79 protein-coding genes, 4 pseudogenes and 1 riboswitch are annotated in these 91,776 nt (G+C 59.5%); of the genes and pseudogenes, 36 read left to right on the forward strand and 47 right to left on the reverse strand.

Annotation, left to right across the window (positions count from 1 at the left end):
- Positions 1-467 precede the first annotated feature (467 nt).
- Together ACK59H_RS05215 and ACK59H_RS05220 are read left to right on the forward strand one after the other, a co-directional pair.
- Positions 468-1,553: a metal-dependent hydrolase gene (locus ACK59H_RS05215; RefSeq protein WP_060477348.1), complete on the forward strand. Its 1,086-nt coding sequence runs from the start codon at positions 468-470 to the stop codon at positions 1,551-1,553.
- A 1-nt stretch (position 1,554) separates the two neighbouring features.
- Positions 1,555-2,250 carry a TraX family protein gene (locus tag ACK59H_RS05220; RefSeq protein WP_060477349.1) on the forward strand — a complete coding sequence of 232 codons (696 nt, stop codon included), beginning with the start codon at positions 1,555-1,557 and terminating at the stop codon, positions 2,248-2,250.
- Here the strand turns inward: ACK59H_RS05220 and ACK59H_RS05225 are convergent.
- Both ACK59H_RS05225 and ACK59H_RS05230 read right to left on the reverse strand, forming a co-directional pair.
- Positions 2,247-3,767, reverse strand: coding sequence for an FAD-dependent oxidoreductase (locus ACK59H_RS05225; RefSeq protein ID WP_409264286.1), 1,521 nt, complete (start codon positions 3,765-3,767; stop codon positions 2,247-2,249). The two genes, ACK59H_RS05220 and ACK59H_RS05225, sit on opposite strands and share 4 nt — an antisense overlap.
- Positions 3,768-3,896: 129 nt before the next feature.
- Positions 3,897-5,225 (reverse strand): MFS transporter, encoded by a 1,329-nt coding sequence (locus tag ACK59H_RS05230; protein WP_060477351.1) that lies wholly within the window; start codon positions 5,223-5,225, stop codon positions 3,897-3,899.
- A 163-nt stretch (positions 5,226-5,388) separates the two neighbouring features.
- Between ACK59H_RS05230 and ACK59H_RS05235 the strand changes: the two genes are divergently transcribed.
- Positions 5,389-6,486: a sugar diacid recognition domain-containing protein gene (locus ACK59H_RS05235; RefSeq protein WP_060477352.1), complete on the forward strand. Its 1,098-nt coding sequence runs from the start codon at positions 5,389-5,391 to the stop codon at positions 6,484-6,486.
- Between the two features lie 112 nt (positions 6,487-6,598).
- Complete coding sequence (locus ACK59H_RS05240) at positions 6,599-7,738, forward strand: glycerate kinase (protein ID WP_060477353.1); 1,140 nt, start codon at positions 6,599-6,601, stop codon at positions 7,736-7,738.
- An 81-nt stretch (positions 7,739-7,819) separates the two neighbouring features.
- Here ACK59H_RS05240 and ACK59H_RS05245 read toward each other — a convergent pair whose 3' ends face one another.
- On the reverse strand, positions 7,820-7,999 hold the full coding sequence (locus ACK59H_RS05245; RefSeq protein ID WP_060477354.1) for a CsbD family protein: 180 nt from the start codon (positions 7,997-7,999) through the stop codon (positions 7,820-7,822).
- A gap of 74 nt (positions 8,000-8,073) precedes the next feature.
- A complete protein-coding gene (locus tag ACK59H_RS05250; RefSeq protein ID WP_060477355.1) occupies positions 8,074-9,060 on the reverse strand; it encodes a hypothetical protein in 987 nt (328 codons plus the stop codon).
- A 196-nt stretch (positions 9,061-9,256) separates the two neighbouring features.
- Here ACK59H_RS05250 and ACK59H_RS05255 point away from each other — a divergent pair, with 196 nt between their 5' ends.
- A complete protein-coding gene (locus ACK59H_RS05255) occupies positions 9,257-10,732 on the forward strand; it encodes a helix-turn-helix transcriptional regulator (RefSeq protein ID WP_060477356.1) in 1,476 nt (491 codons plus the stop codon).
- Between the two features lie 26 nt (positions 10,733-10,758).
- Here the strand turns inward: ACK59H_RS05255 and ACK59H_RS05260 are convergent, their stop codons facing one another.
- Positions 10,759-11,712, reverse strand: a complete 954-nt coding sequence (locus ACK59H_RS05260) for a site-specific integrase (protein WP_060477357.1) — start codon at positions 11,710-11,712, stop codon at positions 10,759-10,761.
- Positions 11,713-11,777: 65 nt separating this feature from the next.
- Positions 11,778-14,093, reverse strand: coding sequence for a putative bifunctional diguanylate cyclase/phosphodiesterase (locus tag ACK59H_RS05265; protein WP_409264287.1), 2,316 nt, complete (start codon positions 14,091-14,093; stop codon positions 11,778-11,780).
- Between the two features lie 171 nt (positions 14,094-14,264).
- Positions 14,265-14,378, forward strand: a riboswitch (TPP riboswitch).
- Positions 14,379-14,457: 79 nt separating this feature from the next.
- Between ACK59H_RS05265 and ACK59H_RS05270 the strand changes: the two genes are divergently transcribed.
- The 3 genes from ACK59H_RS05270 to ACK59H_RS05280 all read left to right on the forward strand — a co-directional run bounded on the left by ACK59H_RS05270 (position 14,458) and on the right by ACK59H_RS05280 (position 17,294).
- Complete coding sequence (locus tag ACK59H_RS05270) at positions 14,458-15,105, forward strand: TenA family protein (RefSeq protein ID WP_060477359.1); 648 nt, start codon at positions 14,458-14,460, stop codon at positions 15,103-15,105.
- On the forward strand, positions 15,102-15,767 hold the full coding sequence (gene tenA, locus ACK59H_RS05275; RefSeq protein ID WP_081016608.1) for a thiaminase II: 666 nt from the start codon (positions 15,102-15,104) through the stop codon (positions 15,765-15,767). The genes ACK59H_RS05270 and tenA overlap by 4 nt, the downstream gene beginning before the upstream one ends.
- Positions 15,768-16,310: 543 nt before the next feature.
- The gene (locus ACK59H_RS05280; RefSeq protein WP_060477361.1) at positions 16,311-17,294 is read left to right on the forward strand and encodes a DNA-binding protein; all 984 of its coding nucleotides are present in this window, start codon (positions 16,311-16,313) and stop codon (positions 17,292-17,294) included.
- Here the strand turns inward: ACK59H_RS05280 and ACK59H_RS05285 are convergent.
- Positions 17,273-17,800, reverse strand: a complete 528-nt coding sequence (locus ACK59H_RS05285; RefSeq protein ID WP_060477362.1) for a GNAT family N-acetyltransferase — start codon at positions 17,798-17,800, stop codon at positions 17,273-17,275. The two genes, ACK59H_RS05280 and ACK59H_RS05285, sit on opposite strands and share 22 nt — an antisense overlap.
- Positions 17,801-17,910: 110 nt before the next feature.
- Between ACK59H_RS05285 and dksA the strand changes: the two genes are divergently transcribed.
- The gene (gene dksA, locus ACK59H_RS05290; RefSeq protein WP_060477363.1) at positions 17,911-18,318 is read left to right on the forward strand and encodes an RNA polymerase-binding protein DksA; all 408 of its coding nucleotides are present in this window, start codon (positions 17,911-17,913) and stop codon (positions 18,316-18,318) included.
- Here dksA and ACK59H_RS05295 read toward each other — a convergent pair.
- Complete coding sequence (locus tag ACK59H_RS05295; protein ID WP_186477274.1) at positions 18,315-19,028, reverse strand: MgtC/SapB family protein; 714 nt, start codon at positions 19,026-19,028, stop codon at positions 18,315-18,317. The two genes, dksA and ACK59H_RS05295, sit on opposite strands and share 4 nt — an antisense overlap.
- Before the next feature lie 385 nt (positions 19,029-19,413).
- On the opposite strand from ACK59H_RS05295, the gene ACK59H_RS05300 reads away from it, so the two are divergent.
- The gene (locus ACK59H_RS05300) at positions 19,414-19,887 is read left to right on the forward strand and encodes a sterol desaturase family protein (RefSeq protein ID WP_060477365.1); all 474 of its coding nucleotides are present in this window, start codon (positions 19,414-19,416) and stop codon (positions 19,885-19,887) included.
- On the opposite strand, the pseudogene ACK59H_RS05305 reads toward ACK59H_RS05300, so the two are convergent.
- A pseudogene (locus ACK59H_RS05305) lies at positions 19,844-20,731 on the reverse strand (bile acid:sodium symporter family protein). The gene ACK59H_RS05300 and the pseudogene ACK59H_RS05305 overlap by 44 nt on opposite strands.
- A 193-nt stretch (positions 20,732-20,924) precedes the next feature.
- Here ACK59H_RS05305 and ACK59H_RS05310 point away from each other — a divergent pair.
- From ACK59H_RS05310 to ACK59H_RS05335, 6 genes are all read left to right on the forward strand, one after another.
- Complete coding sequence (locus tag ACK59H_RS05310) at positions 20,925-21,806, forward strand: Dyp-type peroxidase (RefSeq protein WP_060477366.1); 882 nt, start codon at positions 20,925-20,927, stop codon at positions 21,804-21,806.
- 88 nt (positions 21,807-21,894) lie between these two features.
- Positions 21,895-22,803 carry an aldo/keto reductase gene (locus ACK59H_RS05315; protein WP_060477367.1) on the forward strand — a complete coding sequence of 303 codons (909 nt, stop codon included), beginning with the start codon at positions 21,895-21,897 and terminating at the stop codon, positions 22,801-22,803.
- 4 nt (positions 22,804-22,807) lie between these two features.
- Positions 22,808-24,091: an NTP/NDP exchange transporter gene (locus ACK59H_RS05320; RefSeq protein WP_060477368.1), complete on the forward strand. Its 1,284-nt coding sequence runs from the start codon at positions 22,808-22,810 to the stop codon at positions 24,089-24,091.
- Between the two features lie 160 nt (positions 24,092-24,251).
- Positions 24,252-24,422, forward strand: a complete 171-nt coding sequence (locus ACK59H_RS05325) for a general stress protein (protein WP_060477369.1) — start codon at positions 24,252-24,254, stop codon at positions 24,420-24,422.
- Positions 24,423-24,551: 129 nt separating this feature from the next.
- Positions 24,552-25,154, forward strand: a complete 603-nt coding sequence (locus ACK59H_RS05330; RefSeq protein ID WP_060477370.1) for a nucleosidase — start codon at positions 24,552-24,554, stop codon at positions 25,152-25,154.
- Between the two features lie 67 nt (positions 25,155-25,221).
- Complete coding sequence (locus ACK59H_RS05335; protein WP_409264288.1) at positions 25,222-26,061, forward strand: Ku protein; 840 nt, start codon at positions 25,222-25,224, stop codon at positions 26,059-26,061.
- Between the two features lie 17 nt (positions 26,062-26,078).
- On the opposite strand, the gene ACK59H_RS05340 is transcribed toward ACK59H_RS05335, so the two are convergent.
- The 5 genes from ACK59H_RS05340 to ligD are packed head-to-tail and all read right to left on the reverse strand — an operon-like array spanning position 26,079 to position 31,606.
- On the reverse strand, positions 26,079-26,726 hold the full coding sequence (locus tag ACK59H_RS05340) for a glycosyltransferase family 2 protein (protein ID WP_060477372.1): 648 nt from the start codon (positions 26,724-26,726) through the stop codon (positions 26,079-26,081).
- A complete protein-coding gene (locus ACK59H_RS05345) occupies positions 26,723-27,322 on the reverse strand; it encodes a bifunctional 2-polyprenyl-6-hydroxyphenol methylase/3-demethylubiquinol 3-O-methyltransferase UbiG (protein WP_060477373.1) in 600 nt (199 codons plus the stop codon). The genes ACK59H_RS05340 and ACK59H_RS05345 overlap by 4 nt, the downstream gene beginning before the upstream one ends.
- 11 nt (positions 27,323-27,333) lie before the next feature.
- Positions 27,334-28,089, reverse strand: a complete 756-nt coding sequence (locus tag ACK59H_RS05350; protein ID WP_060477374.1) for a PIG-L family deacetylase — start codon at positions 28,087-28,089, stop codon at positions 27,334-27,336.
- Complete coding sequence (locus ACK59H_RS05355; RefSeq protein ID WP_060477375.1) at positions 28,086-29,129, reverse strand: acyl-CoA dehydrogenase family protein; 1,044 nt, start codon at positions 29,127-29,129, stop codon at positions 28,086-28,088. Before ACK59H_RS05355 ends, ACK59H_RS05350 begins: the two co-directional genes overlap by 4 nt.
- The gene (gene ligD / locus ACK59H_RS05360; RefSeq protein WP_060477376.1) at positions 29,126-31,606 is read right to left on the reverse strand and encodes a DNA ligase D; all 2,481 of its coding nucleotides are present in this window, start codon (positions 31,604-31,606) and stop codon (positions 29,126-29,128) included. Before ligD ends, ACK59H_RS05355 begins: the two co-directional genes overlap by 4 nt.
- 124 nt (positions 31,607-31,730) lie before the next feature.
- Here ligD and ACK59H_RS05365 point away from each other — a divergent pair, with 124 nt between their 5' ends.
- Positions 31,731-32,198 carry a hypothetical protein gene (locus ACK59H_RS05365; protein ID WP_060477377.1) on the forward strand — a complete coding sequence of 156 codons (468 nt, stop codon included), beginning with the start codon at positions 31,731-31,733 and terminating at the stop codon, positions 32,196-32,198.
- 59 nt (positions 32,199-32,257) lie between these two features.
- Here ACK59H_RS05365 and ACK59H_RS05370 read toward each other — a convergent pair whose 3' ends face one another.
- Genes ACK59H_RS05370 through ACK59H_RS05385 form a run of 4 tightly spaced genes read right to left on the reverse strand, consistent with a single transcriptional unit; the run spans position 32,258 to position 36,100 of the window.
- Positions 32,258-33,202 carry a lysylphosphatidylglycerol synthase domain-containing protein gene (locus ACK59H_RS05370; RefSeq protein WP_060477378.1) on the reverse strand — a complete coding sequence of 315 codons (945 nt, stop codon included), beginning with the start codon at positions 33,200-33,202 and terminating at the stop codon, positions 32,258-32,260.
- The gene (gene clsB / locus ACK59H_RS05375; protein WP_060477379.1) at positions 33,202-34,404 is read right to left on the reverse strand and encodes a cardiolipin synthase ClsB; all 1,203 of its coding nucleotides are present in this window, start codon (positions 34,402-34,404) and stop codon (positions 33,202-33,204) included. Before clsB ends, ACK59H_RS05370 begins: the two co-directional genes overlap by 1 nt.
- Positions 34,401-35,186 carry an endonuclease/exonuclease/phosphatase family protein gene (locus ACK59H_RS05380; RefSeq protein WP_060477380.1) on the reverse strand — a complete coding sequence of 262 codons (786 nt, stop codon included), beginning with the start codon at positions 35,184-35,186 and terminating at the stop codon, positions 34,401-34,403. Before ACK59H_RS05380 ends, clsB begins: the two co-directional genes overlap by 4 nt.
- Positions 35,183-36,100 carry a DUF72 domain-containing protein gene (locus tag ACK59H_RS05385; protein ID WP_060477396.1) on the reverse strand — a complete coding sequence of 306 codons (918 nt, stop codon included), beginning with the start codon at positions 36,098-36,100 and terminating at the stop codon, positions 35,183-35,185. Before ACK59H_RS05385 ends, ACK59H_RS05380 begins: the two co-directional genes overlap by 4 nt.
- Before the next feature lie 211 nt (positions 36,101-36,311).
- On the opposite strand from ACK59H_RS05385, the gene ACK59H_RS05390 reads away from it, so the two are divergent.
- Positions 36,312-36,863 (forward strand): ATP-dependent Clp protease proteolytic subunit, encoded by a 552-nt coding sequence (locus tag ACK59H_RS05390; protein ID WP_060477381.1) that lies wholly within the window; start codon positions 36,312-36,314, stop codon positions 36,861-36,863.
- A 12-nt stretch (positions 36,864-36,875) separates the two neighbouring features.
- Here ACK59H_RS05390 and ACK59H_RS05395 read toward each other — a convergent pair whose 3' ends face one another.
- Positions 36,876-37,274, reverse strand: coding sequence for an NUDIX hydrolase (locus ACK59H_RS05395; RefSeq protein ID WP_060477382.1), 399 nt, complete (start codon positions 37,272-37,274; stop codon positions 36,876-36,878).
- A gap of 81 nt (positions 37,275-37,355) precedes the next feature.
- The gene (locus tag ACK59H_RS05400; RefSeq protein WP_409264290.1) at positions 37,356-41,120 is read right to left on the reverse strand and encodes a CheR family methyltransferase; all 3,765 of its coding nucleotides are present in this window, start codon (positions 41,118-41,120) and stop codon (positions 37,356-37,358) included.
- Between the two features lie 419 nt (positions 41,121-41,539).
- Between ACK59H_RS05400 and ACK59H_RS05405 the strand changes: the two genes are divergently transcribed.
- The 5 genes and pseudogenes from ACK59H_RS05405 to ACK59H_RS05425 all read left to right on the forward strand — a co-directional run bounded on the left by ACK59H_RS05405 (position 41,540) and on the right by ACK59H_RS05425 (position 47,049).
- Entirely contained in the window at positions 41,540-41,809 is a 270-nt protein-coding gene (locus ACK59H_RS05405) for a DUF6555 family protein (RefSeq protein ID WP_060477384.1), read from the forward strand.
- Positions 41,810-42,930: 1,121 nt separating this feature from the next.
- A pseudogene (locus ACK59H_RS05410) lies at positions 42,931-43,737 on the forward strand (PAS domain-containing protein); the annotation flags it as partial.
- A gap of 99 nt (positions 43,738-43,836) precedes the next feature.
- Positions 43,837-44,274, forward strand: a pseudogene (locus ACK59H_RS05415) (methyl-accepting chemotaxis protein); the annotation flags it as partial.
- An 804-nt stretch (positions 44,275-45,078) separates the two neighbouring features.
- Positions 45,079-45,639: a GTP cyclohydrolase I FolE gene (gene folE / locus ACK59H_RS05420; RefSeq protein ID WP_060477385.1), complete on the forward strand. Its 561-nt coding sequence runs from the start codon at positions 45,079-45,081 to the stop codon at positions 45,637-45,639.
- A 429-nt stretch (positions 45,640-46,068) separates the two neighbouring features.
- Positions 46,069-47,049, forward strand: a complete 981-nt coding sequence (locus ACK59H_RS05425; RefSeq protein WP_060477386.1) for a TerC family protein — start codon at positions 46,069-46,071, stop codon at positions 47,047-47,049.
- Between the two features lie 174 nt (positions 47,050-47,223).
- Here ACK59H_RS05425 and ACK59H_RS05430 read toward each other — a convergent pair whose 3' ends face one another.
- A complete protein-coding gene (locus ACK59H_RS05430) occupies positions 47,224-47,526 on the reverse strand; it encodes a putative quinol monooxygenase (protein WP_060477387.1) in 303 nt (100 codons plus the stop codon).
- Positions 47,527-47,554: 28 nt separating this feature from the next.
- Positions 47,555-48,547 carry a zinc-binding dehydrogenase gene (locus ACK59H_RS05435; protein ID WP_409264291.1) on the reverse strand — a complete coding sequence of 331 codons (993 nt, stop codon included), beginning with the start codon at positions 48,545-48,547 and terminating at the stop codon, positions 47,555-47,557.
- Positions 48,548-48,648: 101 nt separating this feature from the next.
- Here ACK59H_RS05435 and ACK59H_RS05440 point away from each other — a divergent pair, with 101 nt between their 5' ends.
- Together ACK59H_RS05440 and ACK59H_RS05445 are read left to right on the forward strand one after the other, a co-directional pair.
- Positions 48,649-49,551, forward strand: a complete 903-nt coding sequence (locus tag ACK59H_RS05440; RefSeq protein WP_060477389.1) for a LysR family transcriptional regulator — start codon at positions 48,649-48,651, stop codon at positions 49,549-49,551.
- A gap of 366 nt (positions 49,552-49,917) precedes the next feature.
- A complete protein-coding gene (locus ACK59H_RS05445; protein ID WP_230849732.1) occupies positions 49,918-50,448 on the forward strand; it encodes an ImmA/IrrE family metallo-endopeptidase in 531 nt (176 codons plus the stop codon).
- A gap of 138 nt (positions 50,449-50,586) precedes the next feature.
- Here ACK59H_RS05445 and ACK59H_RS05450 read toward each other — a convergent pair.
- Positions 50,587-50,765 (reverse strand): annotated as a pseudogene (locus ACK59H_RS05450) (hypothetical protein); the annotation flags it as partial.
- 140 nt (positions 50,766-50,905) lie between these two features.
- Between ACK59H_RS05450 and ACK59H_RS05455 the strand changes: the two are divergent.
- Positions 50,906-51,649, forward strand: coding sequence for a hypothetical protein (locus ACK59H_RS05455; RefSeq protein ID WP_409264293.1), 744 nt, complete (start codon positions 50,906-50,908; stop codon positions 51,647-51,649).
- A 437-nt stretch (positions 51,650-52,086) separates the two neighbouring features.
- Here ACK59H_RS05455 and ACK59H_RS05460 read toward each other — a convergent pair whose 3' ends face one another.
- Positions 52,087-53,037: a GlxA family transcriptional regulator gene (locus ACK59H_RS05460; RefSeq protein WP_060479540.1), complete on the reverse strand. Its 951-nt coding sequence runs from the start codon at positions 53,035-53,037 to the stop codon at positions 52,087-52,089.
- A gap of 107 nt (positions 53,038-53,144) precedes the next feature.
- Here ACK59H_RS05460 and ACK59H_RS05465 point away from each other — a divergent pair, with 107 nt between their 5' ends.
- Entirely contained in the window at positions 53,145-53,942 is a 798-nt protein-coding gene (locus tag ACK59H_RS05465; protein WP_060479539.1) for an SDR family oxidoreductase, read from the forward strand.
- Between the two features lie 262 nt (positions 53,943-54,204).
- On the forward strand, positions 54,205-56,298 hold the full coding sequence (locus ACK59H_RS05470) for an acyltransferase family protein (protein WP_060479538.1): 2,094 nt from the start codon (positions 54,205-54,207) through the stop codon (positions 56,296-56,298).
- An 84-nt stretch (positions 56,299-56,382) separates the two neighbouring features.
- On the opposite strand, the gene ACK59H_RS05475 is transcribed toward ACK59H_RS05470, so the two are convergent.
- Positions 56,383-57,312 carry a LysR family transcriptional regulator gene (locus ACK59H_RS05475; protein WP_060479537.1) on the reverse strand — a complete coding sequence of 310 codons (930 nt, stop codon included), beginning with the start codon at positions 57,310-57,312 and terminating at the stop codon, positions 56,383-56,385.
- A 122-nt stretch (positions 57,313-57,434) separates the two neighbouring features.
- On the opposite strand from ACK59H_RS05475, the gene ACK59H_RS05480 reads away from it, so the two are divergent.
- Positions 57,435-57,860, forward strand: coding sequence for a DMT family transporter (locus ACK59H_RS05480; RefSeq protein ID WP_196375145.1), 426 nt, complete (start codon positions 57,435-57,437; stop codon positions 57,858-57,860).
- A gap of 11 nt (positions 57,861-57,871) precedes the next feature.
- A complete protein-coding gene (locus ACK59H_RS05485; RefSeq protein ID WP_060479536.1) occupies positions 57,872-58,354 on the forward strand; it encodes a DMT family transporter in 483 nt (160 codons plus the stop codon).
- 25 nt (positions 58,355-58,379) lie between these two features.
- Here the strand turns inward: ACK59H_RS05485 and ACK59H_RS05490 are convergent, their stop codons facing one another.
- Both ACK59H_RS05490 and ACK59H_RS05495 read right to left on the reverse strand, forming a co-directional pair.
- Entirely contained in the window at positions 58,380-58,835 is a 456-nt protein-coding gene (locus ACK59H_RS05490) for a DUF3429 domain-containing protein (RefSeq protein WP_060479535.1), read from the reverse strand.
- Between the two features lie 56 nt (positions 58,836-58,891).
- Positions 58,892-59,305, reverse strand: coding sequence for a DUF393 domain-containing protein (locus ACK59H_RS05495; protein WP_081016679.1), 414 nt, complete (start codon positions 59,303-59,305; stop codon positions 58,892-58,894).
- Positions 59,306-59,610: 305 nt separating this feature from the next.
- Between ACK59H_RS05495 and ACK59H_RS05500 the strand changes: the two genes are divergently transcribed.
- Positions 59,611-60,618 carry a zinc-binding alcohol dehydrogenase family protein gene (locus ACK59H_RS05500; protein ID WP_060479533.1) on the forward strand — a complete coding sequence of 336 codons (1,008 nt, stop codon included), beginning with the start codon at positions 59,611-59,613 and terminating at the stop codon, positions 60,616-60,618.
- Here ACK59H_RS05500 and ACK59H_RS05505 read toward each other — a convergent pair whose 3' ends face one another.
- Positions 60,619-61,251, reverse strand: a complete 633-nt coding sequence (locus ACK59H_RS05505; RefSeq protein ID WP_060479532.1) for a dTMP kinase — start codon at positions 61,249-61,251, stop codon at positions 60,619-60,621.
- Between the two features lie 209 nt (positions 61,252-61,460).
- Here ACK59H_RS05505 and ACK59H_RS05510 point away from each other — a divergent pair, with 209 nt between their 5' ends.
- Positions 61,461-64,001, forward strand: coding sequence for an HWE histidine kinase domain-containing protein (locus ACK59H_RS05510; RefSeq protein ID WP_060479531.1), 2,541 nt, complete (start codon positions 61,461-61,463; stop codon positions 63,999-64,001).
- A 27-nt stretch (positions 64,002-64,028) separates the two neighbouring features.
- Here the strand turns inward: ACK59H_RS05510 and ACK59H_RS05515 are convergent, their stop codons facing one another.
- Together ACK59H_RS05515 and ACK59H_RS05520 are read right to left on the reverse strand one after the other, a co-directional pair.
- On the reverse strand, positions 64,029-64,529 hold the full coding sequence (locus tag ACK59H_RS05515) for a peroxiredoxin (RefSeq protein WP_060479530.1): 501 nt from the start codon (positions 64,527-64,529) through the stop codon (positions 64,029-64,031).
- 140 nt (positions 64,530-64,669) lie between these two features.
- Positions 64,670-66,163, reverse strand: coding sequence for an aldehyde dehydrogenase (locus ACK59H_RS05520; RefSeq protein ID WP_060479529.1), 1,494 nt, complete (start codon positions 66,161-66,163; stop codon positions 64,670-64,672).
- A gap of 308 nt (positions 66,164-66,471) precedes the next feature.
- Here ACK59H_RS05520 and ACK59H_RS05525 point away from each other — a divergent pair, with 308 nt between their 5' ends.
- Positions 66,472-67,842, forward strand: a complete 1,371-nt coding sequence (locus ACK59H_RS05525) for an APC family permease (RefSeq protein ID WP_409264294.1) — start codon at positions 66,472-66,474, stop codon at positions 67,840-67,842.
- Positions 67,843-67,930: 88 nt separating this feature from the next.
- Positions 67,931-69,118 (forward strand): MFS transporter, encoded by a 1,188-nt coding sequence (locus ACK59H_RS05530; RefSeq protein ID WP_060479527.1) that lies wholly within the window; start codon positions 67,931-67,933, stop codon positions 69,116-69,118.
- A gap of 39 nt (positions 69,119-69,157) precedes the next feature.
- On the opposite strand, the gene ACK59H_RS05535 is transcribed toward ACK59H_RS05530, so the two are convergent.
- Complete coding sequence (locus tag ACK59H_RS05535) at positions 69,158-69,529, reverse strand: hypothetical protein (RefSeq protein WP_060479526.1); 372 nt, start codon at positions 69,527-69,529, stop codon at positions 69,158-69,160.
- A gap of 411 nt (positions 69,530-69,940) precedes the next feature.
- On the opposite strand from ACK59H_RS05535, the gene cprA reads away from it, so the two are divergent.
- On the forward strand, positions 69,941-71,089 hold the full coding sequence (cprA, locus tag ACK59H_RS05540; protein ID WP_060479525.1) for a cationic peptide resistance protein CprA: 1,149 nt from the start codon (positions 69,941-69,943) through the stop codon (positions 71,087-71,089).
- 8 nt (positions 71,090-71,097) lie between these two features.
- On the opposite strand, the gene ACK59H_RS05545 is transcribed toward cprA, so the two are convergent.
- From ACK59H_RS05545 to ACK59H_RS05580, 8 genes are all read right to left on the reverse strand, one after another.
- Entirely contained in the window at positions 71,098-72,063 is a 966-nt protein-coding gene (locus ACK59H_RS05545; RefSeq protein ID WP_409264295.1) for a 2-hydroxyacid dehydrogenase, read from the reverse strand.
- Positions 72,064-72,072: 9 nt separating this feature from the next.
- Positions 72,073-73,365: an MFS transporter gene (locus tag ACK59H_RS05550; RefSeq protein WP_186477239.1), complete on the reverse strand. Its 1,293-nt coding sequence runs from the start codon at positions 73,363-73,365 to the stop codon at positions 72,073-72,075.
- Positions 73,366-73,428: 63 nt separating this feature from the next.
- Positions 73,429-74,379 (reverse strand): sugar kinase, encoded by a 951-nt coding sequence (locus ACK59H_RS05555; RefSeq protein ID WP_060479522.1) that lies wholly within the window; start codon positions 74,377-74,379, stop codon positions 73,429-73,431.
- The gene (locus tag ACK59H_RS05560) at positions 74,372-75,157 is read right to left on the reverse strand and encodes an AP endonuclease (RefSeq protein WP_060479521.1); all 786 of its coding nucleotides are present in this window, start codon (positions 75,155-75,157) and stop codon (positions 74,372-74,374) included. The genes ACK59H_RS05555 and ACK59H_RS05560 overlap by 8 nt, the downstream gene beginning before the upstream one ends.
- A gap of 68 nt (positions 75,158-75,225) precedes the next feature.
- Positions 75,226-76,248 (reverse strand): LacI family DNA-binding transcriptional regulator, encoded by a 1,023-nt coding sequence (locus tag ACK59H_RS05565; protein ID WP_409264296.1) that lies wholly within the window; start codon positions 76,246-76,248, stop codon positions 75,226-75,228.
- 257 nt (positions 76,249-76,505) lie between these two features.
- Positions 76,506-77,744, reverse strand: coding sequence for a cytochrome c (locus ACK59H_RS05570; protein ID WP_060479520.1), 1,239 nt, complete (start codon positions 77,742-77,744; stop codon positions 76,506-76,508).
- A 12-nt stretch (positions 77,745-77,756) separates the two neighbouring features.
- Entirely contained in the window at positions 77,757-79,541 is a 1,785-nt protein-coding gene (locus ACK59H_RS05575) for a GMC family oxidoreductase (RefSeq protein ID WP_060479519.1), read from the reverse strand.
- 3 nt (positions 79,542-79,544) lie between these two features.
- Positions 79,545-80,285, reverse strand: coding sequence for a gluconate 2-dehydrogenase subunit 3 family protein (locus tag ACK59H_RS05580; RefSeq protein WP_060479518.1), 741 nt, complete (start codon positions 80,283-80,285; stop codon positions 79,545-79,547).
- Between the two features lie 249 nt (positions 80,286-80,534).
- Between ACK59H_RS05580 and ACK59H_RS05585 the strand changes: the two genes are divergently transcribed.
- The gene (locus ACK59H_RS05585) at positions 80,535-81,530 is read left to right on the forward strand and encodes an aldo/keto reductase (RefSeq protein WP_060479517.1); all 996 of its coding nucleotides are present in this window, start codon (positions 80,535-80,537) and stop codon (positions 81,528-81,530) included.
- A 12-nt stretch (positions 81,531-81,542) separates the two neighbouring features.
- On the opposite strand, the gene ACK59H_RS05590 is transcribed toward ACK59H_RS05585, so the two are convergent.
- From ACK59H_RS05590 to ACK59H_RS05625, 8 genes are all read right to left on the reverse strand, one after another.
- On the reverse strand, positions 81,543-82,607 hold the full coding sequence (locus ACK59H_RS05590) for a lipocalin-like domain-containing protein (protein WP_060479516.1): 1,065 nt from the start codon (positions 82,605-82,607) through the stop codon (positions 81,543-81,545).
- Positions 82,597-85,044: an ABC transporter permease gene (locus tag ACK59H_RS05595; protein ID WP_060479515.1), complete on the reverse strand. Its 2,448-nt coding sequence runs from the start codon at positions 85,042-85,044 to the stop codon at positions 82,597-82,599. The genes ACK59H_RS05590 and ACK59H_RS05595 overlap by 11 nt, the downstream gene beginning before the upstream one ends.
- Positions 85,041-85,700 carry an ABC transporter ATP-binding protein gene (locus tag ACK59H_RS05600; RefSeq protein ID WP_060479514.1) on the reverse strand — a complete coding sequence of 220 codons (660 nt, stop codon included), beginning with the start codon at positions 85,698-85,700 and terminating at the stop codon, positions 85,041-85,043. Before ACK59H_RS05600 ends, ACK59H_RS05595 begins: the two co-directional genes overlap by 4 nt.
- 60 nt (positions 85,701-85,760) lie before the next feature.
- Positions 85,761-86,534 carry an IclR family transcriptional regulator gene (locus tag ACK59H_RS05605; RefSeq protein ID WP_060479513.1) on the reverse strand — a complete coding sequence of 258 codons (774 nt, stop codon included), beginning with the start codon at positions 86,532-86,534 and terminating at the stop codon, positions 85,761-85,763.
- A 68-nt stretch (positions 86,535-86,602) separates the two neighbouring features.
- Positions 86,603-88,060 carry an amidase gene (locus ACK59H_RS05610; RefSeq protein ID WP_060479512.1) on the reverse strand — a complete coding sequence of 486 codons (1,458 nt, stop codon included), beginning with the start codon at positions 88,058-88,060 and terminating at the stop codon, positions 86,603-86,605.
- Positions 88,057-89,367: a citrate-proton symporter gene (locus ACK59H_RS05615; protein ID WP_060479511.1), complete on the reverse strand. Its 1,311-nt coding sequence runs from the start codon at positions 89,365-89,367 to the stop codon at positions 88,057-88,059. The genes ACK59H_RS05610 and ACK59H_RS05615 overlap by 4 nt, the downstream gene beginning before the upstream one ends.
- Before the next feature lie 84 nt (positions 89,368-89,451).
- Positions 89,452-90,627: a M20 aminoacylase family protein gene (locus ACK59H_RS05620; protein ID WP_288440713.1), complete on the reverse strand. Its 1,176-nt coding sequence runs from the start codon at positions 90,625-90,627 to the stop codon at positions 89,452-89,454.
- Positions 90,628-91,008: 381 nt separating this feature from the next.
- A partial coding sequence (locus ACK59H_RS05625) for a hypothetical protein (protein WP_409264297.1) occupies positions 91,009-91,776 on the reverse strand: 768 nt, incomplete at its 5' end.

A 91,776-nucleotide genomic window follows, 5' to 3' on the forward strand; every position in this document is an offset into this window, starting at 1 on the left:
GGGATTGGCTAAATCGCCAGGCAACGGTGCTTGCGTAGTGATAAGTGACGTAGTTCATGAATCTGTCCTCTGTTCGAATCGGTGAAATTACAATGGCCTTGAAAGCAAAAACCCCCGGTCGGGAAGCCGACCGGGGGTTTGAGTATTCTCATGTTCGGCGGCCCCTCGAAGGTGGGCGCCGGATGGGTGTCGGCGCCTAGTGGCTAAACCAATACCCGAAATAAAAACTGGCAGCAGCCTGGCAACCAGCCACGGCCAACACAGGGCGCAGGTTGCGACCGGTGAGGTTAGCGTGGTTGTGGGTGAGTGGCGGCATGATGCTCTCCAGTGAATGGCACCGAGCTTACTTCAAGCCCTACGCAGTGTTCAATGCATAAATGCTATTGCGCCGATAACCAAGTGGCACTGATTGCATACGGGTCTGTCCGAAAGGTAGGTTTGGTCAATTGCCTACCAGGAAGCATCCTTTGGACTCCATCACTCAAGCCGTACTCGGCGCAGCTCTGCAAGGCGCGGTTCTTGGCCGTATCCAAGGCCGTCGTGCGCTGGTTTACGGCGCTTTACTGGCAACTGTGCCCGACCTCGACGTGGTCATTCGCTACGCCGATCCGGTGTCGCAGATGACCTATCATCGCGGCTTCTCTCACTCGATCTTCGTGCTCACAGGGCTGGCCTTGCTACTGGCCTGGATGGTGAGTGCGGTCGCCCGACGGCGCTGGCCCGATAAGGGTTACAGTCTGACAAGGCTGTTTCTGGCATTCTGGCTGGTGCTGGTGACGCACCCTATCCTGGATGCTTTCACCGTCTATGGAACGCAGCTGTTCTGGCCGCTGCACCTCACGCCGCAAAGCTGGGCGGCGGTATTCATCATCGATCCGCTGTATACCGTGCCGCTGCTGTTAGCGGTGCTCTACGCCGCTTTCAAAGGGTTGGAGGGGCGAGCTGTGCGGGTATTGAGCCTGGCTCTGGCGATCAGCACCGCTTACCTCGGGTTCGGCCTTGCTTCGCGCATGGCGGCCGAACAGCGCTTGCAACTGGCGCTGGAAGAAAAGGGAATCCAACCCAGTGAGGTGCGTGCCGTGCCGATCGCTTTCAACAGCCTGATCTGGCGCGTACTGGCCAAGACACCAGACGGTTACTACTACGAAGGCATCAGCAGTATCTTCGACCGCCAATCGCCGGAGATGCAGCGCCTGCCACTGAATCAAGCCTTGGGTGAGGCGTTGCACAATGCGCCGTTGCTCGAACGCTTACGCTGGTTTACAGGGGGCTGGCTACGCTTTGATGTTATCGGCAACGACCTGGTGGTCAGCGACCTGCGCATGGGCCTACCTGGCAACTATACGTTCCGCTTCAACATGGCCCACCTCGATGGTCAGGGCCAGTGGGTGGGCGACACGCCCACTCGTTGGGTCGGGCCTGGTGTCGGCGCGATGATTGACAACGGTGAGCTGGCACTGATCTGGCGACGCATATTCGATCAGCAACCGCCCTTGCCATTGGCCGCCTGGACTGGCAGCTATCAAGGTCAGGCCAGCGAGCAAGAGCCCTAGGGTGCGCTCGGCGGGGCTGGACCTGGTCAAGTGGGTGGCGATCATCACAATGGTTGTCGACCACCTACGGTATATATGGCCAGAAGCTCAGGCCTTGTTCATCGTAGGCAGGTTTGCCTTCCCCTTGTTCTGCCTGGCCGTGGCCACCAATGTGGCGCGCGGTGGCGCGATCAACCTGCGCTACCTTGGCTGGCTGCTGGTGTTTTCAGTGCTGTCCGAGGGACCCTATCGTTGGGTAGAGCCGGACTCGCAAACCCTCAACATCATTCCGACGCTGACCCTGGGGTTATTGATCGCTTGGGGTGTGCAGCACCGGCAGATCGGCGTGCAGTTGGTAGGGCTGGCAGCCTCGATGGTAGGGGCCGTCTATAGCGGACACTTGATGTACGGCCTCCCGGGGGCGCTGCTGCCCGCGGGCTGGTTGCTAGCGCGCCGCCTGGGGGGCCTTACCTGGCTGCTGCCATGCGGGCTCGCTGTGGCGGGCAATTTGACCAACAGCTGGCTGCGTGAGCATCTCGGCGCATCGATAACCTGGATGACCATGGCCTCTGCGGCGCTGGCCATACCCCTCGGTTGGCGGCTTTTACAGGTTGAGCACTGGCCAGTGCCTGCAGTGCGGCGATGGGGCTATCTGTTCTATCCAGTGCATCTATTGCTGATACAGCTGTGGATCCAGGCCCACGTCTTGCGCCTTTAGCCGATCAACTTCAGGGCATCATCAAGGCTCAGAGGCTGTTTCATCCTTTGTGACAGCATTGCCATGGCATCCGAATAACCATTGGCGATCACGGCTTGCACCCGTTCACCGGTGCATTGCAGCGCCAGAAACTCTCCCGTTTCTGGCGCCCCGACGAACTCGATGCGGTCCCAATCCTGAGCATGCCCGAGCATCTCGTAAGTGCGCCCGTGATGGTACGTCCAAAAGAATGGCACATCATCGTAGCGGCGATGCTCACCCAGCATGTTCATGGCGGCTATGACCCCGTGCTGCTGCGCCAGACGCCAGTGTTCGATACGCACGGGCGTCCCTGCGCAGGGGAAGGTCACCAGATCGCCAGCAGCCCAAAGCCCGTGCGCGACCTTAAGCTCGGCGTCTACCTGTAATGAATGGTCTTGGCTCAGTTGGACACCTTGCACACAACCAGTGGCCGGCCTGACACCCGTGCCAAGTACTACAAGCGAAGCTGCGAGCCGTTCGCCGTTGGCTAATTGCACGGCCTCCACGCTGCCGTCACCGAGGAAACGCTCGACCTCGGTTGGGGCATGGAACGTAACGCCTTTGCGTTCATGCAGCATACGAATGCTGTGGCCAATCCGATCACCGAGTTGATTGGCCAAAGGAACTTCGTGCCGGGCGACCACATGCACCTTCGCACCATATTTTTGCAGCGCCGAAGCCGCCTCCAGGCCGATGAAACCATCACCTACCACCACCACAGGTTTGCCCGGTTCAGCCGCATCGAGCAGGCGGGCGGCGTCTTCGCGTGAGCGCAAGGTCATGATGCCTTGCAGGTCAATTCCTGGCAGGTTTGGCCGTAGTGGTATAGCGCCAGTGGCTAACAATGCTGCGTCGTAATCGATGCGTTGGCCGTCGGCGAGGGTGATGCGCTGCTTTTTCGTATCCAAGGTACGCACTTTGCCGATACGCCGGTCCAGTTGGCCCCTGCGCAATTGCTCAGGCTCCAGCAGTGAAGGGACCTCGTCCGGCGACATCTCGCCGGAAATGACGAATTTGCTGAGGGCGGTGCGGTCGTAGGCGGGGTGGCGCTCCTGGTCCAGCCATATCAGACGCCCGCCAAAGCCATGAGCGAGCAGCGTTGCTATAGCTGCAGAGCCTGCGGCACCTGCACCGACCACCACGAAAGTGCGGGCATCGCTACGTCTGGGCGGCTCGCTTCTGGGTAACGGCTGGTCATCAACCCATACCTCACCGTCTTCGACCCACGCCCGATATCTGCGCAGGCCAGCCAGCGCCGGCGGTTCGCACACCGAACCGTCTTTGATCGCGAAGGCTGCCTTGTGCCAAGGGCAAACCAAAACACCTGCGCAGATCAGGCCCTCTTCCAACGGCGCGCCCGCGTGTGGACAGTTGCCTTGGAAGGCATGGATTTCGTTGCCCTGGCGTACGAGAATCACTTCCTCGCTGCCGGCCTGTACGCGCATAGGGCGCTTGGCGTCGAGTTGATCGAAACGGGCCACGGCATGCTGGGTCATAGAGCTGCTCCACAGAGGGCTTTGGAGCTTTGACGCCTGGAGTGTGCACGGGATGCATTGACCTGACGATCGGTGCCGCAGGCTTGAAGCTGTTGCGGCGGCCCGGTACCCGCAGCCGCCGGATGGGCCTCAGTGGGCCCGAACCATGCCCCTTGCGCCAGCCCGCGTGACCCGCAAGGCCACAAGACTGCCCAAGACGATCAGCGCTGCCAGGGAGTAAAGGGCAGCATCGGTCGAACCGGTCTGGTCCTTGATGAAGCCCACCAGGTACGGGCTCAAAAAGCCCGCCATCTGCCCAACCGAGTTGATGATCGCCAAACCTGCGACCGCTGCGCTTGCGCTCAGCAGCGCCGTGGGCATCGGCCAGAACATTGGTAGCCCGGTCAGTGCGCCCATGGTAGCGATCGACAATCCCAGGATGGCAATGGTTGGGTTGCCGGCAAAATTGACTGCGATAAGCAGGCCCACAGCGCCCATCAACATCGGCACCACAAGGTGCCAGCGGCGCTCGTTGCGCAGGTCCGCCGAGCGGCCACACAGAATCATGAACACACCGGCCAGCAGATAGGGAATGGCGCTAAGCCAGCCGATCAGCAGAGGGTTGTCGAAGCCCATGTTCTTGATGATTGAAGGCAGCCAGAAGTTGATTGCATACACACCGCTCTGGATGCAGAAATACACGAACCCGAAGGTCCAGATCAGCGGGTTGCGCAGTACCGCCAGGACGCTGTCGCCGGCAGTGCTTGGTTTGCAGGCGGCATCGGCTGCGAGGTCAGCTTCGATCAACTGGCGCTCGGCTGGGGTCAGCCAAGCGGCTTTCTGATAACCATCGCTGAGCAGCTTGATGGCCAACAAGCCAAGCGCAACGGTTGGCAGGCCTTGAATCAGGAACATCCATTGCCACCCGGCAAGCCCGTGCTGGCCAGCGGCGAAATGCTCGAGAATCCAGCCAGAGAAAGGTCCGCCCAGCAGCCCAGACACAGGGATGGCCGACATGAACAGAGCCATGATTCGGCCGCGGCGGTCGGTGGGGAACCAGCGCGAAAGGTAAAGCACCACGCCAGGAAAGAACCCAGCTTCTGCGGCCCCGGTGAGCAGGCGCAGGGTATAGAACTCGGTGGGCGTGGTGACGAACAGCAGGCAAGTCGACAGGCTTCCCCAGGCGATCATCATGGCTGCAATCCAGCGCCGCGGGCCGAAGCGGTTGAGCGCAAGATTGCTCGGCAGGCCGCAGAGCACATAGCCGATGAAGAAAATGCCGGCACCAAGGCCGTACACGGTTTCACTGAATTTGAGTGCATCAAGCATCTGTAGCTTGGCAAAGCCAACGTTGACGCGGTCCAGGTAGTTGAACAGATAGCAGATGAAAATGAACGGGATCAGTCGCAGGGTGATGCGCCGGTACAGCGCGTTGCGGGTGATATCGTTGCCTTGGTCAGAGGCTGGGCTGTGTGCCATGATCGGATTCTCTGTTGTTATGATTGTCGCCGCGTCGCCTGTGCCGGCGCTCGCCCTGTCGAGTCTCGGGGAGTGTGGCGCGGCTGTCTTTGTGCGTTTGCACAGTGTATCGTGTCCGGCGCTGTGCCATATCACAAAAGCTGACACGATTAAGGACCGCTGAATGTTCGAACTGGACCATGACCTGGCACAAGATATCGTCGATCGAGCGATGGCCATCTTGCCTTGCAATGTCAATGTCATGGACAGCCAAGGTCTGATCCTGGGCAGTGGTGAGCCTGAGCGTATCAATACCCGCCATGAAGGCGCGCAACTGGTCCTCGCCAATGGGCGGGTAGTCGAGCTAGACACAGACGCCGCCAGGTGCCTCAAGGGCGTCCAGCCTGGGGTCAACTTGCCGCTAATGCTGGACGGCCGCTTGATTGGCGTACTGGGCCTGACTGGCGAGCCGCAGCAGTTGCGAACCTACGGCGAGCTGGTGCGCATGACCGCCGAAATGCTCTTGGCTCAGCGGCACCTGCAGGTCGAACAGCAGTGGCGGCGTCAGCGGTGCGACGACTTGCTGGCGTTGTTGCTCGGCGCCAATGGCGATTCGCCAAGGCTGTTGGACGAGGCCCAGCAGTTGGGCCTCAAACCCCACCTGCCGCGGGTACCATGCCTGTTCGAGCTGCACCTTGGCGCACCGGCTGAAACCCTGTCCGCCTGGTTGATGAGCCGTTACCCGGACAGCTGGTGCGTCAGCCCGTCACGCCAGTCGCTGCTCTGGTGCCGGCCAGCGGCACAGGTGCTGGACGAAACACGCCTGATCGAGCGCCTGCAACGCCATGGCTGGGAGGTCGAACGTGTGGCGCTTGGCAACCCGGCGCAAAGCCTTGAGCAACTGCGGCGAGGTTACCGGCGCGTGCGGGACTTGCTGGCCTACGGCCGCGAGGTGTTGCCCCATGTTCGTCTGCTCAGCCTGGCTCGCTATCGTCTGCCAGCCCTGCTGTGGCGCCATCGCAACGAAGATGCCCTGGACGAGTTGCTTGAACCGCTGCAGCGCATCCGCGCACGGGATGCCAGTGGCCAGTTGCTGATCACATTGCGGGCCTGGTGCGCGCACGATGGGCAGAGCCAAGCCTGCGCCGATGCATTGGGCATCCACCGCAATAGCCTGCGCTACCGCCTTGAACGTATCGCTGAACTGGGCGAAGTGGACCCACTGCGCCTGGAAGGCATGCTAAGCCTGTACCTGGGTCTGCAGCTGCTGCCGGTCCAGTGAGCGCTGGCGCAGGCATTTGCCCAAACAACGGTAGCCGCCATTTGTGCATCCGACTGAGGCCGGCGCGCTGCTCAACTGTCAGCATGCCAGGCATCAGGACAGGAGAATCCCCATGAAAGTCGTCATCGCCCCGGACTCGTTCAAGGACAGCCTCGACGCTGCTGGCGTCGCCGACGCCATCGCCAAAGGCCTCGGCGAAGTTTGGCCCGCTGCCCAATTGGTCAAATGCCCAATGGCTGATGGTGGCGAAGGCACCATGGAGGCGATCCTGGCCGCCAGTGAAGGTGAGCTGCGCCGCCAGAGCGTACGTGGGCCGCTGGGGCAAACCGTGCTGGCCGGCTGGGGCTGGCTGCCGGAAAGCCGAACGGCAGTGATTGAAATGGCTCAGGCCAGCGGCATCCAGCTAGTTCCAAGCGACCAGCGAGATGCCTGTCGCAGCAGCACCTGGGGTACCGGCGAGCTGATTGGCGCCGCGTTGGCGGCCGGAGCCCAGCGTATCGTACTGGCCATAGGCGGCAGCGCCACCAATGACGGCGGCAGCGGAATGCTACGGGCCCTTGGCATGCGTTTGCTTGATGCTCATGGGCACGCACTGGAGGAGGGTGGCTTGGATCTGGCGCGCCTTGCCCGTATCGACGCCAGTGGCCTGGACCCCCGCCTGGCCAAGGTGCAGGTCGAGGTAGCAGCCGATGTCGATAACCCGTTATGTGGCGCCAATGGTGCCTCGGCTATTTTCGGCCCGCAAAAGGGCGCCAATCCCGAGCAAGTGCAGGCCTTGGATCAGGCTCTCGGCCATTTCGCCGACCACTGCGCGCAGCTTTTGGGTGAGGACGTGCGTGAATACCCTGGGTGCGGCGCGGCAGGGGGGATGGGTTTTGCCGCCAAAGCATTCATGGGCGCGCGCTTTCGCCCAGGTGTCGAGGTAGTTGCCGAACTGGCTGGGCTTGATGCCTTAATGCGCGACGCCGACTTGGTCATCACCGGTGAAGGGCGCTTCGATGCCCAGACCCTGCGCGGCAAAACGCCAATGGGCGTTGCACGGGTAGCCAAGCGTCATGCAGTGCCAGTGGTGGTGCTGGCTGGAACCTTGGGCGACGGTTACCAGCAGCTTTATGCTCACGGCATCGATGCAGCTTTTGCCTTGGCCAGCGGGCCGATGACTTTGCAACAGGCTTGCGCGAACGCCGCACAGCTGTTGCAGCATCGCGCCGCTGACATTGCCCGCCTCTGGCAATCGGCTTCACGCAAATAACCCCGCTCGCGCCCTAGCCTCTGCTTGTAAAAAACGAACGGCCGCCCGAGGGCGACCGTTCGTTTTCAACCAGCGATTGCGTCAGTCTTTGCTGACGGCATCTTTAACGTCACCCACCACTTGCTGGGCTTCGCCCTTTTTCTCCTGCAACTTGCCCTTGACTTCAAGCTCTGTATTGCCAGTGGCCTTGCCGACAGCTTGCTTGATCTTGCCGACGGCTTCGTTGGCCATGCCTTTAACTTTGTCCGAAGTGCTGCTCATGGAGATTCTCCTTCAACGATCATCAGTTAACATCGGGTGGTTCAGATAGGCGTAGTTAGGTCTGGCCTGCTCTATCACTCAACAATCACCTGGGGCTGCCGTGACGACAGTGCGAAGCGACCGACGGCAAAGCTCAGGGCGGCACCGATCAACAAGGTCACCAGGGTGCCCCAGGCCGCTTTCGAGACGTTGCTGGCGGCAACTTCGGCAGCCTCACGTGCCTGCTGCTCTGCCTGCTCCTTCAGCGCTTTGACCTGTTCGGCAGCTTGCGCATACGCCTGGGCATAGTTGTCCACCACCTGCTCAGCCTCCTGCTGGTTTTTGCCGGTGCGGGCCGCGACGATATTGACCAAGGCTTGTTTGTCTGCAGCGCTCAGGGCAGGCTCACCCGCTTTGCGCACGCGCTCGAACCATTGCTTGAGCTGGTCGATCGCCAAGGTAGGGTTTTCAGCTGCCACTTGACCTGCCGACTCACCTTGAGCCTGTGCCTGATCGGCCTTGTTCTGCAGCGTCGAAGGGTTCAGCTCGGGTTTACCGGTCTGTTCCAGGGTCTTGTTCAACTCCGCTTCCAGGCTATCCCAGTCCAGCGAGATGCCACGTTTGTCGAGCTGATCTTTGATGCCTTGGCCAACCCCCGGCGCTGCGGCGGCCACACCGTCGGCAGCGAGCGATAGGCCTTTGCCGGCGATATTGCCAGCGGTGCCAACCACGCTACCGGCCAGCGACGCCAACAGCCAGGTAGCCATCAACGTGGTGATTGTCCAGCTCAATAGTCCATGCAGGCCACCACGGGTCGGTGCGGTACGCCCAGCCACCCAGGCACCGGCTGCTACCGACACCAGCGTGCTGACGAACAACCAAACCCCTGCGCCCGTACCGAAGCCGCGCAAGGGATTACCTTCGGCCATGGGGTCTACGGCGCCTGCACCAATTGCTGTCCCCAGCACACTCAGCACCAGGTAGCTGGCCAAGGCGATGGCGCCGCCTGCGAACACGGCGCTCCAGGATACCCGCAGCGAGCTGACAGCGTTGGCTGGGGCGGTCACATACGATTGAGTCATCTATGCATCCTCGAGATGAACAGTGGAAGTACCAGCAACTGCTAGCGCTAGTGCAACGTCAGGGTCAGTTTGCCGGTCTCATGCAAGGCTGTGATGGCGCATCTGCACCGGATCGATTAGTGCATTGGCACCACCCTAGGCCTGATTGCAGCGTTTATGCTCCAGTCACTACCGAAACATGCTTTGGAGAACTGCCATGAGCGATGCCGTGCTCTCCCGAGAGACCAATCGCCGTCAGCTCCAGCAAATCATCGCCGGGCTGTCCGATGGTGTGATTCTGCTGGAAGTCGACCAATCGATAATCTGGGCCAACGAGGCCGCGCTGCGTATGCATGGGGTCGACAGCCTGGAGCAACTAGGAGGGAACGCCGAGGCTTACCGCGCGCGCTTCGCCCTGCGTTACCGCAACAACCACCCGCTGGAGCCCGAGCAGTACCCAATGGCGCGGGTGGCGGCAGGCGAGGTGTTCAGCGACGTAGTTGTGGAGGTGGCGCAGGTCGATGATGAGGAGCAGCGCAGCCGGGTTCACCGCGTGCGCAGCATGGTGCTGGCCGACAGCCGAGGTGAAGCTGAATCTCTGGTGCTGATCATTGCCGATGCCACCGAGTGGGCCAGCGCCGAGCAGCGTTTCGAAAAAACCTTCAATGCCAACCCGGCGCCTGCGGTCATCTGCAGGCTCAGCGATTTGCGTTTCATCAAAGTCAATCAGGGCTTTTTGGAGATGACCGGGCACGTGCGAGAAAACGTGATCGGTAGGTCTGTGTACGAGGTGGACGTACTAGAGAACGCAGAGCGCAAAGAGCTGGCGATCGAGCGGCTGATCGAGGGCGCGACCATTCCCCAGATGCAGGCTGAACTGCGCTTGCCCGATGGCGGCACGAAGCTGGTCATCGTGGCTGGACAACCGTTGGACATGCATGAGGAAGATTGCATGTTGTTTTCGTTCACCGACCTTGAGCCTCGGCGTAAGGCGGAAAATGCCCTGCGTCAGAGCGAGGAGCGTTTTGCCAAGGCGTTTCGCCTGAGCCCCGTGCCAACGCTGTTGTGCAGCGCTGACCGGCAGCAGCTGATCGATGCCAATGATGCGTTTCTTCAAACGCTCGGTTACACCGCCCAGGAGTCGATCGGCAGGACCGTGGCTGAAATGGATTTTTTCGAAGATAAACGCGCTACCTCTCAGATCTTCGATATGTTGGAGAAGACCGGGCGCATAGAGTCGTTAGACCTGAACCTGCGAAAAAAAACCGATGAGCGCCTGGACTGTGTCCTGCAGGCCGACAGCGTTAGCCTGCAGGACACCCCCTGCTACCTGTTGGTTCTGATGGACATCACCGAACGCAAGCGCTCGGAGTTGGAACTCGTCGAGGCGATCGAGGCGGTCATGAAAGATGCGTCGTGGTTCAGCCAGACCTTGATAGAGAAGCTGGCCAATGCCAAACGCATCAACACCGGCCGTTTACCTGACGCTTCGTTCACCGACCTGACACGCAGAGAGCGTGAGGTCTTGGCGCTGATCTGCGAAGGCCTTGCCGACAAAGAGATAGCCTCGCGATTGAACCTGGCCCTCAACACAGTGCGCAACCATGTGTCCACGGTGTACTCCAAGCTCGATGTGCACAGCCGCAGTGAAGCGATGGTCTGGGCTAGGGAGCGCAGGCTGTTCGTAGGTTGAGCTTCACCCCTCGACAGCTACTGCGTTCAAGGCGTGAGCGCTTTGATCGGGGCGCTTTGCGGCAACACGGCCAGCTCGCCAAAGCCCTGTGCAGCATCGATGTAGCGCAAGGCCGACTTGGCATCCTTCCAGCCAACGTAGCTCATCAGCGCCTTGAGCTCCCAGCCGTTGGCGGTCGCCCAGGTGGCAAAGCCGCGGCGCAGGGAATGGCTGGTGTACAGCGTGCCCGGCACGCCTGCGCGCTGCAGCATACGCTGCAGCATGCCAACAAGGCTGTTGCTGTGCAGCGGCAGCTCGCCAAGGTTGCCCCAGCGGTCGAGCTTGCGAAAAACCGGGCCATGGGCGATGCCCGCCACCTCCAGCCACTGCAGATAGGCCATGACTGGACAGAGTGTTTTCAATGCCGGGGTTCGGTATTGCACGCCAAGAGCCTCGCGGTCACCCTTGCTGCGAGGCAGGTACAGCGTTATGCCAACGCCAGCCTCGGCGCGAATGTGCTGCACCTGCAGGCGTGCCAGTTCATCCCCGCGAAAGCCGCGCCAGAAGCCGAGTAACAATAAGGCGGTGTCCCGGCGAGCTCGGCGCAGGGTTGCCAGGTCATGGCAGTCACGGGCCTGCCTGGCCTCTGCCTCGAAGCAGTCGACGGCCGTTTGCAGGTGTTGCAGCAGTAAGGGTGCGGCCTGCCTGGGTGGCGTTGGGTGCAGGGTGCGGATGCCGCGCAGTACCTTGCGCACCAATGGCGCTTTGGTCGGGTCGGGGAAGCCTTGGCTGATGTGCCATTGGCTCAGCGCGGCAAGGCGTTGGCGCAATGTACTGACCGCGTGCTGCTCGGCATGGTCGGCCAGGTAGCGGGCGATGCTCTCGGCCGTGGCGGGCAAGAAACCACCCCAGTGGGCCTCGAAATGTTCGATGGCGGCCCGGTAGCTGCGCCGGGTGTTGTCACGGGTAGCGGCGCGGACGTAACGCTCGATGTCGGTCATGGGAGTGTGGCCAGCTTCGTATTGCCGACACCATACCGCCTAACGCGTTGCCTGTCCGGTCTGGCTCACGCCAGGCAAGGTTTTTCCTCGCAGCCGTTGAACGGTGGATATTCGCGCAACCGCGCTGCCGACAGGGGGCGGCTGAAGTGATAACCCTGGGCGATATCGCAGCCAGCTAGCTTCAGGCACACCACTTGCTCACGGGTCTCGACGCCTTCGGCCACCACTTCCAGGCCCAGCCGTTTGGCCAGGATGATGGTCGATGACACGATTGGACTGTCGTCGTAACTGTTGGATAAGGGGGCGATCAGCGAGCGGTCGATCTTCAGTTTGCTCAGTGGCAGCGATTGCAGGTGCGCGAAGCCCGCATAGCCGCGGCCGAAGTCATCCAGGCTGATGCCCAGGCCGGCAGAGCGCAGGCGATGCAGGTGATCGATTGCGGTGCCTTGCGAGTCAAGAATGGTGGTTTTGGTGATTTCCAGCTCCAGGCGATGGGGCATGATGCCGTGATACTCCAGCTTGGCCAGCAAGCGGGTACTGAAGTCGGCCTGACGCAACTGCATGGCTGAAACATTGACGGCCAGCCGGGCCTCATGGCCCTTTGCCTGCCAGCGTTCGAGGTCTTCGCACGCCAAACGCAACACCTCCCAGCCAAGCTCAATGATGAAGCCGCTGCGCTCGGCAAGATCGATAAATCTGTCCGGATAAAGCAGCCCGAAATCGGGGTGGTCCCACCTTACCAAAGCTTCATAGCCGAGCACACGATGGTTATCCAGGCGGACTTGAGGCTGGTAGTGCAGCACGAACTGCCGCCCGCTCAAGGCGCTGCCGAAGGCCTGTTCGAGTGCAAAGGCCTGAATATCGGAGCGGTTGAGCGACGGGTCGAAAAACCGATACTGCGCACGGCCAGCCTGCTTGGCGCAGTACATGGCAGCGTCGACGAAGCGTATCAAGCTGTCGATGTCCTGGCCGTCGCGTGGGCAGATGCTGACCCCGACACTCGGGCTGGTGTTGACCTCTTGGCCGTCGAGGGCATAGGTGGCCGAAAGTTTTTTTACCAGGGTGTGCACCCAGACGGTGATCTGTTCCTCGCTGCGTTCGCCGGCCAGCAGCACCACGAATTCGTCACCGCCAAAGCGTGACGCCTCATCCCCAGGCTCAAGCAGCCGGCGTATGCGCCCGGCCACCGCCTGCAGCAGCAGGTCGCCAATTTTGTGCCCCAGAGAGTCGTTGATCGATTTGAAGCGGTCCATGTCGATGAACAGGATCGCCATCAAACAGCGCTTGCCCCGCTGTCGGGCCAGCGCTTGCTCGGCCATTTCGACGAACTGGCGGCGGTTGTGCAAACCGCTCAGGTGGTCGGTCGCAGCCGCGTGGCTGCTGCGCCGGTGCTCGGCCTCGAGCCGGCCGATCAACTGCTGGTTGACCTGCTGAGCATGCTCGAGGTCGCAAAACGCCTCTTGACGCTTGCGCAGTAGGCGCAAGGCCCAGGCCAAACCGGTGAGAATCACCAGCGTCATGCCTAGGTTGAACCATAACTGGCGTGCGTAAGCTTTTGCCCAAGGGGCCATCATTTGGTCATAGCGCTGGCTGACCACTACGCTGAACGCGTGCTCAGGCACGCTGCGATACAGGCTCTGATAGGGAACGCCGTCAACGAACTGTGTCATTTGCCCAGAGCGCTGGCCGGTATCCGCCATGCCCGGTGCGAAGCTTTCGCCTGCCACCGGCATTGCGTGGGTATCGATGCGCAGGCGTTCCTGGCCATTGCTCTGGAGCAGCCGTACCAAGCCGCTCTCGCCCAGATAGATAGGCTGCAACAATGCTCCTAGGTAACTCAGGTCGAGCTGCATAACAACAAGCGTGTTTGGCTCATCACCATTGAGGCCCGGCAGCGGCAGCATGAAGAACTGATGCCAGTCGAGCGGGGCTGGCAGGGGGGGCGGGAGCAGGAAGGGCGTGAATCCGAATTGCCTGGCGTGCATGTTCAGTTGATCCAGCCAGCTGGGCGGTAGGAGGGCTGGTTGGCCCTCGATGCTAGCGACTAGTAACTGGCCCTGGCGGTTATAGAGCCCTATGCCCTTGAAGAGCGGGTCGTCGGTGAGCAGCCTGGGCAGTCTAAGGTTGCCGGCATTCAGGGATTTACCCTCGCTTAGGGTTATCTGGAGCATACGCTGGGTGCGGTCGACCAGTTGGCACAGGCTCTGTGCAACGACACTGGCAAGGTTCAGCTGCTGCGCTGCCTTGGCAGCCAGCACATCCCTGCGCGCAGCGGCCTTCTGACTGAAGTACAGCCCCCACAGGAAGATCAGAGTTGCTGCGCAGAGCATCAGGATCAACAAGCGTAGAACGCCTGTAGAAGAGTGAGAGCGACGGATCACTGCTGGTAGTCCTGACCCTGGGTGATCAGATGAAAATACGACAAGCAGATGACAGCCTGATGACTAGTGGCTAAATGCCTTACCTGTTTGCCTCGATGCGCGGCAAGGTAAAGGCCCAGGCCACGTGCACCAGGCCAATGATGACAAGCGGAGTCTGGCGCTGTATATCTGTCGCCTACCAAGGGGAGCCCTGCAACGGGCTGAGAAACCGCTGGCATAGCAGCGCGGTGACCCTTCGAACCTGATCCGGATCATGCCGGCGAAGGGATGGGACTGCCGACCTGCCTTTTAGCCGGCCTCACTGCGAGGCCACACCATGCCAAGCCACAAAGGTCTCGCTGTCATTCCCAAGGGGGAGAGCAGCATGGCTGAACGCTTCAGCGATACTTTGCAACGTCAGAATCAATCGACCTGGTCAGCGGCGGTTGAACACCGCTTCGTCACCGAGCTTTGCACGGCCAGCGTGCCGGATCAGGTCATGATCCGTTACCTGATCCAGGATCACCGCTTTCTCGACAGCTTCGTGACCCTGCTTGGCGCTGCCATCGCCAGCGCGGACACTTATGAAGCTCGTCTGCGCTTTGGCCGCTTCGCGGGCATGATCTGCAGCGATGAAAACACCTACTTCCTACGCGCCTTCCAGGCGTTGGGCGTCAGTGAGGCGCAACGTATGCAACCTGCCGATACCGCGCCCACCGCAGGTTTCAAGGCGATCATGCGCGAGGCTGCTGATACTCGCTCTTATGCAGCGGCCCTGGCCGTGCTAAATGTGGCGGAGGGGCTTTACCTGGACTGGGCGCTCAAGGCACCCAAGCCACTGCCTGACAACTTCGTCTACGCCGAATGGATCACGCTGCATGACAACCCAGCGTTCTGTGACTTCGTAGGGTTTCTCAAAGCCGAACTGGACCGGGTAGGGCCAAAAGAGGCGGCGGTGGCCAGCGATTTCTTCGCACGGACGGTGGCGTTGGAACTGTCTTTCTTCGATGCCGTTTACCACGAGCAGGCCTGAGCATGGATATTTTCGAACGTTTGAAGTCCGCTGGCAGCACGCAATGGAATAGTTATGTCGATCACGATTTCGTCCGGCAGATGGGCGAGGGCACTTTGCCCGAAGAGGCCTTTCGGACTTATCTGATCCAGGATTATCTGTTTCTCATTCAATTCGCCCGTGCCTGGGCACTGGCGGCTTACAAAAGCCGCCTGCCCGCGGACATTCGTGCGGCCCAGTCCGGCCTTGCAGCAATACTCGACGAGACCGAACTGCACCTTAGGTTGTGCGCGCGGTGGGGCTTGTCGCAAGCCGACATCCAGGCAGCACCGGAGCATCAGGCGACTGTGGCATACACCCGCTACGTTCTGGATTGCGGCGCAGCAGGTGATTTGCTCGAACTGCATGTGGCGCTGGCACCCTGTGTAATCGGTTACGCCGAAATCGGCCGCACACTCGCGCAGCGTATCGGCGACTTGAGCCAGCACCCGTACCGAGAATGGATCAGCGAGTATGCCGGCGAGGCTTACCAAGGCGTGGCAGCGGCGGCGCGCAAGCACTTGGATGAGCTGGCAGCGCGAAGCATGACTGAACAGCGGTTCATCGAGTTGGCGCAGATTTTCGGTCAGGCATCGCGGCTAGAGGCAGATTTCTGGCAGATGGGGCTCGATGCACAACGTTGACCCGAGCAGCGGTCATACACGTAAGTGCGCGTTTAGACGTAAAGCGCCCCGCATCACACCTACGCACGTAAGGGCGCCAGCCCTTTCCTAGTGCCCAGCGCATTGTCCGACTCGACTGGCAGCAGCCACGCTGCTGCTAGTTGTTAGATTCCCGTCGCGCAGTTACTTGAATTGCCCTTCCAATCTCACTTGAGCTACTGACTGATGGTGCGCAGCTAGGAAAGTGCGCGGCTCAAGGTCCATCTCGACGCGCTGCCTGACTCTGGACCTTCCCAAAGGCACCCCGAAGCCCTGCCCACTCGGCGCCTGGAATTGTCGCTGATTGGCAGCGATTTCATGAAGCAGCCGAGCATAACCACCCCTTTCGACCCTTGTGCCGGCTTAAGCGTGCATTTAGCACCTTGACGCTTGGCTTGTCTGCACTGACATGTGATAAGCCGTGATTATTCCATCTGAGAAATACCTTGAAATCCGGTCTTGAAACAGGAAAAATCACATGTAAATACATGGTACGTACCATGCTACGAAATAGTAGGGGCAACTATGGCTCGGGGTGGTATCAACAAGGCAGTAGTGCAGCAGGCTCGGCAAGTCCTGATCGCCCGGGGCGAATACCCCAGCATCGATGCAGTACGTATCGAACTGGGTAATACCGGCTCTAAGACCACCATCCACCGCTACTTGAAGGAGTTGGAGGCTTCCAAGCCCGCCGGCCTGCAGGGCCAGGCGGCGCTTAGTGATGCGCTCACCAAGCTGGTTTCGCAACTGGCTGCTCAGGTGGAGGAAGAGGGTAACGCCCGTATCGACCAGGCCGAGGCTGCGTTCCTTGAGCAGCGGGAGCAGCTGGAGAATCTGTTACAACAGACGCAGCAAGCGTTGGCAGATGCAGCCCAGCAACAGCAGGTGCAAGCCTCCGCCCTGGCGGCAGAGTCCGAACGTCTGGTAACCGTCCAGAACTCCCTGCAGGCCGAGCAATTGCGCAACGCCAGCCTCAACCAGTCGTTAGGTGAGCTGCAGGTGCGTCTGGCAGACAAGGATGAACAAATCCGCTCGTTGGAGGACAAGCACCGTCATGCGCGCGAGGCACTAGAGCACTACCGCAGCGCCAGTCGCGAACAGCGTGAGCAAGACCAGCGCAGACAAGAGGCGCAGGTTCAACAACTGCAGGTGGAACTGCGTCAATTGCAGCAGGGCATGATCGTCAAACAGGACGAGCTGACTCGTTTGCATCGCGACAACGAACGTATGCTCGGTGAGCATCGTCAGGCGGCCAGTGAATGCAAGGTCAAAGACGAGCTACTTGAACAACGCGATGCGCAGATCCAGGGGCTGCGAACGATCTTGGCCCAGGCTCAAGGCGCCAGCGATGAGATGCGCCGTCAATTACAGGAGCAGGCACAGAGCCTGGAAAACAGTCGTGCTATTTCCATCGAGCAGGCCAGGCAACTGCAACTGCTCAAGGATGAACTGCAAAAACGCGATGCAGTCGGCGACGCCAGCACCGCTCAACCGCCCTCTGCATCCTGAGTGCTTAGTAACAGGCCCATCGCGCACCGCCTGGGCAAACCCTGAGCGCGCTCAGTTGCAAGAATAGCTCGCAACCTAGCCCCAAGGCGTTGCTCTTCGAGCACCTCGAAACCGTATTTTGCATAAAAAGGCCCATTCCAAGGCACATGGGCAAATGTGGTCAAGGTCACCATGGGCAGATCACTCAGGCGTGCTAGGGCACGCACCTTGTCCAGTAAGCACCTGCCGATTCCTTTGCCCTGCGACTGCAGCCTCACCGATAGCTCGTGGACATGCAGCGCCTGCTCCTCAATGGTCAAGCACACGAAACCCACGGCCTGGCCTTGATCATTTTCGGCCAGCCAACTGCCACTGGCCGCGATGAAGGCTGTGTGCGCATCCCTATCAAGCCCCTCGGCCCCTGCCAACCACGCCAGCTCCGGAAACTGCCGAAAAGCTTGGGCCGCAGAGTGTTCAATCTCGATCAATCGACTGATATCAGAAGGCAGGGTGGGGCGGATGTGCATGCTGATGATCCTTTGATGGGCTGGCAGGCCAAAGTGATGGTAGCGCGAAGCTTGCACTTCAATCGTTATAACGTAACACTTTGGCTTTTCGGTTAAGCGAGAGTGCCTAGATGACAGAAGATGAACTGCTCAGCCAAGCGCCTGCAGCCTACATGAACGAAGTCCAACAGCAATTTTTCCGTAGACTTCTGCTGGATCAACGCGCTGATCTGCAAGCTCGGATCGAGGAAGAATTTCAGGCCTTGCGCGAACAAGAGGTGCTTAGCGACCCGGCTGATATCGGCAGTGCAGAGGAGGAACGACAGTGGAGGCTGCGTTCCCTGGAGCGGGAGAAGAAGCTCCTCGACAAGATTGACCAGGCACTGGAGCGCCTGGCCCGTGGTGAGTACGGCTGGTGCGAGGAAACCGGGGAGCCAATCGGCCTGCGACGGCTACTCCTGCGCCCAACCGCAACCCTATGCATTGAGGCCAAGGAGCGTCAGGAGCACAAAGAGCGGCACCTGCGCGATGAGCGCTAGTCAGCCGCCATGACCTGAGGCTGCAACTGCCAGCGCACCGAGCTCACGCCTTTTTCAAGGCTAACCCGGCTGACTAGCCGTTCCAGTTGCGCCGGGGCTTGCGGGTTGCCGAGCAGCTCTGCGCGCACTTCCAGGCGAGCAGGGTTAGTCAGATCCTCGCTGTGCAATGACTGCAGGCGCAATTGCGGGTCGCCGAGGCTATGCAGCATCAGGCTGCGTACCTGTATCTCATCCTCGGCGCGGCAAATGATGCGCACCTCATAATGCTGTTCCACTTCGCTAGCCGGTAGCACTTCCTGGCGGTCAAGCCGTTGGGCGATGTCGCGCAGCAGGATGTTGGCACACAGCACCATCAGGCTGCCCAACACTGCCTCCAGCAGCAGGCCCAGGCTACACAACACACCGACAGCTGCGGTGCACCAGAGCGTAGCGGCGGTGTTCAGGCCACGCACATTGAAGCCATCGCGCATGATCACACCACCACCTAAGAAACCGATACCCGACACAACATAGGCGGCAACTCGCGACGCGTCTGCAGGGGCCATGCCCGGCACCGCCTGGGTCATCAGCACGAACAGGCAGGCGCCCGTGCTGACCAGGGCATTGGTACGCAGCCCGGTCAGGCGTTGGCGCAGTTGGCGTTCGGCACCGATCAGAGCGCCTAGCAGCAGGGCGACGCCAACACGCAGAAGAAAGACTTTCCAATCCATAGCAAACCTCTTTCACGGGCGTACGCCCGCACGGTTAAAAAAACCAGAAATAAGCGCAGGACCACGAAAGAGAAGGGGAAGAAATGCCTAATAGGCTCAGAGGTTCCACTGTCTGACTTTTGGCGAGACAGTGGCAGGAAACTGCCGGACTAGCTCGCCTTGTGGGCCTGTCGCAAGCGACTGGGACTACTGTCCAAAGCAGGGCTCCTGTTCGGGGGGGCGAAATTGCGTTGCGGACCTTACGCCGCCAAGCTCCGAGGGTCAAGGGTTGAAACATGACAAGGGCTTCATCAGGAAATCCCCTACAACCTGCGCCACCGGCATGGCAAAAAACCGGGGCACTGGTTACCCTTGCGCCATTCTCCGCCATTGCCCGGATCGTTACATGCTGTTCAATCTCGCTGTGCTGCTCAGCACCTTGGTGGCCATGGAAGGTGTCGGTACGCTGGCCCACAAGTACGTCATGCATGGCTGGGGCTGGTGGCTGCACCGCTCGCACCATGAGCCGCAGTTGGGCATGCTGGAAACCAACGACCTGTACCTGCTTGCGCTGGCGCTGATCGCCGCCGCGCTCATCGCCTTGGGCAAAGCTGGCCATGCTCCGTTGCAATGGGTGGGCGCAGGGGTGGCAGGGTATGGGGTATTGTACGTACTGGCCCACGACGGTCTCTTCCACCGGCACTGGCCGCGCGCGCCACGCCCGGTCAACCGTTACTTCAAACGTCTGCACCGCGCTCATCAACTGCACCATGCCGTGAAGGGGCGCACCGGCTCTGTGTCCTTCGGCTTTTTCTATGCGCCACCACTGAAGGTGCTCAAGCGCCAGTTGCAGGCGCGCTGGCCACGTGGCCGCGGCTGACCCACCAGCCGAACCCTGCGGCGGTGAAGAACATGATCAGGCTGTACAGGGCCGCTGGAACTGCCATCGTCGCGTTATTGAGCAACGATGGGCTGAGCGCGAGCGCGATGGCCAGCGTGCCGTTGTGGATGCCGATTTCCATGCCGATAGCGATGGCCTGGCGTTTGGGGATATTGAGCAAGCGAGGTACGCAGTAGCCAACAGCAAGGCTGATCAAGTTGAACAACAAGGCCGCCAAACCCACCACCGGGGCATATTCCACTACGGTCTGCCAGTCCTAGGCCAAGGCCAGAACGATGGTAAAGGCCAGAAACAGCGCCGCCACGAGCTTCATGGGCTTTTCCATCCGCGCAGCGAAGCGCGGTGCCCAGTGACGGATCAGCATGCCCAGCGCCACCGGCAGTAGCACGATAGCGAATACCTGCAGCACCTTGGCGAACTGCAGTGGGATGGCTTGGTCCGACGCCATGAACCAGCTCAACGACAGGTTGACCAGCAGCGGCATGGTCAGGATAGCGATCAACGAGTTCACCGCCGTCAGGGTGATATTCAGCGCCACATCGCCGTGGGCCAGGTGGCTGAACAGATTGGCGGTGGTGCCCCCTGGTGACGCTGCAAGCAACATCAGGCCGACCGCCAGCGCCGCTTCAAGGCCAAACCCATTAGCAATGAGAAAGCACACCAATGGCAGTAGGAGGATTTGGCAAAACAGGCCGATCATCACCGGCTTTGGGTATTTCACTACGCGAGCGAAATCGGCCATGGTCAAAGACAATCCAAGGCCAAGCATGATGATGCCAAGCGCCAAAGGGAGAAATGCAGTCAGCAACGGGGATGCGGTCATGGGCGGGCACTCGGGTGAAGGATGCAAGCAGTCTAGGTGGGCTCTGGGCGTCGTATGATTGCACTGAGCCAGCACTTGTTTACCAGTTGTTACCAAACACTCGCTAAACTGCGGCACAGAGCGCCGCCATGTCGCGTTGCGATAGGGCTCTTGGCACAGTAGCATTCGCTTTTTTGCCGAGGATTCGCCTGTAATGCCTTTCCAACAAGGTCTGCTTGCTACGCCCGTGCCGGTGCACGCTCGTCACCTGTTCTTCGCCCTGCAGTCGCCCGAGGCGTTGCCCGCGGTACTGGATACCCTGTTGCCACACGTCGACGGCCGTAGCCTGATCCTTGGTATCGGCGCACCCTTGGTCAAAGCGCTGGGCCGCGACATCCCAGGCTTGCGTGCGTTCCCACAGCTTGACGCCGCCGTGGAAAACCCAAGTACTCAGCACGCGCTTTGGTTGTGGCTTCGCAGCGATGAACGCGGTGACCTGGTTTTGCAAGCCCAGGCACTTGAACAGATGCTGGCACCTGCGTTGCGCCTGGCTGATAGCGTCGATGGTTTCCTGCATCGCGGTGGCCTTGACCTGACCGGTTACGAAGATGGCACTGAAAACCCCTCCGACGACGATGCTGTGCACGCCGCCATTCTGGCTAACGGTCAGCCGGGTATGGACGGTTCGAGCTTTGCCGCCTTCCAGCTCTGGAAACATGACCTGTCGTATTTCAAGGCGCTGCCTCAAGCCGATCAGGACAATATTATCGGCCGCCGCCTGAGCGACAACGAAGAGCTTGATGACGCCCCAGCGTCTGCCCATGTCAAGCGTACGGCGCAGGAAAGCTATGCGCCAGAAGCTTTCATGGTCCGCCGCTCGGTATCTTGGGCCGATAATCGCGGCGCTGGCTTGGCATTCGTCGCCCTTGGCCGCAGCTTTGAGGCTTTCGAAGCCCAGTTGCGGCGTATGAGCGGCCTGGAAGATGGCGTCACTGATGCTTTATACCGTTTTAGCCGGCCATTGACCGGCGGCTACTACTGGTGCCCCCCCATGGGCGAGGGCGGCCTGGACTTGCGGGCGCTGTTGCAGGCTTAGTCATTTTACATCCGGATACAGAATCGCCGATCAGTTCAGGCCTCAACGACTAGCCTTGAAAGTTTCCCTCCGGGGCGGGAGCTTTCGTATGCTTAAACGTCGCGATGTCTTACGCGCTGGCGCGACTCTATCCGTAGCAGCCGCCACGCCCTGGTTGTATGCAGGCAGCACGGGCGGCTTGCTGACCCGCATTATTCCAGCCACGGGCGAGGCTCTGCCAATCATCGGTGCCGGCACTTCCGGCAGCTTCGAGGTAGCAGCCAACTCCCCGGAGTACCAGCAGCTCAAGCAGGTTCTCCAAGCCTTCTTCCAGGGGGGCGGCAAAGTCATCGATACCTCGCCCAATTATGGTGGTGCTGACAGCATTCTGGGCCAGTTGCTGGAAGAGGGCGGCTGGCATCAGCAATGTTTCATCGCCACAAAAATCGCTGCCGACAACCCTGCCGATGCCCAGGCGCAATGGTTGGGAACACTCAAGAGCCTGCGCACGGATAAAGTCGATCTATTGCAAGTCCACAATCTGCGCGACTGGCAGACGCAGTTGCCCTATGCCCGGGAGCTACAGCAGCAGGGCAAAACACGTTACGTCGGCGTCACCCATTATTTGAACAGCGGCCACGAGTCCTTGGCGCAAATTGTGCGCAGCCAGAGGCTTGATTTCATTCAGATCAACTACTCGGTCACTGCCCCCCAGGCTGCGCACGAGCTCTTACCGTTATGTCAGGACAAAGGTGTCGCTGTGCTGGTCAATCGTGCATTCGATGACGGTCGCCTATTTGCAAGGGTCAAAGGCCAGCCCCTACCGGCGTGGGCTGCCGAGGCCGGCATCGGCAGCTGGGCGCAGCTGTTTCTCAAGTTCGCCATAAGCCACCCGGCAGTCACTACGGTGATCCCCGCGACCAGCCGCCCGGATCGCCAGATCGACCAGCTTAAAGCCGGTTATGAACCACTGCTGAGCCAGGCGCAACGGCAAGCGCTGATCAAGCAGTTCGCCTGAGACCATGAGCAGTTGGCTCGCACGGCTTAAGCAGGGGCTGAATATCCGTCCCGGCGAAGGCCCTGCGGTGGTAGCAGCCTGGCTGCTGTTCTATTTGCTGTTCACGGGCTATTTCATGCTGCGCCCGGTGCGCGAGACCATGGGCATAGCCGGCGGGGTCGAAAACCTTCAATGGCTCTTCACCGGCACTTTCCTCGCCACATTGGTTTGCCTGCCACTTTACGGCTGGCTGGCTAGCAAGGTGCCACGCCGTCACATCTTGCCTTGGACCTACGGCTTGTTCGCCTGCCAGTTATTGCTGTTCGCGTGGCTTTTTGCCTTTGATGCAGAGTCGATATGGGGTGCTCGGGCTTTTTACATTTGGCTGTCTGTGTTCAACCTACTCAGCATTTCCCTGGCCTGGAGCGTACTTGCCGACCTGTTTTCGACCAGCCAAGGCAAACGCCTGTTCGGCCTGCTGGCAGCCGGTGCAAGTATGGGCGGCCTGAGTGGGCCTGTTCTAGGTACGCTGCTGGTGGCGCCATTGGGACATGCAGGGCTGCTGTTGCTGGCGGCTTTACTATTGGTAGGCAGCGTAGCTGCCTGTTCCTACGTGCAGCACTGGCGAGATGGTAACCGGGAAGCCGTCATCGGCGGGGCCGCTTCATCCCGGCCCCTGGGCGGCAACCCTTTTGCGGGGGCTACGGCGGTTGCGCGTTCTCCCTTTTTGCTGGCGATCGGCTTATTCGTCGTGTTACTTGCCAGCGTCAGTACCTTTCTCTACTTCGAACAGGCGCGCATCGTCAGTGAGACTTTTACCGACCGCACCCGCCAGACCCAGGTGTTCGGGCTCATCGATACCGTAGTGCAGGCACTGGCTATCGTGACCCAGCTGTTTCTTACCGGGCGCCTGGCCAGACGACTGGGGGTCGGGGTGTTGCTGGTGGCCGTACCGTTGGTGATCGCCGCCGGGTTCGTTTGGCTGGCCATTGCCCCCGTGTTCGCGGTATTTGTGGTTGTGATGGTGGTGAGGCGCGCCGGTGAGTACGCCTTGGTCAGGCCGGGCCGCGAGATGCTGTTCACCGTGCTGCCGGCCGAGGATAAATACAAGGCCAAGAACTTTATCGACACCGTGGTCTATCGCGGCGGTGATGCGCTTGGCGGCTGGGTCAAGCGAGGGCTAGATGCGTTAGCTGACCATCCTCAGGTAACGCTTATGATCGCAGCGTTGATCGCATTGGGCTGGGGCGTCGTCGGGCACTGGCTGGGCCGCCAACATCAGCTCAAGGAAGCGTCGAAGTCGGGGTAGCCATGAAGCGGCTATTCGCGCACCAAATACACCCTGAACGGTTTATTAGGGCCACCGGTCTGACGGCTTGGCGATAAAGCGAATCTTGCGCGGGGGCTGGACTCGGAATTTATGTACGGCACAACGCCGTCCATTCTCAAGCCAAATGAGGTTCCACACCATGGCCAACAAAGACAACAGCCGCAGCGGCAGCCAGGGCGGCAACAAGAATCCAGGCAACTTTGCAAACGACAAGCAAAAGGCATCCGAAGCGGGCCGTAAAGGTGGCCAAGCCTCAGGAGGCGCAGCCCACCAGGATCACGAATCAGGCCGCAAGGGCGGGCGTTCGTAACTGATGGTATGCAGTGCCGGGGCGCCCTGGCACTGCAGACACAGGCTGTGGCAAATGGGAGGGTTGCAATCGGCAATCGATTGCACAGAATGCATGCATCAACCGCATGCCATTTGGAATCCCAGCTCCATGATGCTGACCCAGCAGTTTCCCACTATCTCTCCCTCCGACATTTTGTTCGTATTTGCCTTGGAAGCCGAAGCAGGGGATGTGTTTACCGGTATGAACACATTGTTTACCGGTATCGGCAAAGTCAATGCCGCGGTTGCTCTGACCAAGGCGATAGCGCAGCAACGCCCCAAACTGATCGTGAACCTCGGCTCGGCCGGTAGCCAGCGCCATGGCAAAGGTGAGGTTGTGTGTTGCACGCGTTTTGTGCAGCGCGACATGGACGTGACCCCGCTAGGTTTCGCCCGCTACCAGACGCCACTTTCCGATACCCCTGTGATTTTGGAGCATGGTCATGCAATTGATGGCCTGCCGCTTGAAACCTGCGGCAGCGGCGACAGCTTCGAGATCAACCACGGTGATGCCCCTTACGATGTCGTCGACATGGAAGCCTATGTATTTGCGCTGATCGCGCGCAATGAAGGCATACCTTTCGTTTGCCTGAAGTACGTTTCAGATGACGCTGGCAGCGATGCTGCCGATGATTGGGCCGTGCAGGTGCACCTGGCCGCCGAGGCTTTCAAACGGGTGCTGTTCAGTCAGCCGACTGCGCGTTTGGAGTAAACCTTCGCCGCCAGCGGTAGTCACTTCAGGTATCAGTCCTACTAACCGAATCGGGAGGGTACCTGTAATGGCCAGGGCTATCTGGAAAGGCGCTATCAGTTTTGGCTTGGTGCACATACCGGTTTCGCTCAATACCGCTGTGCGTACCGAGCGCGTCGATTTCGATTGGCTCGATAAGCGCAGCATGGAGCCAGTAGGCTACAAGCGCATCAACAAGGTCAGCGGCAAGGAAATCGACAAGGACAACATCGTCAAAGGCGTTGAATACGAGAAGGGCCGATACGTGGTTATCAGCGAAGACGAGATTCGCAAGGCCCGCCCCGAAGCCACGCAGACCATCGATATTTTGTCGTTTGTCGATGCGGCAGAAATCCCACTCCAGCATTTCGACACGCCCTATTACCTGAGCCCCGACAAGCGAGGTGGCAAGGTCTATGCGTTGCTGCGTGAAACATTGGCCAGTACCGGTAAGGTGGCGCTGGCCACGGTAGTGCTGCATACCCGCCAGCACTTGGCTTTGCTACGCCCGCTGGACGATGCCGTCGTGATGATCACTTTGCGCTGGCCCGAGGAAGTGCGTGGGTTGGATAGCCTCGAGCTGGACAAGACGGTTACCGAAAGCAAGCCAGACAAGCGCGAGTTGGCCATGGCCAAGCGGCTGGTTGAAGACATGAGCGGGCCTTGGGCGCCGGACGAGTATCACGATGCGTTTCGTCAGACGATCATGGACCTTGTTGAAGAAAAGGCCAGTAAAGGCAAGATCGCTGTGGTGGAAAAAGGCGAGGGCGACGCGGCCGAGAAAGGCGCCGATATCATCGACCTCACCGAGTTGTTGAAGCGCAGCTTAGGTGGCAAGAAACCTGCGGCCACGAAGAAAACCACCAAACGCTCGCGAAAAGCGTCGTGACTCGAGCGCTTGGTGGATCAAAGGCTTGCCAGGTAGTCGCCAAACCCCTCACGGGCCCGGCTGTTGGTTCGGCTACTTGTGGCAACGCTGTGCTTGGCCGTCCACACTATCTGCGCGCCATCGGCCTCCAGGTCCCTCACAAGCTGCACATCTTCATGGGCGGCAAGTGGTTGAAACCCGCCGACACGTTCATAGGCTCGGGCACTCACGCCCAGATTGGCACCGTGGATGTGGCGATGGCCTTCCCGCGCTTCATAGCGGCTCAAATAGAGCTTACGTAGCGCCGCCCGCTGCCAAGGCTGCCAGCGGGCAACGTGCACCGTTCCACACACCGCATCTGCCGTGCAGGCCAGCTGTGACAACAACCAATGCGACGGCACCTGGCTGTCGGCGTCGGTGCAGGCCAACCAGGTCGCATGGCGGTCCAGCATCCACTCGGCGCCTAAGCGGCGAGCCATTCCAACGCTACCGGCCTCGACTGCAAGCACGTCGACATCATACCTGGCGGCCACCTTGGCACTGCCGTCCACGCAGCGATCGAGAACGACCAACACCTGTACCCCATGACCTGCTTCTCGCGCTGCCAAGACGGCCGTAGCCATCGCGCTCAGGCAGCGCCCCAGGCGCCGGGCTTCATTGTGCGCGGGGATCACTACGCCGATCATATGCACGTCTCGTCCAAGTCCACCACGCTGGGTTGGCAGGACCAGTATTCGAGCATGAAGTCGGCCTCGTCATGACGAAGGAGCGGAAATAGCGGCAGGTGTTTGGCCAGCATTTGATGCACCTCACGGCCATCTTGCGGGCAGCCGGCAATGGGGTGCTTCCAGTGACAGGCAAGCAGGGCACCGTCGTAGGTAAGGCTCGCAAGGCATTGCTCAATGACCTGCAGCCAATCGGTGGGGTCCAGGTAGTATCCCACCTCACTCAGCACGATCAGATCGAATTGGCCTGCGGGCCAGTCACCAGGCAAGCGAGCCAATTCGACTGAAGCGTTGGGCACATCGGTCAGGCGCTCGCGGGCAAGGTTCACGGCAGTGGGGTCCAGGTCCTGGCACAGAAGTTCAGCACTTCGCTCTGCCAGTAAGGCACTGAGCTCTCCATTGGCACAGGCAGGCTCGAACACCCGCTGATAGCACTGACGTGGCAGGCTGGCCATCAGCACATCGCGTTTGCGTTTTTCGTACCAGCGTGTGCGAAAAGCCCACGGATCTTCATTGGTAGCATACAGTTCAGCGAAGTACTGGGGATCGAGGCTCATGGCAACTCCGTTCACAGGAACATCAATTCAAAGGGTTGCAGCAGGCAGTCCAGCAAGCTGGCTGGCAGTACGGGCGGGCGAAGATCGTCCGGGGTCAACTGGCTGACGTGTGCCGCTAGGGCCTTACGCTTGCGTGCGAGGGCGCTTTCGTCCAACTCGATGCGATGCGCGCGTGGCCATGGCAGCCGTGGATCATCGGGCTGGGCCCAGTGCCAGGCCCATACGGGCACTTCGACCAGTTGCGCCTTGCGCGCCTGCGCTGCCTGGGCTGCGGCACGGCCAACGGCCTCGTGATCGCAGTGGCCGTCGCCTCGCCATGTGGCCATCACTACATCGTCCGGGCGCAGCGCCTGAGTCAGGTGGTTGACCAGGAAAGCTTCTTCGCGCGGCAAATTCCCGTCCTTCAGATTAAGCCTGCGCCACTCCAGATGGTTGACGTTCAAGTCAAGCTGCATCAGTGCCTGGCGGCTCTCCAGCGGTCGCTGGCGGCGCAGCCGATGTTCGGTCCAGTGCTCGGAGCCGGCGTGGCTGCCTTCACCATCGGTGGCCGAAATCAACAGAAGGTCCTCTTCACGCCCGCGAAAGTGGGTCAGCAATCCGCCCGCCATGAGAATTTCATCGTCGGGGTGCGGTGCGACCAGCACCAGGCGGCGCCCGGGAGGGCACAGCTGCGCAGGACTGATCCATGTAGCCCTTGCCAGATGGGCGGCATGTTGCCAGTCAGCCCAAGGCGTGCCACTGCTAGCTTGAATCAAGTTTTGGCTCATAGCTTCCAGGCTCCTGCAGGCATCTGTGTCAATTGTTCACCCAGCGCCGCGAGATCGCGTTCGGCATGGCTTTGGCGCATGTACACTGGCAAGTCTGCGCTGAGCCTGGCGAAATGGCTGTTACGGCAAAACGGTGTGGCACCCAGCGCGCGGCCCACGTGGCGGATCACCTGTTCGACGGCCTGCTCGACTTGAGCGCGAGTGCGGCAAACTTCCAAGCCTGCGTCAGCGTCAGGTTGCAGGTCGATCCACTGAGCACATTCACGCAACGCAGCGCGGGCGCCGCACAAGGCAGCGTCCACCGCGCCGAGGTGGGCATGGGCATGTGCGTCGGCATGGGGTTTGCGGCAATGCGCCCGCAGGTAATCGGCCAAGGCCTCGGCCGCGCCGTACCAACAAGCTGCGATGCCTGCGCCCCCGTGCCAGAAGCCGGGGCGCGACAGATACTGGCCGGGGCGGCCAACGGCGATGGCGGGCGTATTGCTGAACTGAAGTTCGATACTCGCCGTGGTGGCCATACCCACTGCCTGCCAATGGTCGATCACCACACTTTGGTCAGCTTGCCCCAGCTCGATCGCTACCAACTGCGGCTGCTCATCGTCGCCCCAGGCAGTCAATAACGCTTTGTCTATCTGCAGGGCGCCCGAACACCACGCCTTGCGACCGCCCAGCTGCACGTGATCACCGTCACGCGCGACAATCCGTGCGCGAGCGTCCGGCGGTTCAGCAGCCCAGACGCCCCATATACCGTCGCCAACCAGGTGCGCCGCACCACATTCGGCCAGAATGGCCAGCGCATCGGTGTGCCCCTCATAGAGTTTGGCCAGTGCCAGGTCGCAACCGGCAACCCGCGCCAAGGTCTGCCAGCGGCGCAAGGTGTTGCCTTGCCCCGGCAGTGGCAGTAGGTCGAGCTGATCGGCTTGGAGTGCGTGCATCAACTCTGGTAGCTGTGTGTCCAGGTTGAGAGGTTGGGGTCTCTCGCCGAAGGTGCGTAACAATCGGTCGAGGTTGGTGAGGTCGAAATCCTGAATGATGCTCATGCCATTCCCATTTGCTTGCGCATACGTGCAGTGATCGATTGACGAACTTTACTCATCCCGGCCCAAGGGTCGTCCAGATCGACCAGGCGTTCGTGCAGGTTACCGATATGCCATTGATCGGCGCCTTTGAGCCCTGCCAACTCTTCGCGCCAGATCGGCACAGACACCGGCAGCCCCTCGCGGGCTCGCAGCGAGTAGGCGCATACCGTGGTGGCGCCTTTGCCGTTGCGTAGGTAATCGATGAATATTTTACCGATACGGTTTTTAGGGCCGGAAACCGCACTCAAGCGGTCGGGGAACAGCTTGGCCAGGTAATTGACAATCGCCTGGCTGAAATCCTTGACCTCATCCCAATTCGCACGCCGGGTAATAGGTACGACCAAGTGGATGCCTTTGCCGCCACTGGTTTTGATGAACACCTGCAAACCCAGCTCGTCTAGCAGGGTAAGGACCAGTTGAGTTGCCTCCAACATGGCTTTCCAGGGCAGCGCAGGGTCTGGATCGAGATCTAGGACGAAGCGATCGGGCTTGTCGAAGTCTTTGTCGGTCGCATTCCAGGTATGCAGTTCGAGCATGTTCATCTGCACCGCCCCCATCAAGGTATCGGCGCGGTTGATGACCATTGCCGCTTGGCCTGCGTCGGCTTTGCTGTAATTGACCAGATGCGGGATATGCAACTGCCCGGCATTCTTCTGAAAGAACAACTCTCCCATCAGGCCGTCCGGTGCCCGCACCAGTGCAACCGGCCGGTTTTTGAGGTGTGGCAACAACCACTGGCTGACTTGCGCGTAATACTGCGCAATTTGCCGCTTCGTGGCACCCACGGTTGCATCGATCAGCCGGTCAGGGTGGGTCAGGCGCAAGTCGGCCAGCTGATCTGGCTGCTTGCCCTGCTTGGGTTTTGAGCCTTGCTTGGCGGGCATTGCGCGCTCCACGTTGATTGCGGTGGCCGGTTTGTCCTCGCGTAGCCCATGGAACACTGCGTGGCGTACCAAGCCCTCACGGGTCATCTGGGCATAGGCGACTTCCGCCAGCAGATGCGGCTTGAGCCAATGCACCCCGCGGGCTTCTGCGCCCGTTGGCCCCTTATGCACAGTGGGCTTGGCGACCTGTAGGGGTTTGAGCCGCTCATGAATGCTTTTAAGCGTTGCCCCGGTGAAGCCGGTGCCTACTTTACCCGCGTACTGCAGCTGGCCGCTTTGCTTGTCGTGCAAAGCCAGCAACAGCGCGCCGAAGCCCGCTCTGCTGCCTTTGGGATCTGTAAAGCCAACGATCACGAACTCCTGCCGTCGCTGGCACTTGAGCTTTACCCAGTCGGGGCTGCGCCGACTCATGTAGTGGCTGCCGACTCGTTTACCGATCAGGCCCTCAAGGCCCAAGCGGCAAGCGCTGTCGAGCAGGGCATCGACAGGCTGGTCGAAGCTCTCGGAAAACTTGAGCTTGTCCGACTCATTGTGCTCAAGCAATTGCCGTAACGCATCGCGACGATCTTCAAGTGGACGCTGACGCAAGTCCTGGCCACCCAAGAACGGCAGGTCGAAGATGTAATACCCGATCTGCTCGTCATCCTCGGTGTCGAAGGCGTTCTGCAGAGCCTGGAAGTCGGTCTTCCCGTCTTCGTCGCTAATCACCATTTCGCCATCGAGCCACGCCGTGTCGATGCCCAGCGCCCGCAACGCCGCGACTTGGGCGGGCATTTTGGCGCTCCAGTCATGACCGTTGCGGGTGAATAACCGGACATCGTCGCCTTCGATGCGCGCAAGTATCCGATAGCCATCGAATTTGACCTCATAACGCCAGTCGCCAGCCGGTGGCGAGTCGACCAAGGTAGCCAGCTGGGGCTTGAGCTGTTGTGCAAGCTCGGCGTTAGCGGTTTTGCGCCGCACGGGTGTGCGCTTGGCATTTGCCGTGCGCCGGGGCAGCAGCCCACGGTCGCTTAGCACGCTGTCCGGCTGAGCCTCGACGATACTGTACTCAGCTTCACTGCGTGCCTCACCGTCCTGGGACTTGACCAGCATCCACTGCTCCTTCTTGCCGGCCAATTGCGTACGGAACAGGTTCCAGACACCGCTCAGCTTTTCACCCTGCAAGCGAAAACGCAGCTTGCCTTTGGCATAGCCCTGGCGCGGATCGCCTTCGGGTTCCCAGACACCCCGGTCCCAGACGATAACGTCACCGGCGCCATAGTGGCCCTGCGGTATGTGCCCTTCGAAGTTGGCATAGTCCAACGGGTGGTCTTCTACATGCACCGCCAGGCGCCGCACTTTTGGGTCCAGCGAAGGGCCTTTGGGGATCGCCCAGCTTTTCAGCGTCCCATCGAGTTCCAAACGGAAGTCGTAATGCAGGTGACTGGCGTCGTGCTTCTGAATGCAGAACTGCAAGGCATGCGCGCGCTTGCCGCGCCTGCGCTGAACACTAGGTTCAGGCGTCGCGTCGAAATCGCGCTTGCGCGCGTATTCTGCAAGAGGCTTTGCCATGGTCGGCTCCGTGAAGGCATCTGTAGGTTGGGAGGGAGCCGGGCGCAGGGTAGTTCAAAAAAACTCTGAATCATCGCTGGGCTACAGCAGTCGACAATCTGTATGTCACTGGTGGAGAACCGCAATGAGCCGAACTGATGATCTGAAACCCTACACACCCACTGAAATCGACGACACCGAAGACCGCATGGGCAGTGTGCGCGAACTGGATTTCAGTGATCGCCACGACCATCGTGAGGGGCGAGTCGGCGACGAACGACCCGCTTCGGAAATCGACCAGGAGTTCCCGGACCAACGGGTTGCCGAAAGCGGCATGACTGGCGGTGAGGCACTAAGCGATAGCCTGCACGAAGACAACGTCACCTATGATGATCTGAGCCCTGATACCTTGCTGGATGAAACCGGCGCTCGCGACCCCTTTGAGCCAGGCGATGGCAATGGCCCGGCTGACATGGACCTGCGCGAGGTAGACGCGCAGGAAATAGGCGGTGGGTTTGGGCTCGACGAGGCCGAGTTGGCGCGTTCAGCCCCCCTGGATGGCAAGCCTTGGAGCGATGATGTGGTCGAAGACGAAGAGGGCGATGCACGTTGAGTGAATGCGTGAAGAGACGGCACCTGACCGTCTCTTCACGAACCCATGCCGGCACGGCCTCAGGCCGGATGTTCACGCTGGCGCATGGCTTTGGCGCGTTTCTCAAGCAACAAATAGGTCATCAAGGCAACGACCAGAGGAATCAGGTAATACAGTGTCCGGTAGCCCAGCAGCGCTGCGATTAACGAGCCCTGGCCTTGACCATGCAGCAAGGCAAGGAAAACCGTCTCGAGCACACCCAAACCTGCAGGAATGTGAGCGACCACCCCCGCCACGCAACTGATCAGCAATATACCGAGGATCGAGGGGAAGAAATGCTCCCCTGGCAATAGCCAATAAATCAGCAACGCCATCACCGCCCAGTTGCTAGCGCCCAGCGCTACTTGGCACAGCGCCAAGCGCAGCGAGGGCAGGGTGACTTCATGGTCCCTCCAGCGCCATGTGCGCTTCTTCGCAAGGCCACACGCCAGCAGATAACCGATGGCGATGGCCAGCAAAAGCACGCCTATCAGCCTCAGCCCCCCGGTACCCACTGCCCAGTTGCCGGGAAGCTCGACAAGGCCCAGCGCGAATACGCCACCGGCTAGCAGCATGTAACCCATCCAGTTGGTCAACAGGCCCAATGTGAGGATGCGTGTGATGGTGGGTGTATCCAGCCCCAGGCGGCTGTACAGCCGGTAGCGCAAGGCAACGCCCCCCACCCAGGTGGTGAAATTGAGGTTGAAGGCGTAGCAGACGAACGCCACTGGCAGCACCTGCCGCGCCGGAAGGTCATGGCCGGTATACGCCTTTGCCAGCAGATCGTAACTGGCGAAAATCAGGTAGCTGCATACCGCCATTGCAAGCCCGATGGCCAGCGTGCTCGGCTTATACGCAAGCAGGGATTGGCGCACCTCGTTCCAGTCCAGGTTGCGCGCGAGCGTGTACAGCAGCACCGGTATCAGGATCATGAACGCTAGGGTGAATAATCGCTTGCCCCACACCTGCCAGGATTTTTTCGCCATCACGTATTACCCTCATGAAGTTCGCCTTGGGCCTGAATTTCCGGTTGCAGCGACTTCAAGCGCTGACGATGCGCGGGGAACCAGCCGGCGATGCGCGGAAAGTGCCGGACGATGTGAAAACAAGCGAAGATCAAAGGCGCTCGCCACCAGTAGCCGCGTACCATACGTTCAAGGGTAACGGGCTTGCAGTGTTCCTGAGCCAGGCTGTGCAAATGCTCGTACAACGCCTGGTTGAAAGCCGGATCGCGGATGAACAAATTGGCTTCCAGGTTGAAGGACAGGCTCAAGGGGTCGAGATTGCTCGAGCCGACGGTAGCCCATTGGTCGTCGATCAGTGCCACCTTGCCGTGTAATGGACGCTGGCAATACTCACGAATGCTTACGCCACCTTGTAGCAGGTAGTTGTACAGCAGCCTGGAGAGGGCCCGGACCCAGCGCATGTCGGGCTGACCTTGTAGAATCAAGGTGACCTCAACGCCACGGCGCGCGGCATTGCGCAGCTCGCGCAACAGCCGGTAGCCTGGGAAGAAGTAAGCATTTGCCACGACCACGCGCTTCTGGGCCGAGCGTATGGCCTGCAGGTAGTGGGTTTCAATATCGGTGCTGCGCATACGATTATCGCGCTCTATCAGCACCGCCGTGCTTTGGCCGGTTGGTTGCGTCACTGGGCGCACGTCGCTTGGCGGCTCCAGCACCGGAGCCATCAGCCTGCGGCTGGCAGCATGAACCTGAGCCACCACGGGCCCTGTGACCTCCACGGCGTAGTCCTGCTTGGCCATGGGGCCGAAATCCCCCAGATGGTCGGCGCTGTAATTGATGCCACCGATAAAGGCCAGCTCGCCATCGATTACCACTATCTTGCGGTGCAGGCGATGAAAGAGGTTGGTGCGCATGCCCGCCAGCTTGGGTTGCGGGTCGAAGGCGTGGAAGCTCACGCCCGCCTCGGTCAACGCGGCAATGTAGGTGTCCGGGAGGTCCCCAGTACCGTAGCCATCTACCACGACTTCCACCCTGACTCCACGGCTAGCAGCGTCGATGAGCGCTTTCTGCAATTGCTGGCCAACCTTGTCATCAAAGATGATGAAAGTTTCCAGCAAGATCTCTTCCCGGGCCTGGGCCATTGCCTCGAACACGCGCGGGTAATATTGCTCACCATTGATTAACAGTTGGACGTGGTTACCGTCCACCCAAGGTCTGTTCACAGGTCGATCTCCGCAGCAAGAGGGGCATGGTCGGACAAATGCGACCAGGGATACATGGACAACACCTGAGCACTGGCCGGCATAGCGTTGCGCAGGTAAATGCGATCCAGGCGCAGCAGCGGCAGGCGCGCAGGAAAGCTGCGAGCCGGGCTGCCGAAATGTTCGCCAAAAGCTTCGACCAGATGCTGCGAGAGCACGGCATCAGCTTTAAGCCGCCAGTCATTGAAATCACCAGCGATGATCACCGGCGCTTGTGCCGGCAAGCTGTCCAGCCGCTCCAGCAGCAGCTTGATCTGGCTTTGCCGATGAGCCTCACGCAGGCCCAGGTGTACGCAGATGGCATGTACCTGCTCGTGGCCTGGCACCTGCAAGCAGCAGTGCAACAGCCCGCGCTGCTCGTTCCCTTGAATCGAAACGTCAAGGTTTTCGTAGTGAGTGATCGGGAATTTCGACAGCAGCGCATTGCCGTGATCCCCGTAGGGATAAACAGCGTTACGGCCATAGGCGAATTGCGGCCACATGCTGTCAGCGAGAAACTCGTACTGTGGGGCCTGGGGCCAGTCTGGATGGCGCTCGGCGTGTTGCTGGTGACTACCATGAACCTCTTGGAGAAACACCAGGTCAGCGTTGGTGGCGCGCACGGCCTCGCGCAACTCGGGCAGGATGAATCGGCGGTTGAATTGGGTGAAACCCTTGTGGACATTGATCGTCAGCACATTCAAACGGTGCACGGCGGTATCGCCGTCCAGAGCCGGGCTGGGTGATAACTGATTGTTGTTCAAAGCTGCACCTCAGGCGTCACACCCGGTTCGGTGATCAGGTCGTAATCGAGCTTGAGCTTTTCCAGCAAGCGACGGGCGTCAAAGGGCGCATGCACTTTCTGATCATTGTCGAAATAGCAGTAAATATCCCGCGAGGCCCGCTTGGGCGGAGCCCCCGCTACGATCAAATGCGCGTCGTCCGCTTGGCTGCCTCGCGCCCATGCCTGGATGCGTTGCTTCCAGCGTCGAAGTGCCCGTGCGGTATACCCGCTGCTGTAGAGTTCGATGTCCCCGTGCAAGCGCATGTAGATGAAGTCAGCCGTTACATCCTCGACATAAGGCCATTTGCCTGCGCTGTCAGCCACAACCAGGGCCACCCGGTGTTTGCGCAACAGCTTGATGAAACCTTCGCACAGAAAACTCTCGTGGCGGATTTCCACAGCATGGCGTAGCCGTGCGTTACCTTTGATTGCAGTTGCTGCAGGGTCCCTGTGGCGCTCTTCGCAGCCTAGGGCACACTGCCGGGCGGCTTTCCGGTCCTTGGGCAGCAACTGCAGAAAGTGGCTGAACCGTTGCTCGTCGAACTTCATGTTCGGCGGAAACTGCCAAAGAAACGGCCCCAGCTTGTCACCCAGTAGTAGCGGGCCAGACGCGAAGAAATTGGCCAGCGCCGTCTCTACCTGTTTTAGCCTGAGCACATGCGTGATGTAGCGAGGGCCCTTCACTGAAAACACAAAGCCATCGGGCGCTTGATCACGCCAATCTGTGTAGCGCTGCGCAGTCTGCAGGCTGTAGAACGAGCCGTTGATCTCGATGCTGTTGACCGCCCTTGAAGCAAATGCCAGTTCGCTATCCTGGCGCAGGCCCTTTGGATAGAAGTCCTTGCGCCAGGGGCCATAGCGCCATCCGGAAATACCGATGCGGATATCGCTCACGCTCATGTCCTCATAGCCTGATTCGTCGAGTACCGTTCAAATGGTGCGACCGACTCAGAGGGGCGAGGGTTCAGCGAAGGTGATCGAAAGACATGAGCATTGTGCAGAATTGAACTTTGGCGGTTTGGGCGATTCCACCGCACAGTGCAGTTGTCGCACCGCAACACCTTGGCGGGCGCTCAGGGGTAACCTCCCTACACTGGAGACAACCATGGCCAGACACATCATTCACTACACTGGGCCGATCAATTCATCCACCTGTGGCAACCTAATCAACACCTGCTCGCGCGCCATTGGGCAAGGTGCGCAGGTGCTGCAACTCAATATCGCCACCATGGGAGGGGAGTGTAGTTACGGCTTTACCCTCTACAATTTCCTGCGGTCGCTGCCAATCAGTGTGCACACCCACAACCTGGGCACCGTTGAGTCGATGGGCAACATCCTTTTCCTGGCCGGCGAACACCGTACGGCCTGCAGGCACAGCAAGTTCCTGTTTCACCCATTCCACTGGACGCTGCACGGCTCGGTAGATCACGCCCGAATGGCGGAATACGCCATGAGCCTTGACTATGACTTGCGTTTATACGCGCAAATTGTCGCCGAGCGCACTGAGGGCGCCAGCGAAATACTGGATGTGCCACGCTATCTGATGGCGGCTCCGCGGATCTTGGGGCCTGACGAGGCATTGGCAAGCGGTATGATCCACGCCATCGAAGAACTACCGATAGAAGCTCAGGCCACTCAGTGGAGTGTGCATGCCTGAGGCATTGCTTGTTCAGCGAATGGAGTCGGCGAGCGTCCGGTCGCAGGCCAGAAGTGATTTGATCAACGCCTTGATCTCGCCGTTGAGCGACGACATGCGCTCCGGATGCCCAAAACTGCACTCGGCGATTTCGTGATTAGCTGAAGGCTTTGGCGCTTGGGCGAAGTCTGCCTCGAACACATAGTGCATGCGCGCCTCGCCTTCGTAGCGCATTAAAAAGGTCAATGTATCGGCCTGCAGCCCCGTTTCTTCCTGTAATTCCCGTATCGCCGCCTGGGGTGGCGTCTCTCCGGCTTCAATTTTGCCGCCTGGCAATGTCCAAGGTGCTTTGGGCTTTCTAACCCAAAGCCATTTCTGCGACTGCTTGCCATGGCGACAAATGATGCTAACGCGGTGCTTGACTGGCTTCACTCAGCCTCCTGCGGCAATTCCCAACTTATGTGGGTTAGTCCGTGCAGAGGCAGTAAACGTTCTATTGCAACTGCAATTGCCTCAGTAGGTTACTGAGCCGCTGAGCGACTCGATAGCCTGGACCAACTCGTCATAACCGACGGGCTTGTTCAAGTGGCGATCGAAGCCCGATTGTCGCGACCTGTGCTGGTCAGCGCTCGCACCATAGCCGGTGAGGGCGATCGCGGGTGTGTGCTGCAGATGAGCAAGGCCACGCAGGGCCTTGATCAGCGCATGGCCGTCCATGCCAGGCATGCCGATGTCGGAGATAATCACGTCATACTGCGCGTTGGCGGCCGCTTCCAGCGCCTTCACCGGGTCGCTGTAGGCGATCACCTCGGCGCCCTCCATCTCCAGCAACTGCTGCATGACTTCAAGGACTTCTGGCGAATCCTCGACCAGCAACACCGTTACGCCTTGCAACCGCCCTTCGTTGACGGGCTCAGGCGTATCGATACGCTGTTGCGGGCCATAATCACACAATGGCAGGCGGACAATGAATGTACAGCCTTTGCCAAGCCCCGCTGAGGTTGCCTCGACGGTGCCGCCATGGGCCTCTGCAAGCTGGCGCACCAGGGACAAGCCAATACCGAGGCCTTCGCGACCATGCAAGGATGACTGCGGCGAGGCCTGGCTGAACAGGTCGAAAATATGCTCGAGGTCATCGCAGCTCAAACCCACGCCCTGATCGATCACCAGCAGACGCGCGTGACTGCCATGGCGCTCGAGTACAAGGCTGATTTCCTGGCCTGACGGGCTGAATTTCAGCGCATTGTTCAGCAGGTTCCAGATGATCTGCTCCAGGCGTGTAACATCGCCTTCAATCATCAGTGAGGAGTCGTCAGCAGGTAATTCGAGACGCACCGGGCAAGGGTGTTTTTCGTTCATGACCACTGCATGTATGCCTTGAACCACCGCGCCAAGGTCCACTGGCTCGGTTTTGAGCTTGAGCTTACCGGTGCGGATACGTGCGACATCGAGCAGGTCGTCGATAATGCGCGCCTGACTGGTGACGGCCTCACAAATGGTCGCAACGGCTTTGCTCGCAGCGCCCATATTCCTGATAGTAGGAAGCCGGCGCAGGATTTCGGCATTGAGCTGTATCAGGTTCAGCGGGTGTTTGAGCTCATGGGACATCACCGCGAAGAACTCGTCTTTCATGTGGCTGGAGCTTTGCGATTCAGCCAACTGCTTGCTAAGCCGTTCTTCACCCAGGCGCACGCGCTCTTCTGCGGCGTGGTTCTTGCTGATGTCGATGAAGGTAAGCACAGTGCCATCGATCTTCTGTTCGCTGGAGCGATAGGGCAGCAAACGGGCTAGATACCAATGGTTATCCTGGGCGCCGATCTCTCGCTCGATGGTGGTTTCGCCTTTTGCTACGGCGTGGGCGTCATCAGCCAGGGCGGGGTAGTCGAGGCGGTGGGTGATATCCAGTAGCGAGCGCCCGGTATCCACGGGCAGCATGTTGAAAAGATCGGTGGCTCGCGGCGTGAACCAGCGAATGTGCAGGTTGCGGTCGACGAACACCGTGGCGATGTCGGTAGAGGCAATCAGATTGCTCAAGTAGTCATTGACCTTATCGGTTTCTTCGACTTTGTTCTTGAGTTCGTAATTGACAGTCAGCAACTCTTCGTTGATCGACTGCAGTTCTTCTTTGCTGGTTTCCAGCTCTTCGCTGGCCGAACGCAACTCTTCGTTGATCGCCTGCATTTCTTCGTTGGAGGCGGTCAACTCCTCGCTCGATACTTCCGACTGCTCGATGGTTTCTTGCAGTTGCAGGCGGGTTCGCAGCAGTTCACGCTCCAGGTTGTGCAAAACCATGCTGTCGGTTTGGCGGATCACACCCGGCAACGGCAGCGTTGGGTCGGGCGTCCGCACCTCGAAAACCACCAGCAGGCATTCGCCTGCGCTGAACTCATCCTTGTAAGGCTGCACGGTAATTTCCACTTGCTGGCGTTCTTCACCTTCGCCAAGGTCGACAGGCCTTGAGGTAACGGCTTCTGTGCCTTGGCGGGCCTGAAACAACGTGGTGCGCAACGCCAGGCGCAGGCTCGGCAGTACCAGTGAAAGCAAATTGCGGCTCGGCTCGCCAGCGGCCAGTTGCAAGTAGCGCCCGATGCCTTCGCTCATATGCAGAATGTTGCCGTCGCCATCGATGATCAGGCTCGGCGGGGTGCGTCTGGCCAGTGCGCGGTGGTGCATCTCCGCGTACGACGGCTTGCGTTCAGGCTTGGCTTTGATTTGTTGCTCCTGAACCACACCTTTGAAATTCGTTCTGGGCAGCTGCCGGCTGCTGCTGCGAGTAGCCGCGCTGACGTCACGGGCGCGGAAAATGCGGTTGCGCTTGTCCACCGGGGTGAACAGATCGCCCACCACATCTGCTGATTCAGAAGTTCCAAGGAACAGGTAACCACCGCTGCGCAATGCGTAGTGGAACATTTGCAGGATGTCGTGCTGGATCTCGCGGTCCAGATAGATCAGCAAGTTGCGGCAGACGATCAAGTCGATCTGCGAGAAAGGTGGGTCGGATAACAGATTATGGCGGGCGAACAGTACCTTCTCGCGAACTTCCTTGCGTACGCGGTAGTGCTGATCCTCCTTGACGAAGAACTGCCGAAGACGAGTAGGGGGCACATCAGTGACGATAGCCTCGGGGTAGGAGGCTGCACGGGCGGTGCTGATCGCCCGCGCGTCAAGGTCGGTGGCGAACACCTGAACCTTGCTGTCACGCTTTTCCAGCGTCAGTTGCTCACACACAAGCATCGCCAGGCTATAGGCTTCTTCACCCGTGGAGCAGCCAGCCGACCACACACGAATTTCACGAGTGTCCCCGCGTTCGCTGACCAACTGCGGCAGTACATGCCGCTCCAGCGACTCGAATGCCTCACGATCGCGGAAGAAGTTGGTTACACCAATCAACATATCGCCCAGCAACGCCTCGGCTTCGCTGCTGTTCTGCTCCAAATAGCGCAGATAACCTTGCAGATCGGTCTGCCCGGTCACATGAAGACGGCGCTCGATACGCCTCAACACGGTGGCGCGTTTGTAATGCTGAAAGTCATGACCGGTGACATTGCGTAGCTGTAGCAGGATCTCGTCGAGCAGTGGTTCTGCGGCTCGAGGATCACCGGCCCGAGTACCTAGGGCAGGTGGCAGAGTATCGTCTTCGATCTCGGGCAGTTTCACCTGGCGAGCAGTACGCCACAGTTCCATCAGCTTTTGCGGCATTTCGGCGGCCGGCAAGACCAGGTCGACCAAGCCGGTTTCGATCGCTGCCCTAGGCATGCTGTCGTATTGCGCGTCATCAGGGGTTTGCACCAGGGTCACACCGCCCTGTTCCTTGATCCTGGAAAGCCCCACAGCACCATCGGCGCCTGTGCCTGACAAAACTACGCAGAACGCGTGATCTTTGTGAACATCGGCCAAATCACGGAAGAACAGGTCAATGGCAACGTGGTCGCCACGCCGACGGTTGGCAGGGGTGACCCGCAGGTAGCCGTCGTTGGTGGAAAGGCGGTTGGCCGGCGAAATCACATAGACGTGGTTGCGTTCGATCGGCACCGGTTCGGTGACTTGGCGCACCGGCATCGGGGTCGTTTCCTGGATGATCCGATCTGCCACGCTCTGATGGTCGGGCGATAAATGCAGCACGACCACGAACGCCATACCGCAATCGCCTGGCATCTGCTGGAAGAAGGTGCGAATGGCCTCCAGGCCACCCGCCGAGGCGCCAATCCCGACCACCGGAAAGTCCAAGTGGCTGGGGCTCAAGGCAGGGTTTTGCGGCGATGCGGGTTGATCAGTCATGGAAATGCCTTGTGCGCACCAAAAATTTGGCCCGAGGACATGGCTGCGGGCGCCTGGGTCCATTATATGCCGGCCCTCGGCAGGGCCGCGAGGCGCCAGGGCACAGGTAACCCAAGAGTCCTAGCTGGGCACCAGGGAGCATATAGAAGCTGGACGTTTGGCACACGGTCCTTTTTGAGACGAACGTTTGGCACCTTCGGTCAGCTAACCGCAATCGGATCGAGCAGTTCCGTTATGAGCTCGTTCGGACGTAGGGTAGGCCTGTGATCATAGGAGCCGCATAGGTGACACCGGTCATCAGGGCCCCGCACTGCGCTCATCAACGGTTCCCGTTGAAGTACCCGATAATTTTTTTGAATCTTTCTCCAGTGCTATCACTCAATGCATTTGTCATCCATGGAGAAGAGGAGGGCTGCGCAATGCCGAGTCCCCAGCTGTACATTATCGATTACCTGCTGCACGGCGAACCCCGTAGCTTCATCATCCGGCTCGAGAAAATCGATAACGCCGAGGCTTGGCACTGGGCAAGTTGCGATGCAGGCATCGGGATCATTCCAAAGTTTGGTCGGGAGAAAATTAGAAAGGTAAGCCGACCTATGGCGGAGCGGTACGGAATAACCGACGTAAGTTGGCGACTATCCGGTAGCAAGCCCAGCCAGGCGATCGGCGATACGAGTGTAACCGGTTAAGCTTTCACGCACCCGATTCGGGGTCGCTGGCAGGTTCCCCGGGCCTGTTACGCGCGTCGTCTTCCGGGTGTTGGTCAGCCTTTGAGTCATCAGTCCGATCTTCATTATTGGCAGGATCCAGGTCTGGCCAGTCATCCTGGACGTTGCCGCCTCCTATTCGCATTGTCATGTTCATACCGTGCCCTCGCTCTTTTTAACAGCCCCCCATGGGCGTTGCTTGTAGGGGGTGAGGGTAAGACGATTATTTCACCCCGTATCAGGTGAGAGTTTCGAAAGCTAAACTTGATCATTTACACGGACATGAGCTCCGACCGGCGGTATGTAAAGCCTTAGCTGAGCAAACGTTGTCACCTCAGATTTTGAATGATGCCTGCTCATAGCCAGAGTTCACGGCGAAGGACGAGGGGCTGCAAATAGAGCAATCCTATAACTAAACCAGATAGTCATTTAGTCGAGTTATAACCTGACGTCGAACCCAAACGAGCAGTGGAAAAGAGTCCTCAAGGCATTGATACACCAGGCTCTGCGCAATGCTTGCAGACCTTTCTCAATGACGGCCAGGCTTCGCGGACTTGCTTTCGTGGCAGCGGCGTAGGGTGTTCGGTAAAGTCAGAACTAGCAATTCGGATTGATGTCATAATGATGTACAGGGACATCGGCGCGCATCCTCGAGCCAGCCCTTCAGGACATCAGTCCAATGCTAAGCCACGACGATTTTCGGTACACCGCTCATAGGCACCTCCTTGAATTGGATGCTTCAAATTCCAGGCTCAGGCACCTAGTTTCTCGGGGTGAAATCAACGGTGTCCTCTGGGACGATGCTGTAAAATGGCATCAACACTCGTATGACGCCTGGGCCGTCTTTATAGGCGAAAATCATCAGCGTTTGTTGCCATCCTGATCTGCGATCGTGGAGAGATCTTCGATTTTCAGCGGTTTCCACGTGACACCATTCTTCCTCCTCTTGAGGCCAACTGTGCTTCCACAGGCTCCGGCTGGTGTCAGTGCGAGATTCCCTCCCTATGTATTCACTGGAAATCATAGCGTTGTTGCCGAACCGCCCGCCCAAACCCCATCAAAAGCTGACTAGCCGCTCAAGAAAAAGTGGCCTGTGTCGATAAATGCTGATTCAGCATGTGTGGAGCCTTAAATTGTTCAACCGCAAACTCAAAAAAACGCTGCAGGAGCAGGGCGCGGAGCTGAATCTGCTACGTCAGCAGGTCGAGCAAATGGACAGAGGGATGCTTTCTATAAGACTTGATTCTCAGTTCCGGATCTGTGCAGTCAATCGAAGTTTCTTGGAGACCCTGGGGTACTCAAGCGACCATCTACATGGCCGTCCACTTTCGGAGATCGTTCCGCCCTACGTCAAAAATCTCCCTTGCTTCCACGCCTTCAATCAAGCTGTGGCGCGATTCGAACCCGTCAATGACGAATATCGCTACCTCCGGGCTGACGGTACTCTTGCATGGTTGAAAATCTACTGGCTTCCTATTCGAAACCAAGAGGGGAGCTTGGCACATGTACAGGGCTACGGCAGTGAGATCACTCGCACCGTTGAGCAGAGCAAGGAGAACCAGGCTCTGATCCAAGCGCTGGTGAGGTCAACCGCTGTCATTGAATTTAAATTGGATGGCACCGTGATCACGGCGAACAAACAGTTCCTCGATGCCATGGGCTACTCATTGGGCCAGATCGTCGGCAAGCATCATCGCTTGTTTTGTTCGGCACAAGAAGCGGCATCCGATGAGTACGTAAATTTCTGGAAGACACTTAACCGTGGAGAGTACGTCGCGAATCGCTTCAAGCGAATCGACGGGCGTGGCAACGATATTTGGCTGGAGGCAACCTACAACCCTGTGCATGACACCGAGGGCAAGCTAGCCAAGGTCGTGAAATTTGCGAGTGTGGTTACCGACCAGGTAGCTAGAGAACAAGAGGTTAAAGCTGCTGCCGGCGTTGCTTTTGATGTCTCGCAACGAACGGATTCAAGTGCCGAGCACGGCGCTGTCGTGGTAACGCGAACGGTAGCCACGATGCGAAGTATCGCTGAGCAAATGAAGCTCGCAACCGACAGCATCGAGGCGCTCGGTAAGCAATCTGCGTTGATCAGTTCAATCGTTCAAACCATTGGCGGTATTGCATCGCAGACCAACCTTCTTGCCTTGAATGCGGCGATTGAAGCGGCACGTGCCGGAGAGCAGGGGCGGGGCTTTGCTGTGGTTGCTGATGAAGTCCGAAAGCTCGCAGGCCACACCAGCTCGGCGACCGAAGAGATTGTGAACGTCGTTCAGCAAAACCAGGAGCTCGCTGATGAGGCCGTTGCCCAGATGTTCAGCAGTCATGCGAAAGCTGAAGAGGGCTTGATACTCGCCAACGAGGCGGGCACGGTTATCCTTGAAATTCAAAATGGAGCAAAGCAGGTAGTGGAAGCTGTTGGGCGCTTCGCTAACGAGGTGAAGTAGACGCGCGTCCATCGACGGTCACTACCGATGTGCTTCGGTCACGGACTGGCCAACGCAAAAGGCACGCTCTTTGTGGTGTCTTTGCTTTGGACAGTCATGTAGCTGCCCATGGTGTATTCCTCAATCACTCCGTTTCTAGACGAAACCTCCAATTTTGGCTTGCGCTAGCTGGCTTTCGCAGCGCCTCAAAAGCGATGCAACCATCGCACCCTCGTATAAACCAGTACGTCCCGATCTCGACTGTCATCTGATGACTCAGGTCGCCTACCGCAATCTGTAAAAGGCGCAGAACCCGCCAGCCTCAGGCGGATGCAAGCTGATGAGGTGATCCGTCATCACGGCCATTGCTAATTTCACGGGTTCCGCTAACTTATACAACAGCTGTACAAAATTGAGATATTGTACATGTATTCCCGATGGCCTCTGACCCTTTATTTCGACGGTTCCTATCCATGGTGTGCCAGGGGGGCGGCCTTCCTGCGCAGGTATTCGACTGCAGCAAAGCTCATCCTGATCGATATCCATGGCGATGACTTCGATCCAATACCTCAGGGCCTGTCGATTGAACAATTGAGATCGTGCTTGCACGCCAGGTTTGCAAACGATCGTTGAGTAACAGGCTTGGACGCTAGCCTTTGGCGCTGGCGTGCTGCCGGTGTTGGGATGTGGCCAGCTCCACTGGCTTGACGTCCGCTACGTCCTTTGCTTTCAGTTCTGTACAGGGTGTTCTGTCGTTTGAGACCAAGTTCAGCCTGGTTACCCCATCCCGAGGGTATGGCAACGTTGCAAAGGTGAGGAATCCAAATGTCACATCCGCTGGCCGAGCATTATCGTGAAATCCTTGTTGGGGTTGGTGAAAACCCGCAACGAGAAGGGCTCTTGGACACACCTCAGCGTGCTGCCAAAGCCATGCAATATCTATGCAATGGCTATACCCAGAGCCTAGCTGAGATAGTCAATGGCGCTTTGTTCGAAAGTCAGAGTGATGAGATGGTGGTGGTTCGCGATATTGAGTTGTACTCATTGTGCGAGCATCACATGTTGCCGTTTATTGGGAAAGCGCATGTCGCCTATCTGCCAACAGGACGAGTATTAGGGCTTTCCAAAGTGGCGCGTTTAGTTGATATGTTTGCTCGCCGTTTGCAGATTCAAGAGAATTTGACTAGACAGATTGCGTGTGCCATGCAGGAAGTGACTGATGCGGCAGGTGTTGGCGTCGTTATCGAGGCCAAGCACATGTGCATGATGATGCGAGGTGTAGAAAAGCAGAACTCAGTGATGATTTCATCGGTAATGCTGGGGGAGTTCCGAGACTCTCCGACTACCCGGCACGAATTCCTCAACCTTATAGGGCGACACACCTGAAATATGATCCCTAGCCGCATAGGAAGGGCTCGCCCATGCGTGCAGTTTTCAATACGTTATCTCCAAGTCGTTTTAAAGTCTTGGGAAATAGTGGCTTGCTGCCGTTTGTTGAGGCGGTACCACCCAGACTTGGTCAGCCCTGTGCGTGACGGCATTCAGGGCTTTCCCTTGCCAAAAGCGCTTGCTAACTAATCGGTCTAGCGCTTGGCGAGTTTTGCAGCCCATCAATGAGTGACCTTTGATGTGTAAGTCGGCAGCTCGGGATGAGCTAATGCCGAGCCTGCTGGAGAAATAATTAGTAAAATTTTTCCTCTTGCAAGGTTGTTTGATTGGATAAAATCTTAATGTGTGACGCCGGGCCCCTCTGACGGTTAGTAGCTGCCATGTCGGAGTCATAGTTGTTAAACTACGACTATATAGGAGGGGCTCATGACTGCCCTAAATGCGTATCTCTCTCAGGATGTCCTGGGCACTGATCTGTGGCTCTGGCTTTCCTTTTTTGCTGTGGTATTAACTCTGCTAGCGCTTGACTTAGGGGTTCTCCATCGAGGGAATCGAGAGATTGGCGTCAAAGAGAGCTTGCTGCTATCAGCTGGCTATATCAGCATGGGCCTACTGTTCGCTGTTTGGGTCTACTTCCAGAAAGGCAGCGACGCCAGTATGGACTATGTGACTGGCTTCCTGATTGAGAAGTCCCTGTCGATGGATAACGTATTCGTTATCGCATTAATATTTAGCTTCCTGGCCATCCCTAGAGAGTTTCAGCATAGAGTGCTGTTCTGGGGGATTATGGGAGTCATCGTCTTGAGGGCCATTATGATAGGCTTGGGGGCCGCGCTCATTGCGCAGTTCAGCTGGATACTTTACTTATTCGGAGCTTTCTTGGTTTTCACGGGGATAAAGATGCTATTCGCTCGTGTGGATCATGCGCCTGATCTGGAAAATAACCGGTTCGTCAAGTATCTCCGTAGTCATTTGCCCGTAACCAAGGAATTGCATGGTCAGAATTTCCTGGTGCGGCTGCCCAATGACTCAGGTACAAAGGTATTATGGGTAACACCGCTATTTCTTGCTTTGATTCTTATTGAGTGTGCTGACTTGGTCTTCGCTGTTGATAGCGTTCCCGCGATTTTTGCTATCACTCAGGATCCCTTCATTGTCTATACCTCTAACATTTTTGCCATACTAGGATTGCGGGCGCTGTATTTTGCGCTGGCTGCAATGATAAGCCGCTTCGCTTATCTTAAGTATGCCTTGGCCTTGGTGCTTGTCTTCATAGGTACGAAGATTTTCCTTCACGATATCGTGGGCAAGGTACCTGCAGAGATTTCTCTGAGCGTTACAGTTGGCCTTCTGATTGGCGGTGTGTTGCTGTCTCTTTGGAAAACTAGAAAGCTCGGCAAGCTTTAACCCGCTACCTGGGCTCACGGTTACGGCGAGAAAAAAACCAGATTCTTAAAACTCAGAGTACCGATCCAGTTCTATAGCTGTGGCTTAGGGATTCCGATGTTCCATCTTTTTTCTGGTAATCCCTTGCGAAAGATTGAGTCTCATCCGCAAGGGAGGTTGCTCTAGATTTTGCTGCTACATGACTTTCTCGAATTTATCGATGGTCGGTTGCTCGGCTAGCATACTTGCAGCTTTCAAGGAGAAATTAAGGTAGTGCGGCTGTAGCGTGTGCTCATCCAAAGATTTCGGACTTTTCCAGATCTCATAAATCAAGAAGTCGGTAGGTACATCCTCTAATCGATGGAGGGTGTACTGGATACATCCCTCTTCTTTTTGAGATGCCTCGACCAAGCTGCGGAGCTCGGTTAACAGTTCTCGTTCTAGACCTTCTTCCGCTTTCAATCTTGCGATAATCACAATGGGTAAATTGTTAGGCATATAATCTCGCTCCAAGGGGGAACCCGGTTTACCGAGTGATGACGATTTTACCTATAGCCTCTCCGGACTCCAGGCGGGCATGAGCTGCTTTCACACCTTCAGCTGTGAATGGATGTCGTTCGTCGATAAGGGGCTTGACTAAGCCGCGATCCACTAGACTGCTTAGCTTCGTGAGAATCTTGCCGTGATGAATACGGTCAAGATCATGGATGATTGATACAGCCATGAAGACTAAGTCCAGCCGTAGTGCCTTGAAATGCATATCTGTGAGGTCGTAGGTGTCGTAGCCGATGATGGATATGACATGACCCTTGAGCTTGGCAGCCTTCAGCGAGTTCGTGAGCACGGCGCCGCCGAGCGTATCGAACACTGTGTGAAAGCCAGAGCCGTTGGTAATACGGCTGGTGTATTCTTCTGGCGACTCTTCCCGATAGAAGGCCACCTCGTCGGCACCCAGTGATCGGGCAATCTCTGCTTTCTGTACAGTCGAAACCGTAGTGGTAACACGGGCTCCCATCAGTTTAGCCAACTGAATGCCGATGTGGCCGACGCCACCCGTTCCGCCATGAACCAAAACTGCATCATCCGGCTGGATGGAGGCTCGATCAATCAAAGCCTCCCAGGCAGTGATTGCCACGAGCGGAAGACTCGCAGCATCAGCAAAATCCAGTGAGGCGGGTTTGAAAGCGATCAATCTTGCGTCAGCTTCAACTTGCTCCGCCAAGGCCCCAGGAATACCCACGATTCCTCCGACGCATCCATAAACCTCATCACCTACCTGGAATTGGTTAACGCCTTCACCCACGGAGCTGATGATGCCGGCGACGTCCATATGAAGGATAGCTGGAAAGGTGAGACCTACGGTGCCTTCGCTCCCGCTGCGAATCTTGGTATCAATTGGGTTAACACTGGTGGCCATAACATCAATGACGACGTGGCCTGGTCGTGCTGAAGGGGAAGGTGTTTCGATTTCTTCAAATACATCCGACTGGCCGTGCTGGTTTATCACGATTGCTTGCATTGATTGTCGCTCCGCTTGAAAACTCAAAATCTATCAGCGATGCAAATTCGTGAATATGCTATTCTTGTTGCTTCATTCGGTCTTAAAAGTTGTTAATTTTCATGCTCGATTCCCTCGATGAGCTCCGTTTGTTTCTTGCCGTTTATGAGGAGGGAACCATACGTGCGGCGGCGCAGCGGCTGGGTCTCACAGCAGCGGGAGGGAGCAAGAAATTGCTTGCCCTTGAGCATCGGCTAGGGCGAAGGCTTTTCAACAGAACGACTCGGAAATTAAGTCCAACCGCTGATGCCGAAAAGCTCCAACGGTTTGCTAGGCAGATACTAGATGGCGTCATGGAGGTGGAGCGGACTTTTTCTGAAGCGCAGGACGTCTCAGGATCTTTACGTATCACAGCTTCTGCCACGTTCGCACAGGGCTACCTGGCTCGAGTGCTGAGCAGCTTTCTGATTGCCTATCCAAAGGTTGTAGTAGATCTTCACCCTACTGACCAGATCGTCGATGTCGTTGCAAAAGGTTTTGATCTGGCCATCCGCCATGGTGTGTTGGCGGACTCTTCCATGATTGCACAGCGTATCAGCGATTCACGGCGAGTGATTTGTGGTGCTCCCGGATATTGGGACAAGGTCGGGGTACCCCGGTTGCCCAGAGACCTTTCGAATCTGGATGGTCTCATTGTAGGGAAAGAAGCTAATTGGTCACTGTCCAAAGGTGGAAGCCAACAATCGATCAAGATCAAGCGCCGATTCGAATCGAGCCAGGCGGAGGTCGTCAGGCAGATGGCGTTGGATGGCCATGGCATCGCGCTCTTGGCAGACTGGCATGTCAAACCCGACCTTGTATCAGGCAGGTTGGTCGAGGCGTTGCCCGACTGGAATGTGGAACCGAATGTAGGCGTCTATGCCGTGTACCCGTCCAAGGAGAATATGGCCCCACCTGTGCGAGCATTCATCGAGCATTTAAAAGAATGGGCCACGATGCATCCGATTGAGGCCGAGGTAATATGAGTTTGAGGGGGCACGAGAGTCAACGACCTCACCCCAGCAGTGTCTTGGGATAATTACTGCATGGTAAAGCCTGCACATGCTGCCATGCTGCATGTCGACGCAGAGATGGAGACTCTACGTCGGCGATTAATTTTTGACAGCGCTTCATCAGTCACACCGCTGAAAAAACCTCCCGCTGGCGAATCTAGCACATGGTCTAGCTCAGGCAGCTCGGTGAGCAGCCGATTAAAAACCTCATTCTTCTGCTGGAGTCGAAAGGAGTTCGGGTCTACTCACTAGCCATCGACACCAAGGAAGTTGACGCATTCTCTATGTGGAGCGGGAGCGCCCGTTCATGTTCCTCAACACGTATAAGTCAGCGGAACGATGCCGGTTGATGCGGCGCATGAATTGGGCCATCTGGTTAGGCACAAACACGCCCATCCTCAGGGCCCAGATTTGGAGCGCGAGGCGAACGCTTTCGCGTCGGCATTTCTGATGCCGCGCGCAAGCGTACTGGCAAGTGCACCGCGCTCGATCACCTTGAACAGCTTGATCAAATTCAAGCGGGTATGGGCCGTCTCGGTTGCCGCATTGAACCATCGCTTGCACAGCCTGGGCCTCAGCTCGGATTGGACCTATCGAACCTTATGCATTCAGATTGCCCAGCAAGGCTACCGCACCAAGGAGCCGCAGCCGATGCAACATGAGCGCTCGGAGGTTTTGGAAAAGATTTTCGCGGCGTTACGGGCCGAAGGGCTGAGCAAATCGGCGGTGGCCGCGCAGCTGGCCATTCCGCCTGAGGAGATCAACGAGTTGACCTTTGACCTGATGCTGAATGTCTTGAAGGGGCAGGGTGGGGATGCCGACAGCTCGCGCCCAACTTCCGCGGCCCACTCGCGTCTAGTCAAAGGGTAGGCGCTCCGGTCGCTAGGGAAGTATGCGTCAACCTGTGGAGGAGTATGCCCTCTGGGTCGAATACCCCGGCAGCAGTCGCTGCCGCTGGGTGTCCAGCCTATACGAGAAGCTAAGGCCCCGTTCGGCAAATATAAGCGGCTGGGATATCTCGATCAGGTTGAGGTCAGGGTCGCGAATGCACAGAAAGGATCGGCCCGAGCGCCAGGCGGCCGGCACCGAAGGTTTTCGAATTGCATGCACGGTACGCGGGTGTAGAAGTCCGTGCAGGCTCGCACGTCGCAGGTGGTGATTACGAAATGGTGTAGGTGATCGATCACAGGCAAACTCAGCGCAGGAGGACTGACGAAATGCATTCCGGCCCGGACAATGTTAGAGCAATGAGTTGACGCGCACGCCTTATAACTATACTAAATGAATATTTAGTTGAGCTATCACTTAATTTTATAACGGAGTATGCGTGATTTACCAAGGGAAGGCCGATTTAACGTTTCATGCCACCGGCGTTAAGCCTCCGTCTGCACTGTCGCTTGGCGATCATCCTGTTGCGATTGAACGTTCTCTTCATCGCTTCCGGATCACTATCGCCATGCCCTTGACCAACGACTCTTTCACGCACGTGGATGCCTTTTATGGTGGACAAAATCATCGTTACCTCATCGACGGATCAAGCCACTTGGGTAGTCAGTACTCGTTCGTTTGCACCCCCATTTATGAGGCTGATTTGCCTAGTTTTCAGGTTGTGAGGGAGGCTCGTGATTTCCTCAATGCTGCTTTGTTGCTTGAGAAAGAGGGTCTGCGCGGAAACACTGATTTGTTACTGCCTGCGGCCATGAATGCTGGCTTGGCATCAGAGCAATACTTGAAGTCTTTCCTGGTCGAGACCGACCCTGATTGTCCCAGCTTTGTTCGTCTCAGCAAGCACGTTAGGGGCGACAAGCACGACCTGATGAAGCTGTACGAGCAAATCCCGTCGGTGTTGAAACAACAGCTGCATGCCGTTTCTGAAAGCATCGAACCTGGTTTTCCTCTCGAGTCCAGGATTCAGGCTTGTTCAGTGCTTTTCACTAAAGCTCGCTACGGCTATGAGGCTGACTCTCTTAAGGTGTTGCGATCTGAAGTTTTTGAGCTAGCACCGCATCTGGACAAGGTCCTGACCGAGATGACCCGTGTTGTTTCCGCTCAAGATCTGGCGAACGGCTGAGGTCCAAGGCAATGGTAGGTGTTGCTAGTAGCAACACCCGGTGCCGGCCGAGCGGGTCGTTTTTTCGCGTCCGCGAAAATCGCACTGCGATCTGGCTTCCAATCTGGCCAAACCATGCCCCGGCAGTCCCATAAGAAGGTACGCATAATGCATATTATGTTAAATTATGGGCCATGTTATAAATATTCATGAGCTACCTAGGCTGCTGATTCGACGAACCCGTTCCTGGCAGCCACTCTTTCAACGGGCCATGTCCTCCGATGAAGCTGATTCAGTGCCGTTTCTCTTTAGGGTCAGCGTGCACAGCTGCTCGTGCAAGCTGGTAACGCCGCACCATAGCCGTCAAAACTCTGCGAGCTGAACCCCCTGGCCTTATATGTTGGAACAAGCGGTAACCATATGCAGACTTCGAGGTTTTACACCAATGTCGACTGTTCTCAATCTGCTGCCACCCGCCTGGCATCCCTGCGCACCGCTTGAGGTGGCACGCCATACCCACGGATGAACACCTCTCGCATATGCCGACGATCTCTGAAGCCGGCTTCCTTCGCCACCACCTCCAGGCTGTGTCGGCTCTGCTCAATCATCAAACGCGCGGCTTCAAGACGCAGGCTCTCGACGGCTTTGGCCGGTGATTGCCCTGTTTCAGCAGTGAACACGCGGGTGAATTGCCGAGGACTCAAATGGACCGCTTCGGCCAGCTCTTCCACACTCAGCGCGCGGCTGAGGTTTTTACGCGCATAGTCCAATGCGCTTTGAATACGATCCGACCTGGGAGAAAGGGTCAGCAATTCAGAGTGCTGGGATTGACCACCGGAGCGACGCTGATGCATTACCAGCTTTCGAGCGACTGACCTGGCAATCTCGGTTCCCAGATCCTTTTCTACCATGCCTAACGCCATATCAAGAGCCGCGGTCATTCCTGCGGACGTCCAGATCTGCCCATCGACGATGAAGATCCGATCTTCTTCGACTTCAACTTTCGGATGCAGCTCTCGCAGCTTCTTTGCAAAGGCCCAGTGCGTCGTGGCTCGTCGGTTATCCAATACACCCGCCTGAGCCAGGATGAAGCAGCCGGTACACAGCCCAGCGGTACGCCGAGCGCCGTCGACAAAGCCCCTGACACTGGCCAGTACTTCCTCGCTCGGCGGTGTCAGCGGGGTCAACGTGCCCGTGATCATCCACGAGTCGGCCAGGCTGGGTGCCCCTAAAGGGAGCGTGTCCATGTACATGCCCAGAGAAGAGCGTACCGTGCCGCCCTCGATGGAAAAATTCTGGATCTTGTAAAACGCTTCGCCCGCGACGATGTTCGCAAACTCGAACACGGCCTGCGTTGCCAGCGACATGACCTGGAACCCTTCGGTAATCAGATAGCCGACTCGGTGCACGATCGAAGCTCCCCTATTTGATGTCCTAAAACGCTACTTTATGCGTCGTTTGAGACGAACACTTTATTCTGCATCATGGCTCCATCTACCCACAACGGAGCACGATCATGACCCAGCCATTCAAAGGCACCGCCCTTATCACCGGGGCCTCCACTGGCATCGGTTCCATCTATGCGCAGCGCCTGGCGCAGCGCGGTTACGACTTGGTGCTGGTCGCCCGGAACCGGGATCGCCTCAACGCACTGGCAAGCCGGCTCACGACTGAAACCGGCCAGAGTGTGGAGGTTTTTCCAGCAGACCTGGCCAATTCGGTTGACTTGGCCGAGGTAGAACGCAAGCTACGCGAGGACGCCAGCATCAGCTTGCTGGTGAACAATGCAGGTATCGGCACCCACACCAGCCTGCTGGAAAGTGACGTAGAGCGCATGGCCGAAATGATCACCCTCAACGTTACTGCCCTCACCCGCCTTACCTATGCAGCCGTTCCAGGATTCGTGACTCGCAAGCAAGGAGCGGTAATCAACATCTCGTCAATCGTAAGTCTGGCCCCAGAGTTGCTCAATGGCGTGTACGGCGGCAGCAAGGCCTATGTCACCGCTTTTACTCAGGCTCTGCACAAAGAGCTGGCGGATAAGGGCATTCAGGTTCAAGCGGTGCTGCCCGGTGCAACTGCGACCGACTTCTGGCAGATAGGCGGCTTGCCCGTCGAGAACCTTGACCCAGGTATCGTGATGTCGGCTCAGGATCTGGTGGAAGGTGCGCTGCAGGACTTCGACAACTCAGTGCTTATCTCCATCCCCTCGCTGCACGATCTGCAGTCACTCGAACGCTACGAAACCAGCCGGCAGGCTTTGTTCAGCCAGCTTTCCAGCAATCAGCTCGCTGCGCGTTACAAGCCCAATTGACCACATGGTGGATAGGGTCGTGCCGCTGCGTGCCAAGCAAAGGGCGAACGAGCACGACCTCATTCACCCGTTCAACCTGTCGCTGGTTGTAACACCCTTCCCCATTTATGAACCCGGTATATCGAGAAACAGACGAAAGGCTGTCTTGGATGACGCCAAGAGAATCGATGACGCTTCGTAGTGCACATTTGCTAGACTCGCAACCTTTTGTTCGCGTGCGCTGCCGCGTCAAAGAGCCCTCAATGCAATAGGATGTGGCACCGTGTCGACCGATCAGAATCTGATACTCAAAGCCCCGGCCCCCTCGGGCGAACAGGCTGATAAACCCCACGCCAATCCAGACACGGTCAAATCCGCCCGGCAGCCAACGTCTTACCGCGCGGATATCGACGGGCTGCGCGGCGTCGCTGTGTTGCTCGTGCTGATTTATCACGGTGGCCTGTCCCTGTTCCCGTCCGGGTTCATCGGCGTCGACATTTTCTTTGTGATCTCCGGGTATCTCACCACAACAATCATCCGCAACGCGGCAAGCCGGGGTGAATTCAGCCTCAAGCAGTTCTACGTCAGACGCTTATGGCGGCTGCAGCCGGCCATATTGACGCTTTTGATCGTCACCCTCGGCGTCGCCAGCCTGCTATACCTGCCCAAGGACTTTGTCGACTTTCTAAAAAGCGAGAAGTACACCAGCCTGCTGCTGTCCAACCAATTCTTCTCGAAAGCCACCGACGGTTATGCCACCCCAGAAGCGGCCACCCTACCCTTGCTGCACACCTGGTCGCTGGCGGTGGAATGGCAGTGGTACATCGTGCTGCCGCTCGGGCTGATGGCCCTAACGCGTTATCTGGCGCCGCACCGATTGAAGATCGCGGTCGTGATACTCACCATCAGCTCGATCGCCATGGCCTTGTTGATCGCCAAGGCCACGCCCGACAAAAGCTATTACGCGTTCCTGGCGCGCATTTTCGAGCTGCTGATCGGCTCATGCGCCGCGGTGTTCGCCAACGACCGGCAACGGCTCAGCCGCTTCAGCGCGTCGGCCCTTGGCCTGCTAGCGTTGGGCGTAGTCATCTACGCCGCCACCCGATCCATACCGACGACAGCTTACCCAGGCATCTACGCCATCGTGATCTGCGTGGCGACAGCGCTTTTGGTCTGTGCGCAGGTTGGCCAAAGCGGCATCAGCTCCAAGTTGTTGAGCTGGCCTGCGTTGGTGTTCGTCGGGACCATTTCGTACTCGTTGTACTTATGGCATTGGCCAGTGATCGCGATCATCACCTACCTGGGCTTGGAAAAGACCCCGGCGGTGCTCGCCGGCTACTTCAGCGCATCGCTCGCATTAGGTATCGCCTCCTATTACCTGATCGAAAAACCGTTACGCCGGGTACGCCTCGGGTTTGGCAAGACTCTAATCCTACTGCTCGTCATCCCTGCCATTGCGTTCTCAGCGCTGCACTCGGCAGGCGACCGCGCCGATGGGTGGATAGCGCGTTTTGGCAGCGCTGCGACGGACATCCTGCCGCGCCTCAAGGCAAGTGAAATCCCCCAGCGCGAACCTTGCCTGGGCGGCGCTACCGACGGCTCCGACAGCAGTTGTGTACTGGGCCTGCCAGGTGCCGGCAAGCGCGCGCTGCTGATGGGCGACTCTTATTCCAACCATTTCTGGGGCTTGGTGGACACGCTCAGCAAGGACGCCGGCATCTCCGTCACCGCTCAAGGTTACCCAGGCTGCCTGGCCCTGCCCGATGTCTATCTCTATGACTGGTGGAAATACAAGCATGCGCTTTACAAGAAATGCCACGCGGCTGCGACCGCTTACCACCAGCAGATTGCTCAAAACCACTATGACTACGTGATTATCGGCCTGACGTGGGACACATATGCCGACAGCAGCGCGGTGGTGTGGTCGATTGACGATCCGCGCTCTGAGGCCCTCTCGCGCGAACGGATGAAGGCCGCTTTGCTCAAGAGCCTGGAAATCATCGCGCAGTCCGGCGCCACGCCCGTGCTACTCAAGAGCAATATCGTCATGCCCGAAGGCGCCAATGATTGCCTGTACCGCACGATCAAGCTCAGAAGTACGATCGAGGAACAACACTGCGCCACCAGCGTTGCGCAACCTGAAGAAAACCCATGGCTTGCGCAACTGTTCATGGACGCCAAACAAGCACACCCGAACTTGCTGGTAATTGACCCCAAGGATGTTCAATGCACAGATGGCCAGTGCAAGCTGTTGATCGATGGCCTGCCGATCTATCGAGACATTGGCCACATCACCGATTTCGCCTCCAAGGCGATGGGCAGGCTGTACTTGCAGGCAAAAGGCAATCCCTTCAAAAGCGCGTCGATAAGCGATTGAGGATCGAGCTGGTCTTCGGGCTGCTGAGTCATGCACGCAGCCCGTCAGATCATCACGCGTCCAATCAGCGTAGTGGCCGCTGCCCTATACCGTAATGTCATCCCAGTAGGGCGGCGACCCTATGGCATCGAGCAAGAACTGCGACACGGCTCTGACTTTCTTCGAACGAAGTCGGTTTTCAGGTGAAATCAGATGAATCTGGCTCGTCACCGGCTCAATAGAGCCGGTCCACTCAGGCAGCAATTGCACCAAGTGCCCTTCCCCGAAGTACGCTTTGCTGAATAACCACGTCGGAAATAACACGATGCCCATTCCACCGAGTGCAGCCTCGACGAGCGCCTCAGCATTATTGCTGCGCAGGGGGCCTTGCACATCGATCACCTCAAGCTGGTGATCGGGCTGTCGTCTGAAGTGCCAGCGCTGCATCCCTGCCTGCCCTTTGTATACCAGGCAGCTGTGGGCTCTCAGCTCTTGCGGAGTGTGAGGCGCGCCGTGCTTGGCAAGATACGCTGCACTTGCACACAGCACGTAGCGCTGATCGCAAATTTTGCGGCCTATGAGTGCCGAGTTCTCCAGATGCCCGACCCTGATGGTGATATCGACACCCTCCAGAACCGGGTCGATGTACAGGTCCGAAAGCATCAGTTCGACAATCAGCTCGGGGTATTGTGCATGTAGCCTTTCGACCAAATGGGCTAGGTGCAGCCGCCCCAGCGCCACCGGGGCATTGAGTTTAACCAGCCCGCGAATGTCACCCCCCTTCCCTGCAGCATCTTCGTTGGCTGCGTCCAGTAACTCCAACACTTCGCGAACTTGCAGAAAATACCGCTCGCCGGCATCGGTGAGGCTGACCGCACGGGTATTGCGGTACAGCAGTTGTTGCCCGAGTTCTTTTTCAAGGGCAGCTATGAATCGTGAAACGGAGGATGCGGGTACCTGAAAGTGCCGCGCGGTGGCCGCAAAACTGCCTGTTGCAGCCACCATGGCGAAGTACCGATGGGCTTTGAGGTGCATACGGGTCGATCGCCTCTATAGCATTGCTGGAATCGCAATTATGTCTTGCTATACGGCTCAATTGTGGCAATTACAGCAAGAAAATATCATCTGCCAATTCTACCCACGAGATGGCTTTGATAATGCGCTTTTGGATCATTCCGTTAGTTGTTCTGGCAGGCATGGGGCTCTCAGTCGAGGCCGGCCTGCTGGGCCCATTAGGTTCGCAGGTCGGTCACCTTTGGGCCACGTTGGGGATCTTTGCGATTGGCTCACTACTGCTGACTTTCGGGCTGATTTTTGGCCGCCCGCGCTTGCGCACATTGTTCGCACAGCCGCGCTGGATGCTCAGTGGCGGCGTACTAGGGCCGATATACGTCGGCGCATTGACCATCGCCACCCCTCACATTGGTGTTGGGTTGACCATGGTGGGGATTCTGTTCGGTCAACTTGGCTCGAGCCTGATCATCGACCATTGGGGTTTGCTCGGTAGCGCCAAGCGCCATGTCGACCGATATCGGGTAGGCGCCTTGGTCGCCATCCTTGCCGCGCTGTGGCTCATTCACTGAGGAGAACCGTAATGGTTGCTGTGATGCTGTTGGTTGTTGTACTCGGTGGTGCCGTGCTCTGCGCGCAATCGGCTGTCAATGGTCGCCTTGGCGCAGATGTCGGGGTGCTGGAAAGTGCCTGGTTGACCTTTGTCATGGGCACCATGGTTAGTTTCTTGCTGGCATTCTTTCTTGAACCGCCACACGCCTGGAATTTGTTCACCGTTGCGCGTTGGCAGGTGACTGGCGCGTTTTTCGGGGTGATCTACATGCTGGCTATCGTCTTTGCTATCCCACGTGTGGGTACTGCGGTGGCAACGGTATCGGTCATCAGTGGCCAACTGCTGATGAGTTTGCTGATCGATCACTTTGCTTGGTTTGGCAATCCGGTCATTCCACTTGGGACCCACCGGCTTGCGGCCTTGGTGCTGCTTGCCATCGCTCTGGTGCTTATCTATCGCAGTAATGCCGTTCGCGAGACCGATCGACAGATGCAGGCATCACTCGCAGAGTGAGTGGGAGCAGCCTTGTACACGTCTGTCAGGAGTACGTGAGTGCAAGCGCGGACAGTAACAGACACAGGGCTGCCACCGCCGTCAAACGCAGGCGCATTGGCCGGTACCAGGCGGGTAGATTCTGCGGCAGGCTGCGATCTTGCCAAAGATGAGCCACGAACCCGCAGGCCAGAGCAAAACAAGCCAGCGCCGCAGGCATCAGTGTGCAAGCCCAACCGAGCAATGCCGGGATTACACTCCACAGCAACCGGTTTTGACGCTCCTTGGCCTCCAGGCCTGGGAGCAGCATGGCAAACCCCCAGTGAAGGGCGCCGATGAAGCTTAGTATCACAGCGCCATAGCTCACGATTGCTACTGCTGCCAAGGCCTGGAATGAAGCCTTGCTTATGATCAGTACCGTCAAAGCAATGAACGGTAGCAGCCCACCATAGCCCAGCACGGTAAATCGACCTGACGGCAGGGGTGAAGAAAGTTCGTTCATGGGCACCTCTCTAGTTGCGGCAAAACCGATACAGGGTACTGAAAAATCGTGCACGGCTAACGAGTGTCACACTTGGATGCTCCGCTGCTGCATCGGCTTGCACCGTCGGGGTGCGGCAGCCAGTGCAAGCTCGGCCGCAAACGACAGAACAACCGGTAACAAACTTCGAGCAAGGGACGTAATGGTCGCCAAGCCAATGGCGCGACCCATACGGCTGCGTTTGCTGCGCGCCATGCCCAGAGCGTGGCATCCAGGCCCGTGACCCACTGCCCGCTGGCGAACCTTGCATGCAAGCACGAGGCTAATTGCGCCACCGTCAAACCCAGAGGCGTTGGGTCGAAATGGGGGCTGCTGATGTCCACCAAGCACAGCCTCGCCGCAGTGGATCGTTTGCGTAGAAAGGCAATCTCCCTTGCGCACAAAGGGCAGGCGCCATCGTAATACAGTGTCAATGGCCACTTATAAAACATGTACAAACACCCATTCTTGTACAGTAATCTGTACAAGTTAGCTGAAGCAGAAAAAATCGCAATAGCTGATCTCCCCCCCATCCGACAGGAGCCCATCGCAACTGGGGGGTCGAATAAACCGACAAAGGTCAATGGTGAAGTGATGATGAAGCTCAGCACAGCCGTGCTTTGTCTCATCAGTCTGAAACAGTGAGGATGACAGCCGAATTTTCACTATAAGTGTGAAAGTATTACTGCGTTCGAGCGGTTTTTTCAGCCAATTCAAACGAATAGCCTTGTTCGCTATCCACCAAGAGGTCAAGCCCATGAAGGCCATCGTCTACACCCAGCCCGGTTTACCCATTGAAGACCCACAGTCGCTGTACGACGCCGAGTTACCCGTACCCAAGCCTGGGGCCCACGATCTGCTAGTGGAAATCAAGGCGATTGCCGTCAACCCGGTAGATACAAAAATCCGTGCAAGCCGTGGCGCAGACCAACCCCAAGTGCTTGGCTGGGACGCGGTTGGGGTGGTACGCGAAATAGGCGCCGAAGTGACATTGTTTCAGCCGGGCGATGAAGTGTTCTACGCCGGCGCCATCGACCGGCCTGGCACGTACAGTGAGTATCACCTGGTAGACGAACGCATTGTGGGCCGTAAGCCCCGTACCCTGGATAACGCTAGCGCCGCCGCCCTGCCCCTGACCTCCATCACAGCCTGGGAACTGTTGTTCGACCGTTTGGGCATTGAAGCTGACGGCGGCCAGGGCAAACGTCTTCTGGTCATTGGTGCTGGTGGGGGTGTTGGCTCGATCTTGATTCAACTTGCCAGCAAGCTTACGCAACTGACAGTGATCGGCAGCGCATCCCGGCCGCAGACGCAACAATGGGTCAAGGCGCTGGGCGCGCATCACGTGGTCGATCATTCGCAAGCGCTGCAACCGCAGTTGGCAGCGCTGGAACTCGATCCAGTCGATTATGTGATCAGCCTGACGCACACCGACACCTACCTGGCTCAATTGGTCGAGGTACTCCGGCCTCAGGGCAAGCTCGCATTGATCGACGACCCCGCACAGCTCGATGTGGTGCCGCTCAAGCGCAAATCGCTGTCCTTGCACTGGGAGCTGATGTTCACGCGCTCGCTCTACCACACCCAAGACATGGTCAACCAGCACCATCTGCTGCAGCGCGTTTCGCAACTGGTCGATGAAGGGGTACTCAAGACCACCATGGGCGAACACTTCGGTACCATCAACGCCGCTAATCTCAAGCGGGCTCATGCGCTCATCGAGAGCGGCAAGGCCAAAGGTAAAATCGTTCTTGAGGGATTTTGATCAGGGATAACGATCGAGGGATGCCTCGATGACATGCTCGATCGCTGTGACCACTTGGCGCGTGGCCTCGGCGATGGTGCCCTCGTTGCGGCATAGCATCCAGCCCTGATCCGCAACCGCCCGCTCGAAGGCTTCGGTACAGGCGACCTGCTCCTGCAGCCTGTACATCACTGTACTGCCCAACCCGCGGTTGCGTGCCACGGCCCTTGCCCACGAGGTATCGGGCGAAGTGACCACGCCAACGTGCAAGTCCGGCACTTGCACATTGCGTTCGCGGTTCATTCGCAGTATTTGCGAAAAGGGCACCGACCGGCGAAAAGCGGCATCGGAGGGGTACCAACGGTCGATGAGAATGATGCTGTCGCCAGGCTGCTTGGGCAGCACATTCCTGGTAATCCACGCGCGACTCTCGGCCAGGCGCTCGCATACCTGTAACTCCAGCGCCTGGCTGGGGTTTCTGGCCAACTGATTCACCAACGTCATGGTCGGCCCCCTGAAGGGGTCGCTTTTCTTTTCGCACAGCCTGACCACCTTGTGGTTAGCGGCCCTCAATGCCTGGGTGACCGCCTCCAGCAACGTAGTTTTGCCGGTGCCCTTGGGGCCATCCAGCGCAATGAATAAAGGACGGGGCATGTTTGGCAAGGTTTGGTTAGTTGCTGAAGAGAGGGTGAGTATGATGCATCGAAACACTCAAGGTATTGCATTTGAGCAGCCGCAAGGCCAAGAGCACATTTGTACCCCTTCAGTGTTTTCCAGCTTTTTTTGGATTTTTACGCGGCGTTTGAGCGAAGCGATGCTGTACTGTAGGTGAAATACTCACCTCAGCTAACGGCACAGGACCGATGCCCTTCGACCCCCAGATCAATCTGACCAACTGTGATCGAGAGCCAATCCAAATCCCTGGCAGCATTCAGCCCCACGGCTGTTTGCTGGCCTGCGATGCCTCAGCGACCGTGGTACTGCGCCATTCGGTAAATCTGCCGACAATGCTCGGCTTGACCTGTGCAATCAATGGTCAGCAACTGAGCGCCCTGCTCGGCCACGAGGTGGCACACACCCTGCGTAATTCGCTCGCCCGCACCCGTGAGGGCGCACGTCCCTCGCAGACCTTCAGCGTGGTGCTGCCGTCGGGCCGCACGTGCGATGTCTCGACCCATTTATTCAAGGGCAGCGCAATCATCGAGTTCGAGCCCGCTGGCGCCGGCATCGCCGAGCCCATCGAAATGGCACGTACGCTCATTGCTCAATTGCGTGAGGTTGACCAGCCACTGAAGCTGTTCCGAGATGCCGCCCGGTTCGTGCGTGCGGTGCTCGGTTATGACCGGGTGATGATTTACCAGCTGGGAAGTGACGGTGCCGGCAAGGTTGTGGCCGAAGCCAAGCGCGGCGACCTGGAAAGCTTCCTCGGCCAGTACTTCCCCGGGTCCGATATTCCTCAACAGGCCCGCGCCCTTTACCTGCGCAACCCGATCCGGGTCATTTCCGACGTCGCCTACCAGCGCGTTGCGATCGACCCGGTGTTGGATCCATCCGGCGAACCCTTGGACCTTTCCTACGCTCACTTGCGGAGCGTGTCACCGGTGCATTGTGAATACCTGACCAACATGGGCGTCGGCGCATCCATGTCGATTTCGGTGATCGTCGATGGCGCACTATGGGGGCTGATCGCCTGCCACCATTACTCGCCCCGTTCGCTGAGCATGGGGCAACGGGTAGCGGCCGAAATGTTCGGTGAGTTCTTCTCGCTGCACATACAGACGCTGCGTACCCGTGAGCACCTAAGCGCGGCGGTCAACGTCCACAAGGCGCTGGATGCGTTGCTCAGCGATGCCAACCGTACTGCGAACATCGAGACCTTCTTCCAGTCGCGGCTTGGTGAATTCCAGTCGCTGATACCCTGCGACGGCATCGGCATGTCGATCCAAGGGCGCTGGGTGTCGAACGGGCTGACGCCGCCCCACGCTGCCATCGCCGACCTGCTGGCCCTTGCACAGAGCATTGCCGCGGGCAAGACCTGGGCATCCAACCGGCTTTCGATGACGCACCCTGCAGCCCAACAATACGCCACGCAAGCCTCCGGTGTGCTGATTATCCCGATGTCGCAAACGCCAAGGGACTACCTCATGCTGTTTCGCAAGGAGGTCGTGGAAACCTTGGATTGGGCCGGCGACCCGAACAAAACATACGAGACAGGTGCACTTGGCGACCGCTTGACGCCACGCAAGAGCTTCGCGATCTGGAAAGAAACCGTGCATCAGCAGTCGGTGCCCTGGAGCGAACAGGATCGGCAATTTGGCGAGGCCATTCGTAAAGCGATCGTCGAAGTGGTGCTGCACAACACTGAACTGCTCGCCAATGAGCGCTCAAAGGCTGATATCCGCCAGCGCATGCTCAATGAAGAGCTCAACCATAGGGTCAAGAACATTCTGTCACTGATCGGTGCGCTGGTCGCTCACCCAGTGTCCGAGCAGCAGACCATCAGGGACTATGTGGCGAACCTCAAAGGCCGCATCCACGCGCTTTCCCTGGCCCACGACCAGGTCGTGCGCGGTGATGGTGGTGGGCGCCTGGCAACCTTGCTCGACGCTGAACTGTCGCCGTACCGTACGTCAGCCGGCGCGATTGAGCTTATTGGGCCCAACGTGATTCTCGACGCGCGGGCGTATTCGGTCATGGCCTTGGTGCTGCACGAGCTCGCCACCAATGCGGCCAAGTACGGGGCACTGTCCAGAGCCGGTGGCAAGCTCAGTGTCACGTGGGAACTCGACGCCGGGCAGGCCTGCGACATCACCTGGCGTGAATACCATGGGCCAACGGTTCTTGCGCCCAGGCGCACAGGCTTTGGCACAGTGCTGATCGACCGCAGCATCCCATTCGACCTGGGTGGCACCAGCAGAGTCGAATACCTGCCTGAAGGACTGCAGGGCTTTTTCAAGATCCCGTCCCGGCACCTTTCATTGAGCACAGACCCCGAGGGCCCCTGTCCTGTCACGCAGTTAGCGCAAGAGAGCAACGTGCTGGCCGCGTACAACGATGCCTGTGTCCTCATTCTGGAGGACCAGTTGGTGATTGCCGTGGGCTTGGAGCAGATACTCAACGACGCCCAGATCACCGATGTCATCACGACAGGCTCGGAGAGCGAAGCCATGAAGGTGCTGGCCAGCCGAACACCCGATGTAGCGATACTGGACATCAATCTGGGCACGGGGACTTCGGTCAATGTTGCAGATGAACTGGCGCGAAGAGGTGTGCCGTTCGTGTTCGCCACCGGCTATGGCGACGGCGCCAGCATTGCCCAGCACCTGCAACACGTGAAAGTGATCCGCAAGCCCTACGATGCCAATACCATTCTGGCCAGCCTGCAAGAACTGCTTGCTCCATGACCGGCAGCAGGCAGGCGCCCCAGACCGTCAGCGTATCGCAGCCAGTGTACTGGCCGCGTCGCTGACCTCGAACTTGCCAGGCGCCTCCACTGCAATATGTTTCACCACACCGTCGACCACCCACAGCGCATAGCGCAGTGAACGGCGCCCCATCCCCCGCGCCGAGAGATCCTGGGTCAGCCCTAGCGCAGCGCTGAATTCGCCGTTGCCGTCGCCGATCATCTGCACCGCATCGCCCACCTGCAGGCTGTTGCCCCAGGCATTCATGACGAATGCATCGTTGACCGACACACACAGAATCTCGTCGACGCCAGCTGCGAACAGTGCCTGTGCCTGCGCTACGTAACCTGGCACATGTCGCTCGGAGCACGTGGGGGTGAAGGCGCCGGGTAAACCAAAAATCACCACACTTTTGTTCTTGCAGCGTTCGCGTACCGAAAAGGCATCTGGGCCGATCGGGCAGGCGCCATCACCATTGCTGTATGCGTACAGCGTGGAATCGGGCAGGTGTTCGCCGAGCTGTATCATTGCGGTCTCCTGGTTGAATGGGGGGCGGGCGACATGATGCAGCAAGCGTCCCCGCCGGTACATGATAATGCTGTTCACTCAAGCCTAGGGGCTCGGCTTGAGCTCTTGGGCGGCGCTCGATCCCACAGGCGCTAAAAGGCTCAGCCACGTAGTTGGTACCAGGTAGTCTTCAACTGCGAGTACTTGTCGAACGAGTGCAACGAAAGGTCGCGGCCGAACCCGGACTGTTTGCCACCGCCGAAGGGCACCGTCACATCCAGGGCATCCACGGTGTTGACCGATACCGTGCCAGCCTTCAGCGCCCGCGCAACCCGGTGCGCGCGGTTCAGGTCATCGCTCCATACCGAGGCCGCCAGGCCGTAGATGCTGTCATTGGCAAGGCCAATGGCCTGCTCTTCGCTATCAAACGCGCTCACCGCAAGCACAGGGCCAAAAACCTCTTCCCTGGCCAAACTCATGCGTTGGTCCACATCGGCGAAGATGGTCGGCTCGATGAAGTTGTTGGAAGCGCCGATGGTCAGGCGCTGCCCACCACACAGCAGGCGCGCCCCCTGCTCGCTGGCCAAGCCGATGGCGCGGGCGATACGGCTGGCCTGCTCGGCATCGACAATAGCGCCTGCGCGGCTGGCCGGATCCAGCGGATTGCCTGGTTGCCACTGGCGGGCCTTGGCCTGGAGCAACTCGATGAACTCGTCATGGATCGCCCGCTGTACATACAACCGCGAATTGGCCGAGCACACTTCGCCTTGGTTGAAGAAAATACCAAAAGCTGCCTTTTCGGCGGCCAGGTCCAGATCTTGGCAGTCGGCGAATACCAGATTCGGGCTCTTGCCGCCGCATTCCAGCCACACTTGCTTGAGGTTGGACTGCGCCGAATACTGCATGAAGTATTTGCCCACCTGAGTGGAGCCGGTGAATACCAGGCAATCCACGTCAGCGTGCAACCCCAGCGCGCTGCCTGCCGTTTCGCCAAGCCCCGGGACCACGTTGAGCACACCCTCCGGCAAGCCCGCCTCAAGTGCCAGCTCGCCCAGACGCAACGCAGAAAACGGCGACTGCTCTGCCGGCTTGAGTACGACGCTATTGCCTGCAGCCAACGCTGGGGCCAGCTTCCACGCGGCCATATCGAGCGGGAAGTTCCACGGTACTACGGCAGCGACCACACCCAAGGCTTCACGGGTAATGGTGGCCAAGGCATTGGCAGCGGTGGGCGCAACCTGATCATAGAGTTTGTCGAGCGCCTCGCCATACCAGGCAAAGACGTGGGCCGAGCCCGGCACATCGATGTTATAGGCATCCATCACCGGCTTGCCCATGTTCAGCGAGTCCAACAGCGCCAGCTCTTCACGATGAGCCATGATCAGCTCGGCCAGGCGCAGCAGCACTTTCTTGCGCTCGGCGGGCGCCATGCGTGGCCACGGCCCTTGCTCGAACGCCCTGCGCGCCGCTTTGACGGCCATGTCGACTTCGGCCTGTTCACACCCAGCCACACGAGCCAGTACCTGCTCAGTGGCGGGGTTGATCGCATCGAAGGTGGCACCGCTGGCCGCACCGACCTGGCGCCCATCGATCAGAGCCTTGTCCCGCAGGCTCAGGCCCGCAGCGCGCTGTTGCCAGTATCCCAAATCGAACATACACACTCCTGACGACCGTCCCTGCGGTCTGATTGTTATGGGTCTGGCGAACATTCTTGGCCTGGCCGCAGGTCTGGCGAAACCAGCTTTTTGCTGCCACTTGCCCAGGAAAATACTCATCAAACCCAGGCGCCACGTAGCGCGCCGGGGGCGCAGGCTGCTCCCCCGAAAGGGTGATTTCGAGGCCTTGGCGAGTGTGGGAGCATTCCAGCCGACCCACCCCATGCACCCCCTCTGAGCCAACGTGTTCCGCCGTAGCGAGCGCGCTCGCTTACTGCAGCTTCCTGCATCCCTTTCAGGAGTCAGCCATGCATACAACAACAACTACAGCCCAGCACCAGCACCCTTGCTCCAACCCAGTTGCAAGCCGCTTCAGAAAATCCATGGGCATGACCGCGCTGGTGCTGTTCGGTCTGGCCTACATGGTCCCCCTTGCGGTCTTCACGACCTATGGGTTGGTCACCCAGATGACCAAAGGGCACCTGCCCATCGCCTACGTTATGACCCTCGCCGCCATGCTCTTGACCGCCTACAGCTATGGCCGCATGGTCCAGGCGCACCCTTACTCCGGGTCTGTTTACACCTACACCCGCAAGGCATTCGGTAGCCACTTCGGCTTCATCGCTGGCTGGACTTTGCTGCTGGACTACATCTTCCTACCCTTGCTCAGTTACCTGTTGATCGGCATTTACATGTCTGAGTATTTCCCTGCAATTCATGCCTGGGTTTGGGTGGCAGGTTCCATAGCGCTGGTGACCTTTCTCAACCTGATCGGCATCGAGTCCATCACTCGGGTCAACTGGATCCTGGTCGTGGCGCAATTGGTGTTCATCGTGGTGTTCGTCGCGCTGTCGATCCGTCAGCTCGACGACCAGGCGGCGCCAGTTTCACTGCTGGCGCCGTTTCACCACGACGGTTTCAGCGTGCCGTTGATCATGACCGGGGCGGCGGTGCTGTGCCTGTCGTTCCTGGGCTTCGATGCCGTGTCGACCATGGCCGAGGAAACCACTGACCCGACAAGGCGTATCCCCCAGGCGATCATGGCTGTGTCGCTGATTGGCGGTTTGCTGTTTCTCGTGGTGTCGTACTTCGCCCAGATGGTGTTCCCCGACTGGGCAAGCTTCGCCGACCCGGACTCGGCCTCGGTGGATGTGATGCGCCGTGTGGGTGGGGAAATGCTGGTTACCGCGTTCACCGCAACCTACGTGGCGGGCTGTTTCGCATCGGCCATGGTGTCACAGGCCAGCGTGTCCCGAGTGTTGTTCGCGATGGGCCGCGATGGCGCGCTGCCACGGGTGTTTGGCCGATTGGTCAGCAAAAAGCGCGTGCCGGCAACGGCGATCATGCTGGTCAGTGTGCTCTCGCTGATAGCGCTGTTCATCACCCTGGATACTGTGGCCAACATGATCAGTTTTGGCGCCCTGTTCGCGTTTTCGGCAGTGAACCTTGCTGTACTCAAGCACTACCTGATCGACCAGAAATTGCGCGGCATGCGCAATTACCTGTGGTACGGCGCCATCCCGGCACTTGGGTTTCTCAGCACGATCTGGTTGTGGACCAGCTTGTCGAGCATGTCCTTCACCATCGGGCTGTGCTGGATGGGTGTGGGCTTGCTTTGCCTGCTGGGCCTGACCAAGGCTTTCACGGTCAAGCTGCCAGACTTGCAGATGGCGGAATAACCGCTCGCGTCATCGCCAGCGACCTGAATTTCCTTGAATGTTACAATCCCTGATTAAACGTTTCAGTATGTTTCATTAAGGGACCGCAATGTCTGTTCAGGAACTACCGCCGCTGGCCGCTTCCAAGGGCGCCGTCGCCAAGATGGAGGCTGCGATGGCGCTGGGCAGCTTCGCCATCGGCACGGGCGAATTTGCCATTATGGGGCTGATGCCTGACATCGCCAGCAATCTGCATCTGACCGAGCCACAAGTCGGCCATGCCATCAGTGCTTATGCCTTGGGTGTGGTGGTCGGCGCCCCGACCTTGGCGATTCTCGGCGCCAAGCTGCTGCGCAAGCACATGCTGTTGTTGCTGATGGCGCTGTATGCCATCGGCAACCTGGCCACGGCCTTTGCTCCATCGTTCACAAGCATGGTTGCCTTTCGCTTCATCAGCGGCCTGCCCCATGGCGCTTATTTCGGCATCGCTGCGGTGGTAGCGGCAAGCATGGTGGCGAGCGACCAACGCGCTGGGGCAGTCGCCCGGGTGATGATGGGCCTGACCTTGGCAATGCTGCTGGGCAACCCGGTCGCGACCTTCCTCGGCCAGTTTTTCGGATGGCGCTCGGCGTTCGTGCTGGTTGGCGCCATCGCCTTGTGCACCATCGGCTTGGTTTGGCGCTATGTGCCGCAACCTCACGATGAGCCGCGCAGCGACCCGCGCAAAGAACTCAAAGCGTTCACCCTGCCCCAGGTTTGGATGGCACTGGGCATCGCAGCGATCGGCTTTGCCGGCATGTTCTGTGTGTTCAGCTATCTGGCACCGACCATGCTCCAGGTCACCCAAGTGGGGCCAGAGTGGATACCCTTCGGCCTGGCAGCGTTCGGTGCAGGGGGCATCATCGGCAACATTGCCGGCGGCAAGCTGTTCGACCGCTTGCAATTCCGCGCCGTAGGCATTGTGCTGGTGTGGTCGGCTGCTGTGCTGCTGGTGTTCAGTTTCGCCGCCCAAGCCTTGTGGTCGGTGCTACTGGGCATCGGCCTGGTGGGCACCATGATCGCCCTGGCCGCACCGCTGCAGATTCGCCTGATGGATATCGCCCATGAAGCGCCAAGCCTGGCTGCCGCCTCCAACCATGCCGCCTTCAACCTGGCCAATGCCCTGGGCCCTTGGTTTGGCGGTATGGCCATCAGTGCTGGCCTAGGCTGGACCAGCACAGGCTACATCGGAGCCGCTACCGCTGTGGCCGGGCTGCTGATCTACTGTGTAGCGCGGCGCATGAAAGGCGGGCATTGAACACCACCTGGCCCCTGCCTGACCGCGGCGGGGCTTGAGCTAGCGCTGGGCCATGCTGATCAAGCGCTCCAGTGCGCTTCGGGTCGACGGTGCCAGCTCAAGCTTCTCCCCGGTAGGGTCATGCAACGCCTTACCCATCATGTACAGCGCGGTGATGTCCTGCGCTGGCAAGTAGCCCTCCTTGCTCCAGGCCTGCAGTTGATAGGCAAAAAAGGCCATGGCCTGGGGTTTGTTGTCTACCATGTCCTCGATCCGCGCCAACAGCGTCTCCGACAGTTCCCAGCCCGAGCAGTGCGGCATTGGCTGCACCAGCGCTTGGTTCATCAGCGCGAACAATTCGCCCACGCGCGGGCACATCACGAGCAGGGCGCAGGTCCTGAGTTGCTGTTCTGGCGTGAACATCAGCGGCATTTTTTTGGCACCCCCATCCTTCTAAAGTGATAGCTCGTAGGTGTGTGAGTGTAATGATGTCGAAAAAGTGGCACTTCGCCTGGGAGAAAGCGCTTTTTCCCGATCAACGGCTCATATTCGTGGGCCGTCATTGCCACAAAAAGGTCGAGTCAGACCCGGTCAGCATTTTTTTCACAACTTCATCACTGAATTAGAACCTATAAGCTGGCAAACTTAACTGCCCCCTTTTAGTTGTTTAGCGGTGCTACTTTGCATAACTTTTGTTTCATTCAAAGCGTGCACTTCGTTAATTGCAATGCCCCACCCAACGCCCTGACAATCGCCCACGCTCCGAGCTGAACGCCAACCCCTGCGCGCCCTTGGCACGAGCTTGACCTCAATATCCGCCAATAAACTTTTCAGAGGAAGTTTATGAACGCGCCTGCCGCTCCTATCGACTTCGAACAACACGAGCAACTGTTGCTGACTGGCGCCACCGGCTTTCTCGGCGGCTCCGTCACTGCCCAATTGATCGCCAATGGGCGCAGCGCAAACTTGTGTTTCCTGGTCCGCGCCGACAACCCTGGGCAAGGGCTCGAACGCCTGCGGGCCAACCTGCGACAGCATGGCGTGGCAGAGCGCAACTGCCTGGCACTGCGCGACGAGCAGATAATCTGTGGCGATTTCCTCGACACCGCCTGGCTGGCCGAGGCGACACCACGGCTGATGCAGATCGACCGGGTGATCAACTGCGCAGCCGTGGCGTCGTTCTCCAAGAACCCGAACATCTGGCCGGTGAATGTCGAAGGCACCTACGCCTTCGCCGAGGTGATGAACCGCTCATCGCGCCTCAAGCGTTTTCTGCACGTGGGCACAGCCATGAGCTGCGGTCCTGCGCGCCAATCGCCGATCAGCGAATCCTGGGAATTTCCCGCAGCCGAGCAGCAACTGGTCGATTACACCGCCTCCAAGGCTGAGATCGAACGGCGCATGCGCGTGCAGCTGCCGCAACTGCCGCTGGTGGTGGCGCGCCCATCGATCGTGGTTGGCCACCGCACCCTCGGCTGCCAGGCTTCGGCCAGCATCTTCTGGGTGTTCCGCATGGGGTTCGCGTTGGAAAGCTTCACCTGCGAGCTGGACGAGCAGATCGATGTGATCCCGGTCGACTATTGCGCCGAAGCGTTGATCGGTCTCACCCTCAAGCCGCGCCTGGAGCACAACCTGTACCACATATCCGCAGGCCATCAGGCGGCCTGCACCTTTGGCGAGATCGACCGCGCGTTCGCCTTCGCCAATGGCGCGCAACCGGTGGGCGAGCGCTACCGCAAGGTCGATGTCGATGACCTGAAAAGCCTGGCCCAGGACTTCGAAGCGCGCATCGGCCCGGCCAACCCGCGCCTGGTACTGCGCGCCTTGCGCCTGTACAGCGGCTTTGCCGATCTGAACTACCTGTTCGACAACAGCCGCCTGCTGGAAGAAGGCATTGCCATGCCTCCACGCTTCACCGACTACTTGGATGTCTGCGTGAAATCCTCCCGTGGGGTCAGCATTGCCACGCAGATGCAGTGGGACTTCAAATAACGCCCTGATCAGTTGCCGTTGACCCAGTTAGGCGGACGCTCGCCCGCCAGGGCACTCAGCAGGTTGTCCACCGCACATCGCGCCATGGCCTCCCGGGTTTCATGGGTTGCTGAACCGATGTGCGGCGTGGCCACCACATTATCGAGTTGCAACAGTGGCGAATCGGCAGGCAACGGCTCCTGAACGAACACATCCAGCCCAGCACCGCGAATCCGCTTGTTCTGCAAAGCATCGATCAAGGCCGCTTCATCCACCACCCGGCCGCGAGCGATGTTCACCAGGATTGCCTCGGGCTTCATCAGCGCCAGCTGCTGCGCGCCGATCAGCCCTGCGGTGCTGGCACTGAGCGGCACCGTCAGGCACAGGTAATCGGCCTCGGCCAGCAGCGTCTCCAGGCTGCAGTAGCGCGCCCCATAGCGCGCATCCACCTCGGGCTTGGGCCGCGAACTGTGGTACAGCACGCGCATGCCGAACCCCGCCGCGCCGCGCCGCGCCAGCGCCTCACCAATTCGGCCCATGCCGACGATGCCCAAGGTCTTGCCATGCACATCGGTGCCGAAGTGCGCCGGCCCAAGGCTCGCCTGCCAACGCCCCTCCCGCACCCAGCCCGCGAGTTCCACAACACGTCGCGCAGTGGCCAGGATCAGCGCAAAACCGGTATCGGCGGTGGTTTCGGTCAGCACGTCCGGCGTGTTGGTCAGTTTCACTCCACGCCGGGTCAGGTCGGCGATGTTGTAGTTATCCACGCCAACTGACACACTGGCTATCACCTCCAGCTGGGGCGCAAGGTCCAGCAGGTCGCTGCCCAGCCGCACACTGGCGCCCAACAGCCCGTGCGCGCCTGGCAAGGCATCGCGCAACCGGGCCATGCCGTCCGGTGCATGGGCATCCACCCAAGTCACCTGCACCTGCTCTTCAAGCTTGGCCAGCAAGGCATCGGACAGGCGTTTGTATAGAACGATACGTTTTTTCATGACGGTTCCCTATTGGCTCACGGCCAGGCGCGGGCCACCGCGTTTGGCCCGGCCTGAGTTGGGTGAGGTTTTCAGCAAGACGGTCAGGGCGACAGCCGTGAGCAACGCCCCTGACATGAACAGGTAGGAGGCGCCCGGGCCGCCAGTGGCGCCATTGAGGTAGCCCACCAGCCAGGAACCCCCGAACGAACCCAATGCGCCCATGCTATTGATCAGCGCCATGGCACCACCGGCTACGTTGCTCGGCAATATCTCAGGGACTATGGCGAAAAACGGCCCGTAAGGCGCATACATGCAAGCCCCTGCAACCACCAACAGCGCATAGGACAACCAGAAGTGCTCACTTCCCAGCGCATACGAGCCATAGAACGCCACGGCAGCGATCAACAGCGGGGGCCAGACGAAACGCTTGCGCTTTTGCAGTTTGTCCGAGGCCCAGGAAACAGCCAGCATACCCAGCACCGCAGCCACATAAGGCACCGAGGCCAGCCAGCCGGCCTGGACGATATCGACATTGGCTGCCTGCTTGAGAATCGACGGCAGCCACAGCACAAAGCCATACACACCGATACTCCAGCAGAAGTATTGCAGCGACAGCACGATCACCTGTGGCGAACGGAACGCCTCGCGGTAGTTCTTCACCGGTTTGATGCCTTGCTGCTCAGCCGCCAGGGCCTGCTGCAGGCTGGCCTTTTCGGCATCGCTCAGCCAGGTCACCTGGGCAGGCCGGTCATCGACCAGGCGCCACCAGATGAAGGCCCACAGTACTGCCGGCAACCCCTCGATGATGAACATCCAGCGCCAGTCGAACTGCTTGATCAGGTAGCCAGACACCACCGACATCCACAGGATGGTCACCGGGTTGCCTAGCATCAGGAAGGTGTTGGCCCGCGAGCGTTCGGCCCGGGTGAACCAGTGGCACAGGTACACCAGCATGGCCGGCATCACCGCAGCTTCCACTACCCCAAGCAAAAAGCGGATGGCGATCAACAGGTAGACGTTGCTGATCATGCCGGTCAGGGTCGCCAGGCTACCCCAGAGGATGAGGCTGACGAAAATCAGCTTCTTGACGCTGCGCTTTTGCGCGTAGATAGCCCCCGGCACCTGAAAGAAGAAGTACCCGAGGAAGAACAGTGCCCCCAGCAACGAGGACAGCACAGGGGTGATCTTCAGGTCGTCGGCCATGCCCGACGCTGCGGCAAAGCCGTAGTTGGCGCGGTCCAGATAGGCCAGGCTGTAGGTAACGAAAACGATCGGGATGATGTACCACCACCGGCGTGGTGCAAGGCGAGTCGATTGCATGAAACATACTCCTGAGCTTGTTGTTTTTGTCGCAACAGGGCCGGCTAGCCGGCGATCAGCGGTTCAGGCACTTCTGCGCAGTTCGTGCGCTTGCAATTGATGACGGTGTGGCAGGCCTTCCATGTCGCCGCGCGACTGTACCGCGCGGCTGCCGCACCAGTTGCCGCGGGCGACCGCCTCAGCCAGTGGCAGGCCCTCGAGCAGCCCGCTGACCACACCGACAGCGAAGGCATCCCCGGCACCGACCGTGTCCACCACTTTGGCAACCGGCACTGGGGCGACCTGCCCTGCGTCACGGGCATTGCGGTAGTAAGCACCGGCATCTCCCAACTTGATCACGACGTGTTCCACACCCTGATCGAGGTAGAAGGCAGCAATGTCGGCCGGGGTATGCTGGCCAGTGAGCAAACGCCCCTCCTCCAGCCCGGGCAGCACCCAATGGGCTTTAGCCGCCAGTGCGTTGATCTCCCGGACCATGGTGGTGCGGTCTGGCCACAGCGATGGCCGCAGGTTGGGGTCGAAGGAAATGCTGCGCCCCGCAGCGCGCATGGCATCGACCAGGGCGTGGGACAGTGCTCGGCAACTGGCCGACAGCGCCGGTGGAATACCGGTGGCGTGCAGGTGACGGGCCTTTGTCAACTCATCGTCGAGCAGCGAAGTGGACAAGCGGCTCGCGGCAGAGTCGGCGCGGAAGTATTCCACCACCGGGTCGCTGCCGTCGTCGCAGCGGCTTTTCAGTTGGAAGCCCGTCGGGCGGCTGGGGTCTACCTCGACACGGCTACAATCCAAGCCCTCCTCGCGCAGGCTGGCCAGCACGAAACGCCCCAGCGAGTCATCGCCTACCCGGCTCAGCCAACGTACGCGAAAGCCCAGCCGGGCCAGGCCGATGGCAACGTTGCTGTCGGCGCCGGCAATACGCTTGCCGAACGCACCGACGCTGGCGAGCTCGCCCGCCTGCTCGGCCACGAACATGGCCATGGTTTCGCCAAAGCACAACACGTCATGCTCAAGCATGGCTCACCTCCTTGCTTGCACCCAGCCCAAGCCTTGCCAGGCTGTTGACTTGGTTACGGGTCAAGGTCAACAGGTCATCGCTGACCAGTGGGTACTCGACGGCCCGCACAAGGCCAGGGCTGAACTCATCGAACAACGCCTCCCAGGCCAGCAGATCGGCCTCAGCAGGCGGCACGGCGTGCAAGCGGCCATCAGGGCTTTGCTGCACGGCCTTGCAATGCACATAGCGCACCCACTTACCCAGTTGCCGGGCGGCCTGCAACGCGGACTCCCCCTGCCACTGCCAGTTGCCGATGTCGAAGGTCATGCCAAGCGGTATTTCCCAGCTGTGGGCACGTTGGAAGAAACGCACCAGCGGCTCGATGCGCCCGCCCTGGAGCGTTTGGTCGTTTTCCACCAGCAACACCGGGTCACCCTCTGCAAACAAGGCCTGCAAGGCGCCGAGATCGCAGCGCTCACGGTAATGACCCAGTGACACCTTCAGCGCCACCGCGCCGAACGCCCTTGCCAGTGCGAGCTTGGCGGGCAGGCGTGGGTCTGGCTGACCCTGCACCGTCCACAGTTCGAGCGGCGACGAGTAGAGGGCTTCCAGCCCAGCTCTGGTGATTGCCGCGCTGAACGAGGCAGGGTCCGGCGGGGCGTCGAACAATTCCTCGCGCAGTTCGATACGCCTGACGCCGGCGGCTGCCAACAGATCGATAAAGCTCATCTGCCCGCGTTGGCGCACCAGGTCGGCGCCGTAGCTGGAGAGGCTGATGGAAACGGGGTTCGAGTGCATTGTTTTTGTCCTTATGAAACCGGTTTCATTTTTAGCGTGCACTAAGCTGGGCAGCAAGCTGCACCGGCTTATTTGTCTACTTGGGTGGAACCTCGGGTAATCAGTTGTGCCTTGAAATCGATGCGCCGTGGCATGTCGCTATTGCCACGCAGGCGTTCGAGCAGGCACTCGAAAGCCGCTACGCCGATGCGTTCGGTAGGCTGAGACAGAGCGGTGATGCCGCCTCCAACAAGGGGGTACCAGTCCAGGTCATCCAGGGCGATCAGGCCGACATCGCTGAACAGCTTGCAACCGGATTCATGCAGCGCGCGGGTCACTGCAAGTGTGGCCACGCCATTGAAGGTGAAAATCGCTTGCCGCCCATGGCCATTGCTGGCCAGAAATGCGCCCAGGTTGGCCGGCAAGCCGGCGTCGACCTCCAACAACTGTTGGCGCATGCCGGCGCGGTTGCTGATCGATGCCGTAAACGCTTGCACCCGCTCCAGGCGCGAACTGGTGCCATCGAGCGGTTCGGTGACGGCGAGGATGTCGCGGTAGCCGCGCGCTTGAAGGTGGTCCAGTGCCTGCTCGATGGCATCGGCATTGTCCAGCCCCACCAGGTCAGCCTTGAGCTCTGGCAGTTGGCGGTCGACCAGCACCAAGGGCATGTCACGCTGTAGATTGAGCAGTTCACCGGGGTGGCGGCCGAGGGTGTTCACGATCAGGCCTTCGACGTTGTACGACTGCAGCGCCGTCAGGTGATGGCGCTCCTGCTCGTCGTCACGGTTGGTGTTGCACACCACCAGGCTGTAGCCATGCTGACGGCAGGCGGTTTCCACACCATGCATCACGGCCACTGAGTAAGGGTTGAGAATATCGGCAACCAGCATGCCGATCAGGCGCGTCTGACCGCGCTTGAGGCCCCGCGCCATTTGGTTGGGGCGGTAACCAAGGCGCTCGATCACCTCTTTCAGGCGCTTTGCGGTCACCTCGGCCAGCAACTGGCGGTCACCACCGATGTAGCGTGATACCGTGGCCTTGGAAACGCCAGCCACACGTGCCACTTCACTGATGGTCACGCGCTCGCGCGGGTATGAAGGTGAATCGGTCATTGCAAGGCCCTTGTGGTTGTTGTCGGCGTAGGTCAATGAAACCGGTTTCAATACAGCATAACTCTGGGCGTTCGGCAACTACCATTTGCGCTGCTGCGCCGAAAAAAATGTGTAGCAACCCTGATCGCTAGCATTCGCAAAGCTTTTGGATTGCGGTGAGGAAGCTGCCTTGTGGAAGCGGGTTCACCCGCAAACCGCACCCGCCACCGCGCAGTGCAGTGGCGAGGTGACCCGGCTCCCACAAAGCCCAGCCCGTGCTAGCGCAGGTCTTTCACATCCTTGGCGCTGACCTGGCTGCCTTGGTTGCCCCAGCTGGTGCGAATGAAGTTCACCACCTCAGCCACTTCCTGGTCGCTCAAGCGCCAGCCGAATGCCGGCATGGTGAAGTTCGACGGCGCGGTATGGGTTGCCGGCACCGTGCCGCCCGCCAGCACCACATGAATCAACGAAGTGGCATCGGCCGTCTGCACCACCGGATTGCCTGCCAGGGCTGGGAACACCCGGGTATACCCCTGGCCGTCGGTGCGGTGGCAGGCCGCGCAGTTGTCGATGTATACCGACGCTCCCGGCTTGCTGTCATCACCGTGCCACAGCGCATCGGCCACCTGCTTGTCATAGACGTGAGGCTTGTCGTTAGGGTCGCTCGGCGGCAAGGTCTTGAGATAGCGCGCGATAGCGGTCAGGTCGGCGTCGCTCATGTACTGCATGCTGTGCTCGACCACATCGCTCATACCGCCAAACACTGCACTGCGGTCACTGCGCCCCGTTTTGAGAAACTGCACCAGCTGCGCCTCGCTCCAGCTGCCCAGGCCATCCTTGTAATCGCCACGCAGGTTTTTGGCGATCCAACCCTCCAGCGGTGCACTGCCGGCCAGGAACTGCTCACCGTCCGCCGGGCTCAGGGCCTTTTCCTGCATGGTCAAAGCCCGCGGCGTGTGGCAAGCGCCACAATGGCCCAGGCCCTCGACCAAGTAGGCGCCACGGCTGACCACAGGGTCTGCAGCCGCTGGTGCCTGCCCCGCTTGCACCTCTGGGGCGAACAGCCCACGCCAGATCGCCAGCGGCCAGCGCATGCTCAATGGCCACGGGATATCGGTGGGCTTATTGGCCTGTGCCACTGGCTCCACGCCTTGCATGAAATAGGCATACAGCGCTTGCATGTCTTGGTCACTGACCCGCGCATAGGACGGGTACGGCATGGCCGGGTACAAGGTGCTGCCGTCCTTGGCGATGCCTTTACGCACGGCCTGGTCGAATTCGGCGAAGCTGTAATGGCCGATGCCGCTAGGGTCCGGCGTGATGTTGGTGGAATACACGGTGCCAATCGGCGTTTGCATCGCCAGCCCGCCAGCGAAGGGCTTGCCGCCCTTGGCGGTGTGGCAGGCCACACAGTCACCGGCACGGGCCAGGTATTGGCCTTTTTTCACCAAAGCATCGTCAGCGTGCACGGCGGCGCTGGTGCCCAGCAGCAGGGTTGCGATCAACAGGTTTTTCATGTGCATCGCTCCTCAAGCCGCTACCAGCGGGCCGGGGTTTTTCAGGTACTGCTCGCGGATCGCCTTGGCCGACCAGTAGGTCAGCGCCGCCACTAGCCCGGTGGGGTTGTAGCCCAAGCCCTGGGGGAATGCCGATGCACCGGGAACGAATACGTTGTGCACGTCCCAGCTTTGCAGATAGCGGTTCAATGCGCTGGTCTTGGGGTCGGTGCCCATGATGGCGCCGCCGTTGAGGTGGGTGGTCTGGTAGCTGGCCGTGTTGAAATGCTCCTTGACCTTCTTGCCCAGAATGGCAATGGACTTTGGGTTCATCGCCTGGGCCACCTTGCTGAGCTTATCGACCATGAACTGGTTCATCTTGATGTCGTTCTCTTGCCAGTCGAAGGTCATGCGCAGCAGCGGCTGGCCGTAGGCATCGCGATAAGTTGGGTCCAGGTCCAGGTAGTTGCCACGGTAGGACTGGTGCGCACCATGGGCATCCATCGATACCTGGTGGGTGTAGTACTGCGCCGTGGCCTTCTTCCAGGCACTGCCCCAGGCTGGCGTGCCGGGGGGGTTGGCAGTACCTGAGATCGGACGGCTACCCGCCTGGTTGACCCACATCGGCGAGCCGCCGACGAAGCCGTGCGGGCCGTGGTCGAAGTTGTCGGCATTGAAGTCGTCGATGGCCACACCGTTGCCGCCAGCACCGATGAAGTTGTTGGTATAGGTGTTCTCGTCGAAGAACGCCTTGACCGTACCCATGTTCTGGTAGGCGAAGTTGCGCCCGACCACACCTTCGTTCTTGACTGGGTCGTAAGGCTTGCCGATGCCCGAGAGCAACATCAGCCGCACGTTGTTGAACTGGAAGGCGGCCAGGATCACGATGTCCGCCGGCTGCTCGACCTCTCGGCCCTGGGCGTCGATATAGGTCACGCCTGTGGCTTTGCGCTTGCTGTCGTCCAGGTTCACCCGCAGCACATGGGCGTTGGCCCGCAGCTCGAAATTCGGCACCTGGCGCAAGGCCGGCAGAATGTTCACGTTAGGCGAAGCTTTGGAGTACATGTAGCACACGTAACCGCTGCAGAAGCCGCAGAAATTACAGGGGCCCATCTGCGCGCCATACGGGTTGGTGTAAGGGCCAGACGTGTTGGCTGACGGCAGGTTGTAAGGCTTGTACCCCAGGCTTGCGGCGGCGCGCTCGAACAGCTTGGCCGACACCACATTCTTCTGCGCCGGCAGTGGGAACGGGTTGGAGCGGTCTGGCGCATAGGGGTTGCCGCCTTTGCCCTCGCCCACCAGCTTGCCGTTGACGGTCCACGCCTGGCCCGAGGTGCCGAACACCTTCTCGGCAAAGTCGAAATGCGGCTCCAGCTCTTCGTAGCTGACACCAAAGTCCTGGATGGTCATGTCTTCGGGGATGAAGCGTTTGCCGTAGCGTTCCTCGTAGTGGCTGCGCATGCGCAGCTCCATCGGGTCTACGCGAAAATGCACGCCCGACCAGTGCAGGCCCGCGCCGCCGACGCCCTTGCCCGGCAAGAAGGCGCCAAGCTGACGGTTGGGCAGTGCGACATCGTTGACGCTGTGGCGGATGGTCACGGTTTCTTTGGAAACATCGACGAACAGCTTCTTGCGCACGCTGTAGGTCAGCTCATCGATCACCTGCGGGTAGCTGCCATCGGGGTAGGTATCCTGCATCGGCCCACGTTCCAGGGCGACTACCTGCAACCCTGCTTCGGTGAGTTCCTTGGCCATGATCGCGCCCGTCCAGCCAAAGCCCACGATCACCACGTCGGCCTTTTTCATTGCGTTGGCCATGCCTTATGCCCTCTCACCACGGATGGAAACTGCCGGGAACGGGTACGGCTCGTTGCGCTCCACCCAATCCATGAAGTCGGCGCGCGCGCCTGGGAAGCCGATCTGCGTCCAGCCAACCATGCCTTTGTTGCCACCATGAATCGGGTCGCAGAAAAAGCCCTCGCGGGTGTTCTGCACCAACAGGCTGAAGAACACCTTGGCTGGCAACTGTTCGAAAACGATCTCACCGGCTTCTAGCTTGGTCAGCACCTTGTCGCGGGTAGCGCTGTCATGCTCGGCAAAGGTTTTGCCGCTGGCGTTCTTGCACCATGCATCGGTGGCGGCGATACCCAGGCGCCAGATTTGCTGAGGGCTCAGTTGCAGCTGATAGCCAAGCTCTGGGGCGGCATCGGCATTGAACGGGCCTTGCATGTACCACTGAGCCCCGGTGGCGTAAGGCGTGTTCATCTGCCGGTCGATGAATTCGGCGGCGCCAGCCTCGAGCGCACCTGGGCCAAGCTCATCGGCGGGAATGATGCGCGATACCGCTGCCTGCACGAACGCCCACTCCTCTGCGGTGAAGAAGCTGGGCTGGTAAGCCCCGGCCGGTGGTGTGGCCGGCACCTTGGGTTCGTGCGCATGCGCAGGCTCAGCCAGCAACTGGCTGGCACCTAAACCGGTGCTGGCCACGGTGACCACCGGGATCAGGGTCAAGGTCTTGCGCAGGAAATCCCGGCGCGGGTTGTCAGGGGCTTGCTCAGCCATTTGTAATCCTCATCAGCAATGGGTGGCCTTGGGTTGCGCCATCTGGAGTGCGGCCGAGGGCACCCGCCCTCGAGAAAGCCGAGTAATCTAGCCGCTTTGGAAATGTTTTGAAACCGGTTTCATCGGGGTGTACCGTACTCTTCCAGTACCGTGCAGCCGAACTATGGACCGCGTGCGCCGCAGCATTACTCACATGCCGGCATCGCTAAGCGTGTATGCGGCGCCCTACCCACCACTGAGGATCAGCAGATGCAATACGTCAAACTGGGCAACACCGGCCTGGATATCTCCAAACTGTGCCTGGGCTGCATGACCTTCGGCGAACCCGATGCCGGGACCCACCCGTGGACCTTGGGCGAAGCCGACAGCCGCCCGATCATCCGCCACGCCGTCGAGCAAGGCATCAACTTCTTCGACACGGCCAACAGTTATTCGGCCGGCACCTCGGAACTGATCCTTGGCAAGCTGCTGAAGGAATTCACCCGCCGCGACGAAACGGTAATCGCCACCAAGGTGTTCTACCCCGCCAACATGTGGCAGGGCAGCAACCGCCCCAACGAGCAGGGCCTGTCGCGCAAGGCCATCATGGCTAACATCGATGCCAGCCTCACCCGCCTGGGCACTGACTACGTCGACCTGTACCAGATCCACCGCTGGGACTACCACACGCCCATCGAAGAAACCATGGAGGCCCTGCACGATGTGGTGAAAGCCGGCAAGGCCCGTTACATCGGCGCCTCCTCGATGTACGCCTGGCAGTTCGCCAAAGCGCAGCAGGTGGCAGCCTGCAACGGCTGGAGCCGCTTCGTGTCGATGCAGAACTACCTCAACCTGATCTACCGGGAAGAAGAGCGTGAAATGATCCCGATGTGCAGGGACATGGGTGTTGGCCTGATGCCCTGGAGCCCCATGGCTCGCGGCCGGCTGACCCGCCCGCATGGCCAGCAGACCGCGCGCACCCGCAGCGATATTTCCGGGCAGTCGTTCTACGAAAAAACCGAAGTGGAAGATGGCCGGGTCATCGATGTGGTCGAGCAAGTCGCAGCCGAGCGCGGTGTGCCGATGGCACAGGTGGCGCTGGCCTGGGTGCTGGGCAAAAGCGGTGTCTCGGCGCCGATCGTTGGCGCCTCGAAAGTTGCACAACTCGACGATGCGATTGCAGCGCTGGCGTTCCAACTCAGTGCTGAGGAAATCGCCAGGCTCGAAGCGCCCTATGTGCCCCACCAGGTGACGGGCTTCAAGTGAGCGGCCCACTGTCTAATAGCCGGTCATTTCCAGGTAGCCTCGGCCTGTTGAGCTGCCAGTGACGCGCACCGGCCCTTCCCAATAGGGGAAACGGGTGCCCATCCAGGCTTTGGGCTGCACCGCCTCGACCGTTACATCCAGGCCTGTGGAGGGCACCTGTATTCGCCAGCGGGTCGGCACGCGCTTACCGTTGCCCTGCTCGCTCCAGGCCAGCGGCGTGAGCGCCACCTGCGCCCCCTGCAATGCATGCACCTGCCCATCCGGGCCCACCCAGGTACCCGCGCGGTAGGGCTGGGCTTGGTCCTCACGCACCTGAAACAGCATCAGCTTGGCGCCACGTTCCAGGTGCAGCGAAAACCAATCCCAACCACTTTGCCCGGCGGCCAACGGCTGGCTGCTCCATTCCCGGTCCAGCCACGCCTGCCCCGTGACCGCTATGCGCTGCCCGCCCCGTTCGACCTCACCGCGAACACGGTAGAACGGCTGGCTGTAATAGTAGGAGGCCTGCCCTTTGCCGGATTTTTCGCTATAACCCTGGTCACCCTGAAGCACCAGCGGATGGTCGCTGGCCAGGGTCAGGTCATAGCCAAAGCCTGGGCCGCTGGCGCGCATCTGCAAGCGTTGGAGGCCGTCATCGCCCTGCAGCGACCAATCATCGATCCATGCCCGAAACGGCCCAGTTTCAGCGCCGGCCTGGCCGACCCCACCTCGGGCTAGCGTTTCGCTGAACTGGTGGCCCTGGGGGCTGGTCAAGGCTGCATGGCCCATCCACAGGTTGGGGCTGCTCCAGTCAAGGATTTCGGCGCCGGGGCGCAGGGCTGAGCGAAACAGCGTCCATTGCACGCCCCAATCCTGGCCTTGGGCATCCTGCAGGTTGGCGGTGACGTACCACCACTCTATGCGGTAGCCATTGTGGGCGGCGTGATCTTGCGGGAATACCAACGGCGTACCACGGCTCACCTGCTTGAAGGCCGCCGCCTCGTCACCCAGGCCGGCGTAGCTGTTGGCCGGCGGCGCAGGCGCATCGCACCCCGCCAGCCAAAGGCAGGCCAGCAACACCCCGGTTTCAACTCGCATCGCCGTACCTTCGCAACAAGTCGCCTGGCTGGCGCCGGGCCAGTTGCCACAATGGCCAGGCGCTGGCCAGCAGGCTGGTGAACAGCCCCAGCGCGGCCAACTGCGCCAACTGGCTGACAAACACATGCCAAGGCAGCCGCCAGCCAAACGCCTGCACGTTGACCACCGCCACCAAGCACCAGGCCAGCAGCAAACCGAGGGGAATGGCCAATAGCACGGTGAAGCCGCTGAGCATCAGCGTCTGCCCAAGGCTTAGCCAGGCCAGCCAGCGGCGCGGCACACCTAGCGCCCACAGGGGCGCCAGCTGCCCGAGCCGTTGCTGGCCCAACGTGAGCTGCCCGATGAACAGCGCCAACCCGGCAACGCCAAGGGTAAGGCTATTAAGGGCTGCAGTGACCGCAAAGGTGCGGCTGAATACCTGTGTCGACCAGGCTTTCAGGCGGGCTTGCTCGACGTATTGCGTGTCATCCAAGGCGTAGCGCTGGCGTAACTTACCCTCGACACTGGCAACCTGGCCTGGCTGGATCAACAGGCTAAGGCCGCTCAAGGTGGCCGTTGCAACCCGCTGGCCAAGCCAGTGGGCATTGACCAGCACATGGCCCTTCGGGTTGCCGTAGTCGGCATAGATCCCGACCACGTTCACCGGCTGGGGAGGTTCGACCGGCAATTGCACCGTATCCCCAAGCTTCACGTTCAGGCGCCGCGCCAGTTGCTCGCTGAGCATGATTGCCTGCCCCTTGGCCAGTTGCCCCCAGGCATCGGTTACCTGCTCCAGAAGCGGCCAATGGTCACGGTAGAAAGGATGGTCGATCACCCCCTGCACCTGCACTGGCCAGCCCTGCATACGCCATTGCGCGCGCCAGCCCGGGAGCACTGCAGCCACATCGGGGTCGTGCTGCAACTGCTGATAGAGCTGCAGCGCCTGGGTATCGTCCCGTGGGGTAACGTACAGGTCTGCAGCCAGGCGCTGGTCGAGCCAGCCCACGAACGTGCGGCGAAACCCTTCGGTCATGCCACCCACACCGACACTGGCAGCCAAGGCCAGCAACAGTGCCATCAGCGCCAGGCTCAGTGCCGGTAGCTGCTGGCGGCTATCAGCGATGAACCATTGCACCAAAGGCCGGCGCCCTACCCGCGCCAAACCGGCCAGCAACAGCGCAAGTAGCCCCGGCAGTGCCAATGCCGCAGCCAATAGTAGGGCTGCGAGCAGCGCAAAGGCACTGGGCAGGTTGTTGCCCAATACCCCACAGGCCAAAGCCAACACGGCCAAGGCCAAGGCCGCCAGCGCCTGGCGCTTGAGCCAAGGCAATTGCGCCAATCGCCAAGCCTGGGGCTGGGCAACGGCCAGTAAGGGCAGGCGCGCGGCCCGCAGCAGGCTGTCCAGGCCCGCCAGCAGCGCGCCAAATAGGCTGACCGCAATACCCAGCAGCCAGCCAGACAACGGTAGATGCAACTGCCCAGAGACTTGCGCGCCATACAACCCACGCAAGCTGGACGCGAAGTCCGGCAGCAACAGCGCTGCCAGCCAATAACCGGCTAGCACCCCTGCCAGGCCGCCAGCCACGGCGAACAGGCCCAGTTCCAGCGCCAATGCGGCCAAGAGCACCTTCAGGCTGACCCCACAAGCGCGCAGGGTGCGGATCAGCCCCCGACGCTGCTCCAGCGCCAGTCCAATAGCAGCATGGGCGATAAACAGGCCAACCACGAATGCCAGCAGGCCCAACGCAGTCAGGTTCAGGTGGAAGCTTGCGGTGAGCCGTTGCAGGTCAGTGTCATCACCCGCAGGCTGGACTTTCAGCCGCTCAGCGACAGCCGGCGGCAATGGCTGGTCCCAGCCACTGACCAACCGCGAAAGCTGGCCTGGCGCACCCAGCAAGGCTTGGGCGACGCCGATATCGACCAGCATCACGCCGGGAGCCAACTGTGGGTCGAGCAGCAAAGGCGGTAGCGCCTTCCCGTCGGCTGTGCGCTGGATACCGGCCAGTTGGCCCAGGGTGTCCGGCCCTACCCGCGCTTGCCCGCCTGGGCCGATGAAAGCCTGCAGGTCAAAGTTGGCAAGCTCGCCGCCGGCAACCCCCATACCCGGCAGCATGCTTAGCGGCTCTATGCCAATCAGGCGGATGGCCACCGCCGCCTCGCCCGGCAAGCTCAGGCGCCCTTCCAGCACAGGCGTCACAGGCCAGCCTTGGCGGCGCAGTTGCACATAGAGGCTCTGGTCGAAGCGCTGCCCGTCGCGCGCAACGATCTGCGGATGTGCCGGCCCTCCCAACAAAGCGCTGGCCCGGGCATAGTCACTGCGCGCTTGCGTGTTGAGGGCCTGCACCCCAGTCCACAGAGCGGTTGCCAGCCATAGCCCGGTGAACAGGCTGACGCCTTGCAAGCGGTGCCGCCACCAGTGGCTGGCCAGGGCCTGCAGGGCAACCCGTAGCGTGTTCATGCCCCTTGCACCCGGCCTTGGTGCAGCACGCAGCGCTGCTGTAGGCAGGCGGCAAGACGTGGGCTGTGGGTCACCATCAGCAGGCTGCTGCCGGCATCGCTGACCAGTTGCAGCAGCAATGCCAGCACTTCGTCGCTGCTGGCTTCATCAAGGCTGCCGGTGGGTTCGTCGGCAAGTAACAGCGCCGGGCGGCTGGCCAGTGCTCGGCCGATCGCCACACGTTGCTGCTGGCCTCCGGAAAGCTGCTCCGGGTAACGCCCGAGCAAGCTGGTCAACCCCAACTGCTCGGCCAGATAGGCTACCCACTGCGGGTCATGGCGTTTGGCCAGGCGCGCTTGAAAAGCCAGGTTGCTCGCCACATCCAGGCTGCTGATCAGGTTGTATTGCTGGAACACCAAACCTATTCCTTCGCGCCGCCAACGGGCCAAGGTGCTCTCGCCGTGGGCTGCCAAGGGCTCGCCGTCGATGAGGATGCGCCCGCTGTCGGCGCGGTCCAGGCCGGCGACCAGGTGCAGCAAGGTACTTTTGCCGCTGCCGGACTCACCCATCAGGGCCAGGCTTGCCCCCCTTGCCAGGGCCAGGTCAATGCCACGCAGCACCGGGAGTGGGCCCTGGGCGGTGTGGAAAGCCTTGTGCAGGTGCTCGATGACCAGCATTGGAAAGGTACCTTGGCTGTTGTGCTAGTGCTTGCCGACGGTAGAACCGGCCGGCACGCGCTAGTTCAACAAGGCATGCTGCACGTCCACGACAGTCGCCGCCAGGCTGCTCAGATGCAGGTCCAACACTTGCTCCACTGGCGCTTGGTCCAACGGCCAGTGCAGAGCGATGCTGCCTGCCAATTGCCCATGTATCCGCACCGGCAAGGCAATTGCCCGGATCAGAAACGGCAGCCGCACTGGATACTCCCAATAGCCCTCGGTACGTTGGCCAAAGCCCTTTTTGACATCCCGTTCCAGGTCATCCATCACGGCCTCGGCAGCCATTGGCTCATGGGCTGCCAGGCGCTGAACCTCTTCTTGCGCCAGCTCTGTCAGGCACGCCCTGCCCATGGCCGAGTGAAACAGGCTGGCATGCTGGCCAACGATATGGCAGTTGTTCGGATAACGCTTGCGCAAAACTTGCGGTATGGCACTTTCCATCACCTCCAGGCGCTCACCATCGAAGCACGACAAGTCGGCTACCAGCCCAGTGCGCTCGCTTAGCTCCAGCAACAAAGGCGCTGCGCTTTCCACCAACTGGCGCTTGAAACGTTGCTGGCGGTCACCGAACAAGCGGCGGGCGCACAGGCGGTAGCGCCGGTCATTCAAACCACGGTAGACCCAGCCTTGCTCCTGCAAGGTAGCGAGCATGCGTGACGCTGTAGCCTTCGGGAGGCCGGTGAGGTAATGCACCTCTTCCAACCCCAATGCCTGATGCTCACCCAGCAATTCGACGATGGCCAGCGCGCGCTCGACCGAACGCACGCCACCGGTGTCTGTCGCTATGCCCATGTCTGTGACCTCCCTGGCGCTGCGTGGATGATCATCATGCCCAGCAAGATACGGGCCGCGTCAGCCCTTCAGCCGCTCACAAGGCTTGGCGGTGGGCGCCGCTGCACCCAGCGGGTCAGTTGCTCATGGGCGTAAGCCAGTTGCAGCACAGCATGGTCTGCCTGGGCCGGGCCTATGATCTGCAGGCCCGTCGGCAGGCCTGCGGCATTGAAACCGACCGGCACGCTCATGCTTGGCAAGCCCGCCAGGGTTGGCCCGATCACCACCTCCATCCAACGGTGATAGGTGTCCATGGGCCGCCCGCCAACCACTTCAGGCCAGGCCAGGGCTGCGTCGAAAGGGAACACCTGGGCAGATGGCAGCAGCAGATAATCGTAACGCTCGAACAAGCTGAGCAAGGCCTGGTACCACGCACTGCGATCCAGCGACGCTTGATAGACCGCCGCAGCGCTAAGCTGCAGGCCACCCTGCACCTCCCATTGCGCCTCGGGCTTGAGCAGCGCCCGTTTGCCAGGGTCGGCATAGGCCGCCGCCAGGCTGCCGTGCACCAGGAAGTGGCGGTGGGTGAGCCAACATTGCCACAAACGCGCCAGGTCGAAGGCCGGCTGACAAGCCTCGACGTTGCAGCCCAAGGTGGCAAAATCGGCCAGGGCTGCTTCGCACAGGGCCATCACCCCGTCTTCCATGGGTAGATAGCCGTCGTAATCGCCCAGCCAGCCAATTCGCACACCGGTGAAATCCCGCTGCAGCCCCGCCGCAAAATCCCGCTCGCCATCATTGAGTGACAGCGGCGCCCGCCGATCATACCCAGCCTGCACTGTCAGCAAGCGGGCGACATCGGTCACGCTGCGCCCCATTGGCCCCTCGGTGGCCAGCTGCTGCACGAACAGCTCCGGAGCCGGGCCATACGGCACCCGGCCTAGGGACGGGCGCAAGCCGAACACGTTGTTGAACGCAGCCGGGTTGCGCAGCGAGCCCATCATGTCGCTGCCATCGGCTACTGGCAGCAAGCGCATGGCCAACGCTGCCGCAGCGCCGCCGCTGCTGCCTCCGGCCACACGGCTGGCATCGTAGGCATTGGTGGTGGTGCCAAACAGCGGGTTGTAGCTCTGCGAGCCCAGCCCGAACTCCGGCACGTTGGTTTTACCGATGATGATCGCGCCACTGGCCCGCACCCGCGCCACGCTGATGGCGTCGTGGGCCGGCAGGTGTTCGGCGAACAGCGGCGAGCCCAGGGTAGTGCGTAGCCCGGCCGTGGCGGCCAGGTCCTTGATTGCCTGGGGCATTCCATGCATCCAACCGCGGGACTGCCCGCACGCCAGCTCCAGGTCGCACGCTTCGGCTTCGGCCAGCAGGGCCTGGGGCGAGCGCAGCGAGACCAAGGCATTGACCTGGGGGTTGCAGTGCTCGATGTGGCCCAGGTAAGCCTGCATCACCTCACGGCAACTGACCTGCCGAGCATGAATGGCTTGAGACAAGGCCTCGGCATCTAGGGCAACGATTGGGTCGAGGGCAAGCGCGTTCACGGTTTCACTCCAAGGTTGTAGTTCCCGGCCTTGCCGGCGCGCGGTGCTTCTTTCAGGCAATAGGTGCCAAGCAGGGTCAGCAGGCAGGCGAACAGCACATAGAACGAAGGGGCCACGGGTGTGCCTAGAACCTGGCTAAGCCAGGTCACGATCAACGGCGCGAAGCCACCGAACACCATCACCGCCACGTTGTACGCCACCGACACACCGGTAGAGCGCACCTCTACCGGGAACTGCTCGGCCAGTGCGGTGGGTGCCGGGCCAAAAAAGCCTCCAATGACCGAACACAGCAGCAGTTGCATCACTAGCAAACGCTGCACCGAAGGTGCGGCGGCCACCCATACATAAAGTGGGTACACCATGACGAAGAATGCCAGGGTGAAGGCCATCAGTACGGGCCGACGCCCCAGCCGATCCGAGAGCACACCGGCCAGGGGGATGACCACGGTCATCACCCCGACGGCGAGCATCTGTACCAGCAACACCTGATCCAGCGGCAGGCCAAGGTTCTTGTGGGCAAAGGTGGGCATGTTCACCAGCACCACATAGAACGACACCGTCGCGCCACAGGCCAGGCCCATCGACACCAGGAGGCTGCGCCGGTGCTCGCTCAACACCCACCACAGGCCCGGCGCCTGGCCCTTGGCCTGCTTGCGAGCCTGCAGAAACTCCTCCGGCTCCTGCATGTGCCGGCGAATCCACAGACCCACCGGGCCGATCAGCAAGCCGAACACGAACGGAATTCGCCAGCCCCAGCTATCCAGCGCCTGGGGCGTACACAGGTGAGTGACCAGTGCGACCATCGCCGCCCCACTGAACACCGCAAGGCACTGCCCCACCAATTGCCACGAGCCATACAGCCCCTTGCGATGGGCCGGCGCACTCTCCACCAGAAACGCCGTGGCGCTGGCATACTCGCCTCCGGTAGCAAAGCCCTGCAGCATCCGCGCGACCACGATCAACAGCGGCGCGCCCATACCAATGGCCAGGTAATTTGGGGCGAACGCGATCATGGCGATCGACACCGTCATCAAGCGAATGATCAACTGCATCGCCGCTTTGCGCCCCTTGCGGTCGGCGTAAACCCCCAGCAGCACGCCACCCACCGGACGCATGAAAAAGCCCACGCCAAAGGTGGCCAGTGCCATCAGCAGCGAAGCGTATTCGTCGTCAGAAGGGAAAAACTGGCGGGCGATGATGCTCGCCAGAAAGCCGTACACGATAAAGTCATACCACTCCAGCGCATTACCGATGACCGCCGCGACCACTTGCCGGGTACGCGACGCGCCTGTGTTGGAAATCTGCATGGGGAACGCTCCCTTTTTTGTTCAAGTGATCGCCCAGGCGCAGCCGCGCCCAGGGCCGAGCGGCAGTTGTCAACACAGGGGCAATCAGGCCGGCTTAAGCCAGCTCTCGGTCAGCGCGGCCCAGTAGGCGGCGCCGGTCAGCAGAATGTCGTCGTTGAAGTCGTAGCCGGGGTTGTGCACCATCGGCCCTTGCATGCCGTTACCAATAAACAGGTAGGCACCGGGGCAGCGCTGCAGCATCCAGGCAAAGTCCTCGCTGCCCATCAGCTTGCGGGTGCTGCCATCGACCTTGTCAGCGCCGAGCAGCGCTACCCCCACCTGCTCGGCGAAGGCATTTTCGGCTGCATGGTTGACCAGCACCGGGTAGGCCGGGCGGTGCTCGATGCTGGCGGTGCAGCCAAAGCTTTGCGCCTGGCTGACGATGATCGCCCGCACCCGCTCAAGGGTCTGCGCCCGCACCTGCGCATCCAGCGCACGCAGGCTCAGGCGCAGCAACGCCTGCTGCGGGATCACATTGGCAGCCTCGCCTGCCTGGAACGCGCCAACGGTTACCACCGCCGCTTCCTGGGCATCGATATTGCGCGCCACCACGGTCTGCAACGCCATCACCACACTGGCTGCGGCCACCAGGGGGTCGACGGTCAGATGCGGCATGGAACCATGCCCGCCAACACCCGCGATGGTCACGCTGAGCAAGTCTTGCGAGGCCATCATCGGCCCTTCCCGCAAGCCCAAATGCCCGGCCGGCAGCCCTGGCATGTTGTGCATGCCAAACAGCGCGTCACAGGGGAAGCGCTGCAGCAAGCCATCGGCCAGCATCGCCTCGGCCCCGCCCTGGCCCTCCTCCGCAGGTTGGAAAATCAGCGTCAACGTGCCATCGAACTGCCGCGTCGCAGCCAGGTAACGCGCTGCACCGAGCAGCATGGTGGTATGCCCATCATGCCCACAAGCATGCATACAGCCTTGGTGACGGCTGCTGTAGGCCGCACCGGTAGCTTCGTGAATGGGCAGCGCATCCATGTCGGCACGCAACCCCAGCTTGCGCGTACTGCTGCCATTGCGCAGCACCCCTACCACTCCGGTTTTGCCGATACCGGTATGCACCTCATAACCCCACTGCTGCAGCAGCGAGGCAACCAGCGCCGACGTGCGGCTTTCTTCGAAACCCAGTTCAGGGTGGGCGTGGATGTCGTGGCGGATGGCGTGCAGGTCGCAGGCCACGTCGTTAAGCCAAGCCAGGATGTGCTGATGTCGCTGCATGGGAATCTCCTCGCGCGGGTGGGCCCCGGTTCTTGTTGTTCGCTTGAGATCACGACGGAGCTGGCAGGTCGTGTTAGGCGACAGATAAGCGCGAGTGGTGAGGGAGTACAAACTAATGTGGTTCCACGGGGTGGAACTAGTGGTACGCACATAGGGTTGCAGGCGAGGATTTGCGCTGCACTGCAGGTGTACGGGGATGCTGGCGGTCGCGGGCATGTCGAGTGAAGTGCAGGACGTGGCCGTTGGCGGTTTGCTGAGTGCAGCGGCAGCTGGGTGTTGTTAGCCGGGCAGGTTGCCGGCGCATTGCACTTCCAGCTCGCTGCCGGGTACGTCGGTGAGCTAGCTAGTTCTTGATGCGGATGCATTCAAAACGCCCAATACTCAATGTAACTTGGCAATTATCTCATCGCGAGGCTTGGTATCCTCCAAGAATATTGCCATCCAAGCATTCATGACCTCGAATACATCAACATCCAATTCTGGAACCATTGGGTGTTCGTGCCACCATATCAAACCCTCCGTATCCCCCCGCTTGGCTGCATCTACCGCGACATAGTCTCCAGCTCCGTTTGAAAAGACCGTAATCCATTGCTTAGCGAACGAGTCATCATCCTCATCGACCAAATCTGAAACACGGGGTTGGTCACCAAGGCTTTGCGGCCCCATCGAACGTGCAGGAAAGAACGTGTACCCGTCGTGCACATCACGATAAAATTCTTGAAGCCTGGCTGGAAGCCCATTGAAGTTTACGTTATCAGCGGTGTAAGCCTCCACAGGCATCCCACCCACATAATAATAAAGACCGTTTGCATCGTGAAAAACATATACAAGTTTAACACTAGCGCCTAGCATCAACACCGTGCCCAGCAAGCTACCGTTGAATAACGAAATGACAGACGGGAATTCGTTTGAAAAAGAATTCCAACTTTGCGGGTATACAGGCGAACTTTCGAGGTTCAGCCCGAATCGCTCCCAACTCTTAGGCAAACATAAATCAGCAGGAACATCATTGTGATCGAAGCATATTTTACAATCAGCAAAAGTATTTTCAATATCCTGAATAATATCGTTAAGCGTGATCATTCTACCCCCTACAAGAAGCCAGAAATCATTTGCTGCAGTTAAATTTCTAATTTCGTAGCGAGATCC

The organism is Pseudomonas sp. KCJK9000 (assembly GCF_046230725.1).
Taxonomy (GTDB): domain Bacteria; phylum Pseudomonadota; class Gammaproteobacteria; order Pseudomonadales; family Pseudomonadaceae; genus Aquipseudomonas; species Aquipseudomonas promysalinigenes.

What these genes read in the sequence shown, in the direction of transcription:
- ACK59H_RS05225 (WP_409264286.1), bottom strand. Translation starts at nt 3,767, where the DNA reads ATGACCCAGCATGCCGTGGCCCGTTTCGATCAACTCGACGCCAAGCGC.
- ACK59H_RS05230 (WP_060477351.1), bottom strand. Translation starts at nt 5,225, where the DNA reads ATGGCACACAGCCCAGCCTCTGACCAAGGCAACGATATCACCCGCAAC.
- ACK59H_RS05235 (WP_060477352.1), top strand. Translation starts at nt 5,389, where the DNA reads ATGTTCGAACTGGACCATGACCTGGCACAAGATATCGTCGATCGAGCG.
- ACK59H_RS05240 (WP_060477353.1), top strand. Translation starts at nt 6,599, where the DNA reads ATGAAAGTCGTCATCGCCCCGGACTCGTTCAAGGACAGCCTCGACGCT.
- ACK59H_RS05245 (WP_060477354.1), bottom strand. Translation starts at nt 7,999, where the DNA reads ATGAGCAGCACTTCGGACAAAGTTAAAGGCATGGCCAACGAAGCCGTC.
- ACK59H_RS05250 (WP_060477355.1), bottom strand. Translation starts at nt 9,060, where the DNA reads ATGACTCAATCGTATGTGACCGCCCCAGCCAACGCTGTCAGCTCGCTG.
- ACK59H_RS05255 (WP_060477356.1), top strand. Translation starts at nt 9,257, where the DNA reads ATGAGCGATGCCGTGCTCTCCCGAGAGACCAATCGCCGTCAGCTCCAG.
- ACK59H_RS05260 (WP_060477357.1), bottom strand. Translation starts at nt 11,712, where the DNA reads ATGACCGACATCGAGCGTTACGTCCGCGCCGCTACCCGTGACAACACC.
- ACK59H_RS05270 (WP_060477359.1), top strand. Translation starts at nt 14,458, where the DNA reads ATGGCTGAACGCTTCAGCGATACTTTGCAACGTCAGAATCAATCGACC.
- ACK59H_RS05280 (WP_060477361.1), top strand. Translation starts at nt 16,311, where the DNA reads ATGGCTCGGGGTGGTATCAACAAGGCAGTAGTGCAGCAGGCTCGGCAA.
- ACK59H_RS05285 (WP_060477362.1), bottom strand. Translation starts at nt 17,800, where the DNA reads ATGCACATCCGCCCCACCCTGCCTTCTGATATCAGTCGATTGATCGAG.
- dksA (WP_060477363.1), top strand. Translation starts at nt 17,911, where the DNA reads ATGACAGAAGATGAACTGCTCAGCCAAGCGCCTGCAGCCTACATGAAC.
- ACK59H_RS05295 (WP_186477274.1), bottom strand. Translation starts at nt 19,028, where the DNA reads ATGGATTGGAAAGTCTTTCTTCTGCGTGTTGGCGTCGCCCTGCTGCTA.
- ACK59H_RS05300 (WP_060477365.1), top strand. Translation starts at nt 19,414, where the DNA reads ATGCTGTTCAATCTCGCTGTGCTGCTCAGCACCTTGGTGGCCATGGAA.
- ACK59H_RS05310 (WP_060477366.1), top strand. Translation starts at nt 20,925, where the DNA reads ATGCCTTTCCAACAAGGTCTGCTTGCTACGCCCGTGCCGGTGCACGCT.
- ACK59H_RS05315 (WP_060477367.1), top strand. Translation starts at nt 21,895, where the DNA reads ATGCTTAAACGTCGCGATGTCTTACGCGCTGGCGCGACTCTATCCGTA.
- ACK59H_RS05320 (WP_060477368.1), top strand. Translation starts at nt 22,808, where the DNA reads ATGAGCAGTTGGCTCGCACGGCTTAAGCAGGGGCTGAATATCCGTCCC.
- ACK59H_RS05325 (WP_060477369.1), top strand. Translation starts at nt 24,252, where the DNA reads ATGGCCAACAAAGACAACAGCCGCAGCGGCAGCCAGGGCGGCAACAAG.
- ACK59H_RS05330 (WP_060477370.1), top strand. Translation starts at nt 24,552, where the DNA reads ATGATGCTGACCCAGCAGTTTCCCACTATCTCTCCCTCCGACATTTTG.
- ACK59H_RS05335 (WP_409264288.1), top strand. Translation starts at nt 25,222, where the DNA reads ATGGCCAGGGCTATCTGGAAAGGCGCTATCAGTTTTGGCTTGGTGCAC.
- ACK59H_RS05340 (WP_060477372.1), bottom strand. Translation starts at nt 26,726, where the DNA reads ATGATCGGCGTAGTGATCCCCGCGCACAATGAAGCCCGGCGCCTGGGG.
- ACK59H_RS05345 (WP_060477373.1), bottom strand. Translation starts at nt 27,322, where the DNA reads ATGAGCCTCGATCCCCAGTACTTCGCTGAACTGTATGCTACCAATGAA.
- ACK59H_RS05350 (WP_060477374.1), bottom strand. Translation starts at nt 28,089, where the DNA reads ATGAGCCAAAACTTGATTCAAGCTAGCAGTGGCACGCCTTGGGCTGAC.
- ACK59H_RS05355 (WP_060477375.1), bottom strand. Translation starts at nt 29,129, where the DNA reads ATGAGCATCATTCAGGATTTCGACCTCACCAACCTCGACCGATTGTTA.
- ligD (WP_060477376.1), bottom strand. Translation starts at nt 31,606, where the DNA reads ATGGCAAAGCCTCTTGCAGAATACGCGCGCAAGCGCGATTTCGACGCG.
- ACK59H_RS05365 (WP_060477377.1), top strand. Translation starts at nt 31,731, where the DNA reads ATGAGCCGAACTGATGATCTGAAACCCTACACACCCACTGAAATCGAC.
- ACK59H_RS05370 (WP_060477378.1), bottom strand. Translation starts at nt 33,202, where the DNA reads ATGGCGAAAAAATCCTGGCAGGTGTGGGGCAAGCGATTATTCACCCTA.
- ACK59H_RS05390 (WP_060477381.1), top strand. Translation starts at nt 36,312, where the DNA reads ATGGCCAGACACATCATTCACTACACTGGGCCGATCAATTCATCCACC.
- ACK59H_RS05400 (WP_409264290.1), bottom strand. Translation starts at nt 41,120, where the DNA reads ATGACTGATCAACCCGCATCGCCGCAAAACCCTGCCTTGAGCCCCAGC.
- ACK59H_RS05405 (WP_060477384.1), top strand. Translation starts at nt 41,540, where the DNA reads ATGCCGAGTCCCCAGCTGTACATTATCGATTACCTGCTGCACGGCGAA.
- folE (WP_060477385.1), top strand. Translation starts at nt 45,079, where the DNA reads ATGTCACATCCGCTGGCCGAGCATTATCGTGAAATCCTTGTTGGGGTT.
- ACK59H_RS05425 (WP_060477386.1), top strand. Translation starts at nt 46,069, where the DNA reads ATGACTGCCCTAAATGCGTATCTCTCTCAGGATGTCCTGGGCACTGAT.
- ACK59H_RS05430 (WP_060477387.1), bottom strand. Translation starts at nt 47,526, where the DNA reads ATGCCTAACAATTTACCCATTGTGATTATCGCAAGATTGAAAGCGGAA.
- ACK59H_RS05435 (WP_409264291.1), bottom strand. Translation starts at nt 48,547, where the DNA reads ATGCAAGCAATCGTGATAAACCAGCACGGCCAGTCGGATGTATTTGAA.
- ACK59H_RS05440 (WP_060477389.1), top strand. Translation starts at nt 48,649, where the DNA reads ATGCTCGATTCCCTCGATGAGCTCCGTTTGTTTCTTGCCGTTTATGAG.
- ACK59H_RS05445 (WP_230849732.1), top strand. Translation starts at nt 49,918, where the DNA reads ATGCCGGTTGATGCGGCGCATGAATTGGGCCATCTGGTTAGGCACAAA.
- ACK59H_RS05465 (WP_060479539.1), top strand. Translation starts at nt 53,145, where the DNA reads ATGACCCAGCCATTCAAAGGCACCGCCCTTATCACCGGGGCCTCCACT.
- ACK59H_RS05475 (WP_060479537.1), bottom strand. Translation starts at nt 57,312, where the DNA reads ATGCACCTCAAAGCCCATCGGTACTTCGCCATGGTGGCTGCAACAGGC.
- ACK59H_RS05480 (WP_196375145.1), top strand. Translation starts at nt 57,435, where the DNA reads ATGCGCTTTTGGATCATTCCGTTAGTTGTTCTGGCAGGCATGGGGCTC.
- ACK59H_RS05485 (WP_060479536.1), top strand. Translation starts at nt 57,872, where the DNA reads ATGGTTGCTGTGATGCTGTTGGTTGTTGTACTCGGTGGTGCCGTGCTC.
- ACK59H_RS05490 (WP_060479535.1), bottom strand. Translation starts at nt 58,835, where the DNA reads ATGAACGAACTTTCTTCACCCCTGCCGTCAGGTCGATTTACCGTGCTG.
- ACK59H_RS05495 (WP_081016679.1), bottom strand. Translation starts at nt 59,305, where the DNA reads ATGTTTTATAAGTGGCCATTGACACTGTATTACGATGGCGCCTGCCCT.
- ACK59H_RS05500 (WP_060479533.1), top strand. Translation starts at nt 59,611, where the DNA reads ATGAAGGCCATCGTCTACACCCAGCCCGGTTTACCCATTGAAGACCCA.
- ACK59H_RS05505 (WP_060479532.1), bottom strand. Translation starts at nt 61,251, where the DNA reads ATGCCCCGTCCTTTATTCATTGCGCTGGATGGCCCCAAGGGCACCGGC.
- ACK59H_RS05510 (WP_060479531.1), top strand. Translation starts at nt 61,461, where the DNA reads ATGCCCTTCGACCCCCAGATCAATCTGACCAACTGTGATCGAGAGCCA.
- ACK59H_RS05515 (WP_060479530.1), bottom strand. Translation starts at nt 64,529, where the DNA reads ATGATACAGCTCGGCGAACACCTGCCCGATTCCACGCTGTACGCATAC.
- ACK59H_RS05520 (WP_060479529.1), bottom strand. Translation starts at nt 66,163, where the DNA reads ATGTTCGATTTGGGATACTGGCAACAGCGCGCTGCGGGCCTGAGCCTG.
- ACK59H_RS05525 (WP_409264294.1), top strand. Translation starts at nt 66,472, where the DNA reads ATGCATACAACAACAACTACAGCCCAGCACCAGCACCCTTGCTCCAAC.
- ACK59H_RS05530 (WP_060479527.1), top strand. Translation starts at nt 67,931, where the DNA reads ATGTCTGTTCAGGAACTACCGCCGCTGGCCGCTTCCAAGGGCGCCGTC.
- ACK59H_RS05535 (WP_060479526.1), bottom strand. Translation starts at nt 69,529, where the DNA reads ATGCCGCTGATGTTCACGCCAGAACAGCAACTCAGGACCTGCGCCCTG.
- cprA (WP_060479525.1), top strand. Translation starts at nt 69,941, where the DNA reads ATGAACGCGCCTGCCGCTCCTATCGACTTCGAACAACACGAGCAACTG.
- ACK59H_RS05545 (WP_409264295.1), bottom strand. Translation starts at nt 72,063, where the DNA reads ATGAAAAAACGTATCGTTCTATACAAACGCCTGTCCGATGCCTTGCTG.
- ACK59H_RS05550 (WP_186477239.1), bottom strand. Translation starts at nt 73,365, where the DNA reads ATGCAATCGACTCGCCTTGCACCACGCCGGTGGTGGTACATCATCCCG.
- ACK59H_RS05555 (WP_060479522.1), bottom strand. Translation starts at nt 74,379, where the DNA reads ATGCTTGAGCATGACGTGTTGTGCTTTGGCGAAACCATGGCCATGTTC.
- ACK59H_RS05560 (WP_060479521.1), bottom strand. Translation starts at nt 75,157, where the DNA reads ATGCACTCGAACCCCGTTTCCATCAGCCTCTCCAGCTACGGCGCCGAC.
- ACK59H_RS05565 (WP_409264296.1), bottom strand. Translation starts at nt 76,248, where the DNA reads ATGACCGATTCACCTTCATACCCGCGCGAGCGCGTGACCATCAGTGAA.
- ACK59H_RS05570 (WP_060479520.1), bottom strand. Translation starts at nt 77,744, where the DNA reads ATGAAAAACCTGTTGATCGCAACCCTGCTGCTGGGCACCAGCGCCGCC.
- ACK59H_RS05575 (WP_060479519.1), bottom strand. Translation starts at nt 79,541, where the DNA reads ATGGCCAACGCAATGAAAAAGGCCGACGTGGTGATCGTGGGCTTTGGC.
- ACK59H_RS05580 (WP_060479518.1), bottom strand. Translation starts at nt 80,285, where the DNA reads ATGGCTGAGCAAGCCCCTGACAACCCGCGCCGGGATTTCCTGCGCAAG.
- ACK59H_RS05585 (WP_060479517.1), top strand. Translation starts at nt 80,535, where the DNA reads ATGCAATACGTCAAACTGGGCAACACCGGCCTGGATATCTCCAAACTG.
- ACK59H_RS05590 (WP_060479516.1), bottom strand. Translation starts at nt 82,607, where the DNA reads ATGCGAGTTGAAACCGGGGTGTTGCTGGCCTGCCTTTGGCTGGCGGGG.
- ACK59H_RS05595 (WP_060479515.1), bottom strand. Translation starts at nt 85,044, where the DNA reads ATGAACACGCTACGGGTTGCCCTGCAGGCCCTGGCCAGCCACTGGTGG.
- ACK59H_RS05600 (WP_060479514.1), bottom strand. Translation starts at nt 85,700, where the DNA reads ATGCTGGTCATCGAGCACCTGCACAAGGCTTTCCACACCGCCCAGGGC.
- ACK59H_RS05605 (WP_060479513.1), bottom strand. Translation starts at nt 86,534, where the DNA reads ATGGGCATAGCGACAGACACCGGTGGCGTGCGTTCGGTCGAGCGCGCG.
- ACK59H_RS05615 (WP_060479511.1), bottom strand. Translation starts at nt 89,367, where the DNA reads ATGCAGATTTCCAACACAGGCGCGTCGCGTACCCGGCAAGTGGTCGCG.
- ACK59H_RS05620 (WP_288440713.1), bottom strand. Translation starts at nt 90,627, where the DNA reads ATGCAGCGACATCAGCACATCCTGGCTTGGCTTAACGACGTGGCCTGC.